Source organism: Xenorhabdus hominickii (assembly GCF_002632725.1).
In the GTDB taxonomy this organism is placed as follows: Bacteria; Pseudomonadota; Gammaproteobacteria; order Enterobacterales; family Enterobacteriaceae; genus Xenorhabdus; species Xenorhabdus hominickii.
In genome coordinates, this window is sequence record NZ_NJAI01000002.1 from 156,640 (window position 1) to 271,982 (window position 115,343).

Genomic DNA, 115,343 nt, shown 5'->3' on the forward strand with positions numbered 1-115,343 from the left:
GTGGTCCCACCTGACCCCATGCCGAACTCAGCAGTGAAACGCCGTAGCGCCGATGGTAGTGTGGGGTCTCCCCATGTGAGAGTAGGGAACTGCCAGACAACACTTTTGCCCCAAAGCCATCCGGTTCCGGATGGCTTTTTGGCGTTTGGGGTTTGGCATCAAAGACTATTGAATCCAAAAGTTACTTCATGGACTGATACAAACTATAACCTGTTATAGCTCCAGCGATATCGTAAGCAAAATCGTGCCAACTCCAGCCTGTTCCAGATGGTTGACTATCATAAAATTCTTTTGCTGCTCCAAGACCGATAGACAGTAATACACCAAATTGTGCACTTTCACGGTGTCCCCAATTTTGACGATCTCCATGAGTATTCCCAGCAGCAGACACAAGTGCGGAAAATAGGAAATGCTGTACTTTATCCTTACCAGCCCAGTTATCACTGGCTTGACGCATATTAGAACAAGCGGTACTTAATAGGAGAGAAGAGATTATTAATATATTTTTTATGGTATTTTTGGTGCTCTTTTTCATTGTAATTTATGCCATGATTTTTATTTTCATTAATCATAGCTTTTTGATAAATAACATACAAAAATCCCCTCTGGAGCAATCGCGAGAGGGGATTAATATTTTGATAATTATTTATCTATTTTACAATATTCTGCTGATTAGCCTATCAACTCGAATACGGCGTAAGCGGCGTATCAGTTTGCGAACCTTCACCGGATAAAACTGGATACTTTCCAACTCTTGATAATTGTTGATGATCTTTGTATGAGTACGAATGCAATCCAACTCCATAGAGCGTTGTTCCTGCATTTCCTGATGCGGATCGTGAATAAGAATGGCATTCTCCAGATCTAACCCCCAAGCTCGGGGATTGAGGTTATTACCAGTAATCAGCTGCCATTTATTATCAATCCAGACCCCTTTTAAGTGATATGTATTATCCTGATCTTTCCATAACCTAATGGTTAACTGCTGGTTATCGATAAATCGTTGCAGCCGACTGGTAAAACGGCGCAAATTAATTTCATACAAATACGGCAATGCACCAATAATCTTAAATGGCTCTTCAGGTGGAATATAAAAATCATTGGCTGTTTTGTCTCCAATGATGATCTCAACCTGTTTGCCCTGACGGAGCAACCGTGATATTGAACGTACAAGCACTGCGGGTAAATTGAAATAAGGTGTACAGATAACCAACTTATTTTCAGTGCAGGACATCAGATGACAAATAGTTTTATTTAGCTGGTTCTTTTTACCTAATCCAGCCAAAGGCGTTACTGCCAATTCCTCATTGGAAGCTTGGTTTTCAAAGTGATATTCAGTACTACGCAATGAAGCCCGAAATTGCCGGATTAAATTCTTAATTTCAAGATTGCGCGGACGATAGTGGCTGGCTAAATTTTTTACAGCTTCAGCAGTAAGAATACTGTCGTCAATAAATTGCTTCATCACTGCAGCAAGTTTTGCATTACGCAGTAAATGATAACGATCATAACGATATTTTTCATGGCGGTGCAGATAGACATCATTAATGCTAGCCCCGCTATAAATTACCGTATCATCAAAGATAAAGCCTTTTAGATGTAAAACACCCAATGCTTCACGTGTGTTCACAGGTACACCCAGAATAGGAATATTGACACCTGAGTATCTTTCGGCCATAGAACAGTACCAATCTGCATTTGTTGCCGCTGCTGCTATGCCAATTCGACCACGTTGAGCACGATGCCAGTCAACTAGGATTTTGACATCCAGTTCGGGACGATTTTGTTTGGCAATATATAATGCAGTCAGAATATCCCGCCCTGCATCATCATTTTCTAGATATAATGCCGCGATATAAATATGTTTTTGGGCGTTTGCAATATGCTCTAGTAAGGTGCTGCGAAACACTTTTGATTGATAAAGTGTCTCTATATCAGCAACTGACTGCGGTAATTTAGGCAGTTGTGCAAGGTGTTGTTGGTGTTTTGCTTGTTTAAATTTGGACAACATCACAGTGCGTTTTTTCTCTTAGTTTAGATGGAGTTCATTCCATCATAAGGTGTATGAATCAAAATGATCCGGCGATAATACCATTAGTTTGGCTCATTGGGAGTATGAATTAACTTTTCAGAGCTGATCGCTTTAAGTCTGTGCGTTCCATCACGAAGTAAGGATTTTTTACCATACTCATAGGATGAACCGAATTCGAACTTTATTAAAGCGTTAAAATAAGATTAACAACTCCATCTTCTAACTGAATATCAATAGAAAATCCCAATTTTTTAGCAAGTTGGATCATATTACGGTTTTCAGGCATGGTGATGGCTGTCAGCGTTTGAATACCGTGCTCTTTCGCATAATGAATCAGCTTAGTCATGAGCTGATAGCCTAACGTGATCCCCTTTAGATCTGATCTGACTAATATAGCAAATTCAGCTTCGATATTATCGGGATCAGCCATCGCTCGGGCGACACCAATAATTTCTGGGGTAGTTTTGGGATAACGTATCGCGACAAAAGCCATTTCTCGGTCATAATCAATCTGGGTCATATTAGCAAGATCATCATGGGTAAATTCATTGATCTCGCTAAAATAACGATAATAAAGATCTTCTTTGGTTACCTGATTGATAAAGGCTTTCAACAGCGGTTCATCTTCCGGCAAAATTGGGCGTAGCAGACATTCAAGATCGTCTTTTATATAGATAGTTTCTTCTAGTTCATGGGGATAAGGCCGAATAGCAAGTCTATTGTGAGGATCACCTGTCACTGGCGTTAATTCCATTGCCACATCTAAGAGAGTGAACTCATTACCCGAAGCAAGTAATGGATGGATGTTCATACGAACAATCTGAGGACAATCTATCAGAAGGTTAGAAACTCTAACCAATAATTGACTAAGAGTAGGAATATCGAGTGGCAGCAATGAGCCCCCGGATTTTATTTTACCACTCTTAATAGCCTGAATAACCAGATAACGGGCTAATGCCATATTAAGAGGAGGAAGTGCGACAGCGGCTTGTGTTTCATTAAACCAGTCAATTCCTCCCTCTCCAAGCATGATTAAAGGACCAAATATCTCATCTTGTTCAATGGATATCCTTAATTCTTGCGCCCCGGCTCGGTTAGCCATGCTCTGTACCAACAAGCCATGGATTCTGGCTTGTGGGAAGTTTTGTTTGACACGTTCAATAATCGCTTGTGTCGCTGCCCTGACATCTTCTGCATTCCGCAAATAAAGCATGACCCCCTGAACTTCTGATTTATGTGGAATATCAGGAGAACGGAGTTTCAGCGCAACGGGATAGCCAATTTTTTCTGCAATATTTACCGCATCATCACTGGTATGGGCAATCCACGTAGGTAAGGTGTTTAAACCGTAGGCTTCAAGAATCGGCTGTATTTCATGGGTATCGAGCTGCGTATTCCCGTTATTAAGAGCTTGTTGTATACATTCATGTGCATGAGCAGTATTTGATGTAATACCAACTGGTAGCGATGGTGTTTCTTTTAGTTGTTTTTGGTTACGTTGATATTCCACCATATGCATAAATGCGGTAATTGCACCTTCCGGCGTACGGTAAGTAGGAATACCGGCTTCACTGAATAAACGCCTTGCTTCCATTGAAGAATATTCTCCGCACCAATTGGTGAAAATGGTGATCCATTTTCCGCGTGGGTGTTCTTTAATTGTTTGGATAGCGCGAAGGGCCGTAGCTTGACTGTGAGATATAGCGCAAGGTGAATGAATCAATAGCAAAGCATCATAATCATGGCTATCCAACAGTAGTTTGAGAATAGTAATATACCGCTCGGTTGAGGCATCATCACCAATATCTAAAGGGTTACGTAGGAGAAGAGTTTCAGGCAGCAGACCAGACAATTGATCGAGTATTTCCTCTCCCAATACGGCGAGCTTTCCAGCTCTCCTGAGTAGCTCATCCAGCGCCATTGCTGCGGGGGCTGCGCCATTACTTACAATTAATAAACGCTCCCCGCGTAGTGGTCGCATAAAACTTAATGTTTCCACCGCAGAAAACATTTCATGTGTATCTTGTACACGAAGTAATCCTGCTCGTTGAATTGCAGCATCATAGGCCGCATCGAAATTTTGTTGTTCCCCGAGTAATTGCTGAGCTTTTCGGGTACGGCTGCTTTTCACTACCAGAATAGGTTTATTGCGTGAAGCACTTCGAGAGGCAGAAAGAAAACGTCGTGCATCGCTGATATGTTCGAGATGTAACAGAATGGCGCTGGTCTTACTATCTCTTGCCAGAAAATCAAGCAGATCATCGATATCAATATCAACACTGTCTCCCAAAGCAATGAAATATGAAAAACCAATATTGCGATGATTTGCCCAGTCTAAGATGGTGTTTGATATCGCTGCTGACTGTGAAATAAACGCCAGCTTGCCTTTAAGGATGGGAATAGGGGAGAAGCTGGCATTAAGTCCGATCCACGGGGCCAGAATACCGAGGCTGTTAGGCCCCAGAATTCGGATATGATATTTTTGGCCACATTGTCTTAGTTCAGTAAATTGTGATGGTGGTGAAGATAAAATAATAACGGTTTTGCATCCGTGTTGAGCCAGTTGTTCCAGCAAAGATAGATTGCGGCGGGAATGCGTACAGATCACTGCGAGATCAGGTGTTAACGGCAATTTATCGATAGAGGGATAGGCCAATACTCCCAAAACGGCTCGTTTGTTTGGTGTGACGGGAAGAATGGGTCCCGTAAAACCTCCCATCAACAAATTTCGCATTAGCATTGAGCTGGCTTTTTCTGATTTTTCTGAAGCACCGATAACGGCAATAGATTTAGGACGTAACAGCGCTTCAAGTCCGCTCTGGCTCATTTCTGGGGTTCCTTATCAGTTATCACATCAATAAACAAAAACAATTACCATGAATAACCTTAGCCACCATCAGTCACTTTAGCTCGGATTGTCAAGCATTACTGTGATTGATTCCTCTGAACGATTCGATTTTCCAGCCAGATATTGTTCACGAAAATGATTGAAATGATCGAGTAGTGATTGTGATGCGCCAAAATCTCCCGCTAATTCTAGTGCCGCTGCTGCGACTTCAGCAGTACAATGCTGTTCCATTCTGGATGGTATCCGCAGTAAATAGTCGACTTTGGCTATATTATTAATAGACAATAGGGGAATATCATTCAAATATGGACTTTTACGAAACATTTTTCTTGCTTCAGGCCAAGTACCGTCCAATATAATGAACAGTGGTGGTTTCTGGTTATCAGGAAGCTGCTGATACACAGTACGGGGAGGTGTGGCGTAACTGTCAGGGAAGATTAAATAGGGTTGTCGGGTCGGATCGCGCAACACGTCAAGCATTTGCTGATCTGGCTCAGTTCTGGACCAGAGAAAAGCGTGTGTATTGGGCAGAACATCTGCAATCAATTTTCCGGTATTACTCGGCTTCATCGGCTCAGTATCAAACATGATCAGACAGAAGCGGCTAGCTGCGTTTGCTGGTGAAATCATTTCACACAGGCAATTTTTTTGGGGTAATAAACAATGAAAGCAACGCTGTACTCGACAACCCCTTGCCTTAAAAGGGCGGGTAGAGCGGGCAAGACGATGTTGGCGAAGCTGATAAACGGCGTTGTTATTTCTCATTTAAGAACTCAGACATGTTCGTGGATAGAATCAGTAAAAAAATTAGCGGATATTTTAATGGATTGTCGTTGCCAGAGGTAGCATCAGGCGCGTACATCGGGTAATCTTCGCGCCATAATGCAGTTGGAGAAATAAATGAACGATTCCTATAGTGGTAAGAATGGCAAAGTCAAAGTAATGTATGTCCGTAGTGAGGACAACAATGATGGCCGTAAAGATAGTGGTCGCCATCAAGACAATGACCGCCGCAAGAACAATAGACGTCCCTTTGGTAAAGGGAATGAGCAGGGTGACCGCCGCCGTAACAGTGAGCGCCCAGCGCGTTCTGGTGATCGTTCACCTTGGAAAACTATTTCCCGCCCAGAAGGCGAGCCTCCTAAACTAGAACATAGTGGTATCAGCGGAAAAAGCCACATTGACCCTGAACAACTCCGTCGCCAGCGTTTGGAAGAAACCCGTATTTATGGAGAGAATGCATGTCAGGCCATGTTCCAGAACCGTCCTGATGCGATTGTTCGAGCTTGGTTTGTCCAATCAGTGACTCCACGTTTTCGCGATGCCCTGAAATGGATGGCGGCAAATCGCAAAGCTTACCATGTGGTTGACGATGAAGAGCTGGCTAAAGCGTCAGGTACTGAACACCACGGTGGTGTTTGCTTCTTAATCAAAAAGCGCAATGGTCTGAATGCGGAAACTTACTTACAGCAGGCACCGGCAAAAGATTGTGTGCTGGCATTGGAAAACGTAGGTAATCCACATAATCTTGGCGCAATTATGCGTAGCTGTGCACATTTTGGTGTACAAGGCGTCATTTTGCAGGATACAGCGATGTTGGAATCTGGTGCAGCTGTTCGTACTGCTGAGGGTGGCGCTGAGCACATCAAAGGTATTGATGCTGATGGTTTCACGACTACGCTGAATCAATTCCGTGATGAAGGTTATACCATTGTGACAACATCAAGCCATAAGGGCAGTACTACGTTGGCACAAGCAACCTTGCCAGAAAAAATGGTCTTGGTATTGGGTCAGGAAAGTGATGGATTAAGCGACAGCACTTGGGAAGATGGGGATATTCGTCTTTCTATTGGTGGTACTGGACGTGTCGAAAGCCTGAACGTTTCTGTCGCAACAGGAATTGTATTGGCGGAATGGTGGCGTCAAAATAAAGTGTAATTTAGGTGCCTAATCGATTTCAAGTTGATGTATATCTGAAAGATTAATGACTTGAGAATAGATGGCATAGTTTAACTTCCTTTATTAATAAGGCTCTGGCTGTTTAGTCAGAGCCTTTATTTTATCCTCTAATTTATTGAAACCATTTTATCACTGTAATGAAATTGTTTAGCCAAGACAAATTAAAACATTTATTATTATTTTGATGTAAAATTATTTAATTTTCCTTTTGTTATTACCTTCGGTGTTAAATAATCCGAATTAAATCCGCCTTTTTATGGATTATCGATTGTCGGGTTTCTTCTATCTAAACGTACCAGCCAATTTACTAAAGGCTTTATTTTTTTATGGTTGTTAATAATAATGATTTTAATTATCATTTGTGAAAATAAAAAATAAAGACCATAATTTTAGTGAGCCAAGATTAATATTCCCACTAATTGAATAGAGATATTCAGTAATTTATATAGAGATGTATCACCCTGTTAGTCATGCATTAACGTATGAAAGCAGGTGGGTGCAGGATATGAATAAGGGCTTTATTGAATGCGTTCGTTAAATACTCATTTGGGTTGTCAAACTTCCCATCTCACGATAGAAAATTGGTCATATGCAAATCGACATCTTGTAGCAAAAATATTGCGTGAGCTTTGCCACGAGAAACTCATCAAACCACTACATCATGGAGAGGGACAATCTTACTCCGTTGAAATCGATAAATTTCAATATCATTTTCAGGCACAAGCCTACCTGCTCGATCATTTGGACATTGACGCTGCATCGATCACCAAACTTAGTCATAATCAAGAGCAATCTTTGGATGCCATTGAGTTGATTATTGAATTGCGACCATTACTGGGTATTTCTGATAAGTTATTGCCAATTTATCTCGATGAAATATCCAGTACACTTTATAGTCATGCTTTTAAGTATCAAAATAATCGACTGACTGCACAGGATTTGGCTCAAGCTGATTATCAAACGGTGGAAACATCAATGAGCGAGGGGCATCCTGTCTTTATTGCCAATAATGGTCGTATCGGTTTTGATTCTGATGATTATTTGGATTATGCGCCAGAAAGTGCCCATCCAATAACATTAATTTGGATCGCTGTACATCGAAATAAAACGGTTTTCTCCTCACTCTCTTCGCTCTCTTATTCACAATTAGTGGCAGAGGAATTGGAGAAATATTTGCCTGCCCAGTTTGAACGGCAAATGCATTTATTGGGATTGAACCTGTCAGATTATTACCTGATGCCTCTACATCCTTGGCAATGGAAACACCGTATCGCCATTAGTTTTGCAGCAGATATTGCCAAACAGGATATTGTTTATCTTGGTGAAGGTCATGATCATTATTTAGCTCAACAATCTATCCGCACATTTTTCAATATTAGCCAGCCTAAGAAAAATTATGTGAAAACGGCTCTATCAATTCTCAATATGGGATTTATGCGTGGATTGGATCCACATAGTATGGTGACGACTCCACAAGTTAATGAATGGCTCAATAACTTGGTTGAAGCTGATCCATTCTTTCAGGATAAAGGGTTCACCATATTGCGGGAGCGGGCTGCATTAGGTTATTTCAACCACTACTTTGAATCTGCCATTAAGAAAGATAATCCGCATAAAAAAATGCTATCCGCATTGTGGCGTGAAAGCCCAATGACGATTTTGAAAAATAATCAACGCTTGATGACTATGGCTTCATTGTTACATGTTGATCGAGAGGGCAATGCAGTGGTAGCCGCTTTAGTCCAGGATTCAGGTCTATCAGCTCAAGATTGGATATCACGCTATCTGGATGCTTATTTTTCTCCATTATTACGTGCTTTCTTTACCTACGATCTGGTCTTTATGCCACATGGTGAAAACTTGATGCTGGTACTGGAAAATAATGTGCCAGTAAAAATGTTGATGAAAGATATTGGTGAAGAAATTGCCATTTTAAATGGCGAATTTAAATTGCCAGAAGAGATTAGTTTCCTGCATGTCAGTATCAAGGATGAGATGAAAATCAACTATATCTTCCTCGATATCTTTGACTGCTTCTTCCGCTATTTGGTCCCGCTGTTGCAAAAACATCTTGCATTATCAGAGTCACATTTTTGGGAATTGGTTGCTTATTGTGTTCATAGTTATCAATCACAGCATCTGCATCAAATAGAAAAATTCCGCAAATTTGATCTATTTAAGTTCGATTTCGTGCGTACCTGCCTGAATCGTCTGCAAATGGCGAATAACCAACAGATGATAGATCTTGATGATCGTGAGAAGAATCTGAAATTTGCTGGAACATTAGTGAATCCGCTTCACGCTTTGCGAGAAAAGTATTCTGTTGTTAATACAATTAATTGATAGAAATACCAAAACACACATAACAACAAATTATTTTAGTGACGGGATAAATAGAGTGACAAATCTAATTTTGCAACCGAATCATTTAACCAAAAGAACCGTGCTTTCTCTGATGATTCCGCTGATTTTGGCGGGAAACAGTGCGGCTATGGCAGGAGAAGCACAGGGAAAGGAAGATAAGATTGTCGTAACGGCAACATCGCTGGATCATGAAAGAGTAACGGAAGATTCTGGCATGTATAACACCACCTCAATGGTGACATCGACAGGTTTGAATTTGTCGGCACGTGAAACACCGCAAAGCGTTAGTGTGATGACTAAGCAGCGTATGGTGGATGAAAATCTGGATAGTGTTAAGAGTGCCATCGACAGTATGACTGGTATGACCGTTCGTCAGGCTGACAGCGATCGCTTCACCTTTTCTTCCAGAGGGATGACGGTCAGAAATATGTTGCGTGATGGTGTACCGACTTTTTATGACATCCGTTTTAACTACGGTGATAACCTGCTGGATACCGCCATCATTGATCGTCTTGAAGTAGTTCGTGGCGCTGCGGGTTTGATGGTGGGACCAGGCACTCCATCAGCGGCGGTTAACGTGATCCGAAAGCGTCCAACTAGTGATTTTCGGGGTGAAGCAACTCTGGGTGGTAGCTCTTGGGATAAATGGCGGACTGGCCTCGACCTTTCTGGTCCACTCGATGAAAACGGCACAGTCAGAGGGCGTTTTGTCACTGCTTATGAACGTTCCAATTCGTTTATTGATCGTGACAAACATGAAAAATACCCTTTCTACGGTATTCTTGAAGTGGATCTGACAGAGAACACTTTGTTGAGTATCGGTACTGATTATCAAATCAACCATACCCGTGGCGGGATGTTTGGTGGGTTGCCGATTTATTTCAAAGATGGCAGCAAAACGGATTACAAACGCAGTGATAGTTATGCACCTGATTGGGCATTCTCTAAAGTACGTTCATTCTCGACTTTTACCAGCCTGCAACACAAATTTGACAATGGCTGGAGCGTGAAAGGTACCTTTACCTATGACAGTAACGCCCTTGATCAAAAAGTATTATGGGCGACAGGCTTCCCTGAGCGTGCAACAAATGAGGGAATGTATCCGGGCAATATGACGTTGATTGATGGTTCTCGTCGTCAGCGGAACATTGATTTACAGGCCAATGGTGTTTATGAGCTACTTGGTCGTAAGCATCACGCCAGCTTTGGTTTGAATTACCAAAAGCAGAATTTCCAGAACGATTACTATAATGCCACTTGTATGCTTGAGACAAACCCGGATGAAAAAGATCAAGCTAAGACAGGGAAAAGAAACAACTGCCGTAACTTAGGTGACTTTACTCGATCATCATGGGGTTATAGCGAACCAACATGGAGTAAAACAAGAAATACAGGATCTAATGGCTATATTGAGCAAACCGCAGGTTATGCTGTTACACAACTCTCTCTTGCTGATCCTGTGATATTGATCCTTGGTGGACGTGTCACCAGTTGGAAAACCCGTGGCGATAATTTTGGTACACCGCAAAATGCCAGCTATAGCGATCAATTCGTGCCATACGGTGGCTTGGTCTACAACATCACACCGGATTTCTCCGTTTATGGCAGCTATACCAAAATCTTTGATCCTGAAAGCCGTGTTGCTCGTAATAACCAACTCCTTAAACCTGTATCGGGTGAAAACTATGAGCTGGGTCTGAAAGGTGTTGCTTTGGATAACGGCCTTGATTACTCCTTGGCGCTTTTTGAGATCCACCAAAATAATTACACAACTGAAGATAACTCTGGAAAGCCAAAAGCGTCTGGAATTCCTAAAAATGCCAGAGTTTATTATGCGATCAATGGCGTAAAAACCCGGGGCTTTGAAGCGGAAGTGAGTGGTCAGATTACCGATGACTGGCGTATTTATGCGGGTTACACTCAATTCCGTACCACCATGCCAGGTGGTAAACGTATTAATACGGATGATCCGAATCGCTTATTCAAATTGTTCACGACTTACACTCTGCCAGGCGTAATGAACGATTTAACATTGGGTGGCGGTGTTATCTGGCAGGATAAAACGTGGAAAGAGCTTACTGGGCCTGATGGAAAAGTACGTCAAGATGGTCAAGGCAGTTTTGCGACAGTTAACTTGATGGGACGTTATCAATTTACCCCCGATCTATCCTTAACCGTGAACCTGAATAACCTGTTCGACAAGAAATATTACACCTCATTTGGTAGTTATACTCAGTACTACTACGGTGCACCACGTAATGTTGAAGCAACACTACGTTATAAGTTCTGACTAAGATAAATCACGGACGGCGGCGATGTATTTTCATTCAATTAAATTGCACGCAGTAAAAGGTAGTGAGTTATGGTACTGACAAGAATGGTACTGAAACGTTGTAAAGTATTGGTCGCCGTACCGTTGATCCTATTGGTCAGTTTGTCGGCAGGTTGTGATAAACCAACGGCCGCAAAACATTTACTGGCTGATACAGCCGGCTATCCCGAAGCAGTTTACCCAAAAACAATCACCACCGCGCTGGGTACGGCGGTGATTAACCAACCACCACAACGGATTGTAGCGTTGGGAACGGGTACGGAAGATATCCTGTTGGATCTGGGTATTATCCCCGTTGGCATTGAATCACATCGCTGGGGCGGTGATGCAGAGGGATATTTGCCGTGGTTCAGGGAGGAGATAGAACAGCGTGGAGCAATGCTACCTGCCATAATCGAAATGTACCCTGAATTGGATATTGAAAAGATTATCAAGTTGAAACCGGATTTAATTCTGGCGACACAATCAGGAATTACACGGGAAAATTATGAGCACCTATCCCATTTTGTACCGGTAATTGCTTACCCAGAAAAACCGTGGCAGACAACACCACGACAACAAATTGCGCTGGTGGCGCGAGCGTTGGGCAAAATAGAACCGGGTGAAAAACTCATTGCTGAACTGGATACTCTTCTGACACAGACGGGCAGTACCATTCCTAATATTGCGCATTATCGCTTCGCCTATATAAAAGCAGGGACGACCAGTAACACCTTATCGATTTACGTCAAAGACGATCCGCGTGTTGATACATTGGTGCATCTTGGTTTGTCTTTATTACCACTGGCTGACACGCTGACAGCACCTTTTGGCAGCTTTGCTTCCAATATTGGTCTGGAAAATGCTGATTTGCTTAATGGAGCAGATATTCTGGTTACTTGGTATACCAGCGAAAAAGAGCGTCAACAGACTGAAACCCAACCTTTATTCCGATCAATACGCGCAGTACATCAAGGAGGATATATTCCGTTGACCGATCAGTCAATCGTGATGTCCATGTCCTATGGCTCGCCACTCAGCTTACGTTGGGGATTGCCAAGGTTTATGCCCTTATTGAAACAGGAATTGTTGAGACAGGAATTGCTGAAGCAGGAGATAGCAAAACATTATGAACCCTAAACGGCGGATTGCCCTTATTTTGGGGTTGATGTTTATGGTTGTGCTGACCGGTGTTTGTATTGCTGCCAGCTTAAGTTTGGGATCAAAATCATTGCCGTTGTTAGCAATCTGGCAACATTACTGGTTGGAAGATAGTGGAAGTTATTACGATTTAGTCATCAATACCCGTGAGCCGCGCACACTGATTGGTTTAATGGCAGGGGCGGCATTGGCATTGGCAGGCGCTGTAACACAAGGATTATTGCGCAATCCCTTGGGTGATCCTGGTTTACTGGGGGTTAATGCGGGAGCGGCGGCTACGGTAGTCTGTTTTTCCTTTATTCCTGTTTTGGACGGAATGCCGCGATTCTGGACTGCGTTTATTGGTGCAAGCTTGTCTACGCTTTTGTTCTACCTACTTAGTGGTGGATCACGCAATACCAATCCGACTCGTTTAGTATTGACGGGTGCCGCCATCAATACCTGTCTGTTCGCGCTGGTACAAGGTGTCATTCTGCTGAACCCACAGGTGATGGATAGTTATCGTTTTTGGACGATAGGTTCATTGAGCACTATGTCATTAAGTGAAGCCAGTTCATTGATCCCTTATTTGCTGGTGGCTGTGATACTGACGCTTTCTTTGAGCATCTCTCTGAATGTGATGTTTTTTGGTGAAGGAATAGCCGGTTCACTCGGTGCTAATGTTGCCCGTACCCGAGTATTGTCTCTGCTGAGTGCCACAATGCTGGCAGCTTGCGCGACGGCAATGGCTGGCCCTATTGCATTTGTTGGTCTGGCTGCGCCACATCTTATGCGAGCATTAGTTGGCAGCGATTTTCGCTGGTTGTTGCCTTACTGCCTGTTTGCCGGAGCTTGTTTGTTGCTGATATCAGATATCGTTGCCCGGTTGCTGATAGCACCAGAAGAAATCATGGTTGGCATTATTACGGCGAGTATTGGCGCTCCTTTGCTTTATTGGGTCGCAAAAAGTCGTTCACAAAGAATAATGGCGGAGTAAACCATGACATTGATTCATCCGTCTGGGCAGTCAAAAACCAAAACATTCAAGCTGGGAAATACTGTTTTGATCGCACCTTCGTGGCAGGTGGGCAGGATAATCTTGTCTATGTTACTACTGCTGACGTTGCTTTTTTACCTATCTTTATCACTGGGTAGAGAGGGAATGGATAACCCTTTTTTACAGATAGAAACGCCTTATCAGGAATTCATCCTAATGAATATCCGTTTACCGAGAGCGTTAGTGGCAATTGGTACAGGCATGACATTGGCACTTTCTGGTTGTTTGTTCCAGCTCACGACCCGCAATGCACTTGGTAGCCCAGATATTATCGGCGTTAACGGTGGGGCGGCAGTGGGGATTGTGGTCGCAATGGTTGTTTGGCCGGAGGTATTGCCTGTTCCATTGGGAGCACTGTTGGGAGCCATTTTTGCTGTATTGTTGGTATATCTCGGAAATGGCGCGGGCATTGGCAAAATGCAAGCTAGCAAGATCATTATTTCGGGCATTGCAATTGCGGCGCTGTGTATGGCATTTGTTGATTTTGCTATTTCAAATGTTCGCCTTGAGCAGGCGTTGCAGTTGAGGTCATTACTAAGAGGTAGCCTGGCTAGTCAAAGTTGGCAAAATGTGGCGTTGATCAGCGGAATGGCGATTTTCATTCCTGTTTTGTTCTGGCTGGGCAGGCAATTGAACTACACACATTTTGGGGAAGATATAGCTAGTACGCTTGGTGTACCTGTGCGGTTTATTCAGATTGCCAGTGTATCATTGGCGGTGACTTTTGCCTCTATGTCAGTGTTGGTTGTGGGGCCGGTAGCGTTCATTGCTTTGTCTGCCCCGCAAATCGCACGTCGGTTGGTCAGAAACAGGGGGAGTGCCTTATTTTGTACGGCGTTGGTAGGCGCTCTGCTGATGTTGGCTTCTGACTTAATAACTTTGATATTACCCACCTCAGCCCGTTTGCCGGTAGGTGTGATTACAGCTGTGGTTGGTGGAATTTATTTGATGTATTTACTGTATGCCGAATTAAGGAGAACACGATAATGCCATCGGATGCTGATACCCCAATGGTCACTTCACGACTGAAAGCTCATAATCTTTCACTGGCATACGGTAAAAGAATAATTATTGACGGTGTAAACCTCGCTATCCACGATGGTGAACTTACTGTCATTATTGGCCCTAACGGATGTGGAAAATCAACACTGTTGCGTGCTATCAGTCGCAGTATGCAGCCCAAAGGTGGAGAGGTTTTGCTGGATGAAACCAATATTCATCGTTATAAGCCTAAAGTGGTTGCCCGCGAACTATCCTTGTTGACACAAGGCGCAGCAGTTACTGAGGCACTGACAATCTATGATTTGGTTTCCCGCGGGCGTTACCCTTATCAATCTTTTTTACGCCAATGGTCGGAGGAAGATGAAAATGTGGTTAATGACGCGTTGAAGGCGGTGGATTTATGGGATTTATCCCAGAAGTTGGTGAGTGAATTGTCGGGAGGTCAACGTCAGAGAGCATGGTTCGCCATGACATTGGCACAACAGACTCCGATTATTCTGTTGGATGAACCGACCACCTATTTAGATATTTCCCACCAGATTGAAGTGCTTGACCTCTGCCAGCAGTTACATCGGCAAGGTAAAACTCTGGTGTTGGTTTTACATGATATCAATTTAGCTCTGCGTTATGCCTCGCGCTTAATCATGATGAAAAATGGGCAGGTGTATTCTGAAGGCATCCCGGAAGAAATTGTAACAGTACAGAATATTGCTGATGTATTTGGCTTGGCATGCCGAATTATTCGTGATCCCGAGTCTAACAAGCCATTGATTATTCCTAAATATAAAACAAATGAATAATGGGTCTATCTGTGATTTAGAATCGATACTAGGAGAGTGCATAATGACAAATAAAAATAATCATGACTCCATGAAATTAACAACTGAAATATCTGTTGATGATATCATGCACTTATTTGATGGCGCATTTAGCCATTTTAGTTCATCAGTAAAAATAAACTCAAAAAATGTTCCGTTAGAGAGTATGACATTTTACCAATGGTCTAATGAGAAAGAATTTTCATTATTAATGCAGCGTTATCAAGATTCATATTATAGCCATAAAGAACTGAAGCCAAATCAGAAAGGACTTTATTCTTTATGGGCACAATGGTATTTTGGTTTAATTGTTCCACCGATGATGTTAATGTTATTGGAATATCCTCAGGCGGTTAATACCGATTATAATCTTTTTCAAGTAGAGTTTCATGAAACTGGCAGACCAAATGTTGTTTATTATCAGTTAACGTGGTTGGACGAATCAATATCTTTATTGGAACGCTATCATTCTATGCTGGATCGACACATTATTCCCGTATGTGAGAAAATCGAATCTTATCGTGGAATAAATGGGCGTTTGCTATGGAATAACATTGGTTATGTTATGCATTGGTATTTAAATAATTTCAAGGAAAGAATGGATGCTGCGCAATATGACGAATTAATCCAAAATCTTTTCTTTGAGCAGACATTACCTGATGGTAGGGATAATCCGCTTTATCGTACAGTGATTCTTAAAAACAATACCATACAGCGCCGTTGTTGCTGTCAAAGAAATAAGCTCCCAGAAGTAGGTAATTGTCACGATTGCCCTCTTGAATCTACTGCATAATTAGCACAAATTAAATTTATCTATTTACTACAAAAATAAAAAATCATCATGGATTGATTATATTACATTTCGTCATCTTTAGTAGTTGATGGAGATGTTTAATATTATTTAAAAATAATGCAGAGCAATTAACTAAGATAATTTATATAAAGGTTAAGGATATATAATGCCTGAAGAAGTTCAAACTATTGCTGAACCATTGGCGAAAAATACACCTTTAATGGGAAATGGTCATTTAGAAAGCAGTCATTTTTATCAGTATTTATTTAATGGAGATAATGCTGATCGTTATTTAGAAAATGCGAGCGAGGTTATTGTCAAGATAAAAGGAATATTACAGAAAACAGATAAACCGTTTAGTGGTGTATTACCCAATGAACTATCGCCATTATTTTCAAGTATAAATCTAGATAATCCATTAGACTCTTGGGATCTTGCATTGGATGAATTACAGCACCTTTATATTAAGGATGCTGTTTATTTTCATCATCCCAAATATGTAGCTCACCTTAATTGTCCGCTTGTGCTACCAGCCGTGATCGCGGAAACCATCATTGGGGCTATCAATTCATCAGTAGATACATGGGATCAGAGTGCTGGCGGGACATTGATAGAACAGAAAATTCTTGATTGGACGTTGGATAAGATAGGGTTAGGTAAAGAAGCAGATGGAATATTTACCAGCGGTGGAACCCAATCAAATCTCATGGCCATGCTATTGGCACGGGATTGGTTTTGCCATCAACGCAACCCGGAGCATAAAAATCAATTGCAGGGTTTGCCGGCTGATTTTTATAAATTACGCGTATTCACTTCATCTGTCAGCCATTTCAGTACTCAGAAAGCGGCTGCGATACTGGGATTGGGTTATGACTCTGTTATTACGATTCCCTATGATCATAAATTCTGCATGTCAGCTCAGGCGTTGGAAGCCAGTATCAAACAGTGCATTGAGGAAGGGAACATTCCTTTCGCTATCGTAGCAACGGCGGGCACAACGGATTTTGGCAGTATCGATCCATTATGTCATTTTCAGAAGGCGACTGCACCAATTGATAGGGCTTAGAGCCCTGTGTGCATATGACTTCCGATAAAATAATGTCAGAAGTCGGTTGCACTAAACGTAATTATGCTCAGTACTCGTATGCACTGAAATATGTAATTTGAAGTAGTCAACTGCACGAAATATTTCATAACAAAACTATATAGTATAGAATTAGGTATTGATTAAAAATGTGGATCAACTAATTAAAAAGAGGTGAAGTTAAATGGATATTAAACTGTCTGGAAGACTGCTGCTTTTGGCTGGATTATTTTTTTCTGCAACCGCTATGGCGATGCCAACACAAAACGACGAGGTGGCTTCATTGATTAATCAGCGTTTGTCTTACATGAAGGATGTAGCAGGATACAAAGCGAACAATCATCTTGCCATTGAAGATTTACGTCAGGAAGCCAAAGTATTATCCAGCTCAGTGCTCGAGGCAGAAAAGTTGGGGTTAGATGGTGAGTCGGTAAAACCCTTCATACAAGCGCAGATGGATGCTGCCAAGGCGATTCAATATCGCTACCGTGCTGACTGGCTATCTGTACCGGAAAAAGGTTGGCAACCTGAGCCACTGGAACAGGTAAGATCAAAACTTAGCGTCTTAAACACCGACATTCTTACTGATGTCAGTACGAGATTAACAAAGGGTGATCTATTTACCGACAAAACGGCCTTTACTAAAGTACTTGACCAAACTCACTTAAAAGATGGCGATAAAGAACGCCTATGGTCTTCAATGAAACAAATCACTTTGAAAAAGTAGTTCGCATAAACCATAGACATATCCCACTAACCAACAGGCCTGCTTATTTAATCCCCGGTTTTTCTTTGATAATCCCGGATACCTTATCATCCCGGAGCTGACTTCTGCCTGTAGATTTTCATTTATTGTGGGTTTGTGAAAATGGAATGCGGGTCGGCATGGATAAATGCAGGGTCATTTGCAGGTATTGTGGGTTTGAGGCAGTGGCTGGTTGCAGTTAATCTGGGTTGAAAATCAGGGGTAAATGCAGGTTTGTGAATTTATAAACGCGGGTTAAGTTACCTTGTTGTCATTTTCAGAAGGCGACTGCACCAATTGATAAGGTTTAGGGCCTAGTGTGCATATGACTTTTGATAAAGTAATGTCAGAAATCATATGCACTAAGCGCAATTATGCTCAGTATTCATGTGCACCAAAGCGCAGAACTACATGGAATGATTGCTAACATAGCTCTAGCAATCGAGTGCAGACGACTTTTGACATTTCGTGCAATCGTCTTCTGAAAATGACAATTGCTCCCGTTAAGATAGATATATTCAGTAGTGTTAATGTCCTTCTCCATGATCTTTACCACCGACAGAAAATGGTGGTTTTGCCATCCAAACCAGTAATGTCAAAATTAGGAAAACACCTGCTGATAGCCAAAAGATCTCATTGGCAGAGATGATTAATCCTTGGTGGGTGATCTGTTTTGCCAGATAGGCTGAGATTTGCATATCATTCATGCCTAACTGACTCAGTTGGTGATGAATTTGTTGGTAATTAGGATCGTATGGGTTGATGTACTCTGAAAAATTAGCATGATGCATCGCTTCACGCTGTGTCCACAGCGTGGTTGTCATGGAGGTTCCGATTGAACCTGACAGTATACGGATAAAGTTTGATAGGCTGGAAGCCGAAGCCATTTTGTCTGGTGATAGACCTGATAATGTGATGGTTGTCAGTGGCATAAAAAAACATGCCATGGCAAAACCCTGAACGAATTGAGGCCAGGCTACGTCAGCGAAAGTCATGCCTGACTCAAATGTATATGCCCGCCAATAGAAGCAGGCAGTATAAGTGATGAAACTGACTGTCACGATATAGCGCATATCTATTTTATGCCCAAACTTACCAATAACCGGGGACAAAAGTAATGGCAACAATCCTATAGGTGCGGCTGCAAAGCCAGCCCACGTCGCGGTATAGCCGAACACTTCCTGTAATAACTGCGGCAATAAGACAATCGTACCGAAATACAGCATAAAGGAGAGGCTAATACTTAGTGTACCGATGCAAAAATTACGTTCTTTAAAGAGAGATAGATCGATAATAGGGTGATCATCCATCAGCTCCCATATAATAAGAAAAATCAACGCAATAAAGGCAATTATTGCAAGGATAATGACTTCCGTGGAGTTAAACCAATCAAGCTCTTTACCTTGGTCAAGCATAATTTGCAGACAACCAATGCCAACAACCAATAGAAATAAACCGATAGTATCAATGGGAGAGATGGTTATTTGGGTTTCTCGACCACGTAACAGCCGCATGATGACAAAAATAATGGCGATACCCAGAGGAATGTTAATGAAGAAAATCCATCCCCAATGGTAGTTGTCGCTAATATACCCTCCCAAGATAGGCCCGCAAATAGGCGCAACAACAATCATTACCGACCAAAGTGCCAATGCCATGTTTCGTTTAGCCGGCGGATAATTATTTAGTAGCAGACTTTGGCACAGTGGCAGTACGGGACCTGCGGCCAGTCCTTGGATAACACGGAATAAAATTAGCATACCAAGGCTATTGGAAATACCACATAGCCAAGATGCAAGTGTAAAAATTGCGGTCGACCAAAGGAATAGTTTTACCTCTCCTATACGCTTTGCCAGCCATCCCGTAATTGGAATGGAAATTGCGTTTGCAACACCAAAGGAGGTGATAACCCACGTCCCTTGTGTGTTTGATGCACCGAGATTACCTGCGATCGTTGGTATGACAACATTGGCAATAGTTGAATCGAGAACCAGCATGAAAGTTGCCATTGAAAGTGTAATGGTCAGTATTGCCAGCTTTGTGCCTGTAAGTGGCTTCTTTGTTATCATGAGTTCTCCTTAAAATTAATTTCCTGAGTTACTGTTAATGATATCAGTAACTACTTTATTAGCAGGAGCCATATCTATCGTCAGGGCATCAGTATGATAGATAGGAAGAGAACGCTCAGTGGTGGCCAGTGACGCTCCATCAGTGTTAGCGGTATTCACAATAACTTTTGTTGATAACCCAATTCGCAGGGGATGCTGTTTTAATTGTTCAGGATCAAGTTCAATACGGACAGGGAGACGCTGCACAACCTTAATCCAGTTACCACTGGCGTTTTGTGCTGGCAATAGAGAAAAGGCGCTACCGGTTCCCATATTAATACCTGCGACCTTGCCACGATAGATAACATCATTACCATAGAAATCACTAATGATTGTGACAGGTTGTCCGATACGCATGTTTGCAAGCTGAGTTTCTTTGAAATTGGCCTCAATCCACATATTGTTGGTAGGCACGATAGCCATCAACGGTGTTCCTGAGTTGATGCGGGAGCCTACTTGAACAGCTCGGCGTGCTACATAGCCATCAACAGGGCTGACTATTTGAGTTCTTTGTAACGCGAGCCAAGTATCACGGACGCCAGCGGCTGCTTTTTCGACGGCAGGTTGTTTTTCCAGTGGAGTATCTAAAATAGCAGCTTTATTGCTTTTGTATTGAGCGATAGCGAAATTAAGCTCCGCTTGAGCCATAGAAGTGGCTTCTCGCATATGCTGTAACTCTTCTTTACCGATCAGGTTCTTAGATCCGAGAATTTCCCTTCTTTTGAGATCGTTTTGTGCTTTTCTGAGAGCAATTTCTTTTAACTCAATAGTAGCTTGATACTGTGTACTGTTGATCATGCTCTCATGAGTAGATCGAACCGTATGGGCTAATTCGTTTTCGGCTTTTTTCAAAGCTAATTCGGCATCACGAGGATCGAGTTGCACCAGTACGCTAGCGCTTTTTACAAAATCAGTATCATCAAAATTGACAGTAATGGCACTTCCCGTAACTTGAGACATGATCTGTACCTGATTACCAGTGACATAGGCGTTGTCGGTTTCTTGTTGGTGATGCAACACGAGAAACCAGTAAACAGCATAAATTGCACCAATGATCAGGAAGAATAGCGTCAACAATATGATGATATTGCGGCGGTGTCGTTTCTTATTACCACTATTTTTAACTGTGGCTGGTTGCGTATCCTCACGAGTGTTCATAGTGAATCTCCATGTTTATTCTAGTTTATTACTGTGTGGTCAATCTATTGTAGATATCCCTTTCATTTTTCAAGCAGTTGTTTTGGACTTTTCTTACACACTCCAATACCTCCAATCATCAATAAATTCAATCAAGTCGTTATGGAATTAGCGATAGACTCCCTAGGGCTTTCCCTTTGTTGCCGTGCTGCAAATTGAAATCTAGGGGGTATAAACACCTTTCCAGTAGCGTATGTACACTACTGGAAAGGTGAACGATATGGATTTAAATATTATCTGGGGATAATAGTTAGCCATATGAAGTATCAAATGATACTGGCTAGCAGAAAAGTTTTTTAGGTCATGTTGCCATAACGTGTTTTCTTGATGAAAAATTATTCGGGAACGTGAAAATTACTTATTCAAACAATCCCCAATATTATCTAACTGATTTAATATTTTTCTCATCAATTTCTCTAACTGTTTTTGTTCCTCCATATCAAGTGCAGACCAAAGTTTAACCAGGCATTCATGCTGTGGTGGAAGTAAACTATTCAGGAAGTTTGAACCTTTATCTGTTAGATGAAGATGGAGACAGCGACGATCGTTGTGGCTCTCCTTCCTTTCTATCCAACCTTGCTTTTCTAATTCATCCGCAATTCGAGTTGCGTTTGTACGAGAAGAGCCCAATGCAGCGCTAAGTTCTGATGGCTGAATGCTATGACTTTCTTTGGTATCCAGAATCATCAGTGCCATAAACAAGGTCTCATTGATTCCTTGCGCTTTCAGCATGTTATTGCGATTTTCCAGAATTTTACTCTGAACATGCATTGATAAGCGAGTGAGTAATATCTCTTGATAGGGCAGACTTTTTTGCTGTGCTACACGGCAATTAAGTAACTCTTCTGTGGGAGTGAATGAACTTTCCATTGTTTAGATACCTTATTAGTTTCAACCGGTAAAGTAACTTCTGTTAAAAACCATACAAATACTATATTAAAAGTTAAATTTAGCAATTGTAGTTATTTATTATCATCATATTTCTTTTGATATTGATACCTAATTCATAAATACCTTGAATATTATTCCAAAAACAGTGGCACCAGATAGTGTGGAAATGCTGATGCTTCTTGTTTTATAGAAGAATAAACAGATAGTCAGGCAGCCGATCAGGGTTGGAAAAAGTTTCTTGTGTTCTTGCATCACGTCAGGAATGCCAGAGACGATTAGCAGAGAGCAGATCGATGCGATACCAATGCTGTCCAGTATGACTCCCGTATTTCCTGCTTTGCCGGCAGGAGAGCGATTAGCGCCCAAACGCAAGGGAAGATAGCGGAATAAAAAATTGGCGGCTCCGACAACAAGGCCAATAATGAGTATTTTATTATCAATCATTTGATGTCACTTTATTCAGCTGAGTGATCTTAGTTTGCAGAAGTGCTGCCAAACAGCCGCTCATAATTCCTGAAAGAATGGCGATAGGTATTGAAAAAAATGTGATGCCTATCAATGCCCCCAGTAAGGAAGCGGTGACACAGTAGCTATTTTGTTTTTTGAAAGACGATAATAAGAAACTTAAAAAGAGAGCTGGAAGCATAAATGTCATTGCGGCTTCAACGGCTGGATATGAATCCAGATAACCGTTACCCAATATAGTGCCCGCCACCGTACCTAATACCCAAGAGAGCCAAGAGCACATAGCAATGGCGACCATCCAGTTTTCACTCCAGCTACGTTGGTCTTTAATAAGTTTGGTTGTCGCTGCGGCAAAAACTTCATCGGTCAGGCCAAAAGCCCAAATCACAGTTTTCTTTTCAGATAATTTTTGTTTGATGCGGTAGCGCAAAGCTGGGCCATATAGGATATGGCGGATATCCATAGCGAGCACGGTTAGGGCTGAAACCCACAATGACATGCCTGCGCTAAGCAGGGCGGTAATGACAAATTGACTTGCTCCTGCATAGATAACGCATGAGAAAAATATTGCTTCTAAAGGAGTAAATCCGAGTTTGACTGCGCTTAGTCCGAATGCAAAAGAGATAGGAAGATAGCCAATAATGATAGGGAGACTATCAACGATACCGTCTTTAAATGAAGAGGTTTTGTTTGGTGAAGGGGATTCGGACATTGATGCATCGGATATGGGTATGTCAGATGCAGATTTGTCAGGTAGTGGCATGAGATGTTTTATTTTTTATTAATAGGTGAAATAACATTAACAAAATATGAAGAAAGTGAAAATATGAAAAGTCTAAATTATTTAATTAAAGTTATCTAGAACAAGGAGATTAGCCGATTTTAGGGAAGATGAGTGATAAGCCATGAAATTTATTTAATGCTTTTACGGCTGTAAGTAGGGGGTAAGAACCTATTTCATTAGGTATTAGATCGAGGGGGTGTTGGGTCTTGTGGAACAGCTTTTCTGGCAGCATTGAGCCTGCTATTTACGGTTTTTGGATATGTGTTGATCCAACCTTCAGCATAGCGTGAATTTTCGATATATGTTCCCTTGCGATAGAATCTTGTATCATCTCCTGTTGCTTTGTATTGGGTACTATCGATTTTTGTTCAGCCAGAGCTTGTTACAGGGAATTGACAAATACAACACCAATAAACGTTTGACCTTTTTCGATTAGGTACTCGTGGTTTCTGCCCTCATTATTCAGCACTTTCAGCGCAGAAAACGAATCAAAACCGATTGCAACATGGAGCAGAGCTCCTGGACGACGACGAGCAACACCTTTTGCTGAGACCAGCATCTAATAATTAAAATACGAGTTCAGGATGAACGCCAAATATTTTATAAAGATTTTTAACTTCAAGTTTTATTGCCACGCAATAAATATTTACCTTTTATTGATTGATATATTGTCTTTGATGACTCCAATGCTGTTATTTCCAATACTATTTCTCCAAAATAGCCCCTAATACATAGAAGTAAGTGAACAACCTATGTTCAAAGTGATTAATAAAAAAGTGATATTTTATAGTATGGTTTTTTGAGTGAAAATGGCGGTATTGATATTGATTTAAAGAAGATTAATTTAATTAGTAGTTTGATGTAATCATTTGATTTTAATGATTATTATTATAATTTAATGCTTTTTTATTATTTGCGAGATAGATTTTTCTATGATCATTAATTAATGAAAGTGATTGCTTGTTGAACTATTCGTTAAATATAAGAAAATAGATAATAATCAATTTTTCTAATTTATAGTGTGGATTTACTTAAAGTGAGAGAAAACTATTTTGAGTGAGAGAGGTGTTTTTTATTCTATAATTGCTATAATAATAACGAGATATATAGCGTGATTTATTATTACTTATATTAATTGGATTCATCTATTTTAGCATTTAATTTAATCTATTTTACCCACTGGATAGTAAATATTAACATTCTTGAGTATCTGCATTATTTGAACGTACTTTCTATGAAGCTACTTTGCTATGGCTCTGTGTTTAAAAATGGTTAATTTGATGGGGATTAACAATAATCATAGGTATCCGATTGATGAATAATTCTCACCACTATTTGCTATTAACGCTTGTGATTACTGGATATATCAACGCTATTCACCTTATTGATTAACTGGCCATCGTGTAATGTATACCTCATAGTTATCTATAAATAATAACACTTCTGGTAAAATTTCTTAGTGGTATAGCTAGTTAAAGATAATAAAAAATTAACATATGTGTATTGTATCGAGATAATATTAAATGAAATAAAATCTATATATAGTTATATTTTTAATGAATCGGCATATATGTAGTGTTTTAAGCATTTTTAAATAGATATTATTAAAAATAAGACATTATATCTTATTGGTAGAGCTATAATTTTAATTGTCAGAAGAAGTGATGGTTTCTTTGTTAAATTGTCAGATGTGTAACCGAATTCATCATTGCAAATTGATGAAAGAGAGATTTAGGCTAGTACAGAAATTTTTAATAATAAATTAAATGGAGGTAGTTTATGTATCATCATTACCTGAATGCCCCAGAAGGATTTCCTAAGCCTTATGTACATATCACAGCGGATGATGAAGGCGTGACCAGCATCTATTTCGTTAATGAAAAGAAAGCATTAGAAGCTAAAAGCGCAATTACTCGGCAGTGTGTAAAGGAATTACAAGAATATTTCAAAGGGAAACGACTAACGTTTACTGTTCCCTTAAGTATGCCGGGAACTGAATTCCAGAAGCGCGTCTGGCAGCAGCTTTGCAATATTCCCTACGGTGAAATGTGGAGCTATAAACAACTGGCATTGACGTTAGGGTCGGTAAATTATTGTCGTGCGGTTGGTATGGCAAATTCACGCAATCCCATTTCATTGATTGTGCCTTGTCATCGGGTCATTGGTCATGATGGCAAGTTAGTGGGCTATACTGGTGGACTGGATATCAAAGCATGGTTGCTGGAGCATGAAAAGAACAAGAAGATGAAAAGTAAACAAAACTAAAATGGGGTGCTGTTTTATTTGTGAAATCATCATTGGCGTATAAAATAAATCAATGAAATTAAACAAAACGTGCATTTTTTACATTTTGTTATATATTTCGTGATCTATGTTGCAGACAATGGACTATATTATTTGGTGTACTGTATGCGACGCTAAGTTTGTGTCTTTTTTATTAAAGGTAAGTTTGATGTCAAAAATTAAAGGTAACGTTAAGTGGTTTAATGAATCCAAAGGATTCGGTTTTATCACTCCAGAAGATGGTAGCAAAGATGTTTTTGTGCACTTTTCCGCCATTCAGTCTAACGGATTCAAGACTTTAGCCGAAGGCCAAAAAGTCGAGTTTGAAATTACTGAGGGCGCTAAAGGTCCATCTGCTGCGAACGTTGTCGCAATCTAATTTCGAATCCCATATTTTGAAAACCCGTTCTTAGTAACGGGTTTTTTTCATTTTATCAGTTTGTAATCTGGAGGCGTATTAGAGTTTGTGCATAACAGCAAAAGCAATGACTATCATCAGTAACGAACCTATCACATTGGCCAGAATGCCGATCAGTGCCCAAGCTATCTTTCCCGCCTGTAATAGATAAACCACTTCGGCAGAAAAGGTAGAGAAAGTCGTTAATCCTCCGCAGAAACCCGTGGTAATCAGCAGCCTCCAAACTGGATCAAGATGGGACGCTTTATTGAAATAAGCCAGACCTAACCCAATAATAAATGCACCAATACAATTAGCCGTCAGAGTACCAACAGCAATCGGGGAAGGCGGGTGATTTAGGCGGAGGCTGATAAACCAGCGTAACACGCTACCTAAGCCACCACCGATAAATACAGCAAGAATGGTATTCATTATAATGGTGGCAATAGGTTATTTGACTTCCATACCTTTGGCTTGCAAATCAGCATGGTAAGAAGAACGAACAAACGGACCGCAAGCGGCATGGGTAAAGCCCATTTCTAACGCAGCTTCTTTCATCTCTTCAAATTCGGCTGGGCTGACATAACGCTGAACGGGTAGGTGGTGGCGGCTTGGTTGTAAATATTGACCAAGGGTCAGCATGGTAACACCATGTCTACGCAGATCCCGCATGACTTCTAAAATTTCTTCGTTGGTTTCACCCAACCCTACCATCAAACCTGATTTGGTTGGAATATCAGGGTGAGCTTCCTTGAATTTTTCCAGGAGTTTCAGTGACCATTCGTAGTTAGCACCCGGACGAACCTGACGATATACCCGAGGTACGTTCTCCAGATTGTGGTTGAATACATCTGGCGGAGTTGCAGTCAGAATCTCCAACGCACGATCCATACGACCACGGAAATCTGGAACCAAAGTCTCGATCTTAATTGATGGACTTTTTTCACGAATAGCGGTGATACAATCGGCAAAATGTTGTGCACCACCATCACGCAGGTCATCACGGTCAACAGACGTAATAACGACGTAACGTAGCGCCATATCTTGAATAGTTTGCGCGAGTTTGACGGGCTCATTTGCATCAGGCGCATTCGGGCGGCCATGTGCTACATCACAGAATGGGCAGCGACGGGTACAGATGGCGCCAAGGATCATAAAGGTGGCGGTTCCGTGGTTAAAACACTCGGCAAGATTAGGGCAGGAGGCTTCTTCACAGACGGAATGCAGCCCATTTTTGCGCATTGCAGCTTTGATACCCTGAATGCGGCTGGAATCAGCCGGAAGTTTGATTTTCATCCACTCAGGTTTGCGCAAGAGTGCTTCACGTTCTGTGGCGACTGTCTTCACAGGGATTAAAGCCATCTTGTCTGCGTCGCGGTATTTGACACCACGTTCCATCTGAATTGGTTTACTCATAATCGTGCCGGTTCCAGTTATATGCTTCAGATTTTGACTTACTACCCGATGATTGTGACCGTGACATCGGGGCAATAAATCCATTCAAATTTTTTTGAAAAATGTTAAAAAATTATATCATCTTTCAGCGATTAGTTTAAATCCCAAGATCTGACAGAATTTTTCCACCAGAACGGGTTGTACATCATCAATAGTTACCCCAGTAACAAAATCACTGAGTTGGATCATTTGCATGCCCGCATAACCACATGGATTAATGCGTAAAAATGGTTGTAAGTCCATTGCAATATTTAGTGCCAGACCGTGGAAAGAACATCCTTTGCGGATACGCAGACCAAGGGAACATATTTTGTTGCCTGAAACATAAACTCCGGGAGCATCGGGACGAGCATATGCTTCCACACCAAAATGAGCCAAAGTTTCGACCACGGTATTTTCGATTGAAGTTACCAACTGACGAACCCCAATTTTTGACCGTTTCAAGTCAACTAAGACATACATGACCTGTTGTCCAGGGCCATGATAAGTGACTTGACCACCTCGATCCGATTGGATCACGGGGATATCACCAGCAGCAAGTACATGTTCGGCTTTACCCGCCTGACCTTGCGTAAATACTTTTTCATGTTGGACGAGCCAGATTTCATCAGGTGTTTCTGCTGTACGTTGCTCAGTGAACTGGTGCATGGCATCAGAAACTGGCTCGTAAGGCTGAATCCCTAACTGGCGTAAAATAACGGTGTTATGTTGCAATGGGAACTTCATCATTCGTTAACAAAAAGTGCCCGTCAGTATAACGCTCTAAAATGATTCCCACCAGTTTGAGAATGCCTTAAGGCGATAATATTGTTTATTAGACAAATATATTTCCATTTTGTATTAAGATAGTTATATATTTTGATGATTACTCCTTTAATCTCTGTTTGAGCTAATAGATGGTCAGAAAAAATCAACTCCTGATTGTTGGGCATCTTTGCAGTTTTTTGGTGCTTCTTTACAGTTTTTCAATGCTGCTACCCATTTTTGTGGCATTGTTTTATAAGGAAAAAAGCATTTTTGCTTTTTTTGATACCTTCATCATTGGGTTAGTTTCCGGAGGAATTGGTTGGTATTTTACTCGCAAAACTAAAGCGCAACCCAATACGCAAGATGGATTTCTTATCATTGTGCTTTTCTGGCTGCTGTTTTCGTTGCTCAGTGCCTTGCCTTTTGTGCTCGACAAGAGTCTGAATATTAATTTGGTGGATGCGATGTTTGAAGGCGTATCGGGCATCACGACGACTGGGGCAACGGTGTTGAATGATGTCTCTGTATTGCCTAAATCTGTCCTCTATTATCGTGCCCAGCTCAATTTCATTGGTGGATTGGGCGTCATCGTCCTTGCTGTAGCCATCCTGCCATTATTGGGCATTGGTGGTGCCAAACTTTATCAATCAGAAATGCCCGGCCCCTTTAAAGAAGAGCGACTGACTCCGCGCCTTGCCGATAGCGCCAAAAGTTTATGGGTCGTTTATTTGCTACTGGGTGGATTATGTTCAGCCAGTTTTTGGGGGGCCGGGATGTCGTGGTTTGATGCTATTTGTCATGGTATTTCAACGGTCTCATTGGGGGGATTTTCGACTCGTAATGAAAGTTTGGGTTATTATGACAGCTCCGCCATTGAGATGGTGGGCGGCATTTTTTCGATATTGTCGGCTGTCAACTTTACACTCTACTTCATTGTCCTGACGCGCAGGAGCCTGAAACCGCTGTTAAAAAACGCTGAGCTTCAATTCTTCTTGTTGGTACTAACAGCGGTAATTTGCATTATCTGGCTGGAATTATACCGTTCAGGGATGTATGGCGTGAAGGATGCTTTTGTTCATGGCTTTTTCATGACCAGCTCTATGATGACGGACAACGGACTCGCGACTTCTGATTATGCCCAATGGCCACCTCACACGATCTTAATGCTGCTGGCTGTCAGTTTTTTTGGGGGCTGTGTGGGATCGACGTGTGGCGGCATTAAGGCACTTCGCTTCATGATCTTGGCAAAACAGAGCTTCAGTGAAATTAACCAGCTTGTTCACCCTAATGCGATTTCAACCATTAAAATTGGTAAATCAGTGGTTCAGGAAAGAGTATTGCACTCTGTCTGGGGCTTCTTTTTCCTCTATGTTTTTGCCAGTTGTTTCTTTATCTGGGCGTTGAATTTGCTTGGTTATGATTTGGTCACGTCATTTGCCACCGTTGCCGCGTGTATCAATAACATGGGGATCGGATATGGCGCTACGGCACAAGGTTTCGGTAATCTTGATGCTACGGCAAAATGGATGATGTGTGCCGCGATGTTATTGGGACGGTTGGAAATTTACCCAATACTGATTTTGTGCTCGAAAGCATTCTGGCGTTTTTGACTGGGATTTGTTCCTAAGACATAAGCGCTGCATCTTGAAATCCATTCGGTATATATAGTTGGGGGGAGGGAAGTCATTTGTAGCGGAACAGATTATCCAATCTTGCATTTCTCGAATTAAGATATTAACAGAACACTATGCTGCAATATCAGTTTTTAAATGATTAATATTTGAATAACCAAGTTGTTCAGGTACTGTATTAGTATATTAATCTTATTGAGAATAATTATAGAAATGATAATCATTTAATTTATCATTTGTGGTGTTTTGTGTATTATGCCTATAACTAATTAATCATGTCCTTGTTTTTTGGTAACACAAAATCAACATGAGTCTGAAACGATATTACCTTTTTGCCTTGAGCCAATTTGTCCCAAACCAATCGGATAAAAATTGTTCGTTATCAGGTTTCGCGGTTGGACTACTGACATTGGGTTCTATGTTATTTCTGATAGGGACTCTACTTTGGGGCATCTTCATTGGTTGGCTGCCCGCTTCTGTTGGTTTGTTACAATTTTGTCTGACTCCTCATCTACCTCTTTTCTTTGATAAACAGACTGTGATTATCAGCCATCATGTGGCAATCCTATTAAGTGTCTCGGCAATAGCGACCCCCGGCTATCAACTTTTACTGAATGAGCCGCTTTTTACAGATAAAAGTGCGGGATTAATTTCTACCAACTATACGCTGGGATATGGATTAAGTGCATTGGCCGTACCTGCCATCGCTGGCTTTTGCCGCTTTGCTTTTCGTCATCGCTGTGGGGTTATGGAATTTTCAGCGAAAGTTAATCGTCAATGATAAATAACTTCTTGGGAGAAGTTTCTATGTCTTCAGTTTACGGCGTTTTTGATTTGTCTCTAAAAGAACGGATTATGATATCACCCTCGATATTACGTTGCGTCTTCAACGGGCCAGAAGTACATCAAATGCAGAGATATGCCCCGGATCAACGTATCAAATTACTCTTACCGCTCGCGAATAGTATCGAACTAAAGTTAAATAGCGAAGGGGATTGGTATCGTGATTATATGGCTATCCCTAAAGAACAGCGCCCGCTGATGAGAACTTATACGATCAGAGCCTTGCGTGTTGAACAGCAGGAAATGGACGTGGAATTTGTTCTGCATGGTAAAAATAGCCCTGTATCAAATTGGTTATCGCAGGCTAAAGTGGGAGATCCATTGCAAGTGATTGCGCCAAAAGGGGAGCATCAAGATTGCTTTGATGGATGTGAATGGAAGCCTTCTCCACAAGTATGTCACTCTCTTTTGATTGCCGATGAAGCTGCCTTACCGGCAGCGTTAGGCATTCTCGAACAGTTGGCGCAATATGATGATCCGCCTTATGTACAGGCTTTCTTCGAAGTGCCGATAGTGGAGGATTGTATCAATGTGGAACATTTCACTTTTGCTGATATTTTCTGGCTCCCTAGAGATGAGGGAGATAAACATGCATATGGTGAACGATTGGTAGAGGCTGTACGTCAGTATGCTACGATCCCTGATTCAGCGACGACTCAGATGCAATCTCTGGTTGAAGAGGTTTCTCCTGAAGAAAGATTATGGGAGAGGGCAAATAACGAAAATAGCGCACAGAGTTTTTACGCATGGGTAGCGGCAGAATCATCTACGGTAAAAAAACTACGCCATTATCTGACCCTTGAACGGTATTTGGATCGCACTACAGTTAATTTCATGGCGTATTGGTCTAAATCGTCATCCAGAGGTAATCAAGCTTGATTGAGAGCATTTCATCACCTGTTTCCACTTTCAGCTTGCAACAAATTAGCTTTGCTGTGCTAGGTAAGCGATTACTCAATAATTTTTCATTGACGTTTACCTCAAGCCTAGTCGTTGGGTTAATTGGTCACATGGTTCTGGAAAATTGGCATTGTTGAAAATGCTGGGACGCCATCAATTACCCAACCAAGGAACCATCCGATTCTGAACTAATGGCAAATCGGTTGGTTGGTAGTTTATCTGGTGGTGAACGTCAACGCACATGATTGGTTGTACCTTATTTTAGTGCTGCTACGACGACAGGTAAGATAGAACGGAGAATCCCCTGTAACTGTAGGATCTTGAGGCTCTTATATTATCAATAATTCCCATACCGATCAGTATTTATATAGTTACATAGCAAATAGTTATATAGCAAAGGCGCTTAAAATGGCACAGATGGGGCGTCCCCGTACTTTTGATCGTGACGAAACTATTCGGTAGGCGATATACCTGTTTTGGGATCTCGGTTACGAATCTACATCATTGGCATTACTTAAGGCGGGTATTGGTGGTGGCATCAATGCCCCCAGTTTCCATGCGGCATTTGGTTCTAAGGAAAATTTGTTTAAGGAAGTGATTGAACATTATGTTGTGACATATGGTCAGGTTATAGCTTGTTTATGGGATGAAAGTTTATCATCGCGAGAGGCAGTTGAGCTCGCTTTACGCCGTTCGGCTAATGGGTATCCAAAGGAATGTATACTGGTATTATCAGCAAGCACTTGTGCTCCCGAACATAAACATGTGCAAAAAATGTTGGCGGAACAACGTGCAAGAACACTTGAGGGGTTCATAGCATCTATTCAACGGGCTGTAGAATGTGCCGAATTTCCTGCTGATGCAAATGTATGGGCCTTTGCAGTAAGTTTTCACAGCTTTCTGCTTGGGTTATCAAATTTAGAGAGGGATGGAATACTTGGGAATGAACTGGATATCGCGGTTACTGAAATGATGGGTAACTGGGATATACGTGGTGCTTTGGTGTAGTGTTTTTGTGTAGTGCTTTGGTTAAGTCGTAGATATCCAACTAACCTTCATCCAAAAGAAAACGCTGACTAAAAAATCAGCGTCTTGTCATATTACAGCACTGCATTACAGAACAACGCGTACCAGTTCCAAAGCACCTAATTCTTCATACAGTGTTTCAACTTGCTCAATATGAGTAGCGTTGATGGTAATGGAAACAGAGTGGTAATTGCCTTTGCTGCTTGGTTTTACGACTGGGGAGTAATCGCCCGGAGCATGGCGCTGAACCACTTCAATCACGTGGTCCACCAGCTCAGGTTGAGCTAAACCCATCACTTTGTAGGTGAATGAGCAGGGGAACTCAAGCAGTTCATTTAATTTTGTTTTCATGGGCACTCCTAAATATATTTGCCACGGCAGAATAGTGAATTTCTGCCGTGGCGTGAAAATTTTCTAACAATTATTGAATTAATATAAGGCTAAATATCTAGCTTTCAAGAGATCAACCAAACCAGTGGTGGAACATCAGTCGGATATAATCGATCATGCGGCTGAAGAAGCCTCCTTCTTTCACTTCTTGCATCACAACTAATGGGCGTTGTTCAATAGTTTTACCATCAAGCTGGAAATTAATGGTTCCAACAACTTGATTCTTGGCGAGCGGCGCATGCAGTTCGGTATTGTCTAATACATAGCTAGCTTTCAGATCTTTCAGACGGCCACGAGGGATTGTTAGGTACACATCTTTATCAACGCCTAATTGGACTTTATCTGTGTCACCAAACCAAACGGGTTCTGAAGCAAATTCTTTGCCGACTTGCATTGGTGAAACCGTTTCGAAGAAGCGGAAGCCCCAAGTCAGTAATTTTTTGCTATCAGTTTCACGTCCTTTGAAAGTTGGGCTACCCATCACAGCAGAAATCAGGCGCATATTGCCTTCGGTCGCAGATGCAACAAGGTTATAACCGGCACCACTGGTATGGCCTGTTTTAATACCATCGACGTTCAGACTTTTATCCCACAACAAACCATTGCGGTTAGGTTGACGTATATTGTTGTAAGTAAAATCCTTCTCTTGATAAATTGCGTACTCATCGGGTACATCGCGGATGAGAGCCTGGCCAATCAGGGCCATATCATGGGCAGAGCTGTATTGGTCGTTAGCATCCAGACCGTGGACGGTTTGAAAATGTGTATTTTGCAGTCCCAAACTTTGCACGTATTTATTCATCAAGTTGACGAAGGCATCTTGGCTGCCTGCAACGTAATCGGCCATTGCAACACAGGCATCATTGCCGGATTGCAGGTTGATACCACGGGATAGCATAGCAACAGAAACTTGGTCACCGGGTTTTAAAAACATTAAAGAGGAACCTTTAAATACCGGATTACCTGTTGCCCAAGCATCTTTACCTACGGTAACAGTGTCATTAGGGCCGATTTTTCCTGATTTGATGGCCTGACCAATCACGTAGCTGGTCATCATTTTGGTCAAACTGGCCGGATCGCGGCGAACATCCGCATTTTTTTCAGCCAATATCTTTCCTGAGTTGTAATCAATCAGAATATAGGCTTCTGAATCTAGTTCAGGAACACTGGGGATCATGCTCTTAAAATTATCATCCGCATTGGCGAACGTAGAAACGCCGGCAGCCAGAGCGATGCCCAAGGTGGCACTTTTAATAAAATGGGAGGTAACTATATATTTCATGATTGATTAGGTAACATCCGTGAGAGAAGAATTAATAATAAACCACATAATAACAAATGAAAAAAAAGCTGACATTAAACAAAATTGAGCGATTGGCAGGTTTACACTTTTTTACCCGATTTTTTTCCTAAGGTTTTTATTTTCCTGCTGATAGGAATGTGATAATCCAACATCATCACCTGCGTTGATATTGGATTATCTCTATTGGATATATACCCGTTGTTTTGAGATCCATTGGGTATAGCAGATCAGGGCGCAACAATAAAAGAAGATTGATGCATCTGGTCAGTTAATTTATTTTGTAGTTCTACGGCTTCTTGACGACTGCTGAATGGGCCTAATTGGACACGATAGATATTGCCAAATTGTATGATACGGCCTTGTACGTTAAAACGTTGGCTTAACGATTGTTGCCATTCTTTGGCTTTTTGTTCAATGCTGACAGCACCTACCTGTACTATGTAGCTACCTACTGCTCCTGTTGATATTGGTGCTGATCCATTAGAGGAAACGGTTGAAGTCGTTACTGATTCAGATTGTGGCTGTGCTGGGGCTGTTGGCATTTCCACAGTAGGTGGAATAGCTGATGGATTTTCTATATCCTCCGCATTGGCAGACAAATTTTGTTCGGCAGAGTGTCCTGTCATAGTCGACGGTGTATTTAATGATTGCGATACGATATTAGGCCTGTCAGGTAATGCAAAGCTTTGTTTGACGAACGTAGCCCCTTCTGTTCCCACCCCGGAAAGTGAGCCATCAGGTGCAACCTGAATACCCTCCAGTTTCACTTTACTTTGTGGCATTAAATTCAGACGCTCAGCAGCCGAACGTGATAATTCAATGATCTTTTCAGGCTTATTGTAAGGGCCTCTATCATTGATCCTGACAATCATCATGCGTCCATTGCTTAAATTGGTTACACGCAGATAACTTGGAATAGGCAAGGTCGGGTGAGCAGCCGTTAAAGTATAAGGGCTAGCTCGTTCACCAATTGCTGTTACTTTTCCATTGGCTTCTTCACCGAACCAGCTAGCATAGCCTGTTTGAGTGAAATTGGCCGGATCTTGCACGATGTGATACGTTTGCCCATTCTGCTGATAATCCTGATTAGCACTTGGATGATAAGGCTCATACAGAGGTTCTGCCCCTAAAACTTCACGAGTTGGTACAGGGGGAACAGAAGATCCCCGATCATTGCCTGTTGGTGTACAGCCTGCTATCAGAGCCGCTACGATGCCAAATATAAGCCATTGTTGACGCATGAAACTTTTTCCTCATAAACTTTTGGACAATAACTTACGATGCGTATGTATCGACATGATGATGCCGAACCCCGCCATTAAGACAATCAATGCTGAACCCCCATAGCTAACCATTGGCAGGGGAACACCAACTACCGGCAAGATACCGCTTACCATGCCGATATTGACGAAAACGTAGACAAATAAAATCAGTATCAGCCCCCCGGTCATGACTCGGCCAAAGGTATTCTGTGCTTTGGCAGCAATAACTAAACCGCGCAGAATAATCAGCAAATAAAGCCCCAGCAAAACGAGAACGCCTATCAGACCAAGCTCTTCCGATAGCACGGCAAAAATGAAGTCAGTATGCCGTTCGGGCAGGAATTCTAACTGCGATTGTGTGCCTTGTAGCCAACCTTTTCCGAATAACCCACCGGAGCCAATTGCAATTTTGGACTGGATAATATGGTAGCCTTTACCCAGTGGATCACTTTCTGGATCCAGCAGCATCATAACGCGGGCTTGCTGATAGTCATGCATCAGGAAAAACCACAATATCGGGAGGAAGCAGGCAACCAATAAAACAGCAACGCCGATTAACTTCCAATTCATTCCCGTCAAAAACAAAATGAATAACCCAGAAGCAGCAATCAGAATGGATGTTCCCAAATCAGGCTGTGCCGCTACAAGCAAGGTAGGAACAAAAATCAAAACGAGTGCTATGCCAGTGTTTTTCAGTGAAGGAGGACAGAGATCACGGTTCATAAAACGGGCCACCATCAAAGGAACAGCGATTTTGGCAATTTCTGAAGGCTGAAAACGTACAATGCCGAGGTCTAGCCAGCGCTGTGCCCCCTTACTGATTTGACCAAAAACATCAACCAGAACCAGTAATATAACACACCCAATATAGAGGTAGGGGGCCCAATTCTCGTATAGACGTGGTGGTATTTGGGCTAAAACAATCATGACTACCAACCCGATAATGACCTGTCCGACTTTACGTTCCATCATATCGATGTCTTGTCCGCTGGCACTCCACATAATAAAAAGACTGTAGACCAGTAATACCAAGATGCACAGCAGCAATGGAATATCTATATGTACTCGGGTCCAGAAAGGAACCTTGTTTTGAGAATCAGTCATGGCGTTACTCAATTAGCTTGTGTTCTACTCGTCCCTGCTCCTGTTGTGGGCGGTGCGACAGCAGAAGAGGTGGTATGGTTATCCCTGAGTAAAATGTGATCCAAAATTTGGCGGACGATAGCACCTACAGGTGTCCCAGCTCCCTCATTTTCCAGAATAATGGAGACAGCAACTGTTGGATTATCATAGGGAGCAAAGGCAATCATCAATTTATGGTCACGCAGGTGTTCAGCAAGTTTGCTCGCATTATAGGTTTCATAACTGAAAACTTGAGCAGTACCTGATTTGACTGCGGCTTTGTACGGTGTACCAGCAAAGAAACGGCGGGCAGAGCCATTCGGAGCATTAGCAACGCCATACATGCCATCTTTGGCAATTTCCCAGTATCCAGAATGAATATCGTCAATCGGCTCACTGACTGGAGATTGGTAAGGTTGCATTTCGCCATTAACCCGCATATTCATTAAGAAATGTGGTGTTCTTACCTCACCATCATTAATTAGCGTCATCAGGGCTTTTACCATTTGCATGGGCGTGGCAGTCCAGTATCCCTGACCGATGCCAACGGAAATGGTATCGCCCTGATACCACGGTTTTTTATAGCGTTTGAGCTTCCATTCACGGGTTGGCATGTTACCCGGACTTTCTTCTTTTAAATCAATGCCAGTGAATTGACCGTAGCCAAATTTAGACATCCATTCGGACAGCCTGTCAATGCCCATATCATAGGCAACCTGGTAGAAAAAAGTATCCGCTGATTCAACAATCGACTTATGCACGTTAAGTTTTCCATGCCCCCAGCGTTTCCAGTCACGGTAACGTTTATCTGAACTTGGTAACTGCCACCAGCCGGGATCATTGATCGTGGTATTCTTTGTTATGACATCACTGCTGAGGGCGGCAACGGCAACAAAAGGTTTCACCGTTGATGCTGGAGGATAAGCCCCTTGTGTCGCTCGGTTAATTAATGGGCGGTTAGGATCGTTCAGTAAGGATTTATAATCTTTACTGGATATGCCATCGACAAAGAGATTCGAATCGTAGCTTGGATTGGACACCATGGCCAAAACTTCCCCATTTCTGGGGTCGGTGACAACAACTCCTGCACGACTGGTTGTCAGTATCTGTTCGATATAGGTTTGCAGTTCTAAGTCGATCGACAGATAAATATCTTTACCTGCCTGTGGCGGTTGTTCATGTAACTGGCGGATCACTCTGCCGCGGTTATTGACTTCAACTTCCTCATAACCCGGCTTACCATGCAGAACCGATTCGTAATAACGTTCAATCCCCAGCTTTCCGATATCATGGGTCGCAGCATAACTGGGCAAAATCCCTTCTTTATCGAGCCGCTCGACATCTTTGTCGTTGATTTTGGCAACGTAGCCGATCACGTGAGTCAGAGCAGAACCATAAGGATAATAACGGCGTTGATAGCCCTTGATTTCCAACCCGGGAAAGCGATATTGGTTGACAGAAAACCGAGCTACTTGAACTTGGTCAAGTGGCGTTTTCAGCGGAACCGAAGTAAAACGCCGTGCCCGCAGACGCTCTTTTTTGAAGTTTTCGATATCTTCATCTGTGAGTCCAACAACGGAGCGCAGTTCATTTAATGTCTTATCAAGGTCAGCGACTTTTTGTGGCACGATTTCTAACTGATAAATCGTTCGGTTAGCTGCCAGAGGTGTGCCAGTGCGGTCATAAATGATGCCCCGACTAGGGGCTATGGGAACAAGCTTAATGCGGTTCCCATTTGATCGGGTTTGGTAATCTTCATGACGTGTGATCTGGAGATTATAGAGATTGGCTATCAGAATGCCCGTTAAAATAATAATACCAATAAACGCCACGAGCGCGCGGCGTATAAATAGGGCTGATTCAGCCGAATGATCGCGAAAAGGGGTTCGTTTATTCTTCATCCCATTACCAGAATTCACGGTGATAGATTACCCAATTTATTCCCGATGATAAGGGTGGTTAGTTGTGATGCTCCACGCTCGATAAAGGCTCTCCGCAACCAGTACCCGCACAAGAAGATGTGGTAGGGTCAAGGGAGAAAGAGACCAGCTTTGTTCTGCTGCTGCTTTACAGGCAGGAGCTAAACCTTCAGGGCCGCCAATAAGCAGGCTGACATTCCTACCATCTAGTTTCCAACGTTCAAGCTGTTGTGCTAATTGTGGGGTATCCCAGCGAGAACCGGGTATATCCAGAGTCACAATGCGATTGCCTTTAGCGATAGCGGCTAGCATCTGTTCGCCTTCTTTTTCCAGAATGCGTTTGATATCAGCGTTTTTGCTTCGTTTTCCTGCCGGAACTTCAATCAGCTCAAAAGGCATGTCTTTGGGAAAACGATTCAAATAATCTATAAAGCCGGTCTGAACCCAGTCCGGCATTTTTGTTCCTACAGCGACTAATTGTAACTTCAAACTCAGCTCCAGAGTCTTTCCAGTTCGTACATGCGACGGCTGTCTTCCTGCATGACATGAACCATTATTTCGCCGAGATCGACGACTACCCAGTCTGAAATGCCTTGCCCTTCAACACCCAGGAGCATAATGCCGGCTTGGCGGCAATCATCAACGAGATTATCTGCTACAGACATCAGATGGCGGCTTGATGTTCCGGTGCAGATAACCATGCAGTCAGTAATACTGGATTTTCCGCGAACGTCTATAGAAACAATATCCTGAGCTTTGGAATCTTCAAGTTTATCAATAACGAATTGTTGTAGTTCTGTGCCTTGCAAAAGGATCACCTTTATTTCATAAAATTGTTTGAGTGGCGCAGAATAATAGCATGCCAATCTCTCTAAAAGTAAGCAACTTAGCGGCAAATAACCGTATGATTTCGTTAAGACCTGTATAGCCCCTGCGAATCGATATAATTTTGTATCGATGGAGGAAGCAGATCATCACAGCTTAGACCTTGCTGGTGACGTTGGCGAATATCGGTTGCCGAAATGTTTAATAGCGGAGTGGCAGCTAAATAAATGTAACCTTGCGGTTTTTGACTCAATGGAAGTGGTGTGTCAACTTGATGCTTTTTGAGCCATTGTTGCACTTCTGGCGTCGAAAGTGAGTTTTGATAACCGGGACGGGAACAGACCAGCAGATGGCAGATGTCGAGTAACTCTTCCCACTTATGCCATGTATGGATAGTTTGCAATGAATCCTGACCAATGATGAACGCTAATGGATGTTTGCCGACTTCCTGACGAAAGGACTTCAATGTTTCTATCGTATAAGAGGGCGTCTGGCGATCCAGTTCGCGAGTATCTACGGTAAACAGTGGGTTTCCTTGCACGGCCAGCCGAACCATCTCCAGTCGTTGCTGAGCTGTTGCTTCTGGTTGAGGGCGATGTGGCGGCACGTGATTAGGCAACAAAATAACCTGCTTAAGCCCCACGAGTTGCGCCAATGCTTCCGCAGAACGCAAATGACCATAATGGATGGGATCGAATGTGCCACCAAATAGTGCTTGTATCACCGGAGAACCCATATTGGTTGTCGAGTCAATAGCCGGTATTGGATTAATAGAATTTATCGGATCAATAATATCAAGCATTCAAGAAGCTCTCTGGTAATGGTTTTCCACATAACAGCATGGAAAGCGTTTCCAGGTCAGCCCAAATGGAGTGGCTATAATCCTGTTTGACTCGCAGTTCCATCTGGGTCAACAATTGTATGGCAGATTGCAGATCATTCAATGATAGCCGTTGTAATGCCGTTGTCAGCAATACTCGACGATTCTGCCAAACTTTGTGCTGATCAAACAATGTCTTCAGGGGGACAGTTTTCTCCTGACGCTTAAGCACCAGCAGTAGCATCAGCTCTCGTTGTATGGTGCGAAGCAAAATAATAGTCTCAGTATCTTCTTGCTGAAGTTGCTTCAGTATATGCCATGCCCGTTTTATTTTGCCTGCCAGCAAGGCATCAACCCAATGATAGGGAGAAAAGTGGGCTGCATCGTTGACGGCTTCTTCAACACGAGGAAGCGTCAGCCGATTATCGGGGTAGAGCAAGGAAAGGCGTTCCAGTGCCTGAGCCAATGCTAATAAATTTCCTTCATAGCAATAGCACAGTAACTGGTTGGCTTCATCTTCCAATGATAGCCCCATGTTTTTGGCACGCTGTGCAACCCACTGTGGCAGACGGTGTTGTTCAGGTGCGAGGCAACTGACGTACACGCCATTTTGTCCAATCGCTTTGAACCACGGGCTATTTTCCTGTGCCTTGGTGAGTTTGTGTCCACGCAGTATCAGCAGGATATCGGGATGCAGCAACTCCGCCAGTTTGGTCAGTCGTTCCGCCATTGCTGCATTCGGGCCACTTTCCGGCAACAGAAGGGTGAGTGACTGACGGCTAGCAAACAGGCTGAGTGACTGACACAGGCTGAAGATTTCGTCCCAATCGGTATGGTTATCCAACGAGAAGGTGAAATGTTCCATAAAGCCATGTTGTTCAGCCGCTTTACGTATGCTGTCCTGACTTTCCTGTAGTAGCAACGGCTCGTTGCCCCATAGCAGGTAGTTGTTCTGTAGTTGATTATTTTGAAAGTGATTACTTTGAGAGTGATTGTTTCGCAGCCCTTCATTGAGCTGCGAAATAAGTTGTTCAGGATAAAGTCGGATCATTGCTGTTGTGCAGCCGCAGCTTTCTGTTTTTCTTCGGCTTTCAGACGTTCGGCACTATGAATAGTCAACAGTTGGCGCATAAGCTGGCGAGTCGCCTGTTCGCGCATTTCCTGCTGAACCAGTTCATTTTCTGCATCTTTTGCCAAAGCTTCCAATGAGTTATCGAAGAAAGAACGATCAACTCTTGCACTCAATGGATAGATACTGCCATTCGGCATCAGCACTTGAGCGTCAACAGATAGCACGAGCTGACGTTCAGCCGATTTACCATCCTGAAAAACAGAGACAGTTTCTTTGTTTTCAGTAGAACCCAGAAGTTTCAGGATAGGTACTGAAGCATCACCACGCTCAACGATTTTGACATCGTTCAGACGAAGTTGCTGGCGTACTGCCCGTGCCAATGGGCCGTAAGGATCACCTGAACTCAATTGCAATGTTTGCAGCTCTTTTGGTACCTTTGTTGTGCCTTGAAGGTGAAAGCCGCAGCCAGCGGTGACTAGTACCGCCAAGCCCAGCAACAACGTGCAAATACGATGCCGCAGATTATTTCCTATCACATTTCCGTCCACAAAAGTGGCCTCCTGTTATCAGCCAACGACCAGATTCAGTAACTTACCTGGAACATAGATGACTTTTCGAATACTGACGCCTTCAAGATATTTCGTCACGCTATATTCTTGGGTCGCCATTTCTTGAACATACTCTTTTGTTGCATCTGCCGGTACAGTAATGCGACCACGAACTTTGCCGTTAATCTGGATGATGACAAGTTTAGTATCGTCGATCATTGCTTGTTCATCTGCCTGTGGCCATGCTGCTGTGTCAATATCATTTTCGTTGCCGAGTGCTTTCCACATAACAAAGCAAGAGTGTGGTGTAATAGGAGAGAGTATACGTACAATTGCAGTCAGTGATTCCTGCATCAAGGCACGATCTTGCTCGGTTTCCTGTGGCGCCCGCGTCAGTTTGTTCATCAGTTCCATGATGGCAGCAACTGCTGTATTGAATGCTTGACGGCGACCAACATCATCGGTGACTTTGGCAATGGTTTTGTGCAGATCGCGGCGCAGATCTTTCTGTTCAGAAGTCAGATTGCTGTTATCCAGCGGCTGGGTTGCCCCTTTGTTGCTGTGTTCATAAACCAGACGCCAAACGCGTTTCAGGAAGCGGTTAGCACCTTCTACGCCTGATTCCTGCCATTCCAGAGTCAGCTCTGGTGGTGCTGCAAACATCATGAACAGACGGACGGTGTCAGCACCATATTTATCGACCATAACTTGTGGATCGATGCCGTTATTCTTGGATTTCGACATCTTGCTCATGCCGGTATAAACCAGTTCATGACCTTCTTTATCCGTCGCTTTTACAATGCGGCCTTTGTCATCCCGTTCAACAATAGCGTCAGCTGGGGATACCCAGATTTTCTCGCCGCTGTTGCCGGTATAATAGAAGGCATCAGCCAGCACCATGCCTTGGCACAGCAGCTTTTTGGCTGGTTCATCGGAGTTGACCATGCCCGAATCGCGCATCAGTTTATGGAAGAAACGGAAGTACATCAAATGCATGATTGCATGTTCAATACCGCCGATATACTGATCCACGGGGAGCCAGTAGTTAGCCGCAGCCGGATCCAGCATACCGTTATCATAATCTGGACAGGTATAACGCGCGTAATACCATGAAGATTCCATAAAGGTATCAAAGGTATCTGTTTCAAGCAGGGCAGGTTGGCCATTAATGGTCGTTTTTGCCCATTCAGGGTCAGCTTTTATTGGGCTGGTGATGCCATTCATCTCGACATCTTCTGGCAGGATAACGGGCAATTGATCTTCTGGAACAGGAACAACAGTACCGTCTTCCAGTGTTGCCATTGGGATTGGTGCACCCCAGTAACGTTGACGGGAAACGCCCCAGTCGCGCAAGCGGTAATTGACCTTACGTTGGGCAACACCCATTTCAACCAGCTTATCCGCGATAGCATTGAAACCGTCTTCATGGCTCAGGCCGCTGAATTCACCGGAATTGACCAGTGCATTCTTATCGGTAACTGCTGCCTCCTGAACATTGGGTACGTTGCCATCGTTGTCCAGAATAACGGCTTTCATTGGCAGGTTATACTTGGTAGCAAATTCCCAATCGCGTTGGTCGTGACCAGGAACTGCCATGACAGCACCTGTGCCATATTCCATTAAGACAAAATTAGCAACCCAGATAGCGACTTTTTCGTTGGTCAATGGATGAATAACGAACATGCCGGTCGCCATGCCTTTTTTCTCCATAGTTGCCATATCTGCTTCGGCAACTTTGGTATTACGGCATTCGTTGATGAATTCTGCCAGTTCCGGGCTATTTTCCTCAGCCTGTTTTGCTAAAGGGTGACCTGCCGCTACAGCGACATAGGTTGCTCCCAGAAATGTATCTGGGCGAGTGGTATAAACCGTGAGTTTTTCTTGACTGTCAGCGACATCAAAAGTGATTTCAACACCTTCAGAACGGCCAATCCAATTACGCTGCATCGTTTTGACCTGTTCAGGCCAATCTTCCAGTTTATCCAGATCGTTCAGCAGTTCCTCTGCATAAGCGGTGATCTTGATGAACCACTGAGGAATTTCTTTGCGTTCAACTTGGCTATCACAACGCCAGCAGCAGCCGTCAATAACTTGTTCATTCGCCAGAACGGTCAGGTCATGTGGACACCAGTTAACGGCGGAGGTTTTTTTATACACCAAACCTTTTTCGTACAATTTAGTGAAGAACCATTGTTCCCAGCGATAGTATTCTGGTGTACAGGTAGTGACTTCACGATCCCAATCATAACCAAAACCCAGTGTTTTCAACTGGATTTTCATGTAATCAATGTTGGAATAAGTCCATGGGGCGGGTGCGGTATTATTTTTGACCGCAGCGCCTTCTGCCGGCAGGCCGAAGGCATCCCAACCAATAGGTTGCAACACATTTTTGCCTAGCATGCGTTGATAACGGGAAATCACATCACCAATGGTGTAATTACGGACGTGGCCCATATGTAGTCGGCCAGAAGGGTAAGGTAGCATTGACAAGCAATAGTATTTTTCTTTGCTGTTGTCTTCTGTCACTTTGAAAGTTTGCTTCTCTTGCCAATGAAGCTGGACTTGTTGCTCTATATCTTCTGGACGATATTGTTCTTGCATGGCACCGATAATCCTATGGTGAATAATAAAGCACGCCCTTAGCGTACATAGTTTGTGTTTATGAATTCGAAGAGCACATAGCATAGCTGATAAGAGATGGAGGCAACAACTCTTGTTAAAGGAGTAATGTTTAAAATTATTCTTTTTATAGGAAAATTAAGGTCGGCGGTGGCCTTATCATCCGCCGACAGGGAAGAATCAATGCAGAATTTTCGCTAGAAAATCGCGGGCACGCTCTGATTTAGGGTTGGCAAAGAAATCTTCTTTTTTACTGTCTTCGACAATTTTGCCTTCATCCATGAAAATAACACGGTGTGCCACTTTTCTGGCAAATCCCATCTCATGCGTCACAACCATCATGGTCATACCTTCCTTCGCCAGCTCAACCATCACATCCAGCACCTCATTGATCATCTCAGGATCGAGTGCGGAAGTAGGTTCATCAAATAGCATGGCGATTGGGTCCATGCAAAGGGCGCGGGCGATGGCGACACGCTGTTGCTGGCCACCGGAAAGTTGGGCTGGAAATTTATTAGCGTGACTGGTTAATCCAACCCGCTCCAACAGTTTCAAACTTTTTTCGGTCGCAGCTTTTTTATCGCGCTTTAATACCTTCACTTGAGCGAGTGTCAGGTTCTCAATAATGGACAGGTGAGGAAACAGTTCAAAATGTTGGAACACCATGCCTACTTGAGAGCGCAATTGTGCCAGATTGGTATTCTTGTCATTGACTTTTGTTTCATTTACGAGAATTTCACCCTGCTGGACAGGTTCAAGGCCATTGACCGTTTTTATCAGAGTGGATTTACCGGAACCAGAAGGCCCACAGACCACGACTACTTCGCCTTTTTTGACTTCAGTCGAGCAGTCAGTAAGAACCTGAAATTGGCCATACCACTTGGATACATTTTTCAGGGAAATCATCAAACAGTCCTTTTCTTCAAATAGTTAACCAGCATAGATGCGGCAAAACTAATCACAAAATAAACAACACCGGCAAACAGGATCATTTCAATCTGAGTACCGTCGCGTTCACCAATATTCGTTGCTGTACGGAAAAAGTCCGCCAGACTCAGTACATACACCAGAGATGTATCTTGGAATAATACAATGCCTTGCGTTAACAGCAATGGAGTCATTGCTCGAAATGCCTGTGGCAGAATGACCAAGCGCATACTTTGCATATGGGTCATACCCAACGCCAGTGCAGCGGAGGATTGCCCACGGGAAATGCTTAGAATACCCGCTCGAATGATTTCAGAATAGTAAGCTGCTTCAAAGAGTGAGAAAGCTACCATTGCAGAAATTAAACGGATATCGGTTTTTGGTGATATACCTAGAACATTTTGTAATAAGTTAGGCACAATCAAATAAAACCATAGCAATACCATCACCAGTGGCACTGAGCGAAAGAGATTAACATATAGGGTGGCGAACCAGCTCAGTGCCTTAATGGGAGAGAGACGCATCATCGCCAGAAGGGTTCCCCAAATAATGCCAATGATAACAGCTATTACAGTGATTTTGGCTGTTATCAGCAATCCACTCAGGAGGAAGGGCAAACTAGGAATAATCGAACTCCAGTCAAACTGATACATTTCTCTATCGCCCTCCCATATTGCCTGGCAGACGTACTTTTTTCTCAAGGATGGTCATGGCAAGCATGATCACCAGATTGATAGCAACGTAAGCCAGCGTAATTGCTGTGAATGTTTCATAAGCGTGTGCCGAGTAATCCAATAATTTCCCTGCCTGCGCGGCCATATCAACCAGCCCGATCGTTGAGGCGATGGCAGAGTTTTTCACCAAATTGAGCATTTCTGAGGTCATCGGAGGAATGATCACCCGATAGGCGTTTGGCAGCAAAATATAGCGATAAGTTTGCGGCAGAGTTAAACCCATTGCCAGACCAGCCGCTTTTTGTCCCCGTGGAAGTGACTGAATTGCAGCCCGAACCTGCTCGCATACGCGGGCGGCAGTGAATAATCCCAGACAAATGGCTGCGGAAATAAAAAATTGAATATCAGGATCCAGCTCCATTTTGAACCAATCACTCAGGTTCTTGGGCAGGAATTCTGGTACCACCAGATACCATGTAAAAAATTGGACAATAAGGGGAACATTGCGAAATAACTCAACATAACAAGTTCCCAACCCAGAAAGAAATTTATTCGGGACGGTGCGGAGAATGCCGAACAGTGATCCGACAACAAATGCAATGATCCAAGCGCAGATAGAAAGGGCTATCGTCACTTGAAAACCAGAAATAAGCCACCCCAAATAGGTGGTATTACCAAAAGGGGCAGCTTGTAAGAAGATGCCCCAATTCCAATCAACAGACATAACCGTTCTCCCTGAAGTGGGGTTGGCTGTAGTACTTAAAATGCTCTGACTCTAAAAACGATCTAAAAAAAATGAGGTAGGGAACGACTACCTCATACCCGGAGTGCCAACAAAATCGGGATTTTTCAGTCTATTTATTTAGTCCAGTGCCTTATCATTCGGGGATTTAAATAAAGCTTTCATATCATCTGACAGAGTAAAATTCAGGTTCAGTTGTTTAGGCGGAATAGGCTCTTTAAACCAGCGATTAAACATTTTTTCTGCTTCACCGGAGGTTTGTACTTTCACAATAACGTCATCGACCAATTTCTTGAATTGTCGGTCGTCTTTGCGCATCAAGCAGCCATAACCCTCTTTGGATTGTGGCTCACCGACGATAATCCACTGATCAGGTTTTTTCGCTTTTGCCCGTTCACCTGCCAGCAATGCATCATCAACCATGAAGGCAACTGCGCGGCCTGATTCCAGAGTGCGGAATGAGTCTCCATGATCTTTTGCGCTGATAATGCGCATTTTCATGTTCTTTTCATCGTTGAGTTTGTTCAGCAGCATCTCTGAGGTTGTACCTGAACTGACGACAACATTTTTTCCTGCCAAATCATCGAATCCTTTGATACCTGAATTTTTGTTAGTCAGTAGACGTGTACTAACGATAAAGATGGTATTGGAGAAAGTGGCCTGTTTTTGGCGTTCAAGGTTATTGGTGGTGGAACCGCACTCAAAGTCATAAGTGCCATTTTGCAATAGCGGAATACGGTTTTGAGAGGTAATCGGGATCAGTTTGACTTGCAGATTGGGCATGTTGAGTTTTTTCTTTACAGCATCAACAATCAGGTTGGAATAATCTTGAGCATAACCAACAACGTTTTGACTACTGTCATAGTAAGCAAATGGAACAGAAGATTCCCTGTGCCCAACCGTGATCATTCCAGCATCTTTGACTTTTTTCAGTGTACCAGTCAACTCCTCAGCATGGGCAGCACCTACCGCGCTAAGCAACATCATGGTTAACATCAACTTACGCATATACAGCTCCTTTATCGATTATTTTTGCGAATTTAGGTCTGCTTATAGATATTCGCGTTTCTACGTTGTTAGAGAAAATAGTTAGAAAAAATAGTTAGAGAAAACGATTCATAGAAACGATTTTCTGAATAATTTTGCTTATAAGATGTAAAAAAGTAATTCATAATGTTGCTTTTTTGAAACAACAATGTTTCTGTTTCGCGACCCGCGTCGCACTATAAATAAACAATTTCACTTATACGCGATAAAAAAGAGAATAATATTGAAGGCTGTTCACAGTTTGAATTTTTTAGTTATATATTCTGATTTATTATAAATTTTCGTGAGTATGTGAAATATTTTATGGCTAATTTAATATTATAAATAATGAGTGGGAGGGTTTTTCTGAAATTTTCTGTGGAGGGCATAGGCGATGTATATAAGCGATATAAAATCAGGGAATGAATAATATTCCCTGATTTTGGTTACTTCATCTTTTAAGCCGAAACATGAAATTAAGCTCTGCGGCGATTTTTCATAAAAGCGAAAATGATAAATAGTGCTGTTGCTCCCCATATCGGCCAATTACCAAAGCGGAAATAAGGTGTTATCCCTGTGGCAGGGGTTACTTGGGTTTCTAAAACTTGGCGGATAAATTGTGGGAGCTCTGCCTGAATTGAGCCATCCGGATTGACTACTGCGGTAACGCCGTTATTGGTTCCTCTTAATAGAGGGCGGCCCAGCTCGAGGGAGCGCATTCGAGCCATTTGGAAATGTTGCCATGGGCCAATGGAGCGGCCAAACCAGGCATCATTAGAAACGGTCAGCAAAAATTCAGTATCCGGTTTGAAATTATCACGAACTTGTTCACCCAAAATAATCTCATAGCAAATAGCGGCAGTAATATCATGCCCTGCAACAGAAAGTTGAGGCTGGATGTAATCACCACGACTGAAAGAAGACATGGGCAAATTGAAGAGAGGTGCCAATGGGCGCAGTATCGATTCCAGCGGAACAAACTCACCAAACGGTACGAGATGATGTTTGTCGTAACGAGTGGGAGCTGGGTATTGGTAAGGTGTTTTATCCCCCAATACGATAATGCTGTTATAGAATTTATATTCTTCTTGTGTCGGGCGAGCATCCACAATACCCGTAATTAGGCTAGTATTATGCTGCCTTAGCTGGGTATCCAATGTAGACAGGAATTTACTCTGGTTGTATTCGTTATCAGGAATGGCTGATTCCGGCCAGATGATGATGGGCGCTTTGCCAATGAAAGGAAGGCTGCTATCCCAATAAATATCCAGTGTATTCTTAAGAACGGCAGGATCCCATTTCATGGACTGGGGAATATTGCCTTGAACCAGTGCGATATTCGTCGTTTTTTCCGGCTGTAAGGTGTACCACGCATAGTGTCTCATGGGCCACGGCAACAGCAGAAGAAGAATGGCAATAATGACTGCTGATAGCTTTTTCTGAACCGTAGCCATTACCAACAATCCGCTAATCATCATTAACAGGAAAGTGAGGCCTTCCACCCCGAGAATAGGGGCTACCGCTTTCATCGGGCCGTCAATCTGGCTATAGCCGAATTGTAACCAAGGAAAACCTGTTAATACCCAACCTCGCAAGAATTCGGTGACTTGCCATAGTGCCGGGCTGACAATAACCAGTCTGATACTATTGGCAGTCGGGAAAAAGCGGTTTAGTAAGCCAGAAAATAGTGCGGGATAAAGGGCAAGGTAGGCAGATAACAGAATCACCAAGAAGACATTAATGGCGGTTGGCATTCCACCAAAGTCAGCAATACTGACATAAACCCAGTTCGTACCACTGCCAAATAAGCCAAGCCCCCAGCATAAGCCAATAAAGAATGCTTGGCGGGAGGTTCTGTTTAGGGTGAGGATTTGCAGGCCAAAAAGTGAAAGAAGGGCGGCAGGCCAGAAATCAAAAGGTGAAAAAGCCAGCGTTCCACTGGCTCCGAAAAAAAATGCCAGCACGGCACGTAGCCGCTGGCAATTCATTAATGAGGCTTTGTTCATCCAGATCCTATTATTGTTTATCAAGGCTAGGAACTTCAGCATCATCCGGTATTTTTACATGAACCTGAATGATCTTACGGCTATCAGACATTGCCACTTTGAAAAGATAGCCATCGATGGTGATAGATTCTCCACGGGAAGGCAGATGACCGAATGCTTGCATGACCAGCCCACCAATGGTATCAACCTCTTCATCGCTGAAATTGGTATCGAAAACGTCGTTGAAATCCTCAATTTGAGTCAATGCCCGCACTGAATAGGAGTGGCGACTTAAAGCACGAATATCGTTATCATCATCATCATCGTATTCGTCTTCTATTTCACCGACAATCAGTTCAAGAATATCCTCAATGGTGGCTAATCCGGAAACACCACCAAATTCATCGATCACAATCGCCATATGATAGCGTTGGGAACGAAATTCTTTCAGTAGGCGGTCAACCCGTTTACTTTCCGGCACCACAACAGCCTGACGAAGCACTTTATCAATGCTGAAAGGTTCTGCACCTGTACGCATAAATGGCAACAAGTCTTTTGCCATTAAAATACCTTCAATGTGGTCTTTATCTTCGCTGATCACAGGAAAGCGTGAGTGGGCTGACTCAATAATAACATCCAGACATTCGTCTAGAGATTGATTGCGTTTTAAGGTAACGATCTGTGAGCGTGGGATCATAATGTCACGCACGCGCTGATCAGCAATATCCATTACCCCCTCAAGCATTTCTCGGGTATCGGGATCGATCAGGTCGTTCTGCTCAGAATCACGGATCAGTTCAACCAAATCATCACGGTTTTTGGGTTCACCGTGAAAAAGCTGATTAAGAAGCTCAAAGAAGCCTTTCTTAGGGCCAGGGCTATCGTTATTAGAAGGATGGTCGTCGCTCATGGCGTTTTAATGAAAATTCCCCATTAATTAAATCGTAGACTGTAATGTTTAACATAAAAATGTTGGCAAGGGTTATACTTTTTCCGCCAGATAGGGGTCAGGATAACCCATTTTTTCCAGAATTTCTGTTTCCAAAGATTCCATTTTTTCTGCCTCATCATCTTCGATATGGTCATATCCGAGAAGATGCAGACTGCCGTGAACAACCATGTGTGCCCAGTGTTCTTCAACGGTTTTTTGTTGCTCTGCTGCTTCTTGTTCAACAACTTGACGGCAGATGATTAAATCACCCAGCAAGGGTAATTCAACTTCAGGTGGTGCTTCAAATGGGAAGGATAGCACATTAGTGGGTTTATCTTTCCCTCGATAAGTGAGATTTAAATCATGGCTTTCTGCCTCATCGACCAAACGAATTGTCACTTCACTTTCTGCTTGAAACTGTGGCAAAACATTTTCAAGCCATTGCTGGAAAAGGGCCTCTTCAGGAAGCCCCTCTGGGTTTTTACATGCAATTTGTAAATCTAAGATAACTGAACTCATTGTGCTTCCTGTCTGCGCTTTTCATTGAGTGCTTGTTTACGCGTCTGCTCTGCTGCTTCCCATGCTTCATAAGCAATAACAACTTTTGCAACCACCGGATGACGAACAACGTCTTCGCTATGGAAGAAGTTAAAGCTCAGTTCATCAACATCAGACAACACTTCTACTGCATGACTCAAACCCGATTTTTGTCCTCTTGGCAAGTCAATCTGGGTAACGTCACCTGTAATGACCGCTTTGGAATTGAAACCAATACGAGTTAGGAACATTTTCATTTGTTCGATGGTGGTATTCTGGCTTTCGTCGAGAATAATAAATGCATCATTGAGGGTACGTCCACGCATATAAGCCAATGGAGCGACTTCAATAACATTTCTTTCGATCAGCTTCTCAACTTTTTCAAATCCCAGCATCTCAAACAAGGCATCGTAAAGAGGGCGCAGATAAGGATCGACTTTCTGACTCAGATCACCTGGCAGGAAACCCAATTTTTCACCAGCTTCTACTGCAGGGCGGGTCAGCAGGATACGGCGGATTTCTTGACGCTCGAGAGCGTCAACAGCAGCAGCAACAGCCAAATATGTTTTCCCTGTCCCCGCAGGCCCAATACCGAATGTGATATCGTGAGCAAAGATATTTGCTATATATTGAGACTGATTTGGGGTACGGGGTTTTACAACACCCCGCTTGGTTTTGATATTCACAGCTTTGCCGTATTCCGGCACGCTTTCTGCCGATTGTTCCAATACGCGGCTTTCAGTAATAGCCAGATGAACCTGCTCAGGCTCAAGATCGGGTATTACACCGCGTATAGGCGCAGTTTCGACATAAAGGTGGCGCAGAATTCCTACTGCCGCACTAACACACAGTGTTTTACCTATCAGTTTGAAACGATTATCGCGGCGGTTGATTTCGATCCCCAAACGACGCTCAAGTTGTTTCAGATTGTCATCAAGTGGTCCACACAGGCTCATCAGACGTTGATTGTCTGTGGGTTCCAGAAAGATTTCTTGTGTTGCTACTTGTGGGTTTATTTGTGTCACTGATTATCTCTATGTTAGGGCCTGTTAAGGCTGATAAACGCCAACGCCGATTTCATCTTCCTTGCGAGTACGGGCAATGACTGATTCAGGTGATTCATGGACACGCAGATCCATTTCATCTTCAGTACGGATGACTTTACCACGCAGGGAGTTAGCGTATGCGTCAACAATTTCGACATCAACGAATTTGCCAATCATGTCAGGCGCTCCCTCAAAGTTAACCACGCGGTTATTCTCAGTACGACCGGAAAGCTCCATGATATTTTTGCGAGATGGGCCTTCAACCAAGATACGCTGTGTACTACCAAGCATAGCTCGGCTGAAGCTCATAGCTTGTTGGTTAATGCGTTGCTGGAGCAGGTACAGGCGCTGTTTTTTCTCTTCTTCACTGACGTCATCAGGTAAATCGGCCGCTGGTGTTCCTGGACGTGCAGAATAGATGAAGCTGAAACTCATATCGAAATTAACATCAGCAATCAGTTTCATCGTTTTTTCGAAATCATCCTGTGTTTCACCCGGGAAACCTATGATGAAGTCAGAACTGATTAGAATATCAGGACGAGCCTTGCGTAAACGGCGGATAATGCCTTTGTATTCCAGCGCAGTGTGGGCGCGTTTCATCAGGGTCAGAATTCGGTCAGAGCCACTCTGGACAGGTAAGTGCAGGAAGCTGACTAACTCCGGTGTATCTTCGTAAACTTCGATAATATCGTCTGTAAATTCAATTGGATGGCTGGTAGTGAAGCGGATGCGGTCGATACTGTCAATGGCTGCAACCAGACGCAGCAATTCTGCAAATGTACAGATATCTCCATCAAACGTTGCACCACGATAAGCGTTGACGTTCTGGCCGAGAAGATTCACTTCACGTACGCCTTGAGCCGCAAGCTGGGCAATTTCAAACAGAATATCATCGCAAGGTCGGCTGATTTCTTCTCCACGAGTGTAAGGAACAACGCAGAATGTGCAGTATTTATTACAGCCTTCCATGATGGAAACGAATGCCGTCGGGCCGTCAGCTCGGGGCTCTGGCAGACGGTCGAATTTCTCGATTTCAGGGAAACTGATATCAACGATTGGGCTACGGGTGCCTTTTACATGATTAATCATTTCAGGCAGACGATGCAGGGTTTGTGGCCCGAAGATAATATCTACGCTAGGGGCGCGTTGGCGAATGAAATCCCCTTCTTGAGAGGCTACGCAGCCACCAACACCAATAATGACCTCAGGATTTTTATCTTTCAGGCCTTTCCAGCGACCGAGTTGGTGAAAGACTTTTTCCTGAGCCTTTTCACGGATTGAACAAGTATTCAAGAGTAAGATATCTGCTTCTTCGGCGACATCAGTTAACTGATAACCGTGAGTGGTTTCCAGCAGGTCGGCCATCTTGGATGAATCGTATTCATTCATCTGACAGCCCCAAGTTTTGATGTACAGTTTTTTTATCGTCGACATTTTGTGTATCCGGTGTTTCCAGTGGAAATGGTGCATCAACACTGAAAAGCGCAGTGTATTGCGCATAGTGTATTTAGCATAATAATGTTAGCTATTGTAGTCATTTGAGGCACGAGTGACCAGACTGTAACACTGGATATTCACAGCCGGAAAGGGAAAATTCCGGTACACTATTTTAATCAAGAAGTTAATAACGTGATGAATATGAATAATCCACAACAAAAATTCGATATCGTTGTCGTGGGAGCGGGCATGATTGGTGCCGCGACGGCATTGGGATTGGCGCAGGAAGGTTGGCGTGTAGCGCTGTTGGAGCATCAATCCCCGGAACCTTACAACGCAGAGAGTGAACCCGATGTACGCGTATCGGCGATTAGTTGTGCTTCCGTGGCATTATTGAAACAATTGGGGGCATGGGAAAATGTGCTGCAAATGCGCAGCGCTCCTTATCGTAAATTGGAAACTTGGGAACAGAGTGGCTCTAATGTCGTTTTCGAGGCCCAAAATTTGGGATTGCCAGAGTTGGGCTATATGGCCGAAAATCGCATCTTGCAGCTGGCATTGTGGCAGGAGTTTGAACGTTACCCTAATCTGACTTTGCTTTGTCCCGCAGTCCTCAAATCGATGGAGCGTCAGCATGATCATAAAGCGTGGCAAATAATATTAGCCGATGGCGCGGAGCTTAACGCGCGTCTGATTATTGGCGCAGATGGCGCTTGTTCGCAGGTCCGTCAATTGGCAGGGATTGGCAGTAATGGGTGGCAATATCGGCAGTCATGTATGTTAATCACAGTCAAGACTGAGCAGCTGCAACAAGATACAACGTGGCAACAATTTTTTCCTTCTGGCCCCAGAGCTTTCTTGCCACTGTTTGATCAGTGGGCCTCTTTGGTTTGGTACGATTCTCCCGCCCGAATTCGCCAATTGCAATCGATGCCAATGATGCAATTGGAACGAGAAATTTTTCAGGCATTTTCCTCCCGTTTGGGTAAAGTGATGCCGATTGCTGCAGGCTCGTTTCCTCTTGTTCGTCATCATGCCAGCCATTATGTGCAAGAAGGGCTGGTTTTACTGGGGGATGCGGCGCATACCATTAACCCGTTGGCAGGGCAGGGGGTGAATCTGGGATATCGAGATGTTGATACTCTGCTTAAAGTGCTAACTAATGCCAAAGAATTGCTGGAAGAGTGGGATTCTTTGACGGTCTTGATGCGTTATCAGCGCCGTAGGATGCCGGATAATTTAGTTATGCAAGCGGGAATGGATCTTTTCCACACCGCATTTAGCAATGATTTGCCGGGATTGAAGACCATGAGAAATCTGGCATTAATGGTGGCACAACGCTCAGGTGCAATGAAAAATCTCGCTCTGAAATATGCTTTGGGATTGTGAGTGATATATTTTCCTATTAAGTAAGAGCAATGCTTTGTTATCTGTTTAATTTTATTGACTATGTAGAATCGACCAAGTTGAAAATAAACAGCCCCTTATGGGGCTAGTTTGGTCGGTTTTATAAGAATATCTACGGGAACTCCGAACATCCCGTGTAGGTTCCTGATCATAGGTAGTGTCAGGCTATGCTTACGATTTAGAATTTCATAAACACGGTTGGGTTTGCTAATGGCTGGTTCCAAGTTTTTAACAGTTAACCCTGATTGTTCCATTTTGTATTTAATGGCTTCAATTGGATCTGGTGGATTTATTGGGTAGTGTTTTGCTTCATAGACTTCAATTCTTAGTCCTAATTTGGGACTGACGCAAGTGAGGGTATTATTTTCATTTAACTAATGTGGCTTAACTGGGGGCGTAATTAACTAAATACTTGTTTGTTTGGTAATTGTTGAAGTGGTGTCTAATTAGGGGGTTTTTATAACAGGAAAACAAAAAAACCACCTATTGGTGGCTATAAATATGGCTGGGGTACCAGGATTCGAACCTGGGAATGCCGGAATCAGAATCCGGTGCCTTACCGCTTGGCGATACCCCAATTATATTTTTAGATGGTGGCTACGACGGGATTCGAACCTGTGACCCCAGCATTATGAGTGCTGTGCTCTAACCAGCTGAGCTACGTAGCCATTTACGAATAAAATCGTAAATTTTGTGAAAACCTTTAGTGATATGGCTGGGGTACCTGGATTCGAACCAGGGTATGCCAGGATCAAAACCTGGTGCCTTACCGCTTGGCGATACCCCACCTGAAAGTTATCACTGCAACCTTTTTTTTCTTAAATTGTGAATTTAATATCAGTGTCGTTTTAGTATTGTTATTTCAGAAATATGGCTGGGGTACCTGGATTCGAACCAGGGTATGCCAGGATCAAAACCTGGTGCCTTACCGCTTGGCGATACCCCATCTAAAAAAATACTAAAACTTAAAACCGTTATCGAAACACATTTTAAGTACAACCCGATAAAGAAATGGTGCGGGAGGCGAGACTTGAACTCGCACACCTTGCGGCGCCAGAACCTAAATCTGGTGCGTCTACCAATTTCGCCACTCCCGCAAAGATGGTGGCTACGACGGGAATCGAACCTGTGACCCCAGCATTATGAGTGCTGTGCTCTAACCAGCTGAGCTACGTAGCCATCTTTTTTCGCTTTGCCTTCATCGGCGGTGCGGGGCGCATTATGCGTATATCAGACAGATGCGTCAACTGCTTTTTTAAAGAAATATGCATAAAATCGTTTGTTTGTTTGTCTTGTAATCATTTTGTCGGCAAAGTCGGCAAAATGATTGAAATTATCCCCCAAGAAGATGTTGCAGCAGGACACCATTAAGCATTGCGCGTTTTGTCAGTGCGAATGCGCCAATCGCTGAACAATGATTTAGCTCAGAAACGACCACTGGGAGTTCTTCACGGAATGCTGCTAATACTTGCGTATTGATACAGCTCTGGATGGCAGGGAGCAAAACATGCTCTGCTTCAGTGAGTTCACCCGCAATGACCACTTTCTGGGGATTAAATAAGTTAATCGCTATTGATATGGCCTTACCAAGATAGTGCCCTACCTGCCTAATGACTTCTGTTGCCAGAGGATCACCCGCATTTGCTGCGAGGCAAATTGCATGAATATTGCAATTATTCAAAGTAAGCTGGCTGGGAAAACCTTGCCGCAACTGACGCTGTACTTTGGTTTCTATTGCTGAATTGGAGACGATGGTTTCTAGACAGCCGAAATTACCACAATGGCAGCGTTCACCCAGAGGTTCAATTTGGATATGCCCTATCTCGCCCAGATTGCCGCGTTTATTGAGCAGGATATTGTTGTCAATGATGACACCTGCACCTGTACCACGGTGAATACGTACCAGAATTGAATCTTCACAATCGCGTGTTGCCCCGAAATAATTTTCGGCCAATGCAAGGCTGCGGATGTCATGCCCAATAAAGCAGAAGGTATTGAAACGCTCTTTGAGATTCTTAACCAAAGGCCAGTTATCCACCTTAATGTGTGGCATATAGCGGATAACACCTTCATCGGGATCGACCAAACCGGGCAGGATGACAGAAATGGCGATTAACTCACGGAGCCGACGCTGGTTTTTGTCGATGAAATTCTCAATGGCGGAAATAATGCGCTTCTCAACTTTCTGCTGAGTGTTCTCCGGTACAGGGTAATGTTCTTCCACCAGCGTCCTGCCACTCATGTCAAACAGCGCCAAAGTCGCATCATGGCGCCCAAGCCGAATCCCGATAGTATGGAAATTACGAGTTTCGGTAATGATGGAGATAGCGCGTCTTCCTCCGGTGGAGGCCTGATGTTCAACTTCTTTTATCAGGCCACGCTCTAATAATTGACGAGTAATTTTAGTTACGCTGGCGGGAGCTAGCTGGCTTTCTTCTGCAATTTGGATGCGTGATATAGGTCCATGTTGATCAATCAACCGATAGACCACAGCACCATTTAGCTGTTTGACTAGATCAATATTACCGATTTGCTTTTGTGTATTCTCATTACTCATCGGCCGTTATACTCACAATAGTTTGACCTCATTTCCGTTAACGATGGTTTTGCAAATTTTGAAATCGTGAGTAAATGCAGTCAGATTTGCTACCTTGCCGGATTCAATCGTGCCAAGATGTTTATCAACACCGATTGCCCGAGCAGGGTAAAGCGTTACCATCCGCAATGTTTCATCCAAAGCAATACCAACATGTTCAACACTATTCTTGACGCTATCAATCATTGTGACTGATGAACCGCTCAGTGTTCCATTTTCATCAACACATAAGCCATTTCGATAATATATTGTTTTATTGGCAAAGGTAAATTGTTCCATGGCATCGGAATCAAGTCCGGCTGGTACGATCGCATCTGTTACCAAAATAAGTTTTTCATTTTTCAACCGCTTGGAATTACGGATATTTGGCCATGAAACATGCATTCCATCACAGATAATACCGGCATAGACTTCTGATGAATCATAAATGGCACTGATTAGCCCCGGTTGCCGGCCAGAAATGGCTGGCATGGCATTATATAAGTGAGTAGAGAAGGTAATGCCATTTTGGAATCCTTGGCGTGCTTCCTCATAAGTTGCATTGGAATGACCAGCAGAAACGACGATGCCAGCCTCAGTCAGTTGATGAATATATTTACTTGCTACCATTTCAGGTGCGAGAGTAATTTTAGTGATGACATCAGCATTGGCACGCAGATAGCTGACCATTTCTGGTGTTGGCTTACGTATATAAGCTGAATTATGAGTTCCTTTTTTAACCGGATTGATATAAGGCCCTTCCAGATGCAGTCCGAGTGCCTGATTAGGGTTTTTTTTCAGGTAGGAGCGCATCACTTCGATGGCTTTGATAATCAATTCGTCGGGGCTGGTGATGAGAGTGGGCAGGAAACTGGTACAACCGAAGAGCTGATTTGTTTTCTGCATGATATGCAGTGTTTCTTCTGTGATATCTTCTAACCTTTCATTGAACTGGACACCACCACAGCCATTGACTTGCAGATCAATAAACCCCGGGGCGAGGTTAGCGCCTTTTAAATCGTGTTTTTCGATCCCTTCTGGCAACTCATTTACGGGGCAAATCTGCTTAATCAAACCATCCGCAATGATAACAGCATGGTTATCAAGTCTGTCATATCCGGTATAAATAATGCCGTTGATTAATGCGTACATATTGGTTTCCTACACTTCTACTAAATAAGTTTATACTTTTCATCTTTCAATTTGCTGTTTTGTTAGCTACGCTCATTCACCCCAGCCCTATAGTTGGCTATGTGGCCGGAGATTGCTTCAACGCAACTTGAAACTATTGTGTATCGCTGGCGAATTCATTGATAATGTCGGTTTCTAACTGGCGGAAATATTTCACTGTCTTCACCTTCAGTTCCATTGTTGCGGGTTCATCACAGACGATCAGTGATTTTGGGTGCATTTGAAGGCAACTTACTGTCCACATATGATTGATATTCCCTTCGATGGCGGCTTGCAGGGCTTGTGCTTTATTCATTCCGGTTGCCAGAATCATGATTTCTTCCGCGTCCATTAAGGTTCCGACACCGACCGTTAATGCATATTTGGGAACTTGTTTCACATCATTATTGAAAAAACGAGAATTTGCGGTTCGTGTTTCAATGGTAAGCGTTTTAATGCGAGTACGTGAAGATAGGGAAGATGCAGGTTCATTAAAAGCAATGTGTCCATCATTACCAACCCCTCCCATAAACAAATGAATCTTGCCATAAGATTTGATCTTATTTTCGTAACGCTGGCACTCCGCGTCAACATCCGGCGCATTTCCATTTAACAGATTGATATTTTCTTTTGGGATATCAATTTGGTTAAAGAAATTTTGATACATAAAGGAGTGGTAGCTTTGAGGATGATTTTCAGGCAGACCAACATATTCATCCATATTAAAGGTTGCAACATGCTTAAAGCTGACCTGGCCAGCTTGATACATAGCGATAAGCTCTTTGTAAGTCGCCAGTGGTGTACTGCCTGTGGGAAGTCCAAGCACGAAAGGACGTTCAGCAGTTGGGGCAAATTTATTGATTTTGCTAACAATGTAGTGAGCAGACCATCGACCGACGTCACTTGCCGTTGTTAGGGGGATTAGCCTCATGATTACCTCTTAAAAATCATTCAATAATTTAATTATGTAAGGTTATGCACGTATCTGAGGTATCTGATATATCAGATACGTAATAGCAGTAGAGTAAAGTTGCACATCATACCTAGTCTGTATGGGATTTTGTCTCATTTGATACAGAAAGATATTTTTAATCTTAAAATAAGATTGGCGATATAGCTAGTTTTTTAGCTTTTTTAACGCTAATAACGATCTTTAAATAGGGTTTTTAAAGATGTTTTTTTCTTATATTAAATAAGATTTTTGTAGTTTAATTATTTAAAAACAAATGGATGAAGTATTTTTTTGTCATAAAAAGGAACGTAATCACGTTCCTTTTTATCCTGATAAATATAAATTATTCGGTTTTATCTGCGTGACTTAATTTCAGCCGGGCTTTTACTTGTTCAGCAATATTTTCAGCTTGTGGACCGAGGATGACTTGAATATTCTGTTTACCTATTTTTAAGATTCCTTTAGCGCCTAATTTTTTCAATTGAGTCTCATTTAATTGAGTATTATCGGCTACAGTTAAACGGAGTCGAGTGATACAAGCATCAACTGTAAGAATATTGTTAGGTCCACCGAGGGCACTGATATAATGTGTAATAGCTTCTTTGTCTTGAGATGCGGAAGTCGCTTTGTCAGAATTTGTCTCTTCTCTGCCTATGGTATTCAGGTTAAAAATACGGATCATTAAGGTAAAGGAAACAAAATAGATAACAAAGAATAGGATGATTAGTGGGATTAGTATCCATGGTTTTGTTGCTAAGCCCCAGCTTAACCCAAAATCAATAAGACCAGCGGAGAAACCAAAACCGTGCAAGACACCCAAAGAATTGGTAATTACCATGCTGACGCCCGCAAGAATCGCATGTAAAACATACAATGCAGGAGCTAAAAACAAGAATGAAAACTCTATTGGTTCAGTGATACCCGTCAGGAATGATGTTAAAGCGACGGAAAATAACATTCCACCAATTTGAGGGCGACGTGATTTAGGGGCAGCTAAATACATGGCTAAAGCCGCTCCAGGCAAACCACCCATAAATATTGGATAGGCCCATGCCATATAGACTCCTGCATTGGGGTCACCAGCAAAGAAGCGATTTAGATCACCACGAGCGAGATCACTTACTATTTGAGTAATGTTTGAACCTTCTATTCCGGGTATAGCTGCTCCAATAGTGAGAGAGCGTGCTACATCTGGAGCCAAACAGATATTATGTATTGATCCTGCTAGGTCATAAGTGATTTTTATACAATCACCTAAACTGAACCAGAAAACAGAATGCAGGATATAGTGTAGCCCGAACGGAATCAGTGCACGATTAAGAACGCCATAAGTAAACCATCCGGCCATGCCACTTTTTGATACTAAAAGACTGAAATTATCAATTCCATGTTGTACATAGGGCCAGATATGCCCACAAACCCATGCAAGGAAAAGACAAATAATTCCGGCTATGATGGGTACTAAACGCTTACCAGCGAAAAAGGCTAAAAACTCGGGTAATTGGGTTTCAGAAAATCGGTTATAGCAGTGGCCGGCAACAATCCCCGAAATAATACCTGCGAAAAATGACATATTGATTTTAGGATCAATGACAGCAGTTGCTTTTGTCAGAATAAAAAAGCCAACGACACCAGCGAGTGCCGCAGCTCCACTATTATCTTTCGCTAGACCGACAGAAATTCCCAGTGCAAATAATAAAGGCAAATTTTCAAAAATTCCGCCTCCAGCACTGGCAATAAAAGCAATATTGAATACGTCTGGTTGACCGAGCCGCAGTAATAGCGCGGCGACTGGAAGTGATGCGATCGGGAGCATGAGTGCTTTCCCCAAACGCTGTAAATAACTGAATATACCCATGGCGCTCACCTATTTGTAGTAAATATTATTGGAGACTTTTCATTGTTAATATTACTTATTTTTAATTGAAAAATAAGAAAAAGCCACAGATAAATAAGTAATTGTGATCGTTGTAACGATATTGATAAAAACCAAAGTGAGCACATTACTGTGCTCATTTACTTGAAATTATTTATATACGTTATTATAATTAGTGTTTAGATAGTAGATGAAAGTGAATAATTACAACTTTTTGAAATATCAAAATAAATTTTATTCATGCTTTCTTCGAAGGTGTTTTTTGACAGCAAGGATGTGAGATTTTGCTGTTGAGTGTCAGATATGAATAAATTTTTATCATATATGGAAATTATTTTTTTCGTCAGTGATGTTATGTCGTATTTAAACTTATCCTCCGAAGATAAATAAGTTGCAGCTTCTACGGTGCTTAAATCTGGAACAATTGTATAGATCCCATTTAGTGCTGCTTCTAAAGGAGTAATACCAAGTGTTTCATAACGTGACGTACATACAAAAATAGCTTTTTTCTTAATTTTATTGAAAATACTAAATAATTCTATATGTGGTAGTTTATATGAAATTAAAAAATATTTTCTATATTTAATGGGGATCATGGAATATAGTATATCTCTCCTAGTATCATTTTTTTCATCGTCACCTAAAATTAATGTTTTTATTGAAACCCCTTTTTTCAATAAACTAATTGATGCATTAATTAATAATTCGATGTTTTTAAAATAATCTAGCCTAGCAACAGCAGTGAACAATAATATTTCATCTTTATTTATTTTTAGAAAATGATTCATAGTGATATTTAATGAACTGTATAGATTGTTTTCGTAAGAAAACATGGGGGGGATAACTTGTTTTATTTTTTCTCTTTGAACATCTTTACTTATTAGATAGTCACCTTGTAGTTTGGAATGTTGTATAACAAAATATCCTTTTTCAATTAAGGTATCAATTCCTATGGATTGTTGCTTATAAAGATGAAGTGCTTTATCTTTATTTTCAAATGCTTGATAAGCTCCTTCTTGTGAATAATTTTTCTGAAAGTCCTCAACAAAAGGTCCATGGTGTGTTACACCACACGGGATGTTTGATGGATGATAGGAAAGAAGTGTATCTGTTTGATAATAGGCAAAAATATTGGATTTATTATCATTTTTCATAGAAAGGAATGATAAACTTTTGGCTAAAGCTTCTTTTATATTTTCTGAATCCATCGAGAAATTAAAGAGAATTTTTATATATCTTATTCCGTTTTCCTCTAATTGTTCAATTTTGGGAGTCAGTAATGATTCATCTCTTTTATATAGGATAAAACCAGCAAAAATTTGCTGTCTGATAAAATAGTCTGCCATTTTTAATGTGAATGATGTTGCTCCTACCTTAAATCCAACTGTATAGTGATTTGATATATATTTTTCATTAATGACTATAGCAATAGTCATCTTTTCTTTACCTGGTGATATATTGTTCATTTTTATTCTCTGTTGATATAAATGGTGTTTTTTAATATTGAAGTGTTAATGATAGCAAGAATGAAGTTTAAAATTATGCGGATATGCTGGAAGGTATAATAATCAAGTAACAGTTTATTTATTTTCTGAAAGAAATTTAATAAGATAATGATCTTTTATCTGCAGTCAACTCTCTGTATTATTAATTGCTTATCTGGTGAGTAGATGATTTTTATATATAATAACATTTAATCTTACTGATTAAATGTTATTATATATAAAGCATATATCTTTTTTTATAAATTAATTATTTTTTGGAATTATGATGTTGATGTTGATGTTGATGTTGATGTTGATGTTGATGTTGATGTTGATATGAAAATGAAGTCGAAGTTTGATCTTCTCGATTTGTATGAGGTTTTATGGCATCGGCATACATGTGAGCCATATACCAATTTTTACGATTAGAAATCTCTGATGTAGGTTGATTTATAACCTGTCATTTAATATTGAGCCTGAACCTACTTTGGGCGTGGTTTGTTAGGGATAGTTCCGGCCTTCTGGATTTGCTTTTCCGCACTAACTTTACCCATCTGAACCTTTATCACTAACTTTTCCAGCGAATCCCACTAACAAAGTATTGTTTCTCGGTTCAGCTTCATAGATTATAGAAGGTTATGTTAAGACGCTTTTTGCATTGAGGAAAAAACGATGAGTGAGGCAGATGCCCGCCCGACAAACTTTATTCGTCAGATTATTGACGAAGATCTGGCAACCGGTAAACATACATCAGTACATACCCGTTTCCCGCCTGAACCTAACGGCTATCTGCATATCGGCCATGCCAAGTCGATTTGCCTGAATTTCGGCATCGCTCAAGACTATCAGGGACAATGCAACCTACGTTTTGACGATACAAACCCGGTTAAGGAAGATATTGAGTACGTTGAGTCGATTAAAGCTGACGTTGAGTGGTTGGGTTTTCAGTGGAGCGGCAATATTCGCTACTCTTCTGACTATTTCAATACCCTGTATCAATATGCCATTGAATTAATCAATAAAGGCTTGGCGTATGTAGATGAACTGAGTCCTGAAGAGATTCGTGAATATCGCGGCACTTTAAAAGAACCAGGCAAAAACAGCCCTTACCGTGAGCGTAGTGTGGAAGAAAACCTTGCTCTGTTTGAAAAAATGCGGGCTGGGGAGTTTGCTGAAGGTAAAGTGTGTTTGCGCGCCAAAATTGATATGGCCTCTCCATTCATCGTGATGCGCGATCCGGTTATTTACCGCATTAAATTTGCAGAGCATCATCAGGCGGGTAATAAGTGGTGCATCTATCCGATGTATGATTTTACCCACTGCATTTCCGATGCGCTGGAAGGGATCACCCATTCCATCTGTACGCTGGAGTTTCAGGATAACCGTCGGTTATATGACTGGGTATTGGATAACATTACGATTGACTGCCATCCACGCCAGTACGAATTTTCTCGTCTGAATCTGGAATATGCGGTGATGTCAAAGCGTAAGCTTAATCAGCTTGTGGCAGAAAACATCGTTGATGGCTGGGATGATCCACGTATGCCAACGATTTCAGGCTTGCGTCGTCGTGGCTATACTTCTGCTTCCATCCGCGAATTTTGCCGCCGCATTGGTGTGACAAAACAGGATAACAACGTAGAAATGGCTGCATTGGAATCCTGTATCCGTGATGATCTGAATGAAAACGCCCCGCGTGCGATGGCTGTTCTCGATCCGGTTAAACTGGTAATTGAGAATATGCCGGAAGGTGAAGTTATCCTGACGATGCCTAACCATCCGAACAAACCAGAAATGGGCAGCCGCGAAGTGCCGTTCAGCCGTGAATTGTACATTGACCGAGCGGATTTCCGTGAAGAAGCAAACCGTCAATATAAGCGTCTGGTATTGGGTAAAGAAGTCCGTTTGCGTAATGCGTATGTGATTAAGGCAGAGCATGTTGAGAAAGATGCGGAAGGCAATATCACGACAATTTACTGCCAGTACGATGAGCAGACTCTGAACAAAGATCCGGCTGACGGACGTAAAGTTAAGGGTGTTATTCATTGGGTTAGTGCCGCACATGGCGTACCAGCGGAATTCTACCTGTATGATCGCCTGTTCAGCGTGGCAAACCCAGGTGCGGAAGATGACTTCTTGTCTACCATCAACCCGGATTCTCTGATGATCCGTAAAGGGTTTGTAGAGCCGGGTCTGGTAAATGCACAGCCAGAAAAAACCTATCAATTTGAGCGTGAAGGTTATTTCTGCGCAGATAGCCGCCTCTCAAGTGATGAACATCTGGTCTTTAACCGCACAGTTGGCCTGCGTGATACTTGGGCGAAAATCTCACAGGAATAATCTGCGGTTAATGATTTAACTTATTGAAAAGCGTGATTATTATCACGCTTTTTTTACGTTTAAAAGTATTGTAATGAAAATTAACTCCTTCGAATAAGATTACAAATTGCCTTATAATCCTATATTGTGTAGGGTTATTACTCAGCCAAATTTGTACATTATTTGCCCGGCAAAAGAATAATAAATTCGGACGAGGTAATTTATGAAAATCATTAAATTGCGTACCTTGGCAGTACTAATTACGACAATTGGGTTTATGAGCAGTACCCATGCAGAAATGACATCACAACAGATCGTAGATTCACTGAGTCAGTTAAACGTCAATTTCAAAGTAATTGATAATCAGGCAGGTTCTCACGGAGTCGATTGTGCTATTTTAGGCGCGGACTCGGCTGTCTGTAATCGAATCAATGTCATCTTGAACAATGGAGACCAAGCGATTGATTCTTCTGATTGGGCACTCTATTTTCACAGTATTCGTCAAATCCTGAAACTCGACCATGATCAATACAAAATCACTCATATCACGGGTGATTTGCATAAGCTTGAACCGACGGAAAAATTCACGGGTATTAAGGCTAATGAAAAGATTGTACTGCCCATTATTGGAGAATATTGGCAGATTTACAGTACGGATTTTATGCCACGTTGGTATGCGACTTCTGGTGACGCGATCCCCAAAGTGTTGGTGAAAACCGATACTGAAAATATCAGTGAATATTTATCTGATCTGGTAGGAGAACAGTGGAAACGCACCACGGAAGATAATAATGTCCTGATGACACCTGAAAACCGTTTTGTAAAAAATCAGCAAATAGAAAAAATCAGTGAAGATAAACTGCGTGGACAGATTATTCCTACACCCAAAAAACTCGCTATTCATTCACAGGATGTAAACTTATCTGGTGGAGTGAAATTGGAGCTGGGAGGGTTGAGTAACGCATCCATTGAGGTAATCAGAGAACGTTTTAACCGCCAGAACATCAACTTAACAGATAAAGGTTATCCAATTGCGACTCAAATTAATGAGAATGAGTTTGAGGGTAATTGGCGAGTAAAAGGTGCTTATTCGCTGGAGGTCACCACTAAGGGGACGCAAATTGTTGCGTTTGATCAGTCAGGTGTATTTTATGGCCTGCAATCGTTGTTTTCCTTGCTTACTGCCAATGGTATTCCAAAAATTGCGACATTAAAGGCACAGGACGCACCCAGATTTGAATATCGGGGGGTGTTTCTTGATGTTGGGCGTAACTTCCATAGTAAAGCAGCTGTTTTACGTTTGCTTGATCAAATGTCCAGCTATAAGCTGAACAAGCTCCATTTCCACTTGAGTGACGATGAAGGTTGGCGTCTGGAGATTCCCGGTCTACCAGAACTGACTGATATTGGCAGCCAACGTTGCCATGACTTGAATGAAACACAGTGTTTACTGCCACAATTAGGATCAGGGCCGGATAGTAACAATATGGGAAGTGGTTACTTTAGCCGTCAGGATTACATTGATATCCTGAATTACGCCAAGGCTCGCCAGATAGATGTGATCCCTGAAATTGATATTCCCGCCCATGCCCGCGCCGCAGTTGTGTCGATGGAGGCGCGTTATAAGAAATTAATGGCACAGGGCAAGACGCGGGAAGCCAATGAATATCGTTTACTTGATCCGACTGATACTTCGAATACAACCTCTGTGCAGTTCTATGATCACCGAAGTTACCTCAATCCGTGCATGGACTCTTCTAAGCGATTCATTGATAAAGTGATCAGCGAATTGGTTGCTATGCACAAAGAAGCCGGATTGCCGTTGAACACATGGCATTTTGGTGGTGATGAGGCAAAAAATATCCGTTTGGGCGCAGGATATCAAGATAAAGACGGGCCTATTGAACCGGGCAAAGGGATCATCAACAAAAAAATTGAGGATAAACCGTGGGCTAAATCTCAGGTTTGTCAGAAGATGATAGCGCAGGGTGTCATTAAAGATGTTGATGAGCTGGACAGCTACTTTGCTATTGAAGTCAGTAAAATAGTCAATGCTCATGGAATAGACACAATGCAGGCATGGCAGGATGGTCTGAAACATGTCAAATCAGCAAAAGACTTTGCCACTAAAAATGTGGCGGTAAATTTCTGGGATACGCTCTATTGGGGCGGTTATGACTCCGTGAACGACTGGGCAAATAAAGGGTATCGAGTTGTTGTCTCCAGCCCGGATTATGTTTACCTCGATATGCCTTATGAAGTTAATCCGAAAGAGCGGGGTTACTACTGGGCAACCCGGTTTAATGATGAGGCGAAAATTTTCAGTTTTGCCCCAAACAACCTGCCCCAAAATGCCGAGACTTCGGTCGATCGTGATGGCAGACGTTTCAATACTCACAGCAATAAACATTGGCCGGGGGCTTACGGCATATCAGGCCAACTATGGAGTGAAACGGTACGAACCGATGAACAGATGGAATATATGATTTACCCACGTTTATTGCCTCTGGCTGAACGTGCGTGGTATCAGACAGGATGGGAGCAAAATTACCAGCAGGGCAGGGAATATAAAGGTGGAATAACACATTATGTCGATACCGATGCACTTAAGCAGGATTGGGAACGTTTTGCCAACCTGATAGGGCAACGTGAATTGGCTAAACTGGATAAAGCGGAAATCTTGTATCGTTTGCCAGTACCGGGAGGAAGGATTGTTTCTGGGACATTTGAAGCCAATATAGCCTTACCAGGTGTGGTTATTCAATATTCGCTGGATGATGGAAAAACTTGGCAGGTTTACGATGATAGACAGCGGCCTCATGTTAACGGTAATGTGAAAATTCGTTCAGTCAATACCGATGGGAACCGTTTTAGCCGTACAGAAGAAGTTAAATTTTAACGCCTAAAGCAGACTGCCGATTAGCCCAAACTAATCGGCAGTAGCTTATGATTAAATCAGATGTCAGAAGCGGGCTATTTTAATCACTTTTTATCGACTTTATCTCTCATGAATTTTCATCATGGAGTGAACTATCTTTGCGACAATCACCAGTAGTACAGTGGCCATATAAATAGAGACTATGATTTGACAGCTTGATTCCATAACGTTCAGCGATAGTTTTCTGGCGTTCTTCAATCGACTCGTCACTGAATTCAATGACTTTACCACAGTCGAGACAAATCAAATGGTCATGGTGATGCTGCTGAGTGAGTTCAAAAACCGATTTACCACCTTCAAAATTGTGGCGAGTGACAATGCCGGCATCATCGAACTGGTTCAGTACGCGATAGACAGTGGCGAGGCCAATCTCTTCACCGATATCAATCAGTTTTTTGTAGAGATCCTCCGCACTGACATGATGGCATTCTGGGTCCTGTAACACTTCCAGAATTTTCAGGCGTGGAAGTGTTACTTTAAGTCCAGCATTTTTCAATGCTTTATTGTTGTCGGTCATGCGGATTCAGTCCTGTAACTTGAGTTTAGTGAACTTATGATACTTGGGGGTATCGTGAGGGAATCTTGATTCTTTTTCACGTTTGTTGATTATAGGCATGGATATTCAAAATGAAAACCATACCTACCCGGTATCATGACACATTCTGCAAGAATAATCCTGCTTGAAAGGCGCTTGTTTCCTTATGCGCCCAGAATCTCTGATAGGCTCATCTCAACCTTGAGCTGTTGTACCCAGGTTTCAACGCGCTCATCCGTCAACTCTGGCTGACGATCTTCATCGATGGCAAGGCCAATAAAGTGATTTTCGTCGGCCATGCCTTTGGAAACTTCAAAGTGATACCCTTCGGTTGGCCAGTGGCCTACGATAATAGCGCCATTAGGCTCAATAATGTCGCGGATGGTGCCCATAGCATCACAGAAGTATTCTGCATAATCTTCCTGATCACCACAGCCAAACAGAGCAACCAATTTCCCTTCGAAATTGATCTCTCCCAGAGTAGGGAAGAAATCATCCCAATCACATTGAGCTTCACCGTAATACCAAGTTGGAATGCCAAGCAACAAAATATCGAAGGCTTCAATGTCTTCCTTGCTGCTTTTGGCAATATCGTGGACTTCAGCAACATCAGCACCGCCCAATTTTTCTTGGAGCATTTTGGCGATGTTTTCTGTGTTGCCTGTATCGCTACCGAAGAATATACCTATTATTGCCATAAAATGGGTTAACCTCTTGTTTTATTGTGTATTAAATCCATACACATCACGCTGAAATCAGCAGGAAAAATGTTAGTTTTAATAAAATGAGAAGCATTATTTTGACCAAACATCAATGACAAATCTGTCAAATTTGTGTGGTGATGCCGCTTCATGCTGTTGAATAAAAGCCGTTAATCGGCAAGATGATTTTGTTCTGCCAGTTGAGTTAACAACATTTGTTCAATCAGCTCACTGCGACTGATATTGCGTTGTTTTGCCAGATGATTCAGTGCATCGACAGCGTCTTCATTGAGCTTTAATTCCACTCGACGCAGCCCCTTGACTTTATCACGTCGCAACTGGTTGCGTTTATTAATCCTAAGCTGTTCATCTCTGGACAGCGGACTTGTTTTAGGTCGCCCTGGCCTACGTTCATCTGCGAACAAATCCAGTGTGGTGCGATCAGTTTGTTCTTTTGCCATAAATTCAATTGATAATGGGCGTGTACCAAAATATAGCGGGCAATAATACCTTAGCTGGGCGCGTGTCGCTACTGGTTGATGGGAGAGATTGTCATAATCGACATCTACGGAGTAAATGCTTTCCGCAGTATGTAGGTAAGAAAATCAAAATCCTCAGCCCAATTAAAATCCGAATCCATTCCTTTTCTTCCTATTGTGCCATCGATGGAAATCATCAACCATGATGCCGCCTGCTTTGCATTAATGTGTTTATCAATTTCGCCCTTTTCAATACCTTTTTGAATCAATAGCGTCAGATGTTTCCTGACTTTGTTTTCATTTTCGATAAATATCTTATTAATGGCAGGGTTACGGCTGGCTTCAGCGATAATTTCGATACTAAGACGCGCGTAACCGGGTTCATCATAGAGATTGAGCAAACTCGTCATCATCTTTTCTATTAATGCAATGACTGAGCTTTCATCGTTTCTGTCAGAAACATCGCCATCAGAAACATCGCCATCAGAAAAATGGCAGTCAGATAAAATTTTGTCATAGTCATGGCTATCTTCTTCTGCGATAGCTTCAATAATGGCATTTTTGGTTGGATAATAGTGAAACAGATTGCCGGGGCTCATACCCGCTGTCTTGCAAATTTCTGCTGTTGACGTTGCATGGAACCCCTTTTCTACAAAACAGAAGATCGCCGCATCAAGAATATGTTTACGTTTGGCGCGCTGTTTTTCTGTCTGTTTTCTCACCTAACTATTCCTCCAGTCATCTGAGTATTAAATTAATATATTGTCAGTGATAATTGAGATCGTCTTTCGTTACCGATGTCAATTTCTTAAGATATGGAGTAATAAAGTTTTTAAAATCATCCATATAACTATAAATGACGGGTACAAACAGCAAACTGAGTAGAGTAGAACTGAGTAACCCACCGATAACCGCAATTGCCATAGGGGCGCGGAAACTGGCATCCGCTCCGCTGGTGATAACCAGCGGAATCATACCCGCAATCATAGCGATTGTTGTCATGATAATTGGTCTGACACGCTCCCGGCCTGACTGAATAATTGCTTCATTTCGCGACATACCAGAGCGGGATCTTTCGAGGATAAATTCAACCAGCAAAATCGAGTTTTTTGTGACGATCCCCATCAGCATTAATATGCCGATAATCACGGGCATATCAATCGTGGCATTATAGAGAAGCAAAGCGATGATAGCACCACCAATAGCAAAGGGCAGGGCAATCAAAATCGTCAGCGGCTGCAAAAAGTCTTTGAACAGAATGATAAGAATTGCCAGTACCATCAAAATACTGAGCATCATGGTGGTGGAGAAACGTTCAAACATTTCATTCATGTATTCAACATCACCATACTCGACTCTTTTGACTTCGGGGGGCAATTTTTTCAATGATGGCAATTCATTGACTTGCTCCAATGCTGTGCCAATCGCGATGCCGTTAAGATCGGCTTCAATGGCGGCTCTGCGTTGTCTGGAAATACGATCTATTTTGTCAGGTCCTGAGCCAAAAGAGATATCAGCAACAGATTTTATCGGTACATTGGTGCCAGATGTACTGTTGACATAAAGATCGTTGAGTACCGTTAAATTATCCCTGTCTTCTTTGGATAATAAGACCCGGACCGGAATCTGCCGATCTGGTAAATTAAATTTAGAAACATTGGCATCAATATCACCAATTGTTGCTGTTTTGATCACCGCACCGATTGCATCAGTGGTTACTCCAGCTCTGGCAGCTTCAGCCACATTCGGCCTGATAATAACTTCCCGTCTTGGTAATGGCTGCGAGATTTGGATGTTTTTTAATCCATTCAACTGCATCATCTCTTGACGTAACTGCGTTACTGTCTGAGCCAAAATTTCAGGATGATCACTCGCCAGAACAATAGAAACATCACGATTGCCTTCACTGCTGCCAAAGTTATATCGAATATCCGGGATTGCATTTAATATAGGAGTCAATGACTGCTCAAACTCTTTTTGTGACAATTTACGTTCATCAATGGGAACCAAATTAATAATAATACTGCTTCTATTCTGACCGGTTGTACCCGATGAACCTTCAACACCGGCAATAGAAAAAATATCGACAATTTCTGGACGGCCTTGCAGCTCCTTAATGATCTTCTGCGCAATCTCATCGCTTTGTGTGGCCCGTGTTCCTGGTGGCGCTTCAATTTCTATTTTGGCAATACTGACATCTGATTTAGGCAAAAAACCAGACGGTAAGAGTTCTGTCAGGCTCAATGAACCAAAAAGAAAGACGACAGCCAGTGCCAAGGCTGTTTTGCGAAATTTTAATGTTTTATCCAGAATAGAAACATATTTCTTGATCCATTTGGGTGTCTCATGTTTTTCCGCCTTGGCATTTTTCTGTGGTAACAAAAGATAGGCGGACATCAGCGGGGTGACCATTCGGGCAACCAACAATGATGACAATACTGCGGCGGATACGGTAATACCAAATGGGACAAAATATTTACCGACGAAACCGCCAACAAAACTAACGGGGAGAAAAACAGCAACAATAGTAATAGTAATCGCAATGATTGCGAACCCGATGGCATTTGAGGCCTTGATGGCGGCAATATAAGGCCTTTCACCTCTTTCAATATATTTTTCTATATTTTCTATTTCGACTATCGCATCATCAACTAAAATACCGATCACTAATGTTAATGCCAATAAAGTGATGCTATTTAACGTGTAATCAAATAAATACAGAATAATAAAAGTCGGCAATATCGATAAGGGTAAAGCAACTGCTGCAATCAGCGTCGCCCGCCAGCTTTTCAAGAAGAAAAACACCACAATAACGGTTAAAATTGCACCTTCAATTAAGGTCTGCATGGTCAGGTTATAACCTGATACCGTGTATTTCACATTTGAGGTCACCAATTTAATATTGATATTAGGGTTCTCGTTCTCAATATTTTGTAATGCTTGGGTAACCCCTTTTTCTACCACCGTATCACTTGAACCTTTGGCACGATATACAGCAAAACCAATAACTTCCTCACCATTTAAACGCGCAACAGTAATGGCTTCTTTATGTGAATCCCTGACAGTGGCAATATTGCCTAAAGTTACCCATTTGTTGTTTTCTAGAGGGATTTTTAATTTGCGCAGATAATCTATTTCATTTTTTGCACCTAAAATACGGATAGAATGATCTTGACCGGCAATAACCATTCTCCCTCCAGGAATATTGACATTATTCTGGAGTAATAACCGGTTAATATCCGCAATGCTGATTTTCAAAGAAGCTAGTTTTATGGGGTCAGGCTCGATCAGAACTTCCTTACTGGTTCCCCCTAATCGCGTTATTTTCTGCACTCCCGGTACCATCAATAACTTTTTACTCAGCGTGTCATCAACAAACCAGGATAGTTCAGTTAAATTCTGATCTTTTGACTGAACGGTGTAATTCAGAATAGCTCCACCTTCGACATCAATACGGTTTATCATGGGTTCATCGATGGTTTGAGGTAATTCTGCCCGGATCTGTGTAATCTGTTCCCGGATATCATTGATGGCAACGTTCGGGTCAACGTTTAAATTAAACTCAATTAACGTAATAGAGACACCATCACTTATTGTCGAGTTAATATGCCGAATGCCGGGCAATCCGGAAACTGCGCGTTCGATAGGTTGCGTAATCGCATTTTCCAATTCAGAAGGGGATGCGCCGCTTTGTGTCACTGTCACCGTCACAACGGGAAAATTAATCACTGGATTGGCATTGATAGGCAATTTAAAAAAGGAAAATAACCCTGCTACAGTGAGTGCCAGAAAAATAACAATAATAGGAATCGGCTTTCTGATAGCCCATTCTGATAACTGAAACTTCATCTTATTTTTCCTGTGATATCATGGAAACAGTATCCATTTCTTGTAGGAATGGAGATGCAGAAGCAACAACTTTATCGTTTGATGTTAAACCTGATTTGACTTCAATCCAGTTATCAAAAACACGCCCTATAATAATTTGCTTTTTTTCGACAGCATTATTTTTATTGACAACATAAATGCTCGCTTTATTTTTATCGCTTATAGTGACTGCACTATAAGGAATAGCATTGACTTTTTCTGGTTTTAATTGAAAAAAGGCATAGCCAAAATCGCCCAGCTTGATATCCTTGGGACTCTTTTCAATAGTCACTCTTATTTTTCCTATTTGGGTAATAGGATCAATTTTCGGTGATATATATCTGACCTTGCCGGTTATTTTATCCCCCTGAATGAGGGAAATATCTGTGGGTAAGCCTGTTTGTATCTGTTTTAAGTCAGAAACATAGGCCTCGGCTGAGAATTCATATTGATTATTCTCAATCAGCTTAAACAGATAATTATCACTGGTAATCATACCTGTCATGGCGACACGTTCACTGATAGTCCCTTCTTTTGGCGCAAGAATAGTCGTTTTTGCCCGCTGGGTTTTTTCCTCTTGCAATTGCGCCTGTAACTGTCGGTATTCTGCTTTTGCCGCATTTAAGGCCGATAATGATGAATCTGCTTCCATTTTGAATTTTTCAAATTCACTGGCAGAAATCACCCCTGTATTGCTCAGCGGTTTTGCGCGTTTAATTTCAGACTGGGCCCGATTATTCATGGCTTCATTTTGCTTAACCAATGCCAGTGCTTTCTCCAGCTCCGCCTTAGCGCTTTTGACTTTTTCATCTTGAATTGGCGTTTCCAGCGTAGCCAGGACATCACCTTGCTTTACATAGTCGCCTTCTTCGACCAGAACATCAGTGATGACAAGTTGGGTCAGCGCGGGGCTTATCACAATCTCATTCCTTGCCACGACAGACCCCAATATATTTATCGAAGGCGTGTAGGGGACTGCTTGCATCGTTGTGGTTGAGACACGCATCTGTTCTTGGGATGACTGCGCATTTGTATTAAAAATGAACATGGAAAAACAAAAGCCAAGAAGAGGGAGGAAGTTTCTTGCCATTTATTGCCCTTACTGATGATTACTTAACCTGATAGCATTGTTTTAGACAGATTAGTCTATCTATAAATTAAGTGCAACTGTGTTTTGTGGGTATATCTCAAGCATAGAGAGTCTATTTTGATTAAAATTTGTACTCTTCGCGAACAAGTTCAAATTGGCACTGATGATTCTGATGCCGGAAATTTAATCTTAGCGGAAGAAGTTAAAGCTAACGCAGTGGCATGGCGTACTAAAATCCGAGAGAAACTGGCTAAAAAATGAAATTTATATGGACGTTATCAATCAGCCTGCGCTGACAGGAAAAAATTCGTGAATATATTGTATTAGGTAATCCGACAATAGCGTTGGTTATTCATCGTTATTATGTTTTAGCTTATGACGTAACAGGTGGAACAGTTAGGATTCTCTGCGTTTTCCATACTGCCAGCCAATGGGCCACGCCAGTCTTGAATTATTTGCCACAATTCCAATGAGGTGATTATTTATCCCATTCTTAATCGAGCTCAATACAATTAAGTGACTTAAAGTCGCTTGATTGCGTTTCATTTGTAGGCACTAATGATTGAATCGATATAGTTATTAGGTAAGCCATAGATTTTTCTATGGATCTTGGATTCGCCCAATAAGTGCACTATAGAAAAATCTAAGTAGTAGCATATTGTTAAGAGGGAAAATAAAGCCCTTACTCGTTGAATATACAGTTTTCAGGGCTTGCTTTACTGTTTATTAATTAGTAGCTTTTAAAATATGAATGAAAGCCCTAATTTTTAATGTGACAAATAACGAAGTAACTACCGCCACCGCTGTCGCTGTGGCTACGTGAAGTCCCCTCTAAACCAGTTTCCATATCTACAATTGCTATACTATTATCTTTACCTTGACCTAGACTCCACCAACTAGATGACCATGTCCAAAATTTTTGAGAATCAATAGGCCATCCATAGTTGTTGTAAAGAGCCCCATTTGGATAGGTATTAGGTATATCCATTAGTTGATCTCTAGTGGGTAATTCCCCTAATTTATTACAGTAATTTTTCACTGTAATCCATTGTGCTCTTCCCCAAAATTCGTTGTATAAATTTGAATTTTCTTCACTATTTACTTCAGCCTCTAATTGAGGTCGTGAGTATTTTATTCCATGAATAGAAATAAAATCCTCCATATGCCCCCAATAATTCGCCAGTGGTGTATCAGGACTGGTTATCACCGTAAAAATAACATCCTTTGTTTGAGTCGGAAGTTTGGCATCGTCATTCACTGTTATCGACAATGTTGTCCGTGTCCCAATCCCATTAGGGTCAGTGACATTAATAACCAGATTACCTTTTTCGTTCGTGTAACCGCTGTAACTATCCGCGTTACCCGTCAATACTCCTTCTTTTGGCTCCAATTTCACTGTGACTGTGTCAGATTTTTTCTGACGATTGATTGCAGTCATTTTAATGATTACAGGTACACCACCAACAGATTTGCCACCCGTATCTGTGGTATTGATGGTGAACTTAATGGGATCAGGAGCAGTCTTTTTAACTATAATAGCCGGTGTACCATCGGCATCTTTTTCTGGTATATCTGAGGTTATCGTGAAGTCATCTGCAATGCCTTTCACAGTGCCATCCGGATTACCTCCTGTTATATTACCTTTTTGAGTTTCCTGCTTGGTATCCGTCGCCACTGACTCACCAATCATCATTTTATTATTCGATTTAAGCGGACTGCGGGGAACCATAGCCAACTGGATAACCTGGCCACTGTCTTCGGGCTTCAGAGTATAAGGTGGCACCGTTCCACTCGCACCCGTTTTGATTTGATGATTAGGGTCGTCAAGCAAATCGGAGATCCTTTTTTCTGGTGATGTCGGAGCTGTGGGATCACCGGAGTCCGGATATTTAATACCCCAGAGAAACACGGAATTATCCACATCGTCCTTATCATTTTTCTTAAAGATGTACGAACCTGTCAGCGATTTCCCCATGTTCAGCGTACCGTTAATTGCCAACCCTTCAATGGTAGGCCCCTTGTTTGGGTCAATGACGGCTCCCTCAGGGGTTCCTCCGATAAGTGTATGGTCTTGGCTCGTATTTATCACGACATCGGTTCCGACTTTCCCCAGACTATTTTTCGGTGTGATGGTGATTTCCAGCAGTCTGCCGTTATCATCCTTATCCAGAGTGTAAGATGGGATAGCACCACTCGGGATTTTTCTGCCATCAACCGTGCCATTGGCTTCAGGATCCTGCACGTTTTCTCTTGGTCCTCCGTCTTTAGCCTCCGGCCTTAAACGTTTCCAGACATAGGTGGAATTATCTGTGGCATCTCCGTTATTGGGATTAAATTCATACTTGGATGTCAGGATTTCATTGCGGTACAGTTTGCCTTCCAGTAGCAGGTTATCAATAGAGGGTTTTGCCTCAGGATCAAGAATGGTGCCCGGTTTTGCCCCTTTGGATGCGGTTTGGTTGATATTGGGATCCGTCATGCTGATATCGACCGTTTTGGGATCACCCGCTTCGTTGTTTCCGTTAATGGGTTTAACGGTGATTGCCAGGGTTTTTCCTGAATCTGCCTGCGTCAGTTGTTTGACTAGGGTGCCGGTTTTGTCCGGTACGGCCTGATAATCAGCCTCTGCTACTGGAGTACCTTTTTCATACCAGACAAACTGAGAATTGTCCGTGGCATCCCCGCCGTTACCATTAAAGGTGTAGATAGCCTTAAGGGGCTTATTGATTTCCAAATCCCCGCTCAGGACAATTTTGTCGATGCTGGGTTTGGCATCTGGATCGGCCACGCCGCCTTTGTCGTTCCCGCCGCTCAGGCCGGCATTGGCTTTCGGGTCATTGATATCGACCGTGGCCGGATTGGTGGCCCGCAGGTTCGCGTCGTTAGTGGCCAGTACTGACACTTCCAGTACCTTACCGGAGTCGCTGCGTTCAATGGTATACGTCACTTTGTCCTGATCAGCTACGCCGACGGCCACCCGGCCTTCACCGTTTTTCTGTACCAGTTCTATCGGTTCTTTTACTCCAGCAGCATCTGCCAGCGCAACAACCCGTTTCGCCGTGGTGCCTTTTTCGCCCCAGACATAGAATGAGCGGTCAGTGGTATTGCCGTCTTTGGCTTCAAACGTGTAAAGGGCACGCAAAGTACTGTTGACATGCAAAACCCCATTCAGTTGCAAACCGGTAACCCGCGGAGCTTTGTTTTCATCAAACTCAATCACGGTGTCCTGTTTCATGTCTGTGCCATCCACGGTGGTGGTCAGCGTCCAGTTACCTGTTTTTAGGCCTGCGGTGACGATAACTTCATATACTCCGTCCGCCACTTCTTTTACTTCCCCTATCTGCGGATCTTTGCCCTGTCCCTGCAACTGACCTGATCCTGTGACCTTGATGCTGTCTTTGGCACCAGTCAGCGGTTTGCCCTGTTTATCTTTCAGCGTCACGCGTAAAGTCTTGGTGGAGACACCATCAGCAGCCAGCGCGTTACTGCCATCGGCCGGTTCAACGGTGGAGCCGGTAGGATCTAACACCTCTGCCAGCGTTTGCCCAAAGTTAATCGTAGCTGAACGTTTCATCTGCTTACCGAACACTTCCGGCGTCAGCGTCCATTTACCTTTTTTTGCCCCGGCGGTAACAGGAACCTCATAAATCCCGTTACCAGGCGGCACTTCTTTGGCTTTGCCATAGGAGGGCAGTTCGCCCTGACCGTACAACTCATGGTTATCCGGGATCAGGTTGATGCTGTTCTCGGCTCCAGTGATGGGATGCCCGTTGATGTCTTTCAGGTTCAGTTTAATGACCGTGGTATCGCCGCTATGGGGCAGTTCGCCTTTTTCGGGAATAAATTCAGATTTATCGGGATCAAACAAGTCGGCCTTTGAGGTGCCGAAGGTGATTTCTGTCGGGGTGTCCAGCGGCGTGCCGTCAATCTTGGTGGTGATTTTCCAGGCTCCGGTTTTGTCGCCAGCTTTCACTTTCACCTTGTAAATCCCGCTGTTGGCCGGCTCTTCCCACACCTTATCGATGGTCGGTTTGTTTTTGCCGGTGCCGGTCAGTTGATCGCTGTTGTCTTCAAACGTGATACTGTCTTTGGCATTCGGGATCGGCTTGCCGGCTTTATCCTTAAGCTGAAGCGTCATGATGGTGCTGTCTTCGTTGTCTGCGGCGAGAACGTTGGTGGCTGGTGTGAACGCCGAGCTGCGGGTATCGATAATGTCCGTCAGAGACTGACCAAAGGTGACCGTGGTGGGTTTCAGCTCTTTGCCGTCCACGGTCGGGGTGATTTTCCATGTCCCTTTTTTCTGGCCGGCGGTCACTTTGGCTTTATAAATCCCGCTGCCCGCCGGATCTTCCCGTACTGCACTGAGTGTCGGGTTGGGGTTCTGGCCGTACAGCTCATTTTTGTCATCAACCAGTGTGATTTTATCTGCCGCGCCGGTGATGGGCTTGCCATCCTTGTCTTTCAGGTTGAGGACGATTTCGGTACTGTCACCTTCCTTATTCAGGTTGCCATTTTCCGGTTTAAATTCGGTCTTGTCGGTATCGATCATGTTTGCCAGTGAATCACCAAAATCGATGACTGTTGGTGTCAATTCATGACCGTCCACCGTGGGCGTGATTTTCCATTTACCGTGCTTAGTACCCGCAGTGGCGGTGATCTCATAAATCCCGCTGCCTGCTGGTACTTCCTTGACATCGGTACCCAATACCGGATCGTTGCCGCCACCGGTCAGTTGGGTTCTATCTTCGGCCAGCTTGATATTGCCCGCCGCTCCGGTTACCGGCTTGCCGTCTTTGTCTGTCAGTTTCAGGCGGATAACGGTCTGGGTTTTACCGTCGGCCAACATGGATTTTTCGGCGGGTTCAAAGCCGGAGCCGGCCGGGTTGACAGCGGAGGAGAGCACCTGTATCTGGGTGTCTATCCGCTCAGAGGCATTACCTTGTGTGTCATAGGCAGTACCGGACAGGGTGTAGGTGTTGTTGCCGGTGTCATGGAACGGTGGCAGAGTCAGTAAATAGCGGGTGTCACCCCGCACCGGTTCCGCCGTGCTTTTGTACAGATCACCGGCTTCGCCGTGCAACGGCTGGGTTCCCAGTTTTTCCAGCTTGCCGCCACCTGCCACCAGATTCGCGGTATCCCAGACGATTTCTTTCAGGCCGTACTTGGTCTTGACGTGCAAATTAAGGGGAATGGCAGCACCCCCGCGTCCGCTGATCCGGTTTTCCATTATCAGACGGATCAACTCTTTCTTGCGGTATTCCAGCACGATTTGGTTATTGCGATCGACCAAATCATAACGGCCGCCTTGCAGGCTGCGCTTAAAGGCCACCACATCGGGGTTAATCTGCCGTGACCACGGGGTACCAATTTCATAGTTGAGGCCGAGGTTAAACAGGGTTTCGCCGCCACCGGCTGCACTCTGCTTGCGATCAAGCCCCAGTGTCACCAGCGGGATCGGGGTATAATTGGCTCCGAGAGTAAAGGCGGATGGGTTTTTCTGCCGGCGCTCTTCGCTCAGCAAACCGACTTCATTCCCGAAGTACTGTTCATAGATCAGTTTGCCGCCCAGTTGCGGGTAGGACGGCAGATAACCTTCGGCACGCAGGTCAAAACCGTTGGCCGGCCGTTCATCATAATCTTTCAGTTTCTTGCCGTCTTTCCAGCCGCTGGCGCGGAAGTAGCCGTTGGCACCGAAGCGCATAAAATCACGGGCATATTCAGCACCCAGCCCAAATCGGGTGTGGTCACGGGTGATATCATGGTCAAGGAAGGCGTTATAGCCGAACATGGCGGCATCAAGAAAATGGCGCTGGCCGATCCCCACGTTGGCGGTGGTGCGGCTGTCAATATGGCGCAGGCCAAACTGGGTAAAAGCCAGATGTTTTTCGGTGTCATACAGCGGCAGCAGCATATCAAACTGGCTGCCGTCCAAACGTCCGCGGTCATCCACATTGGCCTGTAACTTGACCGTGCCGTAACGTTGCAGCCAGTTTTGCAGTGTTTGGTTGGCTTCACTCAGGGCCATTCCGCGCAGTTGATTTTTTGTGCTGTTCACAATATCGCCGCTTTTCAGCATCCCGGCGGCGCGGGAAGCGGTACTGGCCAGCCAGCGTTCGGTGCTGCTTTGTGAGGTATTGCTTTCAGGTGTGCTGGAGAGAGCGGCTCTTAGGCTGTCCGCCAGCGGAGCTACGGCTTTAGGGATATCAATTTCATCGCCCGCTCCGAGGTTGGCAAAGGGTTTACTGAACGTGCGCAACTGATTGAGTTTTTTCAGCGCGGTAACGGTCAGTCCATGGCGCTTGGCGACGGATTTAATACTTTCTCCGGCGGTCAGACGGTAGGGTTCGGTTTGCATATGTGGCCGGGATTCCTGTGCCACGGCCGGCGTTTGGGCGCTGACCACAGGGATGAAAGCCCCTGCGACGGGAAAGGCAATCTGGGCAAAAATATTGATCCACGCCACCTGTTTCAGCCGATAGCGCTGTTTATCCGTCCACTGCTTGTCTTGTTTTTTAAGCATATTTTATCAACCTTCAGAATCAACCACATTCTTGCCAGCGTCACCAAACGCTGGTTCCATTGACTCATCCCGGAGCGGTGTTTCTATCCACAGGCTTAGTTGACAATTAGTACCAAACTGTCAACTAGCAACGATTTATCTAAAGAAACGAAAATGATAGACAAAATAACCATCATAGATTGATTTATGCAGCGGATTACTCTTTCGAAATGGAATATCAAGTAGATTTGGAAAAATTGATAGAAAAAACAACAGGAAATAAAATGGAAGGTATCGTTAGGAGTAATAAAAAGTAAGGAAAATTTTATGTTTGTTAATCAATAAACTAGAATGATTTTTGTAAAGGTGGGAGAAAATAAACTAGGTTTAAATATAGCTGTTTTAGGTGACTTGACAGTTTGGTACTAATTGTCAACTGTTTTCGTTTTCCTTTCGCATCCCAGATTGTCTCAAACCGACCCGCATTACTCGCTGTGTAGCGCACTGTGTGACGAATATTTCGATGGCCTAAATAGTCTTGAATCAAGCGTGTATCTACCCCATTGTCTGCAAGAGCATAACCACAGGCATGTCTCAACATGTGCGGATTCGCGCAAATCGACAATTTAGCTTTTTGGCTGGTTTTTCGGATGATTTGATATACCTGTTGGCGCGACATACGCTGACCCCCACGGGATAAAAAGAGCCAATTAGGTTCTCCAGCAATTTGTGTTTTCTGATCCAACGGGTTTTTAGGCAAATAATTTTTTCTTTTAGCCAACCAATAACGTATTAGCTGGACTTCACGAGCAACTAAGGGGTGAATGGTGGAAAAACCGTTTTTTAACCGTTGAACTTGTAAGCTTCGGCTGTCCAAATCCACATCAGAGATCTTGAGGCTAAGCAGCTCAGATACCCTGAATCCGTGTATAAATCCCATAAACATCATGCAGATATTTCGTTCAGCATGTGCATGATTCTCTAGCTCATTAAGTAACGTTTCAATCTCAGGTTGGGTCAGATATTTTCGTTTTAGCATGGAATTCACCTCCAGAAACCAGTTAATAATATGATAGTTAAATGTACCATTTATTAGTTTTGCTGATTATTTGCAGAGTGCAATGTTGGATTACAAAAAAACATCTATCTCGAAATTGATTGGATATACTTTAATGATATTTCTGACGATATTCTTTTGGTGTCAATCCGTTACAGCGTTTAAATAATTCTCTGAAATAGCGGGTGTCTTCATAACCGACTTCATGGCTGATTTCTTCGATAGTTTTATGGGATTTTTCCAGCCAGTATTTTGCCTGTGACAAGCGGAGCTGCTGGATATATTGGATGGGGGTTTTTCCTGTCGCAATTTTAAAACGGCGTTTCATTTGGCGTTCACAAAGATGAATTTTACTGGCTAAATCAGCAACAGATAAAATTTCAGAGGGGGAAGCGTGCATCCAATCCTGCAACTTGTGGATCAGTGAATCAGTATGTTGGCGATAAGGCGCAAAATTGATGGAATCAGACGAAATGTTGCTGTCATCTTCGCCAAAAAGGAATTTTGCACACTGTTCTCTGGCATATTGTCCATAAATCAACTCAACAATATTCAACATACAACTTCCGCACTCATAGGCGCTGGAAATGCAAAAACGATGATTGTCGCAGATGATTTTTTTGTCAGTATAAAGTGGAATATGAGGAAATTGGTTTTTGAAGTCATTGGCAAAGTGAGGATGAATTGTTGCGCTTGTTTTCAGTAATCCCGCTTCGGCAAGCATGAATGTGCCTGAGCATATTGACACAATAGGAACATGCTTTTCATCCATCTCCTTGAGCCACTTAATGATTTTCTGTGAGCAGTGGCGGGGTTCCCATTCAGGAAAGCCCAGAGATCCCACCAGAATGATATCGGGTTGCTGACCGGAATGGAGAGAATTATTGTAGCAAGGCGATTTGGAGCCGATAAACAGGCCTGTTGCGCTGTTCATCCCTTTATTGGCGGGGTAAATAAGGCTGACATGGGGAACCGGGCCGCCAATAGCATTGGCGGCAATGGTGAGAATTTCAATCGGCATAGCGACCGATGTGACAGACGTATGAGAAAAAATTAAGGCGGTGATAGTGACTTGTTTCATGATTATATTCTCTTCCTTAAGAACATTTTAATGTCGTGTTAATTTCTTTGTGAAATTAATTTTAAGGTTAAACAAGCCATATGTCTTCAATGAATTTATTTTTTTCTAATTTTCTGAATACTCAATCAAAGTTGTTCGGGCTCAAAAACAGTCCATACAGAAGGCACTGGCATCATCCCCTTGGTATTGCATACCGGAGCAACTGACTTGAAGAAGGAAAATGACACCTCTACTTCTGATCGCAAAAAACATCGGAGTTTCTGAGTATGAATAAAGTTCTGAGTGCGTGCGCAGTGCTGTGTCTTACGGTCATTCCCGCTGAAGCAGTAAAGGCCGATATTACCGCACCGATTGTTTATCTTGAGCATGTAACCCCTTCGGTGTCGCTCAATATCAATGGTAAAGAGGTGAACAGGCTCTCAATTGATACCGGGGCATCCGGTGCCTTTTATCTCCCTCAATCCGTCTTTGATTCGATTTTTACTGCGAGTAATCATCACACAGAAACCGCAAATTCCGTTGATGCTTTTGGCGTTCAGAAGTCTACTGTAGTGGCAAGAGCTGCTAATATCACTGTTAATGGTGAACGCCTTTCGGATGTTGACGTTGAAGTCTTCAAACCGTGGGGAAACGGCATGTTCGACAACAATGGGAAACTTATCATCGGTGGAGTGTTAGGGTTGGGCGTCGCTAAAAACAAAACGCTTATTATTGATTACGCTTCAAAGATGCTGACGATAACCGACCATCTTAAAGCACTTCCTGATGGTTACCGCTGGCAATCTATCCCGTTTACCCGCACAAGGAACGGAATAGAAATTAGCGTATTATCTGGCAATAAGAAGATAAACCGTATGATTATTGATACGGGTGCAAGTCATACAATGTTGTTCACGCGCTCAAAAAAAGGGTGTGCTGCTTTATCTTCATCCTGCACAGACTGTGTAAAAACCCTTGAGCACCTTTTGGTCTCAGTACGATGTACTTATGATCAATTGGTCTTAGCTACCGATCCAATTTCAAAGCCAAGTCCAGTATCATCAGATTGGTAAGCATAATCATGGAGATTCTGGCATGTCTCACCATATTACTGGTCAATCAAGGCATCAATCCACGCTCTTTCCAGAACTCATGGACGACTTTGTTAGCGAAGATAACCCAGTGCGAGTTATTGATGTCTTTGTTGAACATCTAGATTTACTCGACTTAGGTTTTGAAAGCGTGAATCCCAAGTCAACTGGCCGTCCTGGATATCACCCTGCCCTGATGCTCAAGCTCTACATTTACGGTTATTTAAATCGAATTCAATCATCGCGACGGCTGGAGAAGGAATGCAACCGCAATGTCGAGTTAATGTGGCTGCTTGAACGTTTATCTCCCGACTTCAAAACGATTGCAAACTTCAGAAAGGATAATGGTAAGGGAATTAAAAACGTTTGCCGTAAATTCGTCGAGTTATGCCGACAACTCAACATGTTTGAAGATGCCGTGTTCGCTATTGATGGTAGTAAATTCAAAGCCGTCAATAATAAATCCAAAAACTACACCCCCAGTAAAGTGCAGTTTCATATCGAGCGAGTTGAAAAAAGTATCGAGAAATATTTAATCCAGATGGATGTCAAAGATGAGAACGAAAAAGAGTCTGATCCGACCGTCGCAGCATCGAAATTAGCATGGCTAAAGCAGCGCTTAGTTGAGCTAAAAGCACTCGAAAAACAAGTTAATGAGCATCCGGACAAACAGATATCACAGACGGATCCTGATGCCCGCTTGATGAAAACACACCACATGGAAAGACAAGTCTGCTACAACGTGCAAACGGCGGTCGATACAAAGCACCATCTCATCGTTTGCCACGACATCGTCATGACAACAGACCGAGGTCAACTGACATTAGTTGCCGAGCAAGTCCAAAAGGTTTTGGGGAAGAAATCTATTACAGTGTTAGCCGACAAAGGCTACTTCAGTCGAAATGATATCAAAGACGCGCATGATCAAGGCATCACGGCGAATGTGCCACAAATTGACATTTCAGGTTCGGAGAGCAAAGGCATTTTTAACAAGTCTCTCTTCAAGTACGACAACGGCAGTGATGTATACATTTGTCCGGCGGGTAAAAGGTTACAAAAGCGAATGAGGGTCATGGAGAAAGGTGTAGAACTGGATGTTTACTTCAACAATTTAGCGTGCAATAAATGTCCAATCCGATCTCAATGCACAACATCAAAGAAAGGTCCCCGTCGCATAAGACGATGGATACATGAATCGATTATTGATGACATGCAAAAACGGTTGGATGAGAATCCGGAATTCCCGGTGATAAGGAAACAGAGTGTTGAGCATCCGTTTGGCACGATAAAAATGTGGATGGGAGCGACTCACTTTTTGACTAAACGCCTCAAAAATGTGAGCACTGAAATCAGCCTCAGTGTTCTTTCTTACAACCTGAAACGTATGATGACCCTACTGGGAACTGTCGGTTTGATGGCGGCCATCAGTCTGAGCTAAGTGATAAAGTAAGCTTAGTTTCACCAAAAATCTGCCCCAAACGCTCAAGGCACGCTGCTTTTAAATGACTTCATATTACAAGCCACCAATCTGCATCAAAACATTGTGAATGTGATGAGCGCTAATCGGGTTGCTTAAATGCAACCCAAATCGATGTTTGTTGGATGAAATCACGGTTTTTACACAGTCTGTGCCAGAAGCAAACCATTGTAACACCTGACGGTGTTAAGCTCTCTGCATTTATCTTTTCTCTTTCTGATGACAAGATAGATCCTGATAAGCGGATAGATTTTGATGACTTATTAGGTGATGATTTTCTTTCAAACAGGGTTCTTATCATATCGAATGACCGATTATTAATTAGCTTACCTAATAACAGTTAAGGATTGGCGGGTATATACGTATATACCCGCCGTCTTTCAAGTTGCAGCTTTGTTGGTTATGCTCATTCACCCCAGTTACATAGTTAGCTATGCTTCTGGGGATTCATTCGCTTGCCATCGTACTGCATCTTGAAATCCATTGGGCATAGAGATAATTTCTTATAAAACGTCAACAGATCTTAATACTTGATCATATTTTTTACGACTTATGACTCATCAGCCCTAACTTGTGATCTAATGGTTTCATGCACTTCATTAAAATCAACTTCAGCATCAGGATTTTGTTCGGTTAACACTTCGGTCAGTGCTTGAGCAAATGAATGGGTTTCGATTGGCGGTAAATCGCTATTCCAATCGATAGAAATTGTTGGGCTATCTTGGTCATTCAGTAGTGCACGGATAATATCGATGTATTCAGACTGGCACTCAGCCCAATCTTCATCAGTTGATGCCCAAAACCAGCGCGTGAGCGTGAAGTTGTACCATAGATCATCCCATCCGCTATAAACCATTCGTAACAACGGGGCGAGCATGAGTGTCCAGTTTTTTGCTTCCTGCTCCGTGATATATTGTAGTTTGCATCCATTCAGGCACAACATACTGAAACGAACATAGTCCCAGGATAAATATTGGATATTCTGAATATCGTTTTCATTGTTATACATCATGGTATAACGCCAAATGGTTTCTTGCTTATCGGATGAACTTATATCACTTTGCTGAATACCTGCCAGAATTTCATCGAATTCCGGTTTTGATAATTCACTCAGCTTATCCCGCATGTTGTAATAATCGGCAGCATGTCCGTTTACGAGCAGACTAAATAACTGGAAAACTAAATCATGACGATTTTCAATACCCCAAGCTGATGATAAACCAGCATCATCCTTTTCTGGAGAATAATCATTGCAGCTCCATCCATTGAAGCAGGAATAGGGAGCACCTAATATCATGCCCCAATCAGAGATGGAAAAAGGCTGAGGGTTATTAGGTAGATATGTTTCGTTTTTTCCCTCTGATATGCCATTTACATTTTGTGCCGAATTTTTCAGATGTGTCAGTGTGTTTTGATCAAAGATAATGTAATTATAACCGTTGTGAATAACAAGATCGCATTGAAATTCGCTAACAAGATAATACAAATGTTCAGCACGGAACTGATGAAGGTTTTCAGGATTATTGTCGATAGATTCTGCGTTAAGCCATGAAGCAGGATTTTCTTCAGAAAGATAAGCGATTATATAAGGTCTGAAATGAAATTCAGGATCTTCCTTTATCGAAAATGAGTAGCCATCACTGTCTTCTGCAAGGGAACTCACAAGCCAAAAATCTGATGAATGAAATATATTGAAAAATTCAATAAAAAGTTGTTCTTTTTGATCTTCGGATGTTGCATTATGAAATTCAATCCATGTATCTATTAGCTTATCTGACATGAGAGTAATATCCTGAATGAGTAATCGAAACCTATTGATATTATAAAAATTATAATTCTTTGTGATGATTTTAATTAGATAAAAAATTACCGATATAAGAGGAGCCGAAATTGGAGTTGCCATTATCTTAATTTAAGTTGATCATTCTAATGACAAATTACATTTTTACCAGTACAAAAAAACTTTTTATTGTATGAACAGCATCCATTAATTAGTTTTTATTCGCCAATAGTTTGGATCATATATTAGATAGTTGTATTACTCATTAAAAACAGTGTTCACGCTCAATGAAATTCCTTCTCACTTTATCGTGCATTTCCTCAGATTTGGAATAACCTATTGTTTTTCGATTCAGTCTTTTAATTCGGGTGCGGCTAGTCAAATTGTTTCTTTCTATGTGTTGGGTAAATGTCTTTCCAACACTATGTTCTTTTTCAGGAAGATAGCCATAAACAGAATAATTATCCGCAAAATAAAATTGGATATTAAAAGGAGCTAAGAGTGTGAGAAGTTTATTGAACGTTTTTAGACGGACTCCCAGACATACCAGAGCCTTACAAAAGACCACAGTACATCCATTTCACAAAGGAGCTGAATGTCACTTTCATCAAGGGGAGCGTTGTCACGGCATAGCAGCGATAACGGGGATGACCTCCGTTCCCTTTACCATGTCTTTTAACCTCTTCTGATTTGTGACAATAACGATAATAAACGTCAACTTTGCCCTGAAGACAGAACTCAGTTATATGCTGCGTGCCCTGAACATTAATTGGTTCAAGTTTACTGTATTCAGCCATCAAATTTGTCCACGCAGCACAATGGTTCACTCTGTCTATTTTGGTTGTCAGTTTTTAGTAACAATCACTTTGTTTGCTGATGCCAAAGCTGTGCATACAGTCCATCTCGCTGCACAAGGGCATCATGAGAATCTGATTCAATAATATTTCCCTGATCTAACACGAAAATTTTATCGGCATGACGAATGGTATTCAGTCGATGAGCAATGCTGATCACTGTCCGGTTTCGGCGTATTTCATGCATATTGCTCATAATGGCAGCCTCTGACTCGTAATCCAGTGCAGAAGTGGCCTCATCCAGTATCAGGATCTTTGGATCGTTCAGCAACGCTCTTGCTAATGCGATCCGTTGCCGTTGTCCGCCAGAAAGGTTGCTCCCTTTTTCGCCAACCGGATGGTCGAATTTATGTGGAAAGGCATTGATGAAATCAATTGCGCCCGCTAAGGTTGCGGCTTGATAGACTTCTTCATCGCTGGCGTTGGGTTTACACAGGCGGATATTGTCCGCAATGCTGCCGGAAAACAGAATACTTTCCTGTAAGACGACACTCATATTGCGTCGCAGTGATACAGGGTCAGTAATCGCTAGATCCATCCCATCCACTAAAACCTGACCGTGTTGTGGCACATACAATCGCTGTAATAATCGGGTCAGTGTACTTTTGCCTGAGCCTGATGGGCCTGTAATGCCGATAAATTCACCTGCTTTAACGTCTAATGACAAATTTGCCAAGACTTCGGGGGTATCTGCGTGATAGCGGAAACGAATATTTTTGAATTCAATCTTACCCGCCAGTTCAGGTGCCGATGCCAGCCCCTGTTTACTGTTTTCCATGGGTTCATCCAGAATATCGCCAACCCGTCGCAGGGCAATTAGGGTATGTTGAAAATCTTGCCAGACCTGTGCCAATCGCAAGATGGGTTGGGTAACGTGGCCTGCCAGCATATTGAAAGCAATCAATTCCCCGGGGGATAAATCTCCATTAAGAACGCCCCTGACTCCCCACCACAGTAAAAGGGCGGCAATGATTTTCTGGATCAGGGCGATCCCTTGTCCCGCCGTTAGTCCACTTTTCTGGGCAGAAAAACGTTGGATTAACTGTTGGCTCAATACCTTTTGCCATTGGTACAGAAAGCGTTTTTCCGTTGCGGTGGTTTTGATGGTTTCGATGCCTGTGATGGCTTCGGTCAGAAAACTCGTGGCATTGGCATCGGCTTCATATTCTTTTTCTACTTTGCGTCGGATTACTGGCCCGATGCTGATCCAAAGCAAGAAATAGAGCACCAGCGAGATGACCACGATCCATGTCAGCAAGGTGGAATAATGGAACATCACGCCAAGAAACAGAATGATGAAAATCAGGTCGAGCAACAGCATCAGCGTAGAGCCGGTCAAGAATTGGCGGATATGGGCCATCTCCCTGACTCTGGCGATGATTTGTCCTGTCTGGCGTTGTTTAAAATAGGGCAGGGGCAAGCCGACCAAATGACGGTAAAGCCTGCCGGAGAGTTCAGAGTTGATTTGGCTGGCCATATGTCCGAACACCGTATTGCGCAGGAACCCGTACAGAGGTTCAGCTAATGCTAGTGCCAGCATTGCGAGGCCAAGTACATGCAGGCTGGAGAGGCTACGCCCGACCAGTACTTTGTCGATGACATTTTCAAACAATAAGGGAGCCGCCAGAGCGAAAAGTTGCAGTACAATGGCGAACAGGAAAATATCCCGTAACTGATTTTTTTGTCTGAAAATAGACGGGTAAAACCAGTTTAAACCAAATTTAACTTGTTGTTTAGTTAGTGATTTATCCGCCACCAGCAGCACTTTATATTCATTGGATTCAGCAGATTTGCCGGGAGGTATTGTCCCACCGGACAATGTTGTGCCATCTGATAATGGATGTGCTTTTTGTTTGTCTGTGATGGGATCAAACACGGTAAAAGAATCAGGGGTAATTTCTGTCAGCACCCACCAACGTTGATCTAATTCCACCAAGGCCGGCAGAGGTAACTTAGTGGAAGTTTCAGGTGTCAGCCAATCAAATTTACTATGGAGTTCAATGGTATCAGCGGCTTCACGTAATTGCGGATCTGTCAGTATCAGGGAATCCAGCCCCAGCGCATGGTGTAGTTGTGCGACAGAAGCCACCTTGTGAAATTGTTTTCCCAAATACGCAATACATTCCAGTGCATAGTTATTTGTATTTGTGTCGGTACCGTCTTGTGTACCTGCGTCACCGGTAAAGGAAAATAGGTCGGTCATGATTATTTTTCCCTCAATGCTTCAGATTGATATTCCTGAATCGGGCTGAGCAGGTAATCAATGACTTTCCGTTGATCTGTTTTGATTTCCGCAACGATGGACATGCCTGCCGTGACATTGACCGGCTCTCCATCCAATATGATATTGTTCTGCTTGAGGCTGATTTGTGCAGGGAAAACCAGACCCAATCGTTCATCGGTGGTGGAATCCCGTGAAATGCTGAGTAATTCGCCTTCAATCGTGCCATAGCGGGTATAAGGGAAGGCATCAACTTTGACCGTGACATGTTGACCGGAGCGAACAAAACCGACATCTTTGTTCAGGATCTGAATTTCAGCGAGTTGTACATTCTCATCCGGTACAATCACCATCAAATTTTGGGCCGGTTGTAAAACGGCACCGAGGGTATGAACACTCAATTGCTGGACTGTGCCGGTTACAGGAGAACGCACAACTTCAAGCTCTTCCCGTTCCTGCATTTTGGAGATTTCCTGTTTTAACACAGCCAATTGCATTTCAGCCTGTTTTCTTTTTTCAAACCATTCCAGCTCTTTTTGTACTTTGATGCCTTTTAAACGTTCTTCCAGGCTCTTAAATTGAGTCAGCAAAATACCCAGCTCTGATTTTTGTTGAGCGATCATTCTTTCTGTTTCCAGAAATTCTTTTTCTTGTTCCAGAAATTCCACCTTACTGATGACCTGCTTCTGGCTCAGTGTTTTCCGTGCCTGTAAACGTTGGTTAATATTCTGGCGCAGATTGATCAATGACCGGATGTCACTACCCCGGGCTTTTTGGGATGAAAGATTGACCTCCATTTCCGCGTAGATATTGGTGATGATGGCGTCGGATTCTTGTTTTTCGTGATGATAATGTTTCAGGATTTTTTCCTGTTTTTCTGCCGGTTGCTGCTGGAAAAGTGGCAGGGATTCAGGATGATGCTGTCCAAGCAGGGCTTGATAGCGAATTTCCTCTTCAGTCAGATAGTCACGCTGTTCAATGAGACGGACGATATCCTGATTGACGCCGAGTGTATGCAGTGTCAGTAGTGGAGCATCTTTTTCTACATGCTGTCCATTGGCAATATGAATAGCAACCAGACGACTCTGTTCATAAGCCTGAATAAATTGGGAACGACCGGAGGCAATCAGGCGTCCGGTTGCAGTCGCCTGTACATCAAGTTTTCCCAGACAAGCCCACAGTAGGGCGATTAAGACGCCAATACTTAACGTTATCGCCGTATAACGTGCGAACTGGGATGGTGGGCGTTGCGACAATGCCAAATGTGTCGGTAAAAAATCATAATGGGGTGAGGGAGTACGAGTACGTAACCGTTTTAGCCCCTTGAGCAAGATAGCTTTAAACATGTGAAGGCTCCTCTTGTTTTAGTTCTTGTTGTAACTGCCAAAGTTTCCGATAGTGCTTACCTTGTTGCAGAAGCTGATCATGGCTACCTTGTTCGATGATTTGCCCTTGATGTAACACAATAATCCGGTCGCATTGGCGTACTGTGGAAAGCCGATGTGCGATGGTGATGACTGTTCGGCCTTGGGCGATGTTTGCCATGTTGGTTTGGATAATGGCTTGTGATTCGTCATCCAGTGCACTGGTGGCTTCATCAAGGATCAGGATTTTGGGATCTGACAACAGCGTTCTGGCAATCGCCAAACGTTGTCGTTGACCACCTGATAAGGATTGACCACCTTCTGCGATCACCGTGTCATATCCCATCGGCAGTTTAAGAATAAAATCGTGTGCGCCTGCCAGCTTGGCAGCCTCAATGATTGTGGACAACGGAGCATCCGGGCATGATTGGGATAAATTCTCATGCACAGTCTTATTGAAAAGAAAATTTTCTTGCAGCACGATACCAATTTGTTGCCTGATTGATTCAATATTGAGATTTTGCAAAGGGATGCTATCCAGCGTGATTGCCCCGGATTCAGGGGTATAAAGCCGTAACAACAAGCGTGCAAGGGTGCTTTTTCCAGAGCCGGATGTGCCGACGACCCCTAAGGTTTCACCCGCCCGAATATCCAGCGTGAGCTGATTGATGGTTGCGGGTAAGTCGGGTTGATAGCGGAAAACGATATCGGAGAATGAAATCGCACCTTGCAGTGTAATGTGTTCGTTGCCTGATTGTTGTTCGGTTGGCAGGTTCAGCATATCACCCAGTTTCTCGGTGGCTATGCGGGAACGGATAAACTGCCCCCAGAGTTGAACCAGCTTGGATAGCGGTTGTTGGGTATGGCTCACCATCATATTAAAGGCGATCAATTGACCAATCGTCATGTGCAGCGAAAGCACTTCTGAAGCGCCGAGCCAAATGATGATGGCACTGGTGACTTTCTGTAACAGCATCACTAAATGACCGGAACGGTTATCCCATTGCTGGACATCATAACCGGTACTGACCATCTTTTCGGTCTGATTGTCCCAACGGCGAATAAAGCGAGGTTCAGCCGCGAGGCTTTTCAGCGTTTCAGCACCAGCGACGGTTTCGGTCAGGAAAGAGGTATTGACGGCGGCGTGGGTGAACTGTTTTTCCACTGCCTTAGCGATTTTTGGTGTAACCCACCAAGCAAGTAAGGCGTAAAAGGGGATGGTAAGCAGGAAGATCAGCGTCAGTATGCTGGATAGCAGGCTCATGACGTAAACAAATACAAACATGAACAAAACATCGATACACAGAGTGAACATGGAACCGGTCAAAAATTCCCGGATAGTTTCCAGCTCTCGTACCCGTGTCACAATTGCCCCTACTTGTCGGGATTTGAAAAACAACAAGGGCAGCCCGAACAGGTGTTGAACTAACTTCAATCCCAGTTTTATGTCAATCCGGTTGGCTGTGTGAGCGTATTGATATTCGCGTAGCCCCCGCAGGAGCACTTCAATCAACCCGGCAATGACTAGCCCGAAAATCAGGACATCCAATGTGGAAAGTGCCTGATGGACGAGCACTTTATCCATAACAACTTGCACAACTAAGGGAGAAATAAGCGCCAGAATCTGTAAAACAAAAGAAAACAGCAATATCTCGGTCAGGTTTTTTTTCTGACGGATAAATTCAGGAATAAACCAACGTATATTAAATTGGCTGTTTTTTTGTTTGATTTTTATCCATCGACCACTCCATAGATTAATAAATTTTTCTTTATCAATTATCTCTGGTGTTTCTTGGTTAGGTTTTTGGATCAATACCCGGTGTTCATCACATTTTGCCAAAATGAAAGGTTGACCATCACTACCGAATAAAATAGCGGGTAGAGAAATGGCATTTAATTTCTTATTTATCGTGGACTTATTTTTAATTTGAATGTTATATTCTTTCTTTAATTTATTTAAAGTAAGAAGATAATTATCATTATTGCTTAAGTTTTTATTGAATGTAGCCGTGTTTTTTCTATTAGATATCATAATTATTAACATAATTAATGATATTGTTTTTTTTTCTATTTCATTCATCAACGTAAATCTATTTTAATAAAAGTGACTTCTTAATTAAGAAAGTAACCTGAAAGAAAGTATGGTATTTATAAAGTACGTCCAATAAATCCAATAAAAGACATTATCTGCTATTAAAGAGTATATTAGTGTTGGTAATTGGGACAAAATGTGACGGTTAAACAGACATTTTACTGTTTATATGTTGATTTTAGTAAGCGAATGGATATATTTTAGCTCAAGGTAGCCGATAAATCATTTGATTTATACCTTTCTTCTTTCAAATTGCAGACAATTACGCTATTGGTTGTAGGCTGTAGCTTGAAAGTTTCTCTCTTACCTAATGTGTATAAATATTTTGGTTTACTCTGTTCAGACAGTTGTAGTGATGAGATTTAGTTATAAATGAAACCATAATAAAAATGGAATTCATTTATGATTTAATAATTTAGATTTAATACAATTGTAACATTAAATTAATATTTATTTAATTGGTAATGATATGACTGAAAAATTCGTTCAAACCATCTCTAGCGTTAATTATAACAAAGGCGTGTTCTCTCTTTATTTTGTTGGTGAAGATCCTAACAAAATGGCAAATGGTGAGCTGGCTGTAAATGATCAGGATCTCCAGTTGAAACAAGTTATTCACATGCCTGCAACGGGTTTTATGTATATGGTTTCCATGGTGAAAAGTATGCTTGAAGATCCACGGATGGAAGCTGAACTGAATAACCTGATTGCCGCTGGTTTTTTACCTGAGCCTGAAGCGCCAGTATCTGCAACAAATAGAAGATGAAACTGCGGTTGAAGCAGTAACTACTGCTTCAAAAAATGAAAAACGTGCGTCGCGTAAATCTGAATCATCAAAATAATATCTACCCAATAGATTTCAAGTTGCATCGCGGCAGCGAAGGAATGAAGCCTCAGGCACATATATCGCTATGTGACTGGGGTGAATGAACTAAGCCAACAGGGAGGCGGCTTGAAAGATGATGGGGATAGGCAAAATCCTACTATCAAGTGGTTGCTAGTCTATGATGATCCAACATCAATCAGCAACACTGAGTACAACTGAAATACAGGCTATGATTGGAGGGGTGATGTTGCTTTGTCAACATTCACCTTTGCACCGACGTTATTTGGTTGCCGAGTGGCAACAGCGTATCTTGCCGTCATTCCAGCTCAATCAGTTTTGCTATTACCAGGATGAACACCAACGCCCAGTTGCTTTTTGCAATTGGGCTTTTTTATCTGACAGTAGTCGGGATGCAATTCTTTCTGGTGAACGGGAAATATTGTGGGAAGACTGGCGTTCTGGTCAGCATATCTTTTTTCCAGAGATGATCGCGCCGTTCGGACATGCGCGTGATATTGCCCACGATCTTCGTCGGCGGGTTTTCTCTGCATGGAAAGGGCAAAAAGCCTGTACCGTCAGGGGAACTCTGGATGTTCAAAATGAACGCTGTATCCGTCGGATACAGTGGTTTACTGTTTAATTTTTAGTCACAACACCAGGATTATTTATATTTATGGGAAAATCATCTAACCGAAGTACAGAATACTTCTTTACTGGTAGATATGAAGATGATAACGACGGAAATACGATACATGCTATAGGCGTTGGTGGTGTCATTAACGCTTATGGTGGCAATGATTACATTGTCGTCGCTTCTGTTGCTGCAACCGTTAATACAACGTGGGGACACGATACGGTTGTCGGTGGTGCGGGTTACCTCAATATTAATGATACAAGCGGATCTCTGACTGTAAAAGGCGGTTCGGGATACACTTCTATCAATAAAACCCAAAGTGGCACGATAGAATTTGCTGGCGCGGCGGGTGGGTTGAAAATCAATCATGCCGGTGACAATGGCGCTATCAATTACTCTGGTGTGTCTGGCTACAATAGCATTACTCGCAAAGGTGTACAGGGTAATATCCGTTTTGAAGGTGCAGGCGCCTATAACAGCCTGTACTCAGATGTTAAACACGGTGATATCTATTTTGCCGGTGCGGGTGGTTATAACAAGATTATCCGTAAAGGATCAGCCAGTGATTTTAGCGGCGAAGGGATGGAATACGCCAAAGCCGAGGATATTGTACTAAGCAATGCGACCATGAATGGTTCATGGATTGGCAGCGATCATCAGGTAACCGGCGTTAAATCAACTCGGGAACCGAATACCTACCTCTTTGCTTTTGCGGACGATGATTATACCAAAATAAATAAAGTCCAGCTCTGCAATGATCCTGAAACCGGGAAACTCATATATCATTCAACGTCCTGGTATAAAGAAGGTAATCACCTTAAAGGTCTTGAAAAACAAGAGATTTCGGCTGACAGGGGGTTTGTGGATGTCAATACTGATGGTGCATATACTCTGTCAAACCTGACCGTTGAAAATCAGCAAGCTTTCACCATTCAAGCAGTTAAAGAAAAATTGACTGAAAACGAATGGGTAGCCTATGGCGATGGTATCCAGATTAATGCAGCAGATATCATTTTGTCTGATGCCAAATTGGGGGGATATGCGGTTTACGGTGATGGAACTACTGTCGATGTCACAGCAGTGAAATCCAATCGTACGCCAAACACCTATGTGTATGCCAAAAAACTGGGCATATACACAAAAATTGTCGTGGTTGAGCTGAAGAACGATCCGGCAACCGGAATACTGCAATACATCGCACGTCCTTGGTATAAAGAGGGCGATTATACGACCAATCTGGCAAATGAGATAATTTCTGCCGCCAACGGTTATAATGCGATGGAAACTGGCGGTTACTCTTTGAGCAATCTTCATTACCAAGCTCCGACGGTTAACATCACTTCCGAGCGTGTTGCCAAAATAAGCGAATATAGCGAGCAGGCATTATTTAAATCAGAGAATGATGGCGGTGAAAGTTCTGGCGATGTTCGTTTTGAAGGTGCTGGTGGTGGTAACGTTATTAAATCCAACGTAACACGGGGCAATGTTTACTTTAATGGTGCCGGTATTGCCAATGTTATTGAACATAGCTCTGAGTTTGGTAACACCGAGTTTAACGGTGCTGGTGGTGCAAATGTCATCGTTAAAAAAGGTCAGGAAGGGAATCTGATCTTCAATGGTGCTGGTATTGCTAACGTACTGCTTCATCAGGGGAAACGGGGTGATATGGAAGTCAATGCCGGCGGAGCAGCAAATGTGCTGGTTCGCGTTGGAGATGGGCGTTATCTTGCTCATCTTCTGGCAGTTGGCAATATCTCCATTCATAAAGGCAACGGTGATAGCCGTATCTCAATGGGCGGCGGTTTTAATACTCACACCCAAATTGGTCACGGTAATGCATTCTGGTCTGGTGTGGGCGGCGTTAATGTCCTGACTCAAGTGGGTAAAGGTAATGTCTCCTCAATTCTTTTGGGCGGCGCAAACGTTCTGACCAAAAACGGTGAAGGTAATTTGGAATCAGCCATGTTTGGCGGTGCCAATGTTATTACTCATATCAGCAATAATGACGCTTCTTATTCCGGTTCTTCAAATACAGCGGCAATTACACTGGGTGGTGCCAACATCCTGACTAAAAAAGGCAAGGGTGATGTGCAGGCTGTCATGGGCGGCGGTGCCAATGTTCTGACCCATATTGGTAATGGGAAAACCACCGGCATTATGTTGGGTGGGGCAAATATCCTGACCAAAGTGGGCAATGGCGATACCACGGGCATTATGTTGGGTCTTGGCAACGTTTTGACGCATGTCGGTGATGGGCAAACGCTGGGTGTGATGGCGGCGGCAGGTAACATCTTCACTAAAGTGGGGGATGGTACAACTATTGCGGCCATGATCGGTGCAGGTAATATTTTCACTCATGTTGGTGATGGGAATGCGCTGGCATTGATGGTTGGGGCAGGAAATATCTTCACCAAAGTCGGTAATGGGGATGCGCTGGCGCTGATGTTGTCATTGGGTAACGTATTTACTCACATTGGTGATGGGACGAGCGTTGCTTTAATGATCGCCAAAGGCAATATTGCCACCAAAGCCGGTAATGGGAACGCACTCTCCGCCATGATCGGCAAAGGCAATATATTTACTCAAATTGGTCATGGTTCCACTTTTGCGGCCATGATTGGCGGGGCAAACGTCCTGACTAAAGTGGGTAATGGCCTGACGGCAGCGTTGATGGTGGGTAAAGCCAATATTTATACCCACGTTGGTGACGGAACCAGCATTGGTTTATTTGCTGGCACAGCTAACGTCATGACGAAAGTGGGGAATGGCACAACATTGTCCGCCATGTTTGGCGAAGCCAATATCATGACCCATATCGGCAATGGCTTAACCGGTGTACTTGCTTTGGGCAAAGCCAACATCGTGACGAAAGTCGGTAATAATTTCATGGGTGTTGTTGCCGCATCTGAAGCCAACGTTATCACTCATGTCGGGGATGGCACAACGGCAGCCTTGTTGTCTGGAAAAGGCAATATACTCACCAAAGTGGGTAACGGAACCACCGTAGGTTTATTGATTTCCAAAATCGGCAACATCATGACTCATGTTGGCGATGGCACTACAGTTGGATTCGCCAAAGGTGAAGCCAATATCATCACTAAAGTGGGTGGTGGTCTGGGCATTAATGCCGTCTGGGGCAAAGCCAATATCGTGACGCATTACGGGGATGGTGATCGCTATAACTTTGCCAAAGGTGAAGCGAATATTGTCACTAAAATCGGAGATGGTCAGGAGATTACTATTGTCCAAGGACAAGCCAATATTGTCACCCATGTAGGTAACGGTGATGATTATACCGGCGCTTGGGGCAACGCGAACGTTATCACCAAAGTCGGTGATGGGCGCAATGTGGTACTTGCCAAAGGTGATGCCAATATTGTGACCCAAATCGGTAATGGGGATAGCCTCAATGCGTTACTGAGCCAAGGCAATGTGGTCACCAAAGTGGGCGATGGCATACAAGTCACCGCAGCCAAAGGTAAGGGCAACATCACGACGACGGTAGGCAATGGTTTAAGTGTGACAGCCGTTCATGGTGACCTGAACATCAATACCAAAGTGGGCGATGGTGTTTCTGTCAACGTGGCTTGGGGCAAATTCAACGTCAATACCCGCGTCGGTAACGGCCTGAATGTATCCGTCATGAAAGGTCAGGGCAACGCCAATATCCGTGTGGGTGATGGTTTGAACATCAATGCCTCCTATGCGCGGAATAACGTCGCCATCCAAGTCGGCAACGGTGATTTTTACAGCCTTGCTGTAGCAGAAAGCAACACCGAGAGCAACAAACTGGGAGCGCTGTTTGATAATGTCAAACAGACATTGCTGGGTTCAGCAGGTAGTCAGGGCATCAGCTATCTGGTTAATGGCGATGAAGCTAATACCTCGGGAAGTCATAAAGGACACGGCGCGATTGATCTGCCGGAAGTTTCCTCACTGAATGGCCTTAAGCTAACAGAAATCGATGAAGTGACTTCTGATTTGAAAAATAGCCTGCAAGGTTCGGTGACCGGCGTAGAGACACCAGATATTGATGCTATTCAAAATTCATTGGGCAATGAAAAACGGCTTAGTTCAACCCATGCCCGCAATTTGATCGTCAATGGTGATTTTGAGCGAGGTGCTGAGGGATGGAAGTTCAGCAACGGTATCGAAGCTGATTTCTCTGCTGAATCGTATGGTCTCAGTAAGAAAGGTCATGGCGAGCGTGTCAGTGAACTTGATACCGACAAGAATACCGGTATTTATCAATACATCAATGACCTCTCGGCAGGAGAGTCCATCACCGTTAATTTTGATTTTGCAAGACGCGCTAACATTTCTGCTGACAATGGCATGGAAGTATTGTGGAACGGTAAAGTCGTGTTTTCAGCTTCAGCCGGTAATGTTGAATGGAAAAATGAGACATTGACTTTAACCGCACAAGCGGGCAGAAATCAGTTGGAATTTAAAGGCACAGGCGAAAGTGATGGCTTGGGCTACATCTTGGACAACGTAGTTGCAAAATCGATGCTATCAGGCAGTGAGATTACGAACTATGCGAAACAAGATAAAACAGCGCAGAATGCGTTGCAGGATAAAGAAAAAGCCGAAGCCGATCGTCAGCGTTTAGAACAGGAAAGGGATAAACAACAGGCTGCTATTTCTGGTACACAAGCGCAGTTGGAAAATACCGATCTGGATGCACTGAACGCTAGCGGGCAATCACAGCGTGATGCAATCAATGATGAATCCAAGGCGGTGACCGAAGAGCTGATGGCGAAAGTCAAAGGTTTGGAAGCGTTGGATCGCCATGCAACCCATGATGGGCCATCGGGTGAACAGTGGCGCGATCAGTTTGCTGGCGGGTTTTTAGGGTCACTCCAAACAAAATTGGATAGTGCCAAAGAGACTGCACAGCAGCAATTGGCGCGTTCACAGCAAGCCTCTTCAGGACGTTTGGAAGAGATTAAAAACGCGGTTGCCAAATCTGATGCGGGTGTCCTCAAAGGCGAACAAGACCGTCAGCAGTCTCAACAAAATATTGCAGAAGCTCGCGCTAGCATTGAATCCAGAGAACAAGAAGCTATCGCCCGCATGAAACAGGCTGAGCAAGCTGAACGTGCCGGAAAATCCGCAGCACAGAAGGCTGAACAGCGTGGTCAGGATGAAGTTTCTGCGGCAGAGATGAAAACTGCGCAGGTACAATCCAATGCCCAAAGCGCGAAACTGGATGATAAATATAAGCCGAACCGCATCAACGCAACGAACCACGTACCATCACATAATGTACATGATTCCATTGGTGCCGGAGCACATTCAGGCAATGGTTTTGGTGAGTTTGGTCGTGATCGTGCTGGTAATAGTGATATTGACCTTGAATCTACCACTGAAACTGACAGTGAATTCAATGTGGAATTGCAATATCTGAATGAAGATCTGAACGAACTCACGAATGCAAAAGAAGCATTAGGGCGTTTACAGATCAATGCCGGAGTGCGCACCAAAAAGTCAAATACGCAAAACCAACATGCCGAAACATCTTTGATCCCCGTTTCTGGTGAGACCTTTGCCAATAAATTTGTCAATAACGCGGCAGGGGAACCTACCGAGTTAATCAGAAATATACCGAAAATTTCGGGTCTGGATCTCAGCGGATTGAAGGCATTGGGAGACGCAGAGACTCAATCGGTCAATATTAATACTACTGATATTAATACCGTTGACAGTAATACCACGGAAAGCTCTGCTGCTGTGAACCGAGCACAGAAAGTTGCCGATGTTTACCGCTGGTTGGATAGCGACAACGATCTTGCAACAGAAAATTATATTCCGGTGCCGGGCTTTGAGCGTGTAGACGCAGATATTCCCGATAATCTCAGACAAAAAATGGTGACCTTTGTTGAAGGCTACCTGAATGGAGCAGAAAACAGCGTACCGAAAGATCAGATATCTTCGCTGGCGAAATTGTTTGTTGATGCCACGATTGATTATGACTGGGATAAGCGTGTCGAATTTGTCTCAAGGTTAGAGCATTATGGCTACAGTTTTGAACCGGTGCATGGTGATAAAAGCATTGTGTCATTCTGGTCTGGCAGAAACTTCAAGCAATACCGCAGTATCCTTGATGCAGCGCAGACTGACGGCAAGAAAGTCGTTTATGACATTGATGTAAAAGGTAACTTTTTTGCCATCGAGCTTAACAAGACATTGATGCGTTGGGGCGGTATATACCTTGATTCTGACATTGCGGAACAACATGCCTTGCAATCCGTCATCAATGCGTCTGCCCGGAGCAATACCGGTTTCTGGAGTTCTCTGTATGCTACCGGATCACGTGATGATGTGTATGTGATCGCTGAAGGCGGTTTGCGGCTCGGCAACTACTTCTGGAATGTTGAATTGCCGGTGTTGCGTCAATTGCAGCGTGAAGGATTGGTGGGCGAAATCCGTCTGTTGGATAAAGCCGCCAAAGAATATCAGGGTGTTCCGTCTGAACTTATTGGTCGCAGACTGACAGAAGCGGGTGTTGCCGTAAAAGCCCGTTTTGATTCACTCAGCTTTGAAAAACAGGAAAAACTGCTGGCGTCAAATCCTGACGGATATAAGCCGGATACACTGATTGATCTGGATATCAAAACAAGCGCCATTGATAATCTGCTCAACCAAGCATTGCCATTCTACGGGCTGCGGACAGAACGCAATTTGCTGGTACGCGAAGCTGACGGTGAAGGCTTTGAGGTGCGCCCGTGGCCGGGCAACCGAGACAATGGTTTCAAAACGATTATCGTGGAAGATCCGGACGATAAGGCTCAAATCAAGGCGATTGAGCGTTTTATTCTTGCCAACTATGACGATTACGGGCAATTGCCTGACGCGTTATATCTGGTGGAAGAGCGTATTATTTCTCATGAGCACGGGCGCACTCGTATTTTGGCTGAGAAAGTGGATGGTCATTGGAATTATCAACCTAAAACTGATCTGATGTCTGCGGGTGAATTGCAAGACGCAGCCTATGTTAAGGGCAAAATTCTGGGAGACAGTTACCAGAATGTACTGGATGCGCTCAAGAGTTATGAAAACAGCCTGCAAAACAGCCAAGACTATGATTTGGAAGCCGTGGAAAAACTGACTCACTTGCGCCATCAGGTCAACGGCTATTTATTGGGGCATCCAAACTCAGAACGTGTACCCGTATTGGAAAATCTGTTGTCACAAATCAATGTGCGTATGGATGAATCGCTGGCATTGGCAGAGTCTACTGTGGCGAGTGCAGGAAAAGGCAGTTTTAGTGACTTGTATAACACATTGGGCAATGCCAACCTGAAAGATTCGAAGCATCTTTATATTGATGAGCAGGGAAATTTTGTTACCCGTGGTAAATCCAATATTGAGATTGCGGCAAAAGCAGAAAGTGCAGAAAAAGCCGTTGAACAAATCAAGGCAGCCGTAACTAAAGAATACGGTCAATCAGTGTCTGATGCGGTTTTTTCAGACTTGACCTCCCATAAATTGTCGAAAGATGGCAAGGGCATTGATGTCTCTGGTTTGAGAAAATTACACCAAGCCATTGAACAGCAATTGTCTCCGGTCAGTGCCACTCTGTTTGTCTGGAAACCAAGCGATCACAGTCGATTGGGACATGCTGCCCTGCAAATCGGACAAGGACGTGTTGAGATTAATGTTGAAAACGCGGGTGATTTCAATGAGAAAAACTACGTCAGTTGGTGGCCGAAAGGTAGTAAATCGACCAACATTAGCCGTATTTTTGATGTTTCTACTCCAGATAATCCAAATGTAAAAATACGTTGGAGAGATCTCAGCCAGCCAGCGGGACAAAGTGAATCACTGGAGCTGGATGTTGCTTCTGAAGAAAAAGATAACTTTGGCTTGCAAGATGGTACGCGCAAGCTGAAGAAATTCATTGAAAAATTACAGGCCGCAAAAGGTGTAGACGCGAAATTTGAAGATATCAGTGAAGGTTTTGCTATGGCGGCGCTGGCGAATCCTAGTCTGCTGCAATCTGCGGGTATCCCGGAGCATATTTCTCGCCCGTTCCTACAGCAATGGGAAGACAGTAGCGTTGACATGCTTGAAGTGGGCAAAAATTTTGCTGAAGCACTGCGTATTGCAGCCAAGCAGCAAACGCCTGAATTAACCGAAAAACGCATCACCAATGTTATTCGGCAATTTGCCGAACACGAACTGAGCAATATTCAGGACTTCAAGGCCAGCGAGGGTGACTCGGGCCGTGTATTCCGCATCAATCTGGCCGGATTGGATGTCGCGGCGATGCATGCGGAATGGAATAAAATCAGCCAAAACCCAGATACCCGTTACCAACTTCTGACAGATAACTGTTCCAGTATTGTCGCCAGAGTCCTCAAGGCGGGTGGTTCTGATAAGGTGATCGGCCATACATGGCGGCCACACTTTGGCGTTTGGACACCGACTGAGTTATTCAACTATGGGCAGGCGTTGCAGGAAGCACAGGTTGAAATTACCACCAAGAAGCACAATCGTATTGTTGGTAACGATTTGACAACGCCGGGACACGCCGAAAATAAAGACAAATTGCTGGAAAAAGTTGCCATTGACAATGACGGTACACCACCACGTGACAGAGAGCCATTCAATCCAGTAACACGCTTCTTAAATAATGAACTTTATGGTGCCAAAGACGTTCGCCGCAAAGTAAATGAAGATACTCAGATATTACTGGATTATGCGGTCAGCAACGGCACTGCGGATAAAGTGACATTACGCGGTGAGGCCGGTCGTCTGACAGGTTATTACCATTCTGCCAAGCAGGAAACAGAAGCTGCTACCGCGCAGGAATCCACGAAAAAAATTGTGTTGTTCATTCATGGCTCCGGTTCATCTGTGGAAGAACAAGCCGGCGCTATCCAGAGTCATTATCAAAAACAGGGTGTTGATCTGCTGGCAGTAAACCTGCGTGGCTATGGTTCCAGCGATGGCTTTCCGAGCGAACAAGGCGTATATCATGATGCCCGCACGATGTTCCATTATTTGGTTAACGATCGTGGCATCAAGCCGGAAAATATCATCATTCATGGTTACTCAATGGGTGGGGCGATTGCGGCAGATCTGGCTCGTTACGCAGAACGCAATGGACAGGCTGTTTCTGGTTTATTGCTTGACCGTCCAATACCAAGCATGACCAAAGCTATTACGGCTCATGAAGTCCCCAACCCTGCTGGGATCACTGGCGTATTGGCGAAGTCAATCAATGGGCAGTTCTCGGTAGAAAAAAATCTGCAAGGTATCTCAAAGCAGACGCCAATCATGCTGTTGACCGACAATGAAGGGTTGGGCAACGAAGGTGAAAAACTGCGTGCCAAACTTGTCGTAGCGGGTTATCAGGTATCAGGTGAGCAAACTTTCTATGGTCATGAAGCTAGTAGTCGGTTGATGAGCCAATATGCCAATCAGATTGTTTCAACACTTTCCGAGCCTCAGACTAATGAATCAGAGATACTTAAGGGTATAAAAAGTGATCTGAAACGTTACGGTGAAGCGCTGCAACCGCAGGCAGACAGCCTAGGCAAGAAACCGAAGGATATCCGTACAACGAAGGATTTCCTGGCGGGCTATAAGCAGGGCAATGCAGAGCGGACAGTAGATGGTTTCCGTTCAGACATGAATATCAAGCAATTGGTGGATCTGCTGGTTAAAAATAACTGGAGTGCGGAACAAAAAGGTGCTTTAGCTTGGGAAATTGAAAGCAGAGCCTTGAAAATCACCTTCCAGCCGAAATCTGAGAAATTCAATCGCTTGTTCCGTGATATCGCTTCAACAGGTGTTTCTGATATCAAAGCGAGTGAACAACTGGCACCACAATTGCTATTGTTGAACCTGTCAAACGATGGCTTTGGTGGGCGTTGTGATCCATTGTCGAAATTGGTTCTGGTGGCGAAGCAACTTGAAAACGATGGTCAGAATGGGGTTGCCCGTCAATTGCTGGAAAAAATGTATTCGGCAGCAGCCGTACTCAGCAATCCGGATTTGTATTCTGAAACTGAGCGTGCCAACGCGAATAAACTATTGGGATCTTTGGCGGCACTCCATGCCATGAATCCGATGACAGACACATCCATCAAAGTGTGGAAAGAGAAACTGGAAGGTGAAAAATCCCTGACTGTTGATGGTGTCATTCAGAAAATTACTGCCAGAAGTTCGGAAGGTAAACCTATACTGCTTGAACTGGATGCGCCAGGCCATGCGATGGCAGCATGGGCGAAAGGCACTGGTGAGAATCGCGTTTATGGTTTCTATGATCCGAATGCGGGGATTGTCGAATTCTCGTCAGCGGAGAAATTTGGCGCTTATGTGACTCGTTTCTTCGGTGGACCCGACCTGAATATGGCACAAAGCTACAAATTGCCAAAGAACGCGGCAGGGGAAATTGTCTTCGCGCGCGTGGTGGTGATAGATGGTGATGTCTTGGCAACCTATCGTCCAAGACATGCTGATAAAATCACTATGCGAGACATGCTGGAGCTGCCGGTATTTGATGATACCCCAATCAAGAAACCTGTAGAGATTAATGCGGCTGATGGAGTGAAAAAACCATTAAGTGACAACGCATTGGAAAATCATGTTCGTGTGAATAACCAGAACGTTGACTCTTGGGTAAATGTTGAGGTCAAACCGCAGTCTGAAAATAGCGACAGTCGCTTTAGCGGTCAGATTATTATCCAGACAGAAAATGACCCTGTGGTTGCACAGTCATCGGCAAATCTGGCAGGCAAACATCCTGATTCCAGTGTGATTGTCCAGCTTGATGCTAGTGGTAAATATCGTGTGGTGTATGGCGATCCGGCTGCTTTGTCTGAAAAATTAAAATCTGAAAAATTACAGCCCGGCAAATTGCGTTGGCAGGTTGTAGGGCATGGTCGTGAGGATACTGCATACAACCATACTCGCATGAGTGGCTACAGTGCCGTAGAATTGGCCTTGATGCTGCGACAATTCAATACTGACTTTAAGCAAGTTGGGGCGCCTGAACATATCAGCCTTGTCGGTTGCTCGTTGATCCGTGATGACAGTCGTGATGGTTTTGCTCGTCACTTTATTTCGGAATTGGATAGCCGAGGTATCCGTACCGCAGTATCAGCGCGTAGCAGTGAAGTTGCGGTGGACAGTGTAGGTCGGAAATACACGCGGGATGCGCAGGAACAGTGGGTTAATAAACTCACAGATAATAAGATTGTGCTGGGTTGGAATGATAAAGGTGAAGTGGAAAGCCACTTTGAGCGCATCCGTCGGGGGATCTCTGAAAATGATATTACCCTGTCTCGCGTGGGGCAAACCGATATTGATGCCAAAGTCAAAGGCGCGATCGCGGATAATACAGAGATATTCCATGCGCCGAAACGCTCTGAAAATGTGGATGATCATTCATCAGCCACATCATCCTCGGTGGCATCATCTTCTAAAAAGCACCTGAGCTATTCTGGCAATATTCAGGTACAGGTCGGTGATGGTGAGTTTAACGCCATTAACTGGGGAACCACCAATGTGGGTATCAAGGTTGGTGCGGGCGGCTTTAAGTCTCTGGCTTTTGGTGATAACAACGTGATGGTTCACGTTGGGAATGGTGACAGCAAACACAGCGTTAACATCGCCGGTTATCAGGCATTAGAAGGTGCTCAGCTATTTGTGGGTAACCGAAACGTCAGCTTCAACTTAGGGCGCAGCAATGATCTGATTGTGATGCTGGAGAAATCCATTCCAACACCACCATTGATCAACCCATTTGATGGTGCGGCCCGTATTTCTGGTGCATTGCAAAATATTGCCGGTTCATGGAGTTCACCTGATTGGCTGACTGCCCAAAATCAGCAATGGACGCTGGAAGGGGCGAAGAAATTTGTCAGTGACTTGTCAGGTCTTGATCTGACCAGCAGTGTCAAATATGAAACCCTGACGGCCCTCAATTCAGAAAACGATCGTAGTAGCCGAGGGCTGAAAAGTGATCTCGACAGTACACTGAACAAGAAATACAACCAGTGGCTGAGTGGCGAGGGTAATACCCCTGAAATGGGGCAAATCAGCCGGGCAGAAAAGTTCCGTCAAATGAATGAAAAATTGGCCTTCAACTTTGCGGTTGGCGGACAGGGGGCTGATATTCAGGTCACAAGCGGTAACTGGAACTTTATGTTTGGTGACAATATCCAATCGATTTTGGATACCAATCTGGGTTCACTGTTTGGCCTGATGACGCAAGAATATACCGCCACCGGCATGGCAAAAACCACCTTTACGTTTAGTCCGACAGATTTGCCTCGTCAGATTAAAAACAAGTTGTTAGGGAAGCTGGCGGGTGTCAGCGCTGATACGACTTTGGCAGATATCTTTGGTGTTGATTACACGGCGAATGGCACTATTGTTTCCCGCTCAAATCAGCCTGTTGATGGGGTTGCTATCCTGCGTGACATGATGGAAATCATAGGGGAATTCAGTGGCGATCAATTGCAGGCATTCACTGATCCGGCGAAATTGCTTGATAGCTTGAAAGCAGGGCTGAATACTGGTGTTGACGGAGTTAAATCCTTTGCAGAAAGCCACGGGTTGAAAGCCAAAGCGCCTGACGATAGCCAAGAAGGAAAGGTATCACTCAATGGAAAGCGTGACGCTATTAAGGAGCAGGAGATCGAAAATGCACAGTCAGAACGTGCTTTTGGGTTTAACTCACTGAATCTGCCAAACCTGTTTGCTACCCTGTTAAATCAGGACAAACAAGCTGAGATGAAGTCTCTGGTCACGAACCTGAAAGATAATTTGACCGCTGATTTGCTGAACATACAGGATAAAACGTTCGATTTCCTGCGTAGCAGCGGGCATTTGCAAGGTGATGGTGACATTCACGTCTCCTTCGGTAATTACAACTTTAACTGGGGTGGTGACGGTAAAGATCTGGGTGCGTATCTGGGAGATAACAACAACTTCTGGGGCGGTCGTGGTAATGATGTCTTTTACTCCGTGGGAACCTCAAATATCTTCAGCGGTGGTAAAGGTGATGATGTGGGTGTTCTGATGGGGCGTGAAAATATGATGTTTGGTGGCGCAGGCAATGACGTTGCTGTGTTGGCTGGACGCATTAACTATGCCTACATGGGAGATGGCGACGATCAGATTTTTGCCTTTGGTGAAAACGGAGTGATCGACGGCGGAAAAGGGCGTGACTATATCGTGGCCTCCGGTAACTTTAATAGCATTGATGCTGGCGAAGATCAGGATTACGTTGTCACCATTGGTAACAACAATCAGGTGGATTTGGGAGCTGGCGACGACTTTGCCACGGTATTCGGCAACTATAACCGGATCGATGGCAATGCGGGCAACAATTCTATCAAGTTGGTGGGTTATCACGCGGTTATCAATGGGGGAACAGGCAACGATCACATGATTGCCGATGTCATTTCCAAATTTAGCCAGTTTAATGGCGGTAGCGGTGACAACCTGCTGGTCCTGGGCGGTTATCAGAACCGTTTTAAAGGTGGCATGGGAGTTAATAGCTATGTCGTTAGCGGCAATGTTATTGATAACGTGGTTGAAAATATCAAGCAAGGTGACAAGATTATTTTCAACGAGATCAACTGGCAAAACTTGTGGTTCCAGCGCAGTGGTTACGATTTGGTTCTGCTGACTCATCGCGATATCAAAGATACTTCGGTACAGGGGCAGTTTGAAGCCATGGGTTCCGTTACCTTCAATGATTACTTCAATGGCAATCGTGCGGATATTGTCACCCAAATGGGAGGTAAAGACGCACAGGGTGAGCGTGAATACACGGCACTTTCTGCTAATGCGGTAGACTCTTTAGTGCAGGCCATGAGTGGTTTTGCCCCGAATATGGGTGGTAGTGGTTTTATTGATTCTCTCGATAGTCAGACTAAAGCAACTATCATAACGGCTTGGTCGGATACAACAAACGGAAAATCTAAATTGGCCTAATAGCCTCACGGATTTTTTAGATATTTTTACTAACAACAATGGCTCACAATAGTGGGCCATTTTATAATCATACGATTCCTATTCATCCATTTCTCCGCACTTCAGTGTCGGAAAAGCTAGCTTCAGTTACGTGTTTGGAGGCGAGTTTTTTAAGGTCGAAGCACGGTATTAAATCCGATCCCCATAACACTAGCTGTTGCCCGATATCTTGTCTCATTCATCTATATCTGAATGTTCTCCAAGTAAGCGTACTATCCATGATTCAATAAGCAATTATTTTTGAAAAAAATAAAAAAATTATGAATAAAAATCACAATGTGATTTATTGGATTATTTTAGTCCAATTAAGTAAATATATTAACAAAATTTTTAATAAAATGTATTTTTTATTTGTTTATGTTTTGTTTAAAATAATTTAAAAAAATATGAGAAATTGTATTTTAGGAATGGAGTTAATCTTCGATTTACGATATTCCTAAATTACTTTTTAATAAAATAAAATTATTAACCTTAAATTATCAAAAAGAAAGGTTATGAAATTAAAAAATCTAATGTTTTAAGTGATTATACCAATCTTGGAATTTACGTTAATTCCAACAATATCAGTAGAAAAAACATTTGAATCATCATATAAATAACTTATAAAAACATTAGAAATACAACAGAAAAACACAGCATTACTATACATTTTTATTAGCAGTAATGAAGGCGGAGGCATTGCTAATGGAGGTGATGGAAGCGACAATGGAAATGAAATAGCATAAATAAAAAAAACAACGTAACTTATAATTGGTAATTATATGTTACGTTGTTTTACCTGAAAAAATTTCATATTTTCTGGAGAAATAAAAATGAAATTAAGAACAATAATTATAGCTGCATTTATATTAAATTTTCCTTTTGTATCATCACCTGCTCAATCTAAAATCGAACATGATGTAAAAATGACTGATTGTAATAAATTAAATGGGAATTCCGGTCAAGATGGTAAAGACGGAATACCTAATAGCAAATGTACAAATGGAGGAAATGGGGGCGATGGGAAATCTCCCGGACAATCAGGAGGTAATGGTGGTAATGGTGCATCTGGTGGTAATGGGGGTAATGGAGGTGATGGGGGCAACGGTGGTGGTAATGGTGGTAATGGGGGGGATGGCGGTAGTGATGGTAATGGTGATGCTAATGGCGGCAGTGGTGGCAATGGTGGCAAAGGAGCTGATGGATGATGAGTAATTTAAAATTATTACCTTTCATTTTAATATCATTAGTTACCTCAGAAACATCATATGCCTCAAATGCTTCATCAATAAAACAAGCTTTCGACATCAATGATTATCTCCTTGTTTCAAATGGAAACGATGGATAAGTTTAATTATTCATAAAGAAATCCAGTCATGACTTCAAAGCGTTAATTTGATATTCTTATGCTTTTTAATGGAACATCATCATGACTGTCACGATAGAAGTGGCCTGCCGATATTGCAGCCAAACTGACCCCGTACGTAAACACGGAACAGGTAAAGCGGGCTTTCCTCGCTACTATTGCAAAGATTGCCAAAGAACCTTTCAACTCAACTACCGTTACAACGGGCATAAACCGGGTATGAAAGAAAAAATTGTGGATATGGCAATGAATGGCTCTGGCGTGAGACACACCGGCCGTGTGCTAAGTATTGGCATCAATACGGTGATGCGTACATTAAAAAGCTCTCGCCAAAACAAATAACATCGCGACAGGTCGCTTATGACGATGGGGTAATGAGTTTTCCCGCGCTTTCAACCGTTGTTTATGCATCAAAAGGTCAAGGATGTTGGATGAGTGTGGAAGGTAAGCCATTGCGCCAACTCAAGGTAGCAGAAAATTCACCGAAAATGGTGGAGCAGGCTGTGATCACAGCCTCAGGAATACACAGTACAAGTTATAACTTTACCGAGGGAACGGTCCCTTATAACTTGGATACAGTAATACTTGCACCGTCATTGTGAAAATTGTTTACCCCCGATTTAGTGTTATCACGAGTCCAGGAAAGCGTGAAACGAGTTCCCAGAGGAGTGAGTAGTGTGGCATTAGGTTGAAGGTTAGTTTTCCTAAAATTGGCATCCTGATTTTTACCAGCAATGTAACTCCCACTTAGCTGTAGCTTTGGTGTAAATCGATCTTCTGCCACCCGCAAATCAAATTTCTGGGCGATACGATCCAGATAAACACTGCGGATCGCGTAGTTATTTCTTAAACCAAGCCATATATCATCGCTCAACGACAGGCCTATAGCCTCTTCTGAGGCTTCTCGATGTAGGTTCTGATAAAACTAATGATTTCTGTTCAGATGCAGAAAATCCTGTTCGAGGAAAAAGGAAAAACAAGATCAGAGAGCCATAAAGGAAATATTTTTTAATCATCACGTAATGCCTGTACGGGTTCCATCTGTGAGGCTTTATGCGCGGGATAAAAGCCGGAAATAAGCCCTGCTGCAATTGAACTACCGATTCCTAAAGGAATAGATAAAGGGGCTAGAGAAAATGACCATCCAGAATAAAGTACAAAAAGAAAGGAGACGATGACACCTGCTAGTGTACCAAGGATTGCACCGGCAAATGTCAATGCAGCCGCTTCATACAAAAAAAGGTGGCGGATATCATGGGATCTTGCACCTAAAGCCATACGTAACCCGATCTCTTTACGTCGGGTTGAAACATTCATAAGCATGACATTTGAAATTGCAATGCCTCCGGTGAGTAGCGAAATGCCCGCCAACCCGATCAACATGAAAGAAAAGGTTTTGCTTTGATCTGCCTGCCCTTTTAGTAGTTGTTGAGCAACCCGAACATCAATTTCAACCGCTGGAAACTTACGCTTGAGCAACGCCAATAAATCTTTTGCATCGGTTTCTGTGGTTGCGGTCGTTATGGTGCGAGATCCGTATTGGGTGATATTTTACGCATGGCATTTATTGGAACAATCACCACTGAATCCAGAGAAAAAGGAAGATGGGGTTTTGCCCTTTTATATCGAAAACACCAATCACTGTGTATAAATAATTGCCAAGCTGAATCTGCTTGCCAATTATCTGGGATACGTTCCCTTGACTAAGAGTAACGGCCACTTCATTACCCATGACCAGATAAGAAGAGTGCTGATCATAATCAGAGATGAATCGGCCATGACGAAGTTGCAATTGCATGACTTTCTCAAGTTCCGCGGAGGAGCCTATCATGGTCAATGTTTCTGTTTTCCCGTTATAGCGCCCAGGAGAAGGAAAATAGATCCACGGTGCTGCTGAAGATAAACCAGGAATAGCTGTTGTTAGGTCGGTCATTTTAATTGATGTACTATCAACCCCATGATTATAGGAGTTCAGACTTGCTGTAATGACGTTGATGTCAAGCCCGCTGAACATCTTCAACGCAGCAAGTGAGGTGTTATGCCCGGTATTAACAAATGCCACAATAGATGCGCAACCAATAGCAATACCAGATAAAGCAAGGAGGGTACTTTTCCCCGTTGCCATTAAGTTACGCCAGGCTTCTCTCCATATCATTAATGCCGACATACCATAGTTGCCGGACTGACGGTTATTATGCATGAATTGTCATCCCTCTGGTTTCATGCAACTGACCATCAATTATACGTAATTCACGCTGCATATGGTTCGCAACCATAGGGTCATGCGTTATTACGACCAGCGTCATAGCGTTGTCTGTGTGAAGAGAAGAAAGTAGCAATAAAATTTCTTCTGCTGTCTGTTGATCCAGGTTGCCAGTAGGTTCATCAGCCAATAGTAATGAGGGCTCTCCGACCAATGCTCTGGCGAGTGCTACTCGCTGTCTCTGCCCACCGGATAAATCTGCCGGAAAGCTTCTTATTATAGGCTTTTCAGAACACTGACAGACCTCGTTGAAAATAGCGGGGTTTTTGCTTTTATAATGAATAATAATATTTTCTGCATTAAAAATATTGATTGCAGTACATTGTAATTATAAATAAATCACTTTTTTATATACCTAATAACAGTATCGTGATTTATCATAAATTATGATAATAGAAATTAGGTTCCCAATCCAGAACAAAAAATATAAGCAATTTTAAAATTGTAATATTATTTAGATTTAACATGAATTACAGTTAAGGAGTAACCATTCAAAAAATATTTCTATGCAAAGCCGTGTAATTACACGGCTTCAGTATATTGTTAAAATTGACAAACCAGCGCAACATCGCTGCAGTTTTGTTGAAAATTATCCCAGAAACCAGGAGGGTAGCTATCAATATCGCTCTGTAACAGCATGGGTTTATGCCATTCAATTTGTTTTAAACCTGATTTATTCATTGCTTCTTTGTACTGTTCACGGCTCCAACGATGCATCGTAAAAGGAGTGGGTGGTGTAGTAAGAAATTCAGCTTTCAGGAGAGTTCCGTCTTGAATAGGTTCTTCACTAAGAATATTCAAGAGATAGTTTTCACAGTTCCCTTTTTCTAATCGATAATCAGGTTCAAGTGTATAAGCGATTAGCTTACCGGAAGGAGTAAGATTATCTGCAATTGCACGGAACATCATTTCAAGTTCTTCAATTGATTCCGCATGGCAGAATAACCAGGCCGCAACTATTAGGTCAAATTTCCCGAATGACTCCATCTTGCAGACATCTCTTATATGAAATTCTATTCCGTCATCATATTCTTGCGATTTTCTTTTGGCAATTTCTATCATTTTATCTGATATATCAACACCAATAATTTTTGATGCACCGTGCTTCTTGAATTCCCGACTGAAAAGACCATATCCACATGCTAAATCTAACACTGATTTTCCTTGAATATCGCCTGATAGATTGAGGATAGTTCGGACTTCTACGTTGATTTGGGCTGCGGAATCTGAAAAACTTTCGTAGAGATCTGCAATAGGATTATATATCGCTTTATCTTTCATTGTTATTTGTCCTTAATTAATTTTAGGGTATTTTATTTATTCG

Annotated in this window: 77 protein-coding genes, 6 tRNA genes, 8 pseudogenes and 1 other annotated feature; of the genes and pseudogenes, 27 read left to right on the top strand and 64 right to left on the bottom strand. The window is 43.0% G+C overall.

Features of this window, described 5'->3' with window-relative positions; translation table 11 throughout:
• Positions 1-87: a sequence feature (5S ribosomal RNA rRNA prediction is too short), on the top strand.
• Between the two features lie 94 nt (positions 88-181).
• The 4 genes from Xhom_RS07980 to Xhom_RS07995 form a co-directional block, all read right to left on the bottom strand.
• Positions 182-535: a YfiM family lipoprotein gene (locus tag Xhom_RS07980; protein WP_069316601.1), complete on the bottom strand. Its 354-nt coding sequence runs from the start codon at positions 533-535 to the stop codon at positions 182-184.
• A gap of 120 nt (positions 536-655) precedes the next feature.
• Positions 656-2,014: a CDP-diacylglycerol--serine O-phosphatidyltransferase gene (gene pssA, locus Xhom_RS07985; RefSeq protein WP_069316600.1), complete on the bottom strand. Its 1,359-nt coding sequence runs from the start codon at positions 2,012-2,014 to the stop codon at positions 656-658.
• 202 nt (positions 2,015-2,216) lie between these two features.
• Positions 2,217-4,859, bottom strand: coding sequence for a bifunctional acetate--CoA ligase family protein/GNAT family N-acetyltransferase (locus Xhom_RS07990; RefSeq protein ID WP_069316599.1), 2,643 nt, complete (start codon positions 4,857-4,859; stop codon positions 2,217-2,219).
• A 78-nt stretch (positions 4,860-4,937) separates the two neighbouring features.
• The gene (locus Xhom_RS07995; RefSeq protein ID WP_069316598.1) at positions 4,938-5,645 is read right to left on the bottom strand and encodes a tRNA-uridine aminocarboxypropyltransferase; all 708 of its coding nucleotides are present in this window, start codon (positions 5,643-5,645) and stop codon (positions 4,938-4,940) included.
• A gap of 135 nt (positions 5,646-5,780) precedes the next feature.
• Between Xhom_RS07995 and Xhom_RS08000 the strand changes: the two genes are divergently transcribed.
• From Xhom_RS08000 to Xhom_RS08045, 10 genes and pseudogenes are all read left to right on the top strand, one after another.
• Positions 5,781-6,818, top strand: coding sequence for a tRNA/rRNA methyltransferase (locus Xhom_RS08000; protein ID WP_069316597.1), 1,038 nt, complete (start codon positions 5,781-5,783; stop codon positions 6,816-6,818).
• 546 nt (positions 6,819-7,364) lie between these two features.
• The gene (locus tag Xhom_RS08005) at positions 7,365-9,182 is read left to right on the top strand and encodes an IucA/IucC family protein (protein WP_069316596.1); all 1,818 of its coding nucleotides are present in this window, start codon (positions 7,365-7,367) and stop codon (positions 9,180-9,182) included.
• A 55-nt stretch (positions 9,183-9,237) separates the two neighbouring features.
• Positions 9,238-11,493, top strand: coding sequence for a TonB-dependent siderophore receptor (locus tag Xhom_RS08010; RefSeq protein WP_069316595.1), 2,256 nt, complete (start codon positions 9,238-9,240; stop codon positions 11,491-11,493).
• An 87-nt stretch (positions 11,494-11,580) separates the two neighbouring features.
• A complete protein-coding gene (locus Xhom_RS08015) occupies positions 11,581-12,654 on the top strand; it encodes an iron-siderophore ABC transporter substrate-binding protein (protein WP_069318466.1) in 1,074 nt (357 codons plus the stop codon).
• Positions 12,644-13,651 carry a FecCD family ABC transporter permease gene (locus Xhom_RS08020; protein WP_069316594.1) on the top strand — a complete coding sequence of 336 codons (1,008 nt, stop codon included), beginning with the start codon at positions 12,644-12,646 and terminating at the stop codon, positions 13,649-13,651. Before Xhom_RS08015 ends, Xhom_RS08020 begins: the two co-directional genes overlap by 11 nt.
• Before the next feature lie 3 nt (positions 13,652-13,654).
• Positions 13,655-14,698 (top strand): FecCD family ABC transporter permease, encoded by a 1,044-nt coding sequence (locus Xhom_RS08025; RefSeq protein ID WP_069316593.1) that lies wholly within the window; start codon positions 13,655-13,657, stop codon positions 14,696-14,698.
• Positions 14,698-15,513 carry an ABC transporter ATP-binding protein gene (locus Xhom_RS08030; RefSeq protein WP_069316592.1) on the top strand — a complete coding sequence of 272 codons (816 nt, stop codon included), beginning with the start codon at positions 14,698-14,700 and terminating at the stop codon, positions 15,511-15,513. The genes Xhom_RS08025 and Xhom_RS08030 overlap by 1 nt, the downstream gene beginning before the upstream one ends.
• Positions 15,514-15,556: 43 nt before the next feature.
• A complete protein-coding gene (gene fhuF, locus Xhom_RS08035; protein WP_069316591.1) occupies positions 15,557-16,324 on the top strand; it encodes a siderophore-iron reductase FhuF in 768 nt (255 codons plus the stop codon).
• 220 nt (positions 16,325-16,544) lie between these two features.
• Positions 16,545-17,348: pseudogene (locus Xhom_RS08040) on the top strand (pyridoxal phosphate-dependent decarboxylase family protein); the annotation flags it as partial.
• 244 nt (positions 17,349-17,592) lie between these two features.
• Positions 17,593-18,135, top strand: a complete 543-nt coding sequence (locus Xhom_RS08045) for a chorismate mutase (protein WP_069316590.1) — start codon at positions 17,593-17,595, stop codon at positions 18,133-18,135.
• Positions 18,136-18,680: 545 nt separating this feature from the next.
• Here Xhom_RS08045 and emrB read toward each other — a convergent pair.
• From emrB to Xhom_RS08080, 6 genes and pseudogenes are all read right to left on the bottom strand, one after another.
• Positions 18,681-20,222: a multidrug efflux MFS transporter permease subunit EmrB gene (gene emrB, locus Xhom_RS08055; RefSeq protein WP_069316589.1), complete on the bottom strand. Its 1,542-nt coding sequence runs from the start codon at positions 20,220-20,222 to the stop codon at positions 18,681-18,683.
• Positions 20,223-20,237: 15 nt separating this feature from the next.
• Complete coding sequence (gene emrA / locus Xhom_RS08060) at positions 20,238-21,419, bottom strand: multidrug efflux MFS transporter periplasmic adaptor subunit EmrA (RefSeq protein ID WP_069316588.1); 1,182 nt, start codon at positions 21,417-21,419, stop codon at positions 20,238-20,240.
• 393 nt (positions 21,420-21,812) lie between these two features.
• A complete protein-coding gene (gene mprA, locus Xhom_RS08065) occupies positions 21,813-22,328 on the bottom strand; it encodes a transcriptional repressor MprA (protein ID WP_069316587.1) in 516 nt (171 codons plus the stop codon).
• Positions 22,329-22,457: 129 nt separating this feature from the next.
• Entirely contained in the window at positions 22,458-22,793 is a 336-nt protein-coding gene (gene ygaH / locus Xhom_RS08070; RefSeq protein ID WP_069316586.1) for an L-valine transporter subunit YgaH, read from the bottom strand.
• On the bottom strand, positions 22,786-23,526 hold the full coding sequence (locus tag Xhom_RS08075) for an AzlC family ABC transporter permease (RefSeq protein ID WP_069316585.1): 741 nt from the start codon (positions 23,524-23,526) through the stop codon (positions 22,786-22,788). Before Xhom_RS08075 ends, ygaH begins: the two co-directional genes overlap by 8 nt.
• Before the next feature lie 457 nt (positions 23,527-23,983).
• Positions 23,984-24,148, bottom strand: a pseudogene (locus Xhom_RS08080) (glycine betaine/L-proline ABC transporter ATP-binding protein); the annotation flags it as partial.
• A gap of 1,229 nt (positions 24,149-25,377) precedes the next feature.
• Between Xhom_RS08080 and Xhom_RS08085 the strand changes: the two are divergent.
• Together Xhom_RS08085 and cspE are read left to right on the top strand one after the other, a co-directional pair.
• Positions 25,378-25,863 carry a methylated-DNA--[protein]-cysteine S-methyltransferase gene (locus Xhom_RS08085; RefSeq protein WP_069316584.1) on the top strand — a complete coding sequence of 162 codons (486 nt, stop codon included), beginning with the start codon at positions 25,378-25,380 and terminating at the stop codon, positions 25,861-25,863.
• A gap of 187 nt (positions 25,864-26,050) precedes the next feature.
• Positions 26,051-26,260, top strand: coding sequence for a transcription antiterminator/RNA stability regulator CspE (gene cspE / locus Xhom_RS08090; protein ID WP_045969514.1), 210 nt, complete (start codon positions 26,051-26,053; stop codon positions 26,258-26,260).
• A gap of 78 nt (positions 26,261-26,338) precedes the next feature.
• Here cspE and crcB read toward each other — a convergent pair whose 3' ends face one another.
• The 3 genes from crcB to lipB all read right to left on the bottom strand — a co-directional run bounded on the left by crcB (position 26,339) and on the right by lipB (position 28,459).
• Positions 26,339-26,713: a fluoride efflux transporter CrcB gene (gene crcB / locus Xhom_RS08095; RefSeq protein ID WP_069316583.1), complete on the bottom strand. Its 375-nt coding sequence runs from the start codon at positions 26,711-26,713 to the stop codon at positions 26,339-26,341.
• Between the two features lie 15 nt (positions 26,714-26,728).
• Complete coding sequence (gene lipA / locus Xhom_RS08100) at positions 26,729-27,694, bottom strand: lipoyl synthase (protein WP_069316582.1); 966 nt, start codon at positions 27,692-27,694, stop codon at positions 26,729-26,731.
• 117 nt (positions 27,695-27,811) lie between these two features.
• Positions 27,812-28,459 (bottom strand): lipoyl(octanoyl) transferase LipB, encoded by a 648-nt coding sequence (lipB, locus tag Xhom_RS08105; RefSeq protein WP_418384922.1) that lies wholly within the window; start codon positions 28,457-28,459, stop codon positions 27,812-27,814.
• A gap of 170 nt (positions 28,460-28,629) precedes the next feature.
• Between lipB and Xhom_RS08110 the strand changes: the two genes are divergently transcribed.
• The 5 genes and pseudogenes from Xhom_RS08110 to Xhom_RS08125 all read left to right on the top strand — a co-directional run bounded on the left by Xhom_RS08110 (position 28,630) and on the right by Xhom_RS08125 (position 32,862).
• A complete protein-coding gene (locus Xhom_RS08110) occupies positions 28,630-30,090 on the top strand; it encodes a TrkH family potassium uptake protein (protein ID WP_069316581.1) in 1,461 nt (486 codons plus the stop codon).
• 328 nt (positions 30,091-30,418) lie between these two features.
• Positions 30,419-30,892 carry a hypothetical protein gene (locus tag Xhom_RS08115; RefSeq protein ID WP_069316580.1) on the top strand — a complete coding sequence of 158 codons (474 nt, stop codon included), beginning with the start codon at positions 30,419-30,421 and terminating at the stop codon, positions 30,890-30,892.
• A 26-nt stretch (positions 30,893-30,918) separates the two neighbouring features.
• Positions 30,919-31,833, top strand: coding sequence for a siderophore-interacting protein (locus Xhom_RS08120; protein ID WP_069316579.1), 915 nt, complete (start codon positions 30,919-30,921; stop codon positions 31,831-31,833).
• A pseudogene (locus Xhom_RS36505) lies at positions 31,830-32,032 on the top strand (ATP-binding cassette domain-containing protein); the annotation flags it as partial. The gene Xhom_RS08120 and the pseudogene Xhom_RS36505, both read left to right, overlap by 4 nt.
• 326 nt (positions 32,033-32,358) lie before the next feature.
• Positions 32,359-32,862, top strand: a complete 504-nt coding sequence (locus Xhom_RS08125) for a TetR/AcrR family transcriptional regulator (protein ID WP_335673754.1) — start codon at positions 32,359-32,361, stop codon at positions 32,860-32,862.
• Between the two features lie 105 nt (positions 32,863-32,967).
• On the opposite strand, the gene ybeD is transcribed toward Xhom_RS08125, so the two are convergent.
• The 20 genes from ybeD to miaB all read right to left on the bottom strand — a co-directional run bounded on the left by ybeD (position 32,968) and on the right by miaB (position 54,062).
• Positions 32,968-33,231, bottom strand: a complete 264-nt coding sequence (gene ybeD, locus Xhom_RS08130; protein WP_069316578.1) for a DUF493 family protein YbeD — start codon at positions 33,229-33,231, stop codon at positions 32,968-32,970.
• A 112-nt stretch (positions 33,232-33,343) separates the two neighbouring features.
• Complete coding sequence (gene dacA, locus Xhom_RS08135; protein ID WP_069316577.1) at positions 33,344-34,552, bottom strand: D-alanyl-D-alanine carboxypeptidase DacA; 1,209 nt, start codon at positions 34,550-34,552, stop codon at positions 33,344-33,346.
• A 248-nt stretch (positions 34,553-34,800) separates the two neighbouring features.
• On the bottom strand, positions 34,801-35,814 hold the full coding sequence (gene rlpA, locus Xhom_RS08140) for an endolytic peptidoglycan transglycosylase RlpA (RefSeq protein WP_069316576.1): 1,014 nt from the start codon (positions 35,812-35,814) through the stop codon (positions 34,801-34,803).
• A 12-nt stretch (positions 35,815-35,826) separates the two neighbouring features.
• The gene (gene mrdB / locus Xhom_RS08145; RefSeq protein ID WP_069316575.1) at positions 35,827-36,939 is read right to left on the bottom strand and encodes a peptidoglycan glycosyltransferase MrdB; all 1,113 of its coding nucleotides are present in this window, start codon (positions 36,937-36,939) and stop codon (positions 35,827-35,829) included.
• An 8-nt stretch (positions 36,940-36,947) separates the two neighbouring features.
• Positions 36,948-38,858 (bottom strand): peptidoglycan DD-transpeptidase MrdA, encoded by a 1,911-nt coding sequence (mrdA, locus tag Xhom_RS08150; RefSeq protein WP_069316574.1) that lies wholly within the window; start codon positions 38,856-38,858, stop codon positions 36,948-36,950.
• A gap of 36 nt (positions 38,859-38,894) precedes the next feature.
• The gene (gene rlmH / locus Xhom_RS08155) at positions 38,895-39,365 is read right to left on the bottom strand and encodes a 23S rRNA (pseudouridine(1915)-N(3))-methyltransferase RlmH (RefSeq protein WP_069316573.1); all 471 of its coding nucleotides are present in this window, start codon (positions 39,363-39,365) and stop codon (positions 38,895-38,897) included.
• A 2-nt stretch (positions 39,366-39,367) separates the two neighbouring features.
• Positions 39,368-39,694 carry a ribosome silencing factor gene (gene rsfS / locus Xhom_RS08160; protein ID WP_084023113.1) on the bottom strand — a complete coding sequence of 109 codons (327 nt, stop codon included), beginning with the start codon at positions 39,692-39,694 and terminating at the stop codon, positions 39,368-39,370.
• Between the two features lie 95 nt (positions 39,695-39,789).
• Positions 39,790-40,437 (bottom strand): nicotinate-nucleotide adenylyltransferase, encoded by a 648-nt coding sequence (gene nadD, locus Xhom_RS08165; RefSeq protein ID WP_069318463.1) that lies wholly within the window; start codon positions 40,435-40,437, stop codon positions 39,790-39,792.
• 58 nt (positions 40,438-40,495) lie between these two features.
• Positions 40,496-41,572 (bottom strand): DNA polymerase III subunit delta, encoded by a 1,077-nt coding sequence (holA, locus tag Xhom_RS08170; protein WP_069316572.1) that lies wholly within the window; start codon positions 41,570-41,572, stop codon positions 40,496-40,498.
• Positions 41,569-42,114: an LPS assembly lipoprotein LptE gene (gene lptE, locus Xhom_RS08175; RefSeq protein WP_069318462.1), complete on the bottom strand. Its 546-nt coding sequence runs from the start codon at positions 42,112-42,114 to the stop codon at positions 41,569-41,571. The genes holA and lptE overlap by 4 nt, the downstream gene beginning before the upstream one ends.
• A 45-nt stretch (positions 42,115-42,159) precedes the next feature.
• Positions 42,160-44,742, bottom strand: coding sequence for a leucine--tRNA ligase (gene leuS / locus Xhom_RS08180; protein ID WP_069316571.1), 2,583 nt, complete (start codon positions 44,740-44,742; stop codon positions 42,160-42,162).
• Between the two features lie 198 nt (positions 44,743-44,940).
• Entirely contained in the window at positions 44,941-45,666 is a 726-nt protein-coding gene (locus Xhom_RS08185) for an amino acid ABC transporter ATP-binding protein (RefSeq protein ID WP_069316570.1), read from the bottom strand.
• The gene (gene gltK / locus Xhom_RS08190) at positions 45,666-46,340 is read right to left on the bottom strand and encodes a glutamate/aspartate ABC transporter permease GltK (protein ID WP_069316569.1); all 675 of its coding nucleotides are present in this window, start codon (positions 46,338-46,340) and stop codon (positions 45,666-45,668) included. The genes Xhom_RS08185 and gltK overlap by 1 nt, the downstream gene beginning before the upstream one ends.
• Before the next feature lie 4 nt (positions 46,341-46,344).
• Positions 46,345-47,085 (bottom strand): amino acid ABC transporter permease, encoded by a 741-nt coding sequence (locus Xhom_RS08195; RefSeq protein WP_069316568.1) that lies wholly within the window; start codon positions 47,083-47,085, stop codon positions 46,345-46,347.
• A gap of 138 nt (positions 47,086-47,223) precedes the next feature.
• Positions 47,224-48,111 carry a glutamate/aspartate ABC transporter substrate-binding protein gene (locus tag Xhom_RS08200; RefSeq protein ID WP_084023109.1) on the bottom strand — a complete coding sequence of 296 codons (888 nt, stop codon included), beginning with the start codon at positions 48,109-48,111 and terminating at the stop codon, positions 47,224-47,226.
• 494 nt (positions 48,112-48,605) lie between these two features.
• Complete coding sequence (gene lnt, locus Xhom_RS08205) at positions 48,606-50,135, bottom strand: apolipoprotein N-acyltransferase (RefSeq protein WP_069316566.1); 1,530 nt, start codon at positions 50,133-50,135, stop codon at positions 48,606-48,608.
• A gap of 10 nt (positions 50,136-50,145) precedes the next feature.
• Positions 50,146-51,024: a CNNM family magnesium/cobalt transport protein CorC gene (corC, locus tag Xhom_RS08210; RefSeq protein WP_069316565.1), complete on the bottom strand. Its 879-nt coding sequence runs from the start codon at positions 51,022-51,024 to the stop codon at positions 50,146-50,148.
• 72 nt (positions 51,025-51,096) lie between these two features.
• Complete coding sequence (gene ybeY / locus Xhom_RS08215) at positions 51,097-51,564, bottom strand: rRNA maturation RNase YbeY (RefSeq protein WP_069316564.1); 468 nt, start codon at positions 51,562-51,564, stop codon at positions 51,097-51,099.
• Positions 51,561-52,538 carry a PhoH family protein gene (locus Xhom_RS08220; protein WP_418384920.1) on the bottom strand — a complete coding sequence of 326 codons (978 nt, stop codon included), beginning with the start codon at positions 52,536-52,538 and terminating at the stop codon, positions 51,561-51,563. Before Xhom_RS08220 ends, ybeY begins: the two co-directional genes overlap by 4 nt.
• 93 nt (positions 52,539-52,631) lie before the next feature.
• Positions 52,632-54,062, bottom strand: coding sequence for a tRNA (N6-isopentenyl adenosine(37)-C2)-methylthiotransferase MiaB (gene miaB / locus Xhom_RS08225; protein ID WP_069316562.1), 1,431 nt, complete (start codon positions 54,060-54,062; stop codon positions 52,632-52,634).
• Between the two features lie 204 nt (positions 54,063-54,266).
• Between miaB and ubiF the strand changes: the two genes are divergently transcribed.
• Positions 54,267-55,454 (top strand): 3-demethoxyubiquinol 3-hydroxylase, encoded by a 1,188-nt coding sequence (ubiF, locus tag Xhom_RS08230; RefSeq protein WP_069318461.1) that lies wholly within the window; start codon positions 54,267-54,269, stop codon positions 55,452-55,454.
• A 95-nt stretch (positions 55,455-55,549) separates the two neighbouring features.
• On the opposite strand, the pseudogene Xhom_RS36510 reads toward ubiF, so the two are convergent.
• From Xhom_RS36510 to Xhom_RS08290, 12 genes and pseudogenes are all read right to left on the bottom strand, one after another.
• Positions 55,550-55,801: pseudogene (locus Xhom_RS36510) on the bottom strand (helix-turn-helix domain-containing protein); the annotation flags it as partial.
• Between the two features lie 173 nt (positions 55,802-55,974).
• A tRNA-Gln gene (locus Xhom_RS08240) sits at positions 55,975-56,049 on the bottom strand.
• Positions 56,050-56,063: 14 nt separating this feature from the next.
• Positions 56,064-56,140 (bottom strand) — tRNA-Met (locus Xhom_RS08245).
• A gap of 44 nt (positions 56,141-56,184) precedes the next feature.
• Positions 56,185-56,259: transfer RNA gene (locus Xhom_RS08250), tRNA-Gln, on the bottom strand.
• Positions 56,260-56,343: 84 nt separating this feature from the next.
• Positions 56,344-56,418, bottom strand: a tRNA-Gln gene (locus Xhom_RS08255).
• A 66-nt stretch (positions 56,419-56,484) separates the two neighbouring features.
• Positions 56,485-56,569 (bottom strand) — tRNA-Leu (locus tag Xhom_RS08260).
• A gap of 5 nt (positions 56,570-56,574) precedes the next feature.
• Positions 56,575-56,651: transfer RNA gene (locus tag Xhom_RS08265), tRNA-Met, on the bottom strand.
• A 154-nt stretch (positions 56,652-56,805) separates the two neighbouring features.
• Positions 56,806-58,029, bottom strand: a complete 1,224-nt coding sequence (gene nagC, locus Xhom_RS08270) for a DNA-binding transcriptional regulator NagC (RefSeq protein WP_099139710.1) — start codon at positions 58,027-58,029, stop codon at positions 56,806-56,808.
• Positions 58,030-58,041: 12 nt separating this feature from the next.
• Positions 58,042-59,199, bottom strand: a complete 1,158-nt coding sequence (gene nagA, locus Xhom_RS08275; RefSeq protein ID WP_069316561.1) for an N-acetylglucosamine-6-phosphate deacetylase — start codon at positions 59,197-59,199, stop codon at positions 58,042-58,044.
• A 133-nt stretch (positions 59,200-59,332) separates the two neighbouring features.
• Entirely contained in the window at positions 59,333-60,148 is an 816-nt protein-coding gene (nagB, locus tag Xhom_RS08280; RefSeq protein WP_069316560.1) for a glucosamine-6-phosphate deaminase, read from the bottom strand.
• 364 nt (positions 60,149-60,512) lie between these two features.
• Positions 60,513-62,027, bottom strand: coding sequence for an N-acetylglucosamine-specific PTS transporter subunit IIBC (gene nagE / locus Xhom_RS08285; protein WP_069316559.1), 1,515 nt, complete (start codon positions 62,025-62,027; stop codon positions 60,513-60,515).
• Positions 62,028-62,224: 197 nt separating this feature from the next.
• Positions 62,225-63,511: a glycosyltransferase gene (locus Xhom_RS08290; protein ID WP_069316558.1), complete on the bottom strand. Its 1,287-nt coding sequence runs from the start codon at positions 63,509-63,511 to the stop codon at positions 62,225-62,227.
• 690 nt (positions 63,512-64,201) lie between these two features.
• On the opposite strand from Xhom_RS08290, the gene glnS reads away from it, so the two are divergent.
• Entirely contained in the window at positions 64,202-65,869 is a 1,668-nt protein-coding gene (gene glnS / locus Xhom_RS08295) for a glutamine--tRNA ligase (protein WP_069316557.1), read from the top strand.
• 202 nt (positions 65,870-66,071) lie between these two features.
• A complete protein-coding gene (locus Xhom_RS08300) occupies positions 66,072-68,747 on the top strand; it encodes a beta-N-acetylhexosaminidase (protein WP_069316556.1) in 2,676 nt (891 codons plus the stop codon).
• Between the two features lie 106 nt (positions 68,748-68,853).
• Here Xhom_RS08300 and fur read toward each other — a convergent pair whose 3' ends face one another.
• From fur to Xhom_RS08345, 9 genes are all read right to left on the bottom strand, one after another.
• Positions 68,854-69,303, bottom strand: coding sequence for a ferric iron uptake transcriptional regulator (gene fur, locus Xhom_RS08305; protein ID WP_069316555.1), 450 nt, complete (start codon positions 69,301-69,303; stop codon positions 68,854-68,856).
• Positions 69,304-69,485: 182 nt separating this feature from the next.
• Positions 69,486-70,019 (bottom strand): flavodoxin FldA, encoded by a 534-nt coding sequence (fldA, locus tag Xhom_RS08310; protein ID WP_069316554.1) that lies wholly within the window; start codon positions 70,017-70,019, stop codon positions 69,486-69,488.
• A 173-nt stretch (positions 70,020-70,192) separates the two neighbouring features.
• Complete coding sequence (gene ybfE, locus Xhom_RS08315) at positions 70,193-70,483, bottom strand: LexA regulated protein (protein ID WP_069316553.1); 291 nt, start codon at positions 70,481-70,483, stop codon at positions 70,193-70,195.
• 104 nt (positions 70,484-70,587) lie between these two features.
• On the bottom strand, positions 70,588-71,223 hold the full coding sequence (locus Xhom_RS08320) for a TetR/AcrR family transcriptional regulator (protein WP_069316552.1): 636 nt from the start codon (positions 71,221-71,223) through the stop codon (positions 70,588-70,590).
• Positions 71,224-71,266: 43 nt separating this feature from the next.
• Positions 71,267-74,350 carry an efflux RND transporter permease subunit gene (locus tag Xhom_RS08325; RefSeq protein WP_069316551.1) on the bottom strand — a complete coding sequence of 1,028 codons (3,084 nt, stop codon included), beginning with the start codon at positions 74,348-74,350 and terminating at the stop codon, positions 71,267-71,269.
• A gap of 1 nt (position 74,351) precedes the next feature.
• Entirely contained in the window at positions 74,352-75,458 is a 1,107-nt protein-coding gene (locus tag Xhom_RS08330; RefSeq protein ID WP_084023108.1) for an efflux RND transporter periplasmic adaptor subunit, read from the bottom strand.
• A gap of 760 nt (positions 75,459-76,218) precedes the next feature.
• Positions 76,219-81,978 (bottom strand): inverse autotransporter beta domain-containing protein, encoded by a 5,760-nt coding sequence (locus Xhom_RS08335; protein ID WP_069316549.1) that lies wholly within the window; start codon positions 81,976-81,978, stop codon positions 76,219-76,221.
• 325 nt (positions 81,979-82,303) lie between these two features.
• Complete coding sequence (locus Xhom_RS08340) at positions 82,304-82,996, bottom strand: tyrosine-type DNA invertase (protein ID WP_069316548.1); 693 nt, start codon at positions 82,994-82,996, stop codon at positions 82,304-82,306.
• A gap of 130 nt (positions 82,997-83,126) precedes the next feature.
• Complete coding sequence (locus tag Xhom_RS08345) at positions 83,127-84,095, bottom strand: GlxA family transcriptional regulator (RefSeq protein ID WP_069316547.1); 969 nt, start codon at positions 84,093-84,095, stop codon at positions 83,127-83,129.
• 266 nt (positions 84,096-84,361) lie between these two features.
• Between Xhom_RS08345 and Xhom_RS08350 the strand changes: the two genes are divergently transcribed.
• Both Xhom_RS08350 and Xhom_RS08355 read left to right on the top strand, forming a co-directional pair.
• Positions 84,362-85,147 (top strand): aspartyl protease family protein, encoded by a 786-nt coding sequence (locus tag Xhom_RS08350; RefSeq protein ID WP_084023106.1) that lies wholly within the window; start codon positions 84,362-84,364, stop codon positions 85,145-85,147.
• Between the two features lie 22 nt (positions 85,148-85,169).
• Positions 85,170-86,603 (top strand): IS1182 family transposase, encoded by a 1,434-nt coding sequence (locus tag Xhom_RS08355; RefSeq protein WP_069316546.1) that lies wholly within the window; start codon positions 85,170-85,172, stop codon positions 86,601-86,603.
• Positions 86,604-87,192: 589 nt separating this feature from the next.
• Here Xhom_RS08355 and Xhom_RS08365 read toward each other — a convergent pair.
• From Xhom_RS08365 to Xhom_RS08385, 5 genes and pseudogenes are all read right to left on the bottom strand, one after another.
• Positions 87,193-88,545, bottom strand: a complete 1,353-nt coding sequence (locus Xhom_RS08365) for a DUF1266 domain-containing protein (protein ID WP_084023104.1) — start codon at positions 88,543-88,545, stop codon at positions 87,193-87,195.
• A 142-nt stretch (positions 88,546-88,687) separates the two neighbouring features.
• Positions 88,688-89,168 (bottom strand): annotated as a pseudogene (locus Xhom_RS08370) (IS1 family transposase).
• A 115-nt stretch (positions 89,169-89,283) separates the two neighbouring features.
• Positions 89,284-91,479, bottom strand: a complete 2,196-nt coding sequence (locus Xhom_RS08375) for a type I secretion system permease/ATPase (RefSeq protein ID WP_069316543.1) — start codon at positions 91,477-91,479, stop codon at positions 89,284-89,286.
• Between the two features lie 2 nt (positions 91,480-91,481).
• The gene (locus Xhom_RS08380; RefSeq protein ID WP_069316542.1) at positions 91,482-92,843 is read right to left on the bottom strand and encodes an HlyD family type I secretion periplasmic adaptor subunit; all 1,362 of its coding nucleotides are present in this window, start codon (positions 92,841-92,843) and stop codon (positions 91,482-91,484) included.
• Positions 92,836-94,893: a peptidase domain-containing ABC transporter gene (locus Xhom_RS08385; RefSeq protein WP_232326326.1), complete on the bottom strand. Its 2,058-nt coding sequence runs from the start codon at positions 94,891-94,893 to the stop codon at positions 92,836-92,838. Before Xhom_RS08385 ends, Xhom_RS08380 begins: the two co-directional genes overlap by 8 nt.
• A gap of 529 nt (positions 94,894-95,422) precedes the next feature.
• Between Xhom_RS08385 and rtxH the strand changes: the two genes are divergently transcribed.
• The 5 genes and pseudogenes from rtxH to Xhom_RS08410 all read left to right on the top strand — a co-directional run.
• Entirely contained in the window at positions 95,423-95,719 is a 297-nt protein-coding gene (gene rtxH / locus Xhom_RS08390; protein WP_069316540.1) for a protein RtxH, read from the top strand.
• Positions 95,720-95,957: 238 nt separating this feature from the next.
• The gene (gene rtxC, locus Xhom_RS08395; protein ID WP_069316539.1) at positions 95,958-96,419 is read left to right on the top strand and encodes an RTX toxin-activating lysine-acyltransferase RtxC; all 462 of its coding nucleotides are present in this window, start codon (positions 95,958-95,960) and stop codon (positions 96,417-96,419) included.
• A 33-nt stretch (positions 96,420-96,452) separates the two neighbouring features.
• The gene (gene rtxA, locus Xhom_RS08400) at positions 96,453-110,372 is read left to right on the top strand and encodes an MARTX multifunctional-autoprocessing repeats-in-toxin holotoxin RtxA (RefSeq protein ID WP_069316538.1); all 13,920 of its coding nucleotides are present in this window, start codon (positions 96,453-96,455) and stop codon (positions 110,370-110,372) included.
• Between the two features lie 851 nt (positions 110,373-111,223).
• Positions 111,224-111,598 carry a hypothetical protein gene (locus Xhom_RS33395; RefSeq protein ID WP_069316537.1) on the top strand — a complete coding sequence of 125 codons (375 nt, stop codon included), beginning with the start codon at positions 111,224-111,226 and terminating at the stop codon, positions 111,596-111,598.
• Between the two features lie 221 nt (positions 111,599-111,819).
• Positions 111,820-112,103, top strand: a pseudogene (locus Xhom_RS08410) (IS1-like element transposase); the annotation flags it as partial.
• Between the two features lie 227 nt (positions 112,104-112,330).
• On the opposite strand, the pseudogene Xhom_RS08415 reads toward Xhom_RS08410, so the two are convergent.
• The 5 genes and pseudogenes from Xhom_RS08415 to Xhom_RS08430 form a co-directional block, all read right to left on the bottom strand.
• Positions 112,331-112,772: pseudogene (locus Xhom_RS08415) on the bottom strand (TolC family protein); the annotation flags it as partial.
• A complete protein-coding gene (locus Xhom_RS36520) occupies positions 112,765-113,235 on the bottom strand; it encodes an ABC transporter permease (protein WP_244590776.1) in 471 nt (156 codons plus the stop codon). The gene Xhom_RS36520 and the pseudogene Xhom_RS08415, both read right to left, overlap by 8 nt.
• Positions 113,236-113,332: 97 nt before the next feature.
• The gene (locus Xhom_RS36525; RefSeq protein ID WP_232326322.1) at positions 113,333-113,956 is read right to left on the bottom strand and encodes an ABC transporter permease; all 624 of its coding nucleotides are present in this window, start codon (positions 113,954-113,956) and stop codon (positions 113,333-113,335) included.
• Positions 113,949-114,236 (bottom strand): annotated as a pseudogene (locus tag Xhom_RS08425) (ATP-binding cassette domain-containing protein); the annotation flags it as partial. The gene Xhom_RS36525 and the pseudogene Xhom_RS08425, both read right to left, overlap by 8 nt.
• Before the next feature lie 326 nt (positions 114,237-114,562).
• Positions 114,563-115,300 carry a class I SAM-dependent DNA methyltransferase gene (locus tag Xhom_RS08430; RefSeq protein ID WP_069316535.1) on the bottom strand — a complete coding sequence of 246 codons (738 nt, stop codon included), beginning with the start codon at positions 115,298-115,300 and terminating at the stop codon, positions 114,563-114,565.
• Between the last annotated feature and the right edge of the window lie 43 nt (positions 115,301-115,343).

Excerpts from the sequence above, each read along its gene's own strand:
- Xhom_RS07980 (WP_069316601.1), bottom strand. The coding sequence starts at position 535 with ATGAAAAAGAGCACCAAAAATACCATAAAAAATATATTAATAATCTCT.
- Xhom_RS07990 (WP_069316599.1), bottom strand. The coding sequence starts at position 4,859 with ATGAGCCAGAGCGGACTTGAAGCGCTGTTACGTCCTAAATCTATTGCC.
- Xhom_RS07995 (WP_069316598.1), bottom strand. The coding sequence starts at position 5,645 with ATGAGAAATAACAACGCCGTTTATCAGCTTCGCCAACATCGTCTTGCC.
- Xhom_RS08000 (WP_069316597.1), top strand. The coding sequence starts at position 5,781 with ATGAACGATTCCTATAGTGGTAAGAATGGCAAAGTCAAAGTAATGTAT.
- Xhom_RS08005 (WP_069316596.1), top strand. The coding sequence starts at position 7,365 with ATGCGTTCGTTAAATACTCATTTGGGTTGTCAAACTTCCCATCTCACG.
- Xhom_RS08015 (WP_069318466.1), top strand. The coding sequence starts at position 11,581 with ATGGTACTGAAACGTTGTAAAGTATTGGTCGCCGTACCGTTGATCCTA.
- Xhom_RS08020 (WP_069316594.1), top strand. The coding sequence starts at position 12,644 with ATGAACCCTAAACGGCGGATTGCCCTTATTTTGGGGTTGATGTTTATG.
- Xhom_RS08025 (WP_069316593.1), top strand. The coding sequence starts at position 13,655 with ATGACATTGATTCATCCGTCTGGGCAGTCAAAAACCAAAACATTCAAG.
- Xhom_RS08030 (WP_069316592.1), top strand. The coding sequence starts at position 14,698 with ATGCCATCGGATGCTGATACCCCAATGGTCACTTCACGACTGAAAGCT.
- fhuF (WP_069316591.1), top strand. The coding sequence starts at position 15,557 with ATGACAAATAAAAATAATCATGACTCCATGAAATTAACAACTGAAATA.
- Xhom_RS08045 (WP_069316590.1), top strand. The coding sequence starts at position 17,593 with ATGGATATTAAACTGTCTGGAAGACTGCTGCTTTTGGCTGGATTATTT.
- emrB (WP_069316589.1), bottom strand. The coding sequence starts at position 20,222 with ATGATAACAAAGAAGCCACTTACAGGCACAAAGCTGGCAATACTGACC.
- emrA (WP_069316588.1), bottom strand. The coding sequence starts at position 21,419 with ATGAACACTCGTGAGGATACGCAACCAGCCACAGTTAAAAATAGTGGT.
- mprA (WP_069316587.1), bottom strand. The coding sequence starts at position 22,328 with ATGGAAAGTTCATTCACTCCCACAGAAGAGTTACTTAATTGCCGTGTA.
- ygaH (WP_069316586.1), bottom strand. The coding sequence starts at position 22,793 with ATGATTGATAATAAAATACTCATTATTGGCCTTGTTGTCGGAGCCGCC.
- Xhom_RS08075 (WP_069316585.1), bottom strand. The coding sequence starts at position 23,526 with ATGTCCGAATCCCCTTCACCAAACAAAACCTCTTCATTTAAAGACGGT.
- Xhom_RS08085 (WP_069316584.1), top strand. The coding sequence starts at position 25,378 with ATGTATCATCATTACCTGAATGCCCCAGAAGGATTTCCTAAGCCTTAT.
- cspE (WP_045969514.1), top strand. The coding sequence starts at position 26,051 with ATGTCAAAAATTAAAGGTAACGTTAAGTGGTTTAATGAATCCAAAGGA.
- lipA (WP_069316582.1), bottom strand. The coding sequence starts at position 27,694 with ATGAGTAAACCAATTCAGATGGAACGTGGTGTCAAATACCGCGACGCA.
- lipB (WP_418384922.1), bottom strand. The coding sequence starts at position 28,459 with ATGAAGTTCCCATTGCAACATAACACCGTTATTTTACGCCAGTTAGGG.
- Xhom_RS08110 (WP_069316581.1), top strand. The coding sequence starts at position 28,630 with ATGGTCAGAAAAAATCAACTCCTGATTGTTGGGCATCTTTGCAGTTTT.
- Xhom_RS08115 (WP_069316580.1), top strand. The coding sequence starts at position 30,419 with ATGAGTCTGAAACGATATTACCTTTTTGCCTTGAGCCAATTTGTCCCA.
- Xhom_RS08120 (WP_069316579.1), top strand. The coding sequence starts at position 30,919 with ATGTCTTCAGTTTACGGCGTTTTTGATTTGTCTCTAAAAGAACGGATT.
- ybeD (WP_069316578.1), bottom strand. The coding sequence starts at position 33,231 with ATGAAAACAAAATTAAATGAACTGCTTGAGTTCCCCTGCTCATTCACC.
- dacA (WP_069316577.1), bottom strand. The coding sequence starts at position 34,552 with ATGAAATATATAGTTACCTCCCATTTTATTAAAAGTGCCACCTTGGGC.
- rlpA (WP_069316576.1), bottom strand. The coding sequence starts at position 35,814 with ATGCGTCAACAATGGCTTATATTTGGCATCGTAGCGGCTCTGATAGCA.
- mrdB (WP_069316575.1), bottom strand. The coding sequence starts at position 36,939 with ATGACTGATTCTCAAAACAAGGTTCCTTTCTGGACCCGAGTACATATA.
- mrdA (WP_069316574.1), bottom strand. The coding sequence starts at position 38,858 with ATGAAGAATAAACGAACCCCTTTTCGCGATCATTCGGCTGAATCAGCC.
- nadD (WP_069318463.1), bottom strand. The coding sequence starts at position 40,437 with ATGGGTTCTCCGGTGATACAAGCACTATTTGGTGGCACATTCGATCCC.
- holA (WP_069316572.1), bottom strand. The coding sequence starts at position 41,572 with ATGATCCGACTTTATCCTGAACAACTTATTTCGCAGCTCAATGAAGGG.
- leuS (WP_069316571.1), bottom strand. The coding sequence starts at position 44,742 with ATGCAAGAACAATATCGTCCAGAAGATATAGAGCAACAAGTCCAGCTT.
- Xhom_RS08185 (WP_069316570.1), bottom strand. The coding sequence starts at position 45,666 with ATGATTTCCCTGAAAAATGTATCCAAGTGGTATGGCCAATTTCAGGTT.
- gltK (WP_069316569.1), bottom strand. The coding sequence starts at position 46,340 with ATGTATCAGTTTGACTGGAGTTCGATTATTCCTAGTTTGCCCTTCCTC.
- Xhom_RS08195 (WP_069316568.1), bottom strand. The coding sequence starts at position 47,085 with ATGTCTGTTGATTGGAATTGGGGCATCTTCTTACAAGCTGCCCCTTTT.
- Xhom_RS08200 (WP_084023109.1), bottom strand. The coding sequence starts at position 48,111 with ATGCGTAAGTTGATGTTAACCATGATGTTGCTTAGCGCGGTAGGTGCT.
- lnt (WP_069316566.1), bottom strand. The coding sequence starts at position 50,135 with ATGAACAAAGCCTCATTAATGAATTGCCAGCGGCTACGTGCCGTGCTG.
- corC (WP_069316565.1), bottom strand. The coding sequence starts at position 51,024 with ATGAGCGACGACCATCCTTCTAATAACGATAGCCCTGGCCCTAAGAAA.
- ybeY (WP_069316564.1), bottom strand. The coding sequence starts at position 51,564 with ATGAGTTCAGTTATCTTAGATTTACAAATTGCATGTAAAAACCCAGAG.
- Xhom_RS08220 (WP_418384920.1), bottom strand. The coding sequence starts at position 52,538 with ATGAGCCTGTGTGGACCACTTGATGACAATCTGAAACAACTTGAGCGT.
- miaB (WP_069316562.1), bottom strand. The coding sequence starts at position 54,062 with ATGTCGACGATAAAAAAACTGTACATCAAAACTTGGGGCTGTCAGATG.
- ubiF (WP_069318461.1), top strand. The coding sequence starts at position 54,267 with ATGAATAATCCACAACAAAAATTCGATATCGTTGTCGTGGGAGCGGGC.
- nagC (WP_099139710.1), bottom strand. The coding sequence starts at position 58,029 with ATGAGTAATGAGAATACACAAAAGCAAATCGGTAATATTGATCTAGTC.
- nagA (WP_069316561.1), bottom strand. The coding sequence starts at position 59,199 with ATGTACGCATTAATCAACGGCATTATTTATACCGGATATGACAGACTT.
- nagB (WP_069316560.1), bottom strand. The coding sequence starts at position 60,148 with ATGAGGCTAATCCCCCTAACAACGGCAAGTGACGTCGGTCGATGGTCT.
- nagE (WP_069316559.1), bottom strand. The coding sequence starts at position 62,027 with ATGGGTATATTCAGTTATTTACAGCGTTTGGGGAAAGCACTCATGCTC.
- Xhom_RS08290 (WP_069316558.1), bottom strand. The coding sequence starts at position 63,511 with ATGAACAATATATCACCAGGTAAAGAAAAGATGACTATTGCTATAGTC.
- glnS (WP_069316557.1), top strand. The coding sequence starts at position 64,202 with ATGAGTGAGGCAGATGCCCGCCCGACAAACTTTATTCGTCAGATTATT.
- Xhom_RS08300 (WP_069316556.1), top strand. The coding sequence starts at position 66,072 with ATGAAAATCATTAAATTGCGTACCTTGGCAGTACTAATTACGACAATT.
- fur (WP_069316555.1), bottom strand. The coding sequence starts at position 69,303 with ATGACCGACAACAATAAAGCATTGAAAAATGCTGGACTTAAAGTAACA.
- fldA (WP_069316554.1), bottom strand. The coding sequence starts at position 70,019 with ATGGCAATAATAGGTATATTCTTCGGTAGCGATACAGGCAACACAGAA.
- ybfE (WP_069316553.1), bottom strand. The coding sequence starts at position 70,483 with ATGGCAAAAGAACAAACTGATCGCACCACACTGGATTTGTTCGCAGAT.
- Xhom_RS08325 (WP_069316551.1), bottom strand. The coding sequence starts at position 74,350 with ATGAAGTTTCAGTTATCAGAATGGGCTATCAGAAAGCCGATTCCTATT.
- Xhom_RS08330 (WP_084023108.1), bottom strand. The coding sequence starts at position 75,458 with ATGGCAAGAAACTTCCTCCCTCTTCTTGGCTTTTGTTTTTCCATGTTC.
- Xhom_RS08335 (WP_069316549.1), bottom strand. The coding sequence starts at position 81,978 with ATGCTTAAAAAACAAGACAAGCAGTGGACGGATAAACAGCGCTATCGG.
- Xhom_RS08340 (WP_069316548.1), bottom strand. The coding sequence starts at position 82,996 with ATGCTAAAACGAAAATATCTGACCCAACCTGAGATTGAAACGTTACTT.
- Xhom_RS08345 (WP_069316547.1), bottom strand. The coding sequence starts at position 84,095 with ATGAAACAAGTCACTATCACCGCCTTAATTTTTTCTCATACGTCTGTC.
- Xhom_RS08350 (WP_084023106.1), top strand. The coding sequence starts at position 84,362 with ATGAATAAAGTTCTGAGTGCGTGCGCAGTGCTGTGTCTTACGGTCATT.
- Xhom_RS08355 (WP_069316546.1), top strand. The coding sequence starts at position 85,170 with ATGTCTCACCATATTACTGGTCAATCAAGGCATCAATCCACGCTCTTT.
- Xhom_RS08365 (WP_084023104.1), bottom strand. The coding sequence starts at position 88,545 with ATGGCAACTCCAATTTCGGCTCCTCTTATATCGGTAATTTTTTATCTA.
- Xhom_RS08375 (WP_069316543.1), bottom strand. The coding sequence starts at position 91,479 with ATGACCGACCTATTTTCCTTTACCGGTGACGCAGGTACACAAGACGGT.
- Xhom_RS08380 (WP_069316542.1), bottom strand. The coding sequence starts at position 92,843 with ATGTTTAAAGCTATCTTGCTCAAGGGGCTAAAACGGTTACGTACTCGT.
- Xhom_RS08385 (WP_232326326.1), bottom strand. The coding sequence starts at position 94,893 with ATGATATCTAATAGAAAAAACACGGCTACATTCAATAAAAACTTAAGC.
- rtxH (WP_069316540.1), top strand. The coding sequence starts at position 95,423 with ATGACTGAAAAATTCGTTCAAACCATCTCTAGCGTTAATTATAACAAA.
- rtxC (WP_069316539.1), top strand. The coding sequence starts at position 95,958 with ATGATGATCCAACATCAATCAGCAACACTGAGTACAACTGAAATACAG.
- rtxA (WP_069316538.1), top strand. The coding sequence starts at position 96,453 with ATGGGAAAATCATCTAACCGAAGTACAGAATACTTCTTTACTGGTAGA.
- Xhom_RS33395 (WP_069316537.1), top strand. The coding sequence starts at position 111,224 with ATGAAATTAAGAACAATAATTATAGCTGCATTTATATTAAATTTTCCT.
- Xhom_RS36525 (WP_232326322.1), bottom strand. The coding sequence starts at position 113,956 with ATGCATAATAACCGTCAGTCCGGCAACTATGGTATGTCGGCATTAATG.
- Xhom_RS08430 (WP_069316535.1), bottom strand. The coding sequence starts at position 115,300 with ATGAAAGATAAAGCGATATATAATCCTATTGCAGATCTCTACGAAAGT.